The 83,684-nt window shown below is 54.0% G+C and carries 73 protein-coding genes and 2 pseudogenes (1 of these 75 cut by a window edge); 38 read left to right on the forward strand and 37 right to left on the reverse strand.

What is annotated here, in order from left to right:
- Both ACR0IO_RS16440 and ACR0IO_RS16445 read left to right on the forward strand, forming a co-directional pair.
- Positions 1 to 1,158, forward strand: the 3' portion of a protein-coding gene (locus ACR0IO_RS16440; protein ID WP_480742664.1) for an ABC transporter permease. 54 nt of this gene lie to the left of the window's left edge; the window shows 1,158 of its 1,212 coding nt (coding positions 55-1,212); its start codon lies off the left edge, out of view; it ends in the stop codon at positions 1,156 to 1,158.
- Positions 1,159 to 1,322: 164 nt separating this feature from the next.
- A complete protein-coding gene (locus ACR0IO_RS16445) occupies positions 1,323 to 2,543 on the forward strand; it encodes an aminopeptidase P family protein (RefSeq protein ID WP_480742665.1) in 1,221 nt (406 codons plus the stop codon).
- A 150-nt stretch (positions 2,544 to 2,693) separates the two neighbouring features.
- On the opposite strand, the gene speB is transcribed toward ACR0IO_RS16445, so the two are convergent.
- The 4 genes from speB to ACR0IO_RS16465 form a co-directional block, all read right to left on the reverse strand.
- Entirely contained in the window at positions 2,694 to 3,659 is a 966-nt protein-coding gene (gene speB, locus ACR0IO_RS16450) for an agmatinase (RefSeq protein ID WP_480742666.1), read from the reverse strand.
- A gap of 21 nt (positions 3,660 to 3,680) precedes the next feature.
- Positions 3,681 to 4,961 (reverse strand): TRAP transporter large permease, encoded by a 1,281-nt coding sequence (locus ACR0IO_RS16455; protein ID WP_155147761.1) that lies wholly within the window; start codon positions 4,959 to 4,961, stop codon positions 3,681 to 3,683.
- A complete protein-coding gene (locus tag ACR0IO_RS16460; RefSeq protein WP_480742667.1) occupies positions 4,958 to 5,563 on the reverse strand; it encodes a TRAP transporter small permease in 606 nt (201 codons plus the stop codon). The genes ACR0IO_RS16455 and ACR0IO_RS16460 overlap by 4 nt, the downstream gene beginning before the upstream one ends.
- A gap of 69 nt (positions 5,564 to 5,632) precedes the next feature.
- Positions 5,633 to 6,715 carry a TRAP transporter substrate-binding protein gene (locus ACR0IO_RS16465; protein ID WP_480742668.1) on the reverse strand — a complete coding sequence of 361 codons (1,083 nt, stop codon included), beginning with the start codon at positions 6,713 to 6,715 and terminating at the stop codon, positions 5,633 to 5,635.
- A gap of 69 nt (positions 6,716 to 6,784) precedes the next feature.
- Here ACR0IO_RS16465 and ACR0IO_RS16470 point away from each other — a divergent pair, with 69 nt between their 5' ends.
- Complete coding sequence (locus ACR0IO_RS16470) at positions 6,785 to 7,684, forward strand: LysR family transcriptional regulator (RefSeq protein WP_480742669.1); 900 nt, start codon at positions 6,785 to 6,787, stop codon at positions 7,682 to 7,684.
- Between the two features lie 568 nt (positions 7,685 to 8,252).
- On the opposite strand, the gene ACR0IO_RS16475 is transcribed toward ACR0IO_RS16470, so the two are convergent.
- The 6 genes and pseudogenes from ACR0IO_RS16475 to ACR0IO_RS16500 form a co-directional block, all read right to left on the reverse strand.
- A complete protein-coding gene (locus ACR0IO_RS16475; RefSeq protein WP_480742818.1) occupies positions 8,253 to 9,869 on the reverse strand; it encodes an ABC transporter substrate-binding protein in 1,617 nt (538 codons plus the stop codon).
- A gap of 219 nt (positions 9,870 to 10,088) precedes the next feature.
- Positions 10,089 to 10,742 (reverse strand): YfdX family protein, encoded by a 654-nt coding sequence (locus ACR0IO_RS16480; protein WP_480742670.1) that lies wholly within the window; start codon positions 10,740 to 10,742, stop codon positions 10,089 to 10,091.
- Between the two features lie 85 nt (positions 10,743 to 10,827).
- Positions 10,828 to 12,189: a sensor histidine kinase gene (locus ACR0IO_RS16485; protein WP_480742671.1), complete on the reverse strand. Its 1,362-nt coding sequence runs from the start codon at positions 12,187 to 12,189 to the stop codon at positions 10,828 to 10,830.
- Positions 12,176 to 12,853 (reverse strand): response regulator transcription factor, encoded by a 678-nt coding sequence (locus ACR0IO_RS16490; RefSeq protein ID WP_480742673.1) that lies wholly within the window; start codon positions 12,851 to 12,853, stop codon positions 12,176 to 12,178. The genes ACR0IO_RS16485 and ACR0IO_RS16490 overlap by 14 nt, the downstream gene beginning before the upstream one ends.
- A gap of 207 nt (positions 12,854 to 13,060) precedes the next feature.
- Positions 13,061 to 13,207 (reverse strand): annotated as a pseudogene (locus ACR0IO_RS16495) (IS6 family transposase); the annotation flags it as partial.
- A gap of 19 nt (positions 13,208 to 13,226) precedes the next feature.
- Positions 13,227 to 14,255 (reverse strand): LacI family DNA-binding transcriptional regulator, encoded by a 1,029-nt coding sequence (locus ACR0IO_RS16500; RefSeq protein WP_480742675.1) that lies wholly within the window; start codon positions 14,253 to 14,255, stop codon positions 13,227 to 13,229.
- Positions 14,256 to 14,489: 234 nt separating this feature from the next.
- Here ACR0IO_RS16500 and ACR0IO_RS16505 point away from each other — a divergent pair, with 234 nt between their 5' ends.
- The 5 genes from ACR0IO_RS16505 (at position 14,490) to ACR0IO_RS16525 (ending at position 22,253) form a co-directional block, all read left to right on the forward strand.
- Positions 14,490 to 16,685 carry a DUF1989 domain-containing protein gene (locus tag ACR0IO_RS16505; protein ID WP_480742677.1) on the forward strand — a complete coding sequence of 732 codons (2,196 nt, stop codon included), beginning with the start codon at positions 14,490 to 14,492 and terminating at the stop codon, positions 16,683 to 16,685.
- Between the two features lie 34 nt (positions 16,686 to 16,719).
- Positions 16,720 to 17,691, forward strand: coding sequence for an ABC transporter substrate-binding protein (locus ACR0IO_RS16510; RefSeq protein ID WP_170336108.1), 972 nt, complete (start codon positions 16,720 to 16,722; stop codon positions 17,689 to 17,691).
- Positions 17,692 to 17,759: 68 nt separating this feature from the next.
- The gene (locus ACR0IO_RS16515; protein ID WP_155147776.1) at positions 17,760 to 18,809 is read left to right on the forward strand and encodes a quaternary amine ABC transporter ATP-binding protein; all 1,050 of its coding nucleotides are present in this window, start codon (positions 17,760 to 17,762) and stop codon (positions 18,807 to 18,809) included.
- A 10-nt stretch (positions 18,810 to 18,819) separates the two neighbouring features.
- Positions 18,820 to 20,337 (forward strand): ABC transporter permease, encoded by a 1,518-nt coding sequence (locus ACR0IO_RS16520; RefSeq protein ID WP_480742681.1) that lies wholly within the window; start codon positions 18,820 to 18,822, stop codon positions 20,335 to 20,337.
- Between the two features lie 638 nt (positions 20,338 to 20,975).
- A complete protein-coding gene (locus ACR0IO_RS16525; RefSeq protein WP_480742685.1) occupies positions 20,976 to 22,253 on the forward strand; it encodes a hypothetical protein in 1,278 nt (425 codons plus the stop codon).
- Positions 22,254 to 22,426: 173 nt separating this feature from the next.
- Here the strand turns inward: ACR0IO_RS16525 and ACR0IO_RS16530 are convergent, their stop codons facing one another.
- Complete coding sequence (locus ACR0IO_RS16530) at positions 22,427 to 22,834, reverse strand: hypothetical protein (protein ID WP_480742687.1); 408 nt, start codon at positions 22,832 to 22,834, stop codon at positions 22,427 to 22,429.
- Positions 22,835 to 22,930: 96 nt separating this feature from the next.
- Between ACR0IO_RS16530 and ACR0IO_RS16535 the strand changes: the two genes are divergently transcribed.
- The 6 genes from ACR0IO_RS16535 (at position 22,931) to ACR0IO_RS16560 (ending at position 31,215) form a co-directional block, all read left to right on the forward strand.
- Positions 22,931 to 23,752, forward strand: coding sequence for a LysR family transcriptional regulator (locus ACR0IO_RS16535; RefSeq protein WP_480742690.1), 822 nt, complete (start codon positions 22,931 to 22,933; stop codon positions 23,750 to 23,752).
- A 151-nt stretch (positions 23,753 to 23,903) separates the two neighbouring features.
- On the forward strand, positions 23,904 to 24,659 hold the full coding sequence (locus ACR0IO_RS16540; RefSeq protein ID WP_480742692.1) for a hypothetical protein: 756 nt from the start codon (positions 23,904 to 23,906) through the stop codon (positions 24,657 to 24,659).
- Positions 24,660 to 24,771: 112 nt separating this feature from the next.
- The gene (locus ACR0IO_RS16545) at positions 24,772 to 27,093 is read left to right on the forward strand and encodes an ATP-binding protein (RefSeq protein ID WP_480742696.1); all 2,322 of its coding nucleotides are present in this window, start codon (positions 24,772 to 24,774) and stop codon (positions 27,091 to 27,093) included.
- A 3-nt stretch (positions 27,094 to 27,096) separates the two neighbouring features.
- Positions 27,097 to 27,798, forward strand: a complete 702-nt coding sequence (locus ACR0IO_RS16550) for a response regulator (RefSeq protein ID WP_155147789.1) — start codon at positions 27,097 to 27,099, stop codon at positions 27,796 to 27,798.
- A 159-nt stretch (positions 27,799 to 27,957) separates the two neighbouring features.
- Complete coding sequence (locus tag ACR0IO_RS16555; RefSeq protein ID WP_480742698.1) at positions 27,958 to 28,485, forward strand: dihydrofolate reductase family protein; 528 nt, start codon at positions 27,958 to 27,960, stop codon at positions 28,483 to 28,485.
- 264 nt (positions 28,486 to 28,749) lie between these two features.
- A complete protein-coding gene (locus ACR0IO_RS16560) occupies positions 28,750 to 31,215 on the forward strand; it encodes an autotransporter domain-containing protein (RefSeq protein WP_480742700.1) in 2,466 nt (821 codons plus the stop codon).
- Between the two features lie 444 nt (positions 31,216 to 31,659).
- On the opposite strand, the gene ACR0IO_RS16565 is transcribed toward ACR0IO_RS16560, so the two are convergent.
- Complete coding sequence (locus ACR0IO_RS16565; RefSeq protein ID WP_480742702.1) at positions 31,660 to 32,556, reverse strand: GntR family transcriptional regulator; 897 nt, start codon at positions 32,554 to 32,556, stop codon at positions 31,660 to 31,662.
- 104 nt (positions 32,557 to 32,660) lie between these two features.
- Here ACR0IO_RS16565 and ACR0IO_RS16570 point away from each other — a divergent pair, with 104 nt between their 5' ends.
- On the forward strand, positions 32,661 to 33,503 hold the full coding sequence (locus ACR0IO_RS16570) for an alpha/beta hydrolase (protein WP_480742704.1): 843 nt from the start codon (positions 32,661 to 32,663) through the stop codon (positions 33,501 to 33,503).
- Positions 33,504 to 33,574: 71 nt separating this feature from the next.
- Here the strand turns inward: ACR0IO_RS16570 and ACR0IO_RS16575 are convergent, their stop codons facing one another.
- The 4 genes from ACR0IO_RS16575 to ACR0IO_RS16590 are packed head-to-tail and all read right to left on the reverse strand — an operon-like array spanning position 33,575 to position 37,117.
- Complete coding sequence (locus ACR0IO_RS16575) at positions 33,575 to 34,327, reverse strand: iron ABC transporter ATP-binding protein (protein WP_480742706.1); 753 nt, start codon at positions 34,325 to 34,327, stop codon at positions 33,575 to 33,577.
- Positions 34,324 to 35,208, reverse strand: a complete 885-nt coding sequence (locus tag ACR0IO_RS16580) for an iron chelate uptake ABC transporter family permease subunit (protein ID WP_480742708.1) — start codon at positions 35,206 to 35,208, stop codon at positions 34,324 to 34,326. The genes ACR0IO_RS16575 and ACR0IO_RS16580 overlap by 4 nt, the downstream gene beginning before the upstream one ends.
- A 49-nt stretch (positions 35,209 to 35,257) precedes the next feature.
- Positions 35,258 to 36,223, reverse strand: a complete 966-nt coding sequence (locus ACR0IO_RS16585; RefSeq protein WP_480742711.1) for an ABC transporter permease — start codon at positions 36,221 to 36,223, stop codon at positions 35,258 to 35,260.
- A gap of 3 nt (positions 36,224 to 36,226) precedes the next feature.
- Complete coding sequence (locus tag ACR0IO_RS16590) at positions 36,227 to 37,117, reverse strand: siderophore ABC transporter substrate-binding protein (protein WP_480742713.1); 891 nt, start codon at positions 37,115 to 37,117, stop codon at positions 36,227 to 36,229.
- Between the two features lie 254 nt (positions 37,118 to 37,371).
- Here ACR0IO_RS16590 and ACR0IO_RS16595 point away from each other — a divergent pair, with 254 nt between their 5' ends.
- Complete coding sequence (locus tag ACR0IO_RS16595; RefSeq protein ID WP_170336139.1) at positions 37,372 to 39,348, forward strand: TonB-dependent receptor domain-containing protein; 1,977 nt, start codon at positions 37,372 to 37,374, stop codon at positions 39,346 to 39,348.
- A gap of 217 nt (positions 39,349 to 39,565) precedes the next feature.
- A complete protein-coding gene (locus ACR0IO_RS16600; protein ID WP_480742820.1) occupies positions 39,566 to 39,670 on the forward strand; it encodes a DDE-type integrase/transposase/recombinase in 105 nt (34 codons plus the stop codon).
- Positions 39,671 to 39,718: 48 nt separating this feature from the next.
- Here the strand turns inward: ACR0IO_RS16600 and ACR0IO_RS16605 are convergent, their stop codons facing one another.
- A complete protein-coding gene (locus ACR0IO_RS16605; protein ID WP_480742717.1) occupies positions 39,719 to 40,732 on the reverse strand; it encodes an AraC family transcriptional regulator in 1,014 nt (337 codons plus the stop codon).
- A 112-nt stretch (positions 40,733 to 40,844) separates the two neighbouring features.
- Here ACR0IO_RS16605 and ACR0IO_RS16610 point away from each other — a divergent pair, with 112 nt between their 5' ends.
- Genes ACR0IO_RS16610 through ACR0IO_RS16625 form a run of 4 tightly spaced genes read left to right on the forward strand, consistent with a single transcriptional unit; the run spans position 40,845 to position 46,174 of the window.
- A complete protein-coding gene (locus tag ACR0IO_RS16610) occupies positions 40,845 to 42,608 on the forward strand; it encodes an acyl-CoA dehydrogenase family protein (RefSeq protein ID WP_480742719.1) in 1,764 nt (587 codons plus the stop codon).
- Positions 42,609 to 42,629: 21 nt separating this feature from the next.
- A complete protein-coding gene (dmdD, locus tag ACR0IO_RS16615) occupies positions 42,630 to 43,439 on the forward strand; it encodes a methylthioacryloyl-CoA hydratase (protein WP_170656987.1) in 810 nt (269 codons plus the stop codon).
- 16 nt (positions 43,440 to 43,455) lie between these two features.
- Positions 43,456 to 45,069: an AMP-binding protein gene (locus ACR0IO_RS16620; protein WP_480742724.1), complete on the forward strand. Its 1,614-nt coding sequence runs from the start codon at positions 43,456 to 43,458 to the stop codon at positions 45,067 to 45,069.
- A 1-nt stretch (position 45,070) separates the two neighbouring features.
- Positions 45,071 to 46,174: a dimethylsulfoniopropionate demethylase gene (locus ACR0IO_RS16625; RefSeq protein ID WP_480742726.1), complete on the forward strand. Its 1,104-nt coding sequence runs from the start codon at positions 45,071 to 45,073 to the stop codon at positions 46,172 to 46,174.
- 429 nt (positions 46,175 to 46,603) lie between these two features.
- Here ACR0IO_RS16625 and ACR0IO_RS16630 read toward each other — a convergent pair whose 3' ends face one another.
- Positions 46,604 to 47,266 carry a hypothetical protein gene (locus ACR0IO_RS16630; protein ID WP_480742729.1) on the reverse strand — a complete coding sequence of 221 codons (663 nt, stop codon included), beginning with the start codon at positions 47,264 to 47,266 and terminating at the stop codon, positions 46,604 to 46,606.
- Positions 47,267 to 47,286: 20 nt separating this feature from the next.
- Positions 47,287 to 47,511: a hypothetical protein gene (locus ACR0IO_RS16635; RefSeq protein ID WP_480742731.1), complete on the reverse strand. Its 225-nt coding sequence runs from the start codon at positions 47,509 to 47,511 to the stop codon at positions 47,287 to 47,289.
- Between the two features lie 365 nt (positions 47,512 to 47,876).
- On the opposite strand from ACR0IO_RS16635, the gene ACR0IO_RS16640 reads away from it, so the two are divergent.
- From ACR0IO_RS16640 to trhA, 5 genes are all read left to right on the forward strand, one after another.
- The gene (locus tag ACR0IO_RS16640; protein WP_254436921.1) at positions 47,877 to 48,104 is read left to right on the forward strand and encodes a hypothetical protein; all 228 of its coding nucleotides are present in this window, start codon (positions 47,877 to 47,879) and stop codon (positions 48,102 to 48,104) included.
- Between the two features lie 378 nt (positions 48,105 to 48,482).
- Positions 48,483 to 49,649 carry a hypothetical protein gene (locus tag ACR0IO_RS16645; RefSeq protein WP_480742734.1) on the forward strand — a complete coding sequence of 389 codons (1,167 nt, stop codon included), beginning with the start codon at positions 48,483 to 48,485 and terminating at the stop codon, positions 49,647 to 49,649.
- Positions 49,650 to 50,072: 423 nt separating this feature from the next.
- Positions 50,073 to 50,330, forward strand: coding sequence for a YjhX family toxin (locus tag ACR0IO_RS16650; protein WP_480742736.1), 258 nt, complete (start codon positions 50,073 to 50,075; stop codon positions 50,328 to 50,330).
- Positions 50,331 to 50,338: 8 nt separating this feature from the next.
- A complete protein-coding gene (locus ACR0IO_RS16655; RefSeq protein ID WP_480742738.1) occupies positions 50,339 to 50,860 on the forward strand; it encodes a GNAT family N-acetyltransferase in 522 nt (173 codons plus the stop codon).
- Between the two features lie 329 nt (positions 50,861 to 51,189).
- On the forward strand, positions 51,190 to 51,837 hold the full coding sequence (gene trhA / locus ACR0IO_RS16660; protein ID WP_480742740.1) for a PAQR family membrane homeostasis protein TrhA: 648 nt from the start codon (positions 51,190 to 51,192) through the stop codon (positions 51,835 to 51,837).
- Between the two features lie 427 nt (positions 51,838 to 52,264).
- Here the strand turns inward: trhA and ACR0IO_RS16665 are convergent, their stop codons facing one another.
- Both ACR0IO_RS16665 and ACR0IO_RS16670 read right to left on the reverse strand, forming a co-directional pair.
- Positions 52,265 to 53,149 carry a sterol desaturase family protein gene (locus ACR0IO_RS16665; RefSeq protein ID WP_480742742.1) on the reverse strand — a complete coding sequence of 295 codons (885 nt, stop codon included), beginning with the start codon at positions 53,147 to 53,149 and terminating at the stop codon, positions 52,265 to 52,267.
- Between the two features lie 64 nt (positions 53,150 to 53,213).
- Positions 53,214 to 54,263 (reverse strand): alpha/beta hydrolase family protein, encoded by a 1,050-nt coding sequence (locus ACR0IO_RS16670; protein WP_480742744.1) that lies wholly within the window; start codon positions 54,261 to 54,263, stop codon positions 53,214 to 53,216.
- Between the two features lie 229 nt (positions 54,264 to 54,492).
- Between ACR0IO_RS16670 and ACR0IO_RS16675 the strand changes: the two genes are divergently transcribed.
- The 3 genes from ACR0IO_RS16675 to ACR0IO_RS16685 all read left to right on the forward strand — a co-directional run bounded on the left by ACR0IO_RS16675 (position 54,493) and on the right by ACR0IO_RS16685 (position 57,145).
- Complete coding sequence (locus tag ACR0IO_RS16675) at positions 54,493 to 55,191, forward strand: response regulator (RefSeq protein WP_480742747.1); 699 nt, start codon at positions 54,493 to 54,495, stop codon at positions 55,189 to 55,191.
- Positions 55,188 to 56,408: a sensor histidine kinase gene (locus tag ACR0IO_RS16680; protein WP_480742751.1), complete on the forward strand. Its 1,221-nt coding sequence runs from the start codon at positions 55,188 to 55,190 to the stop codon at positions 56,406 to 56,408. The genes ACR0IO_RS16675 and ACR0IO_RS16680 overlap by 4 nt, the downstream gene beginning before the upstream one ends.
- Positions 56,409 to 56,530: 122 nt before the next feature.
- Entirely contained in the window at positions 56,531 to 57,145 is a 615-nt protein-coding gene (locus tag ACR0IO_RS16685) for a DUF2147 domain-containing protein (protein WP_480742753.1), read from the forward strand.
- A 503-nt stretch (positions 57,146 to 57,648) separates the two neighbouring features.
- On the opposite strand, the gene ACR0IO_RS16690 is transcribed toward ACR0IO_RS16685, so the two are convergent.
- Genes ACR0IO_RS16690 through ACR0IO_RS16710 form a run of 5 tightly spaced genes read right to left on the reverse strand, consistent with a single transcriptional unit; the run spans position 57,649 to position 62,119 of the window.
- On the reverse strand, positions 57,649 to 58,479 hold the full coding sequence (locus tag ACR0IO_RS16690) for an alpha/beta fold hydrolase (RefSeq protein WP_480742755.1): 831 nt from the start codon (positions 58,477 to 58,479) through the stop codon (positions 57,649 to 57,651).
- Between the two features lie 22 nt (positions 58,480 to 58,501).
- Positions 58,502 to 59,662: a CaiB/BaiF CoA transferase family protein gene (locus ACR0IO_RS16695; protein WP_480742757.1), complete on the reverse strand. Its 1,161-nt coding sequence runs from the start codon at positions 59,660 to 59,662 to the stop codon at positions 58,502 to 58,504.
- On the reverse strand, positions 59,659 to 60,306 hold the full coding sequence (locus ACR0IO_RS16700; protein ID WP_480742760.1) for an enoyl-CoA hydratase/isomerase family protein: 648 nt from the start codon (positions 60,304 to 60,306) through the stop codon (positions 59,659 to 59,661). Before ACR0IO_RS16700 ends, ACR0IO_RS16695 begins: the two co-directional genes overlap by 4 nt.
- Complete coding sequence (locus ACR0IO_RS16705; protein WP_480742764.1) at positions 60,303 to 61,031, reverse strand: class II aldolase/adducin family protein; 729 nt, start codon at positions 61,029 to 61,031, stop codon at positions 60,303 to 60,305. Before ACR0IO_RS16705 ends, ACR0IO_RS16700 begins: the two co-directional genes overlap by 4 nt.
- A complete protein-coding gene (locus ACR0IO_RS16710; protein WP_480742767.1) occupies positions 61,028 to 62,119 on the reverse strand; it encodes an aromatic ring-hydroxylating oxygenase subunit alpha in 1,092 nt (363 codons plus the stop codon). The genes ACR0IO_RS16705 and ACR0IO_RS16710 overlap by 4 nt, the downstream gene beginning before the upstream one ends.
- A 138-nt stretch (positions 62,120 to 62,257) precedes the next feature.
- On the opposite strand from ACR0IO_RS16710, the gene ACR0IO_RS16715 reads away from it, so the two are divergent.
- Positions 62,258 to 63,151, forward strand: a complete 894-nt coding sequence (locus ACR0IO_RS16715) for a LysR substrate-binding domain-containing protein (RefSeq protein ID WP_480742769.1) — start codon at positions 62,258 to 62,260, stop codon at positions 63,149 to 63,151.
- A 300-nt stretch (positions 63,152 to 63,451) separates the two neighbouring features.
- On the opposite strand, the gene ACR0IO_RS16720 is transcribed toward ACR0IO_RS16715, so the two are convergent.
- From ACR0IO_RS16720 to ACR0IO_RS16735, 4 genes are all read right to left on the reverse strand, one after another.
- Complete coding sequence (locus tag ACR0IO_RS16720; protein ID WP_480742772.1) at positions 63,452 to 64,387, reverse strand: hypothetical protein; 936 nt, start codon at positions 64,385 to 64,387, stop codon at positions 63,452 to 63,454.
- Between the two features lie 221 nt (positions 64,388 to 64,608).
- Positions 64,609 to 64,767, reverse strand: a complete 159-nt coding sequence (locus ACR0IO_RS16725) for a hypothetical protein (protein WP_480742776.1) — start codon at positions 64,765 to 64,767, stop codon at positions 64,609 to 64,611.
- Positions 64,768 to 64,770: 3 nt separating this feature from the next.
- A complete protein-coding gene (locus ACR0IO_RS16730; protein WP_480742778.1) occupies positions 64,771 to 64,932 on the reverse strand; it encodes a hypothetical protein in 162 nt (53 codons plus the stop codon).
- A gap of 260 nt (positions 64,933 to 65,192) precedes the next feature.
- Positions 65,193 to 66,227: a zinc-dependent alcohol dehydrogenase family protein gene (locus ACR0IO_RS16735; protein ID WP_480742781.1), complete on the reverse strand. Its 1,035-nt coding sequence runs from the start codon at positions 66,225 to 66,227 to the stop codon at positions 65,193 to 65,195.
- A gap of 140 nt (positions 66,228 to 66,367) precedes the next feature.
- Between ACR0IO_RS16735 and ACR0IO_RS16740 the strand changes: the two genes are divergently transcribed.
- The 5 genes from ACR0IO_RS16740 (at position 66,368) to ACR0IO_RS16760 (ending at position 70,682) form a co-directional block, all read left to right on the forward strand.
- Entirely contained in the window at positions 66,368 to 66,844 is a 477-nt protein-coding gene (locus ACR0IO_RS16740; RefSeq protein WP_480742783.1) for an Lrp/AsnC family transcriptional regulator, read from the forward strand.
- A gap of 194 nt (positions 66,845 to 67,038) precedes the next feature.
- On the forward strand, positions 67,039 to 67,365 hold the full coding sequence (locus ACR0IO_RS16745) for a potassium channel family protein (protein WP_155147859.1): 327 nt from the start codon (positions 67,039 to 67,041) through the stop codon (positions 67,363 to 67,365).
- Between the two features lie 179 nt (positions 67,366 to 67,544).
- Positions 67,545 to 68,624, forward strand: a complete 1,080-nt coding sequence (locus tag ACR0IO_RS16750; RefSeq protein ID WP_480742786.1) for an AI-2E family transporter — start codon at positions 67,545 to 67,547, stop codon at positions 68,622 to 68,624.
- Entirely contained in the window at positions 68,621 to 69,685 is a 1,065-nt protein-coding gene (locus tag ACR0IO_RS16755) for an HlyD family secretion protein (RefSeq protein WP_170336192.1), read from the forward strand. The genes ACR0IO_RS16750 and ACR0IO_RS16755 overlap by 4 nt, the downstream gene beginning before the upstream one ends.
- The gene (locus tag ACR0IO_RS16760) at positions 69,675 to 70,682 is read left to right on the forward strand and encodes a DUF2955 domain-containing protein (protein ID WP_480742790.1); all 1,008 of its coding nucleotides are present in this window, start codon (positions 69,675 to 69,677) and stop codon (positions 70,680 to 70,682) included. The genes ACR0IO_RS16755 and ACR0IO_RS16760 overlap by 11 nt, the downstream gene beginning before the upstream one ends.
- 694 nt (positions 70,683 to 71,376) lie before the next feature.
- Here ACR0IO_RS16760 and ACR0IO_RS16765 read toward each other — a convergent pair.
- The 6 genes from ACR0IO_RS16765 to ACR0IO_RS16790 form a co-directional block, all read right to left on the reverse strand.
- Positions 71,377 to 73,191 carry a BCCT family transporter gene (locus ACR0IO_RS16765; RefSeq protein WP_155147867.1) on the reverse strand — a complete coding sequence of 605 codons (1,815 nt, stop codon included), beginning with the start codon at positions 73,189 to 73,191 and terminating at the stop codon, positions 71,377 to 71,379.
- A gap of 78 nt (positions 73,192 to 73,269) precedes the next feature.
- Positions 73,270 to 74,280 carry an Ldh family oxidoreductase gene (locus tag ACR0IO_RS16770; protein ID WP_480742792.1) on the reverse strand — a complete coding sequence of 337 codons (1,011 nt, stop codon included), beginning with the start codon at positions 74,278 to 74,280 and terminating at the stop codon, positions 73,270 to 73,272.
- Between the two features lie 12 nt (positions 74,281 to 74,292).
- Positions 74,293 to 74,922: a DUF3726 domain-containing protein gene (locus ACR0IO_RS16775; protein ID WP_480742798.1), complete on the reverse strand. Its 630-nt coding sequence runs from the start codon at positions 74,920 to 74,922 to the stop codon at positions 74,293 to 74,295.
- Positions 74,919 to 76,604: a hypothetical protein gene (locus tag ACR0IO_RS16780; RefSeq protein WP_480742801.1), complete on the reverse strand. Its 1,686-nt coding sequence runs from the start codon at positions 76,602 to 76,604 to the stop codon at positions 74,919 to 74,921. The genes ACR0IO_RS16775 and ACR0IO_RS16780 overlap by 4 nt, the downstream gene beginning before the upstream one ends.
- Positions 76,601 to 77,578, reverse strand: coding sequence for a membrane dipeptidase (locus ACR0IO_RS16785; protein ID WP_480742803.1), 978 nt, complete (start codon positions 77,576 to 77,578; stop codon positions 76,601 to 76,603). Before ACR0IO_RS16785 ends, ACR0IO_RS16780 begins: the two co-directional genes overlap by 4 nt.
- Positions 77,578 to 79,020, reverse strand: a complete 1,443-nt coding sequence (locus ACR0IO_RS16790) for an aldehyde dehydrogenase family protein (RefSeq protein ID WP_480742806.1) — start codon at positions 79,018 to 79,020, stop codon at positions 77,578 to 77,580. The genes ACR0IO_RS16785 and ACR0IO_RS16790 overlap by 1 nt, the downstream gene beginning before the upstream one ends.
- Positions 79,021 to 79,122: 102 nt before the next feature.
- Here ACR0IO_RS16790 and ACR0IO_RS16795 point away from each other — a divergent pair, with 102 nt between their 5' ends.
- The 3 genes from ACR0IO_RS16795 (at position 79,123) to ACR0IO_RS16805 (ending at position 83,284) form a co-directional block, all read left to right on the forward strand.
- Positions 79,123 to 80,007, forward strand: a complete 885-nt coding sequence (locus tag ACR0IO_RS16795; protein ID WP_480742808.1) for a LysR family transcriptional regulator — start codon at positions 79,123 to 79,125, stop codon at positions 80,005 to 80,007.
- Between the two features lie 516 nt (positions 80,008 to 80,523).
- Complete coding sequence (locus tag ACR0IO_RS16800) at positions 80,524 to 81,102, forward strand: prolyl hydroxylase family protein (RefSeq protein ID WP_480742811.1); 579 nt, start codon at positions 80,524 to 80,526, stop codon at positions 81,100 to 81,102.
- 319 nt (positions 81,103 to 81,421) lie between these two features.
- Positions 81,422 to 83,284: an acyltransferase family protein gene (locus tag ACR0IO_RS16805; RefSeq protein ID WP_480742814.1), complete on the forward strand. Its 1,863-nt coding sequence runs from the start codon at positions 81,422 to 81,424 to the stop codon at positions 83,282 to 83,284.
- A gap of 49 nt (positions 83,285 to 83,333) precedes the next feature.
- On the opposite strand, the pseudogene ACR0IO_RS16810 reads toward ACR0IO_RS16805, so the two are convergent.
- Positions 83,334 to 83,432: pseudogene (locus ACR0IO_RS16810) on the reverse strand (IS5/IS1182 family transposase); the annotation flags it as partial.
- Positions 83,433 to 83,684 lie beyond the last annotated feature (252 nt).

Here is an 83,684-nt window from a genome sequence, read left to right on the forward strand (position 1 = left end):
GTTGCACTTGCTGGCGCTTTCGCCGGAATTTTTGTCGGCGCTGGTAATGGCTCGGTTCTTCTAGGAATGTTAGGCGGAGCGATCCTGATCGCAGGGTTGGCCTGGATCTACATTACGCTGCTAAAAAACGAAAAGCTGGCGCGATGGATCAATATCCTTGGCTTCGGCATCGTTGGCTTTCTGGTTTCCGGTCCGATGGGGGGTGTACTCGGCCTGCTGGGCGGGTGGTTCTTCATCTGGTTCATCTATTGGCTGTACGAAGGCCGGTATCGCCGCAAACTGTTGCCCTACCTGACGCCAAAACAGGTGTTCTACCACTACCTGTTCCGAGTGATCTGTGGTGCGATCTTTGTCTTCCTGATCACACCAATTCTGGTGGTTCTGCCGCTGTCCTTTAACGCTCAGGACTTCTTTACGTTCACGCCGGAAATGTTGCGGCTGGACCCTGAAGGGTATTCGCTTAAGCACTACCGCGATTTCTTTACCAACAATGAATGGCAGCGCAGTTTCAAGAACTCGCTGATCATCGCACCAATTGCGACGATCATTTCGGTCTCTCTGGGTACGCTGGCGGCCATCGGCCTAAGCCAGAGCCACGTTCCCGGACGCCGAGCCATTATGGGTATCCTGATTTCGCCCATGATTGTTCCGCTGATTATCTCAGCCACCGGCATGTTCTTTTTCTACAGTGATATCGGCCGCTTCATGGAGGGTACGCTGGGCATGAACAAGAACCTTGTGGGTTACATCAAAGTTATCCTCGCGCATGCGGTTCTGGGTATTCCGTTTGTTATCATCACTGTAACCGCAACCCTGGTGGGTTTCGACCGTTCCCTGACTCGCGCCGCTGCCAATATGGGCGCTGGTCCTGTCCGGACGTTCTTTTCAATCCAGATGCCGTTGATCCTGCCCGGCGTGATCTCGGGCGGTCTATTCGCCTTCATCACTTCGTTCGATGAGGTGGTCGTTGTGCTGTTTGTCGGGTCTGCCAGCCAGAAAACCCTGCCTTGGCAGATGTTCACCGGCCTGCGGGAGCAGATCAGCCCAACCATTCTGGCGGTTGCGACGATCCTCGTGGTGATCTCGATCGCGTTGCTTACCACGGTTGAACTGCTGCGTCGTCGTTCTGAACGTCTTCGCGGGCTTTCTCCGGCTTGACGTAAAAAAGCAGGTCATTTAACGATTCACCCGTTCAACCCCTGCTGCGATGGCGTCGTGGCACTTAAGGGGTTGATCGGCTCTCGGACCCCGAGACCGCCTGTCCTGAACGCCGGGACATGTGGCCGGGCTTTGCACGTCCGGCAAAGATGAGAGACCTGACTATGACTGACCTAACAAATCGCCCAGAGTTCTTTACTTGTCACAATGGTGACAAAGCGCCCCTGCCGTTCAGCAAGGGCGAATATGAACGCCGCTTGGCCAAGCTGCGCTCGATCATGGCAGCCCGCGATGTTCCCGCAGTGCTGCTGACTTCGATGCACAACATCGCTTACTATTCCGGCTTTCTGTACTGTGCCTTCGGCCGTCCCTACGGCTGCGTTGTGACACAGGATAGCTGCACCACCGTGTCCGCCAATATCGACGCGGGACAGCCCTGGCGACGTTCTGTTGAAGAAAACGTTATCTACACTGACTGGAAGCGCGACAATTACTGGCGCGCTGTTGCGAGTCTGATTGGTAACGCGAAACGCGTCGGTGTCGAGAGTGACCACATGACCTTGGCCGCACGCGATACCGCGCTGAACATGCTGGGCGCGCCCGAGCTTGTCGACATTGCGCCCGATACCATGGCAGCACGTATGGTGAAGTCCGCAGAAGAGATCGAGCTAATCAAGGGTGGTGCGCGGACTGCCGACGTTGGCGGCGCCGCGATTCATGCTGCGATCCGAGAAGGTGCCACCGAGATTGAGATCGCAATGGCAGGTCGCGATGCGATGGAGGAGGAGATTGCACGCGCTTACCCTGATGCTGAATACCGTGACACCTGGGTTTGGTTCCAGTCAGGTCTCAACACAGACGGCGCCCATAACCCAGTGACAAAACGCGCGCTGCAGAAGGGCGATATTCTTTCGCTGAACACTTTCCCGATGATTTCGGGATACTACACAGCGCTTGAGCGGACCCTGTTTCTGGGTGAACCGGACGCTGAAAGCCTGCGCTTGTGGAAGGCCAACGTCGCAGCTCATGAACTGGGCCTAAGTCTGATCAAACCGGGCGCGACCTGTTCCGGCATCACTGCTGAGATCAACCGCTTCTTTGCGGATGAGGGCCTGCTGCAATACCGTTCCTTCGGCTACGGCCATTCCTTCGGTATTCTCAGCCACTATTACGGGCGCGAGGCAGGGCTGGAATTGCGTGAGGACATCGACACCGTTCTCGAACCGGGCATGGTGGTTTCTATTGAACCCATGTTGTGGATTCCCGAAGGGCAGCCCGGCGCAGGCGGTTATCGTGAACACGATATTCTTGTTGTTGGTGAAGATGGTGCAGAAAACATCACGGGCTTCCCATATGGCCCGGGTCACAACATTATCGGCGCCTGATCGGATGCGTGGAGCCACTTGCTCCACACTTGCCAAAGGATATCGACATATCAGATCCTAAGCGCTCCAAACGACGTATTCCGGCACTCAGATCAGACTGACTGCCGGAATACTGAAGCATTCAAATGAAGAATGCTCTGGGGAGGGAACTTACTTCCGGTTGTGGAAGATGAAGCCGATGAAGTTCAGCAACAATTGCGCCGCAAGAATCTGGGTGCTTTCAGATGGGTCATAAGCTGGGGCGACCTCTACCAGATCGATGCCAACAACATCGCCATGTTTACTCAGACCCTGCAGAATCTCCAGCACGTCATAATACTGAAAACCGCCATGGCTGGGTGTGCCAGTTCCGGGCGCAATTGATGGGCAGAATGCGTCAATATCGATGGTGACGTAATAGCGTACGCCTTCGGGAATACGATCCAAAACACCCTGAGTTCCCAGTTTGCGGACCTGTCGGACCGACAGAATATCCGAGCCGCGGGCGCGGGCATCGTCATAACCCTCTTTCGCGGTCGAAGATACGTTGCGGATACCCATTTGGGTCATGCCCGATACGTAATCCTTCTCAATCGCACGGCGCATTGGGTTGCCGTGGCCGACTGTGACGCCGTGGCGCTCATCGACAAAGTCCAGATGCGCGTCGATCTGAATGACGTGGATCGGACCTTTTTCGGCGCAGTCTTCTGCATAGGCATTAATGCAGGGAATGTTGACCGAATGATCACCACCGATTGTTACGGGGATTGCACCCGCATCGAGTATCTTTTTGACGCCGTATTCGATGTTGGCGTGGCTCTCTTCGGTTTTAGTGTGGATGATATCTGCATCCCCCAGATCAACGATACGCACGTCGCTGCCAAGATAAGTAGCGTCATCCTCGTGATCATACGCCCCGGCATGGCCAAAGCTGAACAGGGTCGATGCTTCGCGGACCGAACGCGGACCAAAACGCGCGCCCGAACGGAACTGGCAGCCGAAATCAAATGGCGCACCGAGGATTGCCACATCCGCGTCGATCTCGTCCCAGTTCTCGACGTAAGGTTTCTTGCCAAAGGTCGAGATGCCGACAAAAGGCAGATTCAGACGACCAGCTTCATAACCATGTCCCGACATGAATTCTCCGTTTCTTATTGTTTAGCGATAAGCCAGTTCCGGCAGGAACAGGGCGATTTGAGGGAAGGCTACCAGCAACCCGGTCACAATCAAAAGAATGATCAGGAACGGGGGTACACCGCGTACCACTTCGACAAAGGGCCGGCGGAAGACAGCGATGGCAGTGAACAGGTTGCAGCCAAAGGGTGGTGTGGCCGCGCCGATGGCCACCTGCAATGTGATCAGGACACCAACCAATACCGGGTCCAGCCCGCTGGCTTTGATCATGGGCGCAAAGATCGGCACCAGGATCAGGATCACCACGATCGAGTCCACGAACATGCAACCGACAAAGAAGGCGACGTTGATGGCAAGCAGCACCATGAGCGGGCTGGCTTGTTCAAGACCCAGCGCGGCAATGATGGTCTGCGGCACCTGCGCAAAGCTGAGCGTCCAGCTGAATGCCGCGCCTGCTGCGATCAGGATGAAGACAACCGAAGTGATGGCGCCGGTGGACAGCGCGATATCAAACAGATCTCCGATTTTGATCGAGCGGAAGATCACGACCTCAAGCACGACGGCATAAAGAACGCAGATCGCAGCCGCTTCGGTTGGAGAGAAGACTCCGCCATAGATGCCGCCAACGATGATGGCCGGGAAGCCCATCGGCCAAAGTGCCTTGCGCAGAGCGGTAAAGCGCTGCCCCCAGCCTTCGCGCGGCAGCACGGGAATGTCGTGGCGATAGGCATAATACATGCAATAGGCCGAGAACAGCACCACGATCAGCAGGCCCGGCAGGATACCCGCAATGAACAGTTGCGAGATCGACGTGCCTGAGACCACGCCATAGATAATCATGCCAATCGAGGGCGGGATCAGGTAGGCGAGATCGGCGGCGTTGACGATCAGGCCAATCGAGAAACTGTCGCTATAGCCTGATTTCAGCATCCGAGGCCGCATCGCCCCACCAATGGCCACCACGGTCGCCTGTGTCGAACCACAAACCGCGCCGAACAGTGCGCAGGCTGATGTGACAGAAATTGCCAGCCCGCCCTTGATGTGGCCCATGAAACTCATCACCAGATCGATCAGCCGGTTGGCGGAATGACCCCGCGTGATGATATCGGCAGCGAGAATGAACATCGGCACCGCGATCAATGCAGCCGGTTTCACACCCCCGATCATCTGCTGGATCAAGATTTGCATGTTCATGTTGGGGAAATAGACAAGGAACCCCAGCACCGCCGCCGAGATCAGCGGCATTTTCATTGGAAAACCTGCCAGCAGCAGGACGATCATCACGATCAGCATCAACTCGGTCATTTGTCTGCCTCCGTGGATTCTTCGTAGCGCTGAATTGCGGCTGCTGTCTCAGGGTCTTCGTAGCTGTCGACTTCGAGGTAAGAGACGTAGACCTCTTCCTCGGCAAAGTTCAGATTGCGGATTGCCGTCAGCAGGTATTGGAAAGACGCTAGGCTCAGGCCAACCACCACCCAGACGTATGTCAGATAAAGAGGAAGTTGCAGCGCCGGCGTAATCCGCCCGCGCGAGGCGACTTTCTGAACATATTCCAGCGCATACCAAGCCAAAACTGCCATGACGATCGCGGTGGTCGCAGCAATCACGACCATCAAGCCCTTGCGGATCTTGATAGGAAGGGCGTCATAGATTGCCGACATTCGGATGTGGATACCCTTTCGGGTGGCATAGCCCAGCCCCATGAAGGTGACGATTACGATTAGAAACTCGTTCAGCTCCTCAGAAAAATAGATGGATTGATTGAACACATACCGGCCAAAGACGTTAGCGATCGTGTTCGCGGCCATCAGGATGATCCCCCAGCCCAGGATCCAGACTTCGATCCGTCCGATGACGGCGTCGATCTTTCCCAAAAAGCCGAAGGGAGTGGCAGTACCGCTTTGCATGGTGTCCTCCCTTTGAAAGCCCTCACGCGCAAGGCGCGTGAGGAAGTTTTTGTGTGAGTGGTTTGGGGATCAGTTGCCCGACAGTTCCGCCTGCAGTGCGTCCAGCAGTTCCTGACCACGGGCACCCACGGTGTCGACATAAGCCGCCGAGGTGCCGGTGCTGCGCTCACGGAAGGCGTCACGCTCTTCTTCAGTCAGGACGACCAGGCCGATATCGGGCTTGGCTTCTTTGATGATGTCCAGACGCTGCTGGTTGAAGTCGGTGACAACGCCATCGATGAACCCGGTCATGTCGGCCATGGTCTCACGTACCAGTTGCTGGCGATCAGGGCTGAGGGTTTCGAACCAGTCCGAGCCGGCAACAACGGTGGTGACCAGCTCTTGCTCACCGGCCCAGATCAGGTGACTGGTGACTTCGTAGAACTTCATTTCTTCGATGGTCGGGATCGGGTTTACCTGACCGTCGACAGCACCCAGCTGCAGCGCGCCGAACACTTCGCCAAATGGCAACGGTGTTGGGCTGGCGCCCATGTTCTTGTAGGTCTCCAGCAGGATCGGCGAGACCATCACGCGCATTTTGAAGTTGTCGAAATCTTCCGGTGTGCGGATTTCTCGGTTGGTGGTCCAGACCTGCGGGCCTTCGGAATACATGGTCATGACTTCCAGACCACGCTGACGGAAGTCATCGTTCAGCGGACCGTAGATGGTTTCCGAGCTGCTGAGGATGTTCGAAATCGCGGCCGGATCGGACGGCAGAAGGTAGGGCAGCAGGAAGACCTGGCTTTCGGGAACAATTGTACCAAGGTTACCGATCGAGACGTTGGTGAACTGGATGATACCGTCAGCGGCCTGTTCGACGGTCTCCGTGGGCGTGCCCAGTGTACCCATCGGGTAAACCGTTACGGTCACTTCGCCATTGGTGGCTGCTTCGATGCGCGATTTGAACTCCTGAGCATAGGCGTCCATGATCGAGCCCGGAATCTCCTCGATGGCGAATTTCCAGTCCTCGGCCATCACGCTGATCGGCGCGATGCTCAGCAGCGCAGCGGCGGCAGTTATCTTGATATTGGAGAAAGAGATTGTCACGCGAATGTCCTCCCATTTCGCTTTCATTGCCAATTCTGGGGAGAACCACACCACGGATTCTTTCATGAAAAAATATCATCTTGCTAATGTTCACATAAAGTAAAAATATGTAATGTGGTTAGGAGGAGCTGACCTTTGAAACTGCTGAGAAATACACTTCTTGAGACATTTGTGGCCGTGGTCGATTGCGGTGGATTTACCGATGCACAGTACGCATTGGGCATTACACAATCCGCCATCAGCATTCGAATCCGCGACCTCGAAGCGGCACTTGGATATCGTGTGTGCGAACGCGGGCGAGGGGGGTTCCGCCTCACGGAGCGGGGTGAGATCGCCTATGGCAAAGCGAGGGACATTCTGCGCAGCGCGCGTGATTTTGATGCCGAACTCCTTGAGCTTCGGGACGCCACAACCGGCGATTTGCGGATCGGGGTCGTGGACGCCGTCAACACCCTTGCCGACCTGAGCCTGGAAAAGGCGCTGAAGCGGTTTCTCGACCGGCCAAACGATGTACGCCTGGAGATTGTTGTTGCTTCACCGACGGAACTCACACAACAGCTGATAACCGGAGAACTGCATGTTGCAATTGCACCGTTTCGCAACCAAGTTGCTGATCTGACATACACCGAATTGTGCCAAGAAGAGCACCGGCTCTATTGCGGTCGCGACCACCCGTTGTTCGATTTGCCCAACGACAAAATCGATATCAACATCATCTCGGGCTATCATATTTGCCAGAGATCCTACAGCCACCTGGTATCGCCCGAGCTTCAATCTACAGACCCAAAGGCTGTCGTGGCGAATATGGAGGCCATGGCGACACTAATTGAGACCGGACACTACCTCGGGCCACTGCCGGTCCACTTCGTAGAAGCCAGAGCACAGAACGGAAAGCTCCGAGAACTTGCGCCGGACAGGTTGCACTGGACCTCCACATTCTACCTCGCAACCCGGCCGACAAACCTTCACAGACGAGCAGTCGAGCTTTTTGTTGAGGATGTGATCTGGGCTTGTGGAGCGGACGCTGAACGATAAAGTGTCAATATCAGGCGTCGGACTCATTGATTTTCTAAGTCAGTAGATTGCGATTGCTGTAAGAGCGATTTCTGAAAGGAGGGCCTTCGGGCATCGTCTATAGCGGGCTTTCACACGCCTCAAGTTCAGGGGTCCGTCGAACATGATTTCGTCTAACCATCTTCAAACCGAAGGTGCCTTTGCCGTTTGGTCGCGTACCACGGTTATACAAGATCTTATGCAGGCCTCAGGGGTAGTGAACACCGTGAGGCGCGCGGGGGACACGCGCGAACCAGCCCGGCAAGAGAGATCGATATTCCCTTCATGCCATTAGCCTCAACTGATCGATAATGCGCACGTTCATATGCGACTTGAGATAGCCAACCAGATCGTTCTTCTCGGTATCTGGGATATAGATGACATGATTCATCTCGATCTCTAGTTAATTACTGCGCTCTGCGTCACATCCCCGGATATTCGCAGAGCGCGCCTTCCATGAGTGAGGGGACAATCTCAGGAAGTGTGTTGAAGAAGGCGCCCATCAGATCTGGTCTGAGCTGAACACCTGAAATTGGCAGGGGTTAGAGGCTCAGGCCTTCCAACCCCATTTGTAGTGATGATGTTCGAAGGCGGGGTGCATTCCGGTTTCAGCCAAGCCTTCTACCATGAAACGATAGAGTGAACGCCAGTACGGCTGAATGGTGACGCCTTCTTCCTGGATCAGTTCTTCCATCTTTTTCGCCACCACACGGCGCCTGTCTGCATCCGCAATTGTCAACGCTTCAGCCAGCAGGGCGTCAAACTCGGGGTTTTCCCAACCAAACTCATTCCATGCCTCGCCTGATTTGTAGGCAAGCGCGTGAATCTGCACACCCAAGGGTCGATGGTTCCAATTGGTTGAACTGAACGGGTACTTGGTCCAGTCGTTCCAGAAGGTTGCCCCAGGCAGAACTGTCCGCTTTACCTTGATACCCGCATCCCGCAACTGAGCGGCCACGGCGTCAGTTGTGTTTCTGCGCCAGTCATCGTCGATCGAGAACAATTCGTGCTCGTAATCGCCCATTCCGGCCTCATCCATCAGTGCTTTCGCGGCCTTCGGATCATAGGGCATAGGTGGCAACGGGGCGAATTCGGGATGCAACGGGCCTACATGGTGGTTTTCGGCAGTTTCGCCGCGATTCCCGTAACCAAGTTCGAGCAGAACAGCGTTTTTGACCGCCATTTGGATTGCCCTGCGCACCCGCTTGTCAGCATAAGGTTTGCTACCATTTACCTCTGCTTGCTGGTTGGGACGGATGACAATGGTGCTCATGGTCAGCACTTCGGACTTTTCATAGCCGAGGCCATCCAGAACATCGATGAATTCTCCGACGGCCTCGTGAAGCATATCGACTTCGCCGGATTCCAGCGCTGCCAGCCAAGCAGCCGGATCGGTGCCATAGTCGATGTATTCAATCTTTTCCAAAGCTGGTTTGCCGAACACCTCGTCGCCCCACCATGGATGTGCATCATTGCGTATCAGTGTGCATTTAACGCCCACCTCAAATTCATCGATCAGATACGGACCGGTGCCAATGGCACCTTTGACGTCGTTTTCATCGAAGGATTCATGCACGATTGCAGCAGGATAGTCAGACATTCCCGCAATCAGAGAAATATCCGAATCCGGTAGTGTGAGCTTGACCGTATGATCGTCTACGACTTTGACCATGTCGGGGCTGGCTTTATTCAGTGTCGGGTCAACTAGACTTGCAAAGCGACCGGCCATCGAGTTGGCTTCGACACTTCTGTCAGTCCAGCCGCGAATATTACGGGCGACATCCTGAGCCGTAAAATCGTCACCATTGTTCCACTTCACGCCCCTGCGGACATGTAGAGTGTATTCGGTGGCGTCATCATTGACCTCCCAGCCTTCTAGCAGCATGGGCGTCAACGAACCATCGGGGTTATACTGCACCAGATATTCAAGGGTGCCGCGGGTTTCGTTGCCCATTTCAGACCAGTCATAGGTACGCGGGTCCTTCAAAGCGCGCACGCTCATCTGAACGCGCACAACGCCGCCATCCTTCTTGATGACATCCGCACTTGCCGGGGCCGGCACACCAATCAAACTGTAAGCAGCCGCAGCGCTGACCCCGAGGCCAGTGGCACGAGTCAAGAATTCGCGACGGCTAAGCTTTCCCTGATGATATTCACTGGCGTGCATTTCGATCGCCCAGTGGATATCAGATTGTTTTTTAGTCTTACTTTCCAATTTTGCCTCCCTTGGTGGGTGTTTCAATGCGAGGATCAACACGACAAAATAATTCGCCAAAGACGATCTTTGGTGCTGTCAGAACCCTCTTGCCCGGGGCTGACCGCCATCGAGTTGCCTTGCGTGAAATGGTGAGATCCACGCAGGGCAGGTCTTCCGTGAGTGGTCAGTTCAACCCGGAAGAATGTCGGCCAAAGGATAACCTTGGGCGGGCAGATTGCCGGGCTTGAAGTCTTGGATCACTGTCGAGGTTTCCACCGCTTTAAGCGCCATATTGGCCTTGTGAATCTGTCCTGCCTCGATATCGGTCAGTGCCTGTTCCAGATGTGTTGCGGTGGCGCCGACAGGCAACATAACGACTGCGACATCCAATTCGACGCCAGCCTTCGACATGACCTTGATCGCTTCATCCACGCGACCCTCCTGAATCATGACCCCAGCTTGGGTTATGCTAGCGCCATGCTGATCCGTGGGCTCAAACCCATCGGAGAACTTTAACCCGCTGTCGACGGGCAGCGCGTAACCCTTGCTATCACTCAGATGCACCGAGAATTTTGCCGCATGCTCGTCGATAGCGCCTCTTGAGGCGGACACGATTTCTTTGGCCTGATCAAGATTGCCATCGAACAAGGCCAGGCGCGCAGCCCGCACACCGTCCAGAATGAGTTTGCCGGTAGCAGGAATGCGGATGTGTTGTGTTTCAACCTTTCCAGCAGTTTCCGTTTCGCTGCTCACTTCCGTCTCAGCAAACGCAATCTGCGATAAACTTGTCGTGGCGAGGGCGAGGGCAACAATGATGGCCACAGATTTCGTATTCGCTTTCATGCTCATCTCCTGATCTTCTGCAGCATTATCTGCTGCGATTGACTGGAAACTAGTTCGCGAACTTCACCTGAGCTTGCGACGAAGTTTAATTTTTTTTGAACTCTCGAAACATGATCGAAACACATAGGCCCGGTTTGGCATCTGACAGCGTCAGCGTTGCACCGTGACGGTCGGCAACTGCTCGCACCAAAGCCAGCCCCAGCCCGCTTCCGGGCGTGGTGCGGGCCGCATCCATCCGGACGAACGGTTGCAGCGCACGGTCCATGTCGCCCTCCGGAATTCCGGGGCCTGTGTCACGAACGACTAGTGTCGCACCATGTTCAGTGGCGCTGATCTCAACATTAATCTCCGCGCCGTTTCCAGCATGGTTTGATGCGTTCATCACAAGGTTAACCAGAGCCTGCTTTATCATCGGAGCGTCAGCTTTGATCTGAACATCTTGCGATTTTACCACTAGGGTCTGATTGCTTTCTTCAGTCATCGGACGAACGAATTCTGCTACCTCTTCAACCAGGGGCCGAAGTGGAATCAATTGCAATCGCGATTGATCACGGTCAGCTTCAACCCGCGCGATTCGAAGCATGGTGTCGAAAATCGCACCCAGGGCCTCGGCTTCTGCGAGAGCTGCATCGATCCTAGGTACAGGGTCAATCTGCTGGTCCACCGCATCTGCGATCTCCTGCAACGCAATTTGCAGATGTGAAAGTGGAGTTTTCAGATCATGCGCGATTGCAGAAGCGGTTGATTTCATACCGGTAACCAAAAGCGTCAATCGATCGAGATTCTGGTTCACTCGCGTTGCAATACGGTCAAACTGATCGTCCCGATTATAAACGGGCAATCGGATATCTAGGTCACCATCCGAAACCCGTGAAAGCGCTGAGTTCATTTCTTGCAACCGGGTCATTGAGAAACGGCTTGCCCAAAGTCCCAAGGCCAGTATTGCGATGGTGTTTATCAGCGCAAATACCACTAACCCCCCCACAAGCCTCATGATAGCCAGTTGAATTGGCTCTCTGCTACGCCCAATAACCAATGTCATGTCATCAAGCTTGTGAACGCTCAAATGGTACTCGCCGACCACGCGACCATTAGTCAGTGGACTCAAATCCTGCGGTGCTACCCCGACAAAATCAGGGGCCAACGCAAATGGACCGGTTAGGGTTACACTGTTCGCGTCCAGCAAAGACACAACACGATTGGATGGCTCAGAAAGGCGATCCATCTGATGCAGAGTGTCTACCAGGCCGGATTGCCCCTCGGCCTCATAAATATCACCTAGCAAAAGGCTTTCGCCTTCGCTTTGGGCATTTAGTTCGCTGACCAGCGTATTCTCCACGATCCGTACCAATGCCCAACCGCAGAGCGTAAATATTGCCAGAAAGAAAAACAGTGCCCTTAGTGTCGCTTTGAACGGCTGGCCGCTGATCAACTCACCGAGGCGCACGGATCGTATATCCCATGTTACGTACCGTGTGTATCAGCGCGGTTTTGAACGGCTTATCCACTTTGTGTCGCAGTTTGCTGATGTGCGTTTCAACAATTGTGGTGCCGGGGTCAAAAGTGAAATCCCACACTTTCTCCAAGATCATTGTGCGGCTGACAACTCTGCCCGGATGCTCCATCAGGTGCTGCAGCAGAGCAAACTCCTTATTCAAAAGCTCAATCACCTGGCCCTGCCTGGTTGCTGTTCGGGTCAAGAGATCCAGACTCAGGTCATGAACCTCTAGAATGGTCTCCTGAGCGGTCTGGCCCGGGCGCCGGGAAAGAGCAGTAATCCGGGCAAGCAACTCTGAAAAGTGAAACGGCTTGACCATATAGTCATCACCGCCAGCCAGCAGCCCTTCGACCCGATCATCCACATCCGAGAGAGCAGTCAGAAAGATGATTGGCAGATCGCTTTTCGATGCGCGTAGTGCCTTTACAACTGACAACCCATCCATGCCAGGCAGCATCCGATCAACAATCGCAATGTCTACGCTATTGTAGAGGCAATAGGTCAGAGCCTCTCGCCCGTCTTCTACCCAGTCAACAACATATCCGTGTTGGGTCAAGCCTTTGCGGATATAGTCAGCCGATTTCACATCGTCTTCTGCCAAAAGAACTTTCATACCCCGTTGATACGTCAAATGCGCCTGCTCGAAAAGCGATCGCATGGTTGGGTTCTGATGAGCTGGTAGCGACAGGACAACCCGTCTTGCCGCGCAACTTTCTTGTGCAAAAAACTGGGGCACGATGTAACGGTTGACCCATCCATCCTGAAGCCAGTGCATGTCTGGCAGCGCGATCCAAAATGATCGTGAACAGAACCGTGATCATCGTTTGATGAAACGGTGATCCTGCTCCACGATGTTGTTCAGGTATTTACGCCTCACCATCTCGATTGGTACTGGGCAGCCAAATCCTTAGAGTATTCTGGTAATAGCCTTGATGCCTGCAGTATTGGCTCCGCTTTTGTCGGTGCCAACTACTCTGAGAGAAGACCTAATTTTCCTGCGCTGAGTTTCGTATCGCAGAGTTTCTTTCGATCAACTGTGCCTCTAACTTTTCAGACTCTGGTCTCTCTTGGAAAGAAATCCAGCGGGCCAACGCGATGGCTGCACGTTCGCCCATTCTGGAAACCGGAAGATGAACCGTCGACAACGAGGGTACGGCGACGGCAGAACTTGGCAGATCATCCAGGCCCATCAACGATACGTCTTTCGGAACACTTACTCCCTTGGATTGAAGACCAAACAAAACCCCTAGCGCGACGACGTCCGAAAGACACAAGACAGCGTCAGTCTTGACCGCATTACTTACGATACGCGCAGCTGCTTCCGCACCGCCGCGAAGGCTGATTTCAGTCTCAACAGTTGCAAGTTCGCCGTTCCAGTTCACAGCGCGCAGCCCGGAGAGCCGCGCGAGTGTCCGGTCATTGTTGTGAACCGGGCCGTGCACAACAGTGATTTTCTGATGCCCCAGGTCAATGAGGTGCTGCAGTGCCAATTGTGCCGCGGCCTTGTTGTCATACCCGATCGTTGGCAAAGGATTGGAGCCGTCATAATAGGATGTGATGATTGTGGGGATCATCGTACGTTCGAGAAGTTCGTGGAACTCATCGGAATGGGTAGCGCCGGTAACGATCAGGCCTTCTGCCCCAATATCGACAAGCCCCTTCGCCTTTTTAGCTTCGACCTGCAAGTCAGACTCAGTAGTGGCCACAATCAACGACAACCCATCTTCGGAGAGTTTTCGCTCCAGAGCGGCCAAAAACCGAGCGAAAATAGCATTGTCCAGTGTTGGAACCAGCGCACCTACAAAACGCGTACGGCCAGAATTAATTGCTCGGGCCGCCGCACTGGGGACGAAGCGAAGTTCAGTGATCGCTTTTTGAACTTTCTCCAGAGTGTCTTTTTTTACCACATCTGGTTCATTCAGTACTCGGGACACCGTCGCGACTGAAACGCCCGCTGCTTTTGCAACATCTCTGAGATTTGCGCGTTTTTTCAGCGCGGGGGCTTTTTGTGTCACCTGTATTTGCGTCCATTTTTTAGAGCTTCAATGAAAGTGTTGACATATGTAACTAGTTTCATCAACCTCTGTAACTAGTTTCATAACTGAGAATCCAATAGCGATATGCAAGGTTCTGCTGTCTTACACGAGTTCACGAATTCCGGGTTCGAAAGCCCGGGACGCAGATTCCCTGGGTTTCCGAAGGCTTCTAGGGTTCGAAAATATGCTCTGGCATCGCGGGAAGCGATCCGTGTGGAGTTGGATCCGGGTGATTTGCTATCCTTGGAAGCGGCGTCGCAGTCGCAACCTCTGGACATTGTTGCATATCTCAACGGGCAGACGGCGCTTGATCATCTGGGCTTAGAGGCAAACGGAGCGCTTGATCACTACGAGTTCAACAGCGAGCCACTCGAGGGTTGGATCAGTGCGAATGGCGGAAATCCAACGCAAACAGTTCCATGCTATAAGGCAGTCGCGTCTGCAGATCCTTTGATCTTGCGTACAGACAATCGCATCACAGTTTGGCTGATCCGACCAACTCCGAACACTGGATTGATCGAAGGGATTGGTTCTGGCTGCGTCGCGGTTTCTCATACGGCTGCAGCTTCAAGCGTGCCTTTATTGCCACCGCTTTTGGGTGATACGCGAGACGAATTCACTGTGCCGCGCGGTACGGGACTCGCATATGAGCTGAAAGCCGGTGAATTCGTTCAAATCATCGACGTCGAGGGGCAGCAGTGCTCTGACTTCATGGCACTTCGTTCCGACGGGTTGGATCGCGGAGACGAATGGATGATCGACTCGACCGCGACCCGGTCGATGGTGCGACGCGCCTATCCTGGCCCCGGGTTGCTGGACAAGTTCTATGACCGTGAGATGCGGCCTCTTCTCAATGTGGTGCAAGACACCTGTGGACGACACGACACATTTGGTTTGGCCTGTACAGCACGCGGATATGAAGAGCGAGGCTTTCCCGGGCATGTGAACTGTTCAGACAACATGTCGAATGCGCTAGCGGCCTACGGCGTAGCCCGTCGATCTGCGTGGCCGGCCATCAATTTCTTCTGGAGTACCTGGATTGATCCGGCAAGCCATCACATCCTGACCGAAGAATCCCATTCGCGTCCCGGCGACTACGTCGCCATGCGCGCAATGGAGAATCTGGTGTGCGTTTCAACTGCTTGCCCGGACGATATTGACCCGATCAATGGTTGGAACCCGACGGATGTGCATGTCCGTATCTACCGCCCGGAAACGCCGATCCGCCGTGCGGTTGCCTATCGTGAAAAGGAAGATGCCCCGATGTCGATCAGTCAGGAGTCCGCGTTTCATGACCGTCTGGCCCCACTGACCCAACAATTTGCACCTGCACGTGATCTATGGGCACCGGTCAGCTTTCCCGCTTTCGGAATATTGGGCGAGTACTGGGCATGTCGCGAGGCAGTGACGGTGCAGGACATGAGCGGGTTGCGCAAATTCGATATCGTTGGCCCAGATGCGGAGAAACTGCTGCAACAAGCAACAACCCGAAACGTGGCCAAGCTGCCGGTCTGGCGCGGGTCCTACACTTTGATGTGCGACGAAAGCGGGTCGGTCATTGATGACGGCACGCTTTTTCGGCTTGCGCCCGAGATTTTTCGCTGGTGCTGCGGCTCTGAAGAAAGCGGCCGTGCACTGCAATCATTGGCCACGAATCTGGACCTGCAGGTCCGTGTGCACGCCATGCAGAACGCAATGCCTATCCTCGCGATTCAGGGGCCAAAATCGCGCGACCTTTTGCGCAAGATCACCTTTACACAACCACACGTTCCTTCGTTGGATGACATGAAGTGGTTCGGTGTGACGATTGCCCGACTCAATAATCGCGAGGGTGCGCCATTCATGCTCTCGCGCTCCGGATACACTGGGGAGCTGGGCTACGAAATCTTCTGTTCCAAGTCTGACGCGATTGAGATCTGGGACGCTGTCATGGAAGCGGGTCAGGAACTTGGAGTTACACCCATGGGCTCGGCAGCATTGGACATCATCCGGATCGAAGCCGGGTTGGCCGCGGCAAATGCTGAATTTGCACCCGAAGTAGATGCATTCGAAGCCGGGTTGGGCTTCGCCATCGATCTGAACAAAAACAATTTTACGGGCAAATCCGCGCTTGAAAGAAACGCGAGAGAGCCGCGTCGCGCGCTCAAAGGCTTACTGATCGGCTGTGATGATGTACCTGCCCACGGCGCCCCTGTTTTTGCCGGCGAACGGCAGGTAGGCGTCGTCACTTCGGCCACTAGGTCACCGATGCTGGAACACGCCATCGCGATGGCGAGGGTGTCGGTCGAACACTCCGAGAACGGGACGCAGCTGGAAATCGGTCAACTTGACGGGCGGATGAAAAGGCTCGGTGCCACTGTCTCGGGCATTCCATTCATAGACCCGCAACGAAAGCGGGCGCGCGCCTGAAGGCGCAAGCAACACTACGCAACAGGAGAACAAGATGAAGCACTTTAATACACTGACTGCGTCGCTGGCATTGGCCTTGGGTGCCACCACTGCAATGGCGCAGGAAAAGGTTATGGTTGGTGAACCCAGCTGGCCTGGAGCCAAGATTATGAGCCGTGTGATCGGCCAGGTCATTGAAACCCGTCTTGGCGGTGAGGTCGGCTATGCGCCCGGCGCAAACGCAGTGATCTTTGCTGCGATGGATGGTGGGCGTGGTGACATTGACGTGCACCCCGATGTCTGGTTGCCAAACCAATCTTCGTTCACTGACGAATACGTGGACCAAAAGGGGACAGTTGGCCTGTCCGACGGTAGCTATGAAGGTCGTGCCGGAATTTGTGTTCCGACCTACATGGTCGAGGATCACAACATCAAATCGATCTATGATCTTGCCACACCGATGGCGCAGGAGCTTTTTGACTCAGACGGCGATGGCATGGGCGAGGTCTGGGTTGGTGCTTCTGGTTGGGCATCTACCAATACCTTTAAAGTACGGGTACGCGATTATGGCATCGAAACTTTCCTGACGCCGACTACCGAGGATGAAACGGTATTCTATTCGCGTTTGAAGGATCAGATCGATCAGAAGAAAGGTGCAGCGTTCTACTGTTATGCACCGCATTACGTGCACGCGCTTTATGACGTCACCATTCTGGAAGAGCCCGAGCATGATCCGGCCACCTACAAAATGGTCCAACCCGACCAGGATGCTGATTGGTACAACCAGTCTCATGTCAGCACCGGCGAGCCGGTAAAGACAGTAACGGTTGCGCATTCCAAGTCCTTGGATCAGCGCAATCCGGCGGCCGCGTCATTCCTGAGCAGCATCAATATGGATGCCGCGCAGCTGAGCGGTCTGACTTATGAAGTCGTGGTCAAAGGGCGCGAGATCGATGAGGTTGTGGCCGAATGGATCGATGCCAATGGCGATACAGTTGATGGCTGGCTGGGCCTGAAAACCAACTGAAGCAACTGTGCCCCCGGCGTTTCTGGATCGGGGGCGCAATCCACAAGACCAACTATGGTGAGACGAGTATGACAGCGGATATCGCAATCGATGCGCGTGGCGTGTGGAAAGTTTTCGGAGCAAAGGCGCAAGACGCGTTGAAGGCCATTCACAATGAAGGGCTGAGCAAGGCGGAGGTACTTGAACGCTTTAACTGCGTTGTAGGTGTTGCCGATGCCAGTTTCGAGATCGAACGCGGTGAGCTGTTTTGCGTCATGGGTCTGTCCGGGTCGGGTAAGTCGACTCTGGTGCGCCACGTCAACCGTCTGCTGGAACCCACGGATGGCCATATCTACCTCGACGGCGATGACGTGATGGGCCTGAACGACGAAGGCCTTCGCGATTTGCGCAATCGTCGGGTGGCTATGGTTTTTCAGAACTTTGGGCTGATGCCACACCGCACCGTGCGTGACAACGTCGCCATGCCGCTGGAAATCCGTGGAACTGGTAAAGCGCGTCGCTGGGAAGAGGCGGATCGCGTTCTTGAACTGGTGGAACTGAGCGGCTGGGAAGACAAATACGCGCACGAACTGTCTGGTGGTATGCAGCAGCGGGTTGGTCTTGCCCGCGCTATCGCTGCGGACCCGGAGATCTTGTTGATGGACGAGCCGTTCTCGGCCCTTGACCCGCTGATCCGCAAGCAACTGCAGGATCAGTTCATGGAGCTCAGCCACAAGCTCAACAAAACTACGATGTTTATCACGCACGATCTTGATGAAGCCATTCGTATCGGCCATCGAATTGCGATTATGAAAGATGGGCGCATCGTTCAGATTGGCACGCCGGAAGAGATCATTCTGAATCCGGCAGATGACTATGTTGCTGACTTCGTTGCCGGGATTTCAAAACTTAACATGATCTTTGCCCATGCGGTGATGAAGCCGGTTGAAGAATTCGAGGCACATCACGGTGAGGTTCCGACAGACGCCAAAGAGGCACATCCTGACATGGATTTGTCTGATCTGATGAACCTCTGCGTAGATGGTCACGGGGTTGTAGCTGTCACGCAGGACGGCAAGACCGTGGGCGTGATCAACCGGGCGGGTCTGATCCGCGCCATTCAAGACAGTCAGGCATAAGGGAACGGCGATGAAACACGTTGACGTACAACAGGTCCAACCCGAGACCGCTGACCGCCTGAACGGCCTGATTGGGGATTTCGTCGGGCAGGGCGAGGACTACTATCAGAAAACATTTTCCTACATGATGCAGGCTCCGGGTTACCGGTTCACCCTGAACAAGGCTGCTGCAATTCTTGGGCCAATCTGGTTTGGAGCGCGCGGTCTCTGGTCGTGGTTTCTGACTTTTCTGGTTCTTGAAACACTGGCTTACATACAGATAGGGCTGGGTCTTTTTGGTGATCTTGGGCGCGAATTTCGTGAACGGGCCGAGCAGATCGAACAAACCCTTGATCTTCGCCGACAACAGATCGAAGCGGCCGAACAATCGGGTGCCGCCTCGCTCGATTCCCTGAAACGTGCAGCAGAGTCGCTTGAGGGGGCTTTGGCCGGGGCTCAGGACGCTGCCCGAAGTGCCGATTCAACGGGGATCACATATCTGGCAGCAGGCATCGTCCTGTTGCTGGTCGTAAAGTTTATCGCTGCGTCATTGGCCAACTGGACCTTAGAGGGTCAGTTCGCCCGATGGCGATCAGATTCCAGCGTGGCTCATGGGTGGTCCATGGTACGGATGATTGTTGCATCGGCGTTGACTGTGGTCGTTGTCATTCTATCCGCAATAAAATTTGCGCAACCCGATGCATTTGCGATCCTCAAGACCTTTCCAACCAACCGTGACTGGCGATTGAATGTCGGGGATGGTGTGCAGGCAGTCTTTGAATGGACCAAAACTGCTGGTCGAGGTTTCTTTGACGGGCTGACATACGGGATGCGCACCCTGTTGGACTGGATCGAGGTGGTTCTGGTCGACACGCCCTGGCCAGTGGTTTCGCTGGTTATCATTATGTTGGCTTACCTTTCTGCGGGTGCGCGTGTTGCGATTTTCACCGGCGCTGCATTGGCCTATCTCGGGTTACTGGATTTCTGGGAAAAGGCGATGACCACTATCGCACTGCTGGGTGCAGCAGCGATGATCTCGATTACGCTGGGCATCCCACTTGGTATCTATTGTGCGCGTAGGCCCAGGGCCTTTGCCATCGTGCGTCCGATACTGGACTTCATGCAATCGATGCCATCCTTTGTTTATCTGATCCCGGTGGTCGCGTTCATCGGATCCGGTAAACCTGCGGGTGTGGTCGCGACCATGATTTTTGGCAGCCCTCCGGTCATTCGCTTTACCGTCCTTGGTTTGCAGCAGGTTCCCGAAACCGTGCGCGAGGCTGCTTTGGCATTTGGTGCCACCCCGCGCTATCTGCTGTGGCGTGTGGATCTTCCACTTGCGCACAAAACCATCATGGCAGGCGTCAATCAGACCATCCTGATGTCATTGGCCATGGTTGTTGTCGCATCGCTGATCGGGGCAAAGGGTCTGGGCGAAGATGTTCTGGAGGCATTGCAATATGCGGCGGCTGGGCAGGGCATATTGGCAGGCCTCGCCATTCTGTTTTGTGCTCTCATTCTGGATCGTATTGTGGCTGGTAAGAAATGAGCCCTATTGCGAATTTGATATCAGCTAAGTCGTCCTGACTTCAAATCCCGTGGTGCAATGTCTTTTGGGCTGGGTGCACAAAAAGGCTTCACACCGGGCGACTGTCATGGCTCAAGCTGATGGCACTGTTACCAACTGTAAGGTGTTCTTCCACCTTTTGACATTGTGGGTGATGTGGTCAAAGTGGAGGCGAGGCGCTGGTTGCCTGCGCATCCTTTCTAGCGGTGAATATGCTCATCTCGCTCGGGGAAGAAATCTACCTATTTTGTACAAAGGCCTTTAGCACATACACATCCGGATAGTGAACAAAATGAAGACAGCGGGAAAGCGATAACGTCTAGCCACTTGTTTGCGGTTCACATTTGGTTTTCCCGTCTAGCCTTCAGGAGCGGGGGCAGCGGTTGCTAAAGTCCAAGTGAAAATACAACTGATACAATCACTGGCGCTTCTCTGATACATTTCGAACCCAGAGTCTTCTCATCCCGCTGAACGGCACCGCGCACCAATCGCCCCGAGGAAGACCGGAATATGTTACACAAGCCACTGCCAAGCCTCGGTGCTGCCATCGCTCCTTTAGTAGGAAAACTGTGGGTTTGTGAATTCAGAACCTGTCAGAGACGGATTTTCGAGGCGGCGGCATGACTGCCACCAGTATTGCTCTTTTCACAGTCGGCATCGGTAGCGTCACCTTCGCATTCTGGGGGCATTATACCCACTCGGGCCAGCAGAGCTTTGAAGGCATGAGCGGAATGGTCCCGATCGCCTCAGGGGTATTTGGCGTTCTACTCTTAGTTTCCGCCGTGCTGTTGACCGGATATCAGTTTTTGGTCCCCTCAATGGAACAGGATCTTGCCACGTTGTCGTTTCCAAAAGCTCCGCGGTTCTCAGACTATAACCATTGGATTTGGTTATCGGTTACCGTAGCGATACTGTCTCTGTTCGACCTTTTCTGTCGCCTAACAGTTGGCGTGTCTGGCATATTGATCGCGTTTTCATGGTTTGAGAGTGGGGCTTCTCGCTGCGGTTTGAGCATACTCTTTCTGGGTGTCCTGACCGTACATACGTTGATGGTGACTGATACGATCGGAACTATCCATGCTCGGTATTTTGGCCAACCGGACTCCTCGATAGTGGTTGGTCATGATCTGCACAACCAAGTGTTACGTCTCTATCCATCTACAGGGGGAGGTGAGGTCGTAACCTCCCATGGTGGTACCTATGAAGATAACGACGTATTTGCCGACCGATTTGCCGATCTGCAATGGGAGAAAACTCTGCGGTTTGGTCAGCGTGCGCAGGATGTTTTGGGCTGGCAGTCTTTTACGACCAAGTCGGCGATCAAGGCCGGTGTGCTCCATTTTGTGACATTGGGTTTGCTTGGGTTGTTCTTCGTTGGACTAATCGGTTGGTCCGTTGACTATCAGGGCGAGCTTGAGACCGCTTCGGCCTCGGCTCTTGAGACCGGCTTCAGCTGGTTGTGGCGACATCATCGGGTCATGTTTCTGGCAGCTGCGTTGGCGGGCGCGGGAACGGTGATCGGATTGGTGGCCTGGGCTCATGACCCTAAGCTCGTTGAACAGCTTCAGCCGGGGGATGTATTTGCACAGCTGCCAGAGACGATCCGACCTGGTAAGGTGATCAAAGGCATTGTTGTCGATCATGCGGCTGAACAGGCTCATTTCAAAAACCAGTCTGGATCGAGCGTATCGCATTACAATCTGTTAGTGCGGATTGATGAAGTTTTCGCACATTCAATCTGGCTAAGGATCACTTTGGAGAACATCAAACCGGTCCGGGATTGGGTGAGTGACGCGGTGTCGCTACAGGGTGTAGCAGAGACATTCATAGTGCAGGATGATCTATCGATCATACCGCAGAAACTACATCGTGCGGGGGTTCTATCGCATTCCTACTAGAAGGCTGCGTACAAGATTACTTCCTTCGGAAAATGTGGGCCATGTGTGAAATCGCGACAGTTTGCTACTGTCTTATCCGACGGCCCGTTATCAGAACTGCGGTCGGATAAGACAGCTCAGTGCAGAGTTTGCGTCAGATCCCCTCTGCACCGAGTCATGACTTTGGGAAAAACCTACACTTCGACAACACTGGTAACCGTCTCGCGGAAGTAGTCCAGCAGACCATCCGCCTCGTGGGACAAGATATAGGTAAGGCTTTTTACTTCCGTTTGTTGGACGCCGTAGAAAAACTGCTGATGAAAGGAAGTCAGATACCAGCCATCACCTAGCTCTACGCAATTTGTGCCCAATGATTTTGTGCCTTCGGGGAACACCTCTGTGCCCAGTCGGCCAACGAGTTCCATCAGCTCATCGCGGTTTTTTGCCTGCTGCCAACTGATGTCGGTATCATCGCGAAAGTGATCGATCCGAAAATCAATATCCTGCGCGATCAGTTCAAACATTGTCGGATCACTAGCGACAAATTTGGCGATGACTTGTTCGATAACTGTTTCTTCAACAAACGCAGATTTCGGTTCCATGTTCATAGACTCCTCTTTGTTTAACGAATGGAGTCTGTCACCGCTGCATGACAAAGGTAATTGCTATATCAATTATGAATGATATAGATATTATCTATGATAGAGTTAAACTCCTTACGCTATTTTGTCAGCGCCTATGAGGTCAGGACTTTTAGCAAAGCGGCACGAGAGAACGGCGTTAGCCAGCCAACAGTCTCGGCTGCGATTCAAAAGCTTGAAGATCGTCTTGGCGCGTCTTTGTTTCTACTCTCAAAAACTGGCTTAACACCAACACCGCTAGGGACGCGGCTTTACCATGACGCGCTGAACAGCGTCACTCATCTCACAACACTCGAGAGCCGAATTCTGAATCAGCCGAAACAGAATGTCCGGATCCATAGCGCACCAGATATGCTGATCAATAGCCTCGCGTCAGGGCTCAGCAGCCTTCGCCACGAGTTTTCCGATCTGGCCTTCAGTTTTACAGCCGATGCGAAGGATAGCGACATCGCCTATACCACTGATGTCTGCCTGCCTGCTTCACATAGCTTCATGCTATTGGAGGAAGAGCCTTTTGGTGTAGCGTTCTCAAGTAAGCATCCGCTTGCCTCCCTGAGCGAGGTGCGACTGGAGGATGTTTGCAGGCACCCAATAATTCATAGACCTTACTGCCCGAATGCAGATCATATGGATATGAATGCACTCAGCACAGCGCCCGCAGCACAGGCTATGAACGACCCACAGTTGATGGATCTGGTTGCGGCGGATCTTGGCATCGCTTTCACGCCACGCTCACATGCCAGATACCGTGAAGATGTCGTCTGGGTTCCACTTGCGGATAAAAACGCAGGAACACGTAAAGCCGGGATTTCCCATCGAAGATCGGCGCTAGCCACCAAGCTGGCAAAGAAGCTGGCTGAGGTTATCAAAAGTGGCTGACCTTTTTGTACAAAGGCGACCCTCTGGCAAATGATACAATTGATACATCTTGCAATGTTTCTCTGACACAAACCGGTCTTAGCCTGATGGTTTAAGTGAACGGAACCTGTTGACCTGCCCAGGTTCACCTGCAGCGGGAGAGAGCGAGAGAATGAGTGGCCAAAATCGTACCGGATTTGCATCAGCAGCACTGGTATTACTGCTTTCCAAATCGGCACTTGGATGTCAGCCCATGCACCAAGTGAATTATAAGACAGACGGAGGCTTCTTCGGCATTCGACTGAACGGTGTTCTGGTTATGGCAGGAGATAGCTATTCAGGTGTTGTGAAACTCGATCAGGGTTTATTAGTCGGTGAGAATACAATTGCGGTTACTTATGACGCCAAGGGCGCGCAGGATGTAGCTTATTTCGCAGTGCATGAAGGCTGCGAGGGCGAATTTCCGAATGAACAATCTCTGGCTTCAGTGGAAATACACGGCGATGGAGAGCAAGAATTGGTCTTCGATAGCCAGAGCCCGGTTGAGGCTTTTTTTCCCGGGGCAGTTATAAGCGACGGCAAGGGCCTGCTTGATGCGGTGAAAGAGCTACAGGCCGCAGTTCAAAGGCGAGATGTCGAAACCGTATTTGCTTTCCACGAACCTCTTTTGACCAAAATGGCTGAAAGCGGTGCTCCGATGGAGCGGATCAATGCTCATGTCACCAAGATGCTGACGGAAGGCGAAATTACCCTAATGCAAAACCTGACTTTGACACCGGTCTTGGATGGGTTGGCCTGGGAAGTTTTGGCCCCCTCCAGTCAGCCGCCTGTTGTTGTTCATCTTGAGCAGGATGGCGGGCAGTATGAATGGACCAGCGGAACGCGATGGGTTTTTGTTGATAACGCTTGGTACGTTATCGAACCGTGAAGCTATCTTGTGGGTTCAGGTTATGACTTGTTGGCTACCGCATCTCCCGACAAACTGATCTGAGCCAGCAAGTGCACCGCCTTGATCCAACCGGTCTTAGAGGACAGCGAAAATGACGACAGCTCAGGAGATGGCAACCTGTGTCGAGGGTAGTTCACAAATCGATGTCACCCAGTTCGAAGACCTGCTCAATGCCATGGACGAAGGGGTCGCACTATTTGATGTCGATGGTAGTTTTCTTCTGTGCAATGACAAATACATGGAAATGCTGGCGCCATCAGGTCATCCACGACCCGACGTAGGAAACTCATCTCAACAGGTCGCGCTTGGCTTTTTTGGAACGGGTTATCTTCAGCCGGTAGATGGCATGGATGAGGCGACGCTTTCGCGTACTGTTGGAGTGCCGACTGATCCGGGACAGATATTCGAGTTCAGAAACGCGGACGGGTGCACCATTGCCGCCACTACCAAAATTACCTCAGGCGGCAGGGCACTGGTGCGCTTGCAGTTTCTCGAGGAAGCGAAAACGCCCGATCAATCAGCGCGTGACATGTTGCTAGATGCGTTTCAGGCATTGGATGAAGGTCTCGTTCTTTGCGATGAGAACATGCGTTTCGTCTTTGCCAACACGGCGTGGAAGAACATGATGTATGGTGCGCGGCCGCATCTTACTCCTGAACCCGGCGACGAAGTTGTCGAAAAGGTTATCGAGCTGGTCAAGGACGGCTTCTACGATATCCCTGCGGATCAGAGCCAAGAGGATTACATCAATTGGCTGATGACCGAGATGTCCCAGCACGGGAAACAGGTGGAGATACGCACCGCAGAGGGCAAACACTATGTGGGTGCCTCACATTTGACCGCGTACGGCGGATCCCTGTTGTTTGTACGCGATCTGACCAATCAGCGTAGGGCTGAGGCGACGCGGCTCGAAGCCGTGAACGGCGCAATCGATGCAGTGGATTACCCTCTGGTTTTGTTTGATGCGGATGAGAAGTTCGTGCTGGCCAATAAGGCGTGGTACGCGATGATCGAGCCTACGGGGTTGGATCCGCAGCCTGGTGACCCTGGAAATGAGTTTTTCTGGTCCATTGTCGACTCTGATTATTACCTGCGCCCGGAGGGTATGAGTAAGGAAGACTACTTTGCCGCCGGAATGGCCTTAATCTACAACTACGGACGCGAGTTTCCGCTGCAAACCTCTGATGGCAGGGTTTTTCTAGGAAGCTCGAATGTCACCGCGCTGGGTGGATTTCTGCTGTCCTATCGGGAAATCACCGAACAGATCCGCGCCGAGGCAGAGCTGGAACAACAGCGTGAGGTGGCTCATCAGAACGAAAAGCTCTCGGCCCTTGGGGAACTGCTGGCCGGCGTTGCGCATGAGCTGAACAATCCATTGTCGGTGATTTTCGGGTATAGCCAGATGCTGCAGGGCAAGGTGAGCGATCCCGTGCTGTCCGAACGGATTGATTTGATGTGCCAGTCCGCCGAACGCGCGGGAAAGATCGTAAAGACCTTTCTTGCGATGGCACGTCAGCGTCCAACCCGGATAGATATCTGTTCGCTTAACGACGTCGTGGCGACAGCGTTGGAGGTGTCGGGCTACTCGCTGAAAACCAACGGCACTGTTGTCGAGACTGATCTAGACGAGACCGCGCCTCCGATTGCGGGTGATTTCGATCAGCTGGCGCAGGTTTTCAGCAATCTCATTGTCAATGCTGGCCACGCTCTTCACGAACAGCGCGAGGAAGGCCGCATTCTTGTGCGGTCGTATCACGATGTCGACGAGAACCGAACCGTGGTCGAAATCCGCGACAACGGTCCGGGTATTCCTGCAGACATTCAGAACCGGGTTTTCGAACCATTCTTTACCACTAAGGAAGTCGGCGAAGGGACCGGCGTTGGGCTTGCCTTTAGCCATAAGATTATCGAAGGCCACGAAGGTGAGTTGTCATTGCGATCTGTTCCGGGTGAGGGCACAAGTTTTTACGTCAAGCTGAATGCGGTCCATGATGACAACACGCGGAACGAGCTGGATCGATTGGCCCCCACGCCGTCGAAGTCGCTGTCCTGTCTGGTGGTTGATGACGAGGCCGGCGTGGCGCAATTGCTTTCGGACATACTCACCGACGAAGGCCATTCGGTCGAAATGACGACCACGCCCCGTAAGGCGCTGCACATGGCCGAGGCCAGGGAATTTGATGTGATCCTGAGCGATTTCAAAATGCCCGATATGGATGGCGAAGCGTTCTATGAAGCCCTGCGCCTGATTTCACCGAATAGCGCCAATCGCGTGGGTTTCATAACCGGTGATGCCCTGAGTGAGAATGTCCGTGAATTCTTTGCACGATCAAAACGCCCCTATATCGAAAAACCAATCATTAAACGCGAGCTTTTGACGTTGATCCGGCTCGTGCTCTACGAACTGGAATAGCCTATGTATCATTCCGTTATCATCTGCGACGACGAAGCACCCTTGCGCAAGATGCTCGCAGATCACCTGAGCGAATGTGGCTATGCCGTGCAAGAGGTTGAAAACGCCGCAGAGCTAATGGCGCTTTTGGCCAAACAAGAACCCGATCTGGTGCTGTTGGATGTGCGTATGCCCGGTAAGGACGGTTTCACGGCCTTACGGGATATCCGGATGGATTCTCAGGTGCCGGTGATGATGCTGACAGCTGCCGGAGACGTAGTAGACAAGGTACTGGGTCTGGAGTTCGGGGCCGATGACTATCTTGTCAAACCAGTTGATCTTCGCGAATTGCAAGCGCGGATCAAAGCGGCGATCCGGCGCAGCGCCATCCGGGAAACCGAGCAGGAAAAACATGATCGTCTCAGCGGCACGGTGCCCTTTGGGACCTGCCATCTTGACCTCGATAGCGCCCGCTTATTTGCCGAAGACGGTTCTGAAATTGCGATAACCGCCATGGAGTTTAGTCTGCTGAGGGTTTTTGCCGAAAATCGTGGTCGGATTCTGAACCGTGATCAACTGCTGGCCAAGGCGCATGATCGGGGTTGGGAACCATTCGATCGATCAATTGACCTCAGAATATCGCGCATCCGTCGCAAGGTCGAAAAAAACCCTGAAAAGCCCGAGGTGATCCGTACTGTTCACGGTATCGGCTATGTTTTTGGTTAAATTGCTGCACCGAACACAGACCGATATGGTGCTGGTTTTTCTTACCACGCAACAGTATCCAATCATGAGCAATAGGAGTGCCCTGAAAGTGATCAAGTAAGTCCAATCACGCAGCCAGCCCAAACGGCAAAAATTGGATTAACTTTCTCGGAGCACACAATGCATCCCATTATCTATGACGTCGCCGTCTCAGTGGACGGTTTTATCTCTGGTCCATCCGGTGACATCTCAATGTTCGCCAATGAAGGGCCGGTCGTCGAAGACTACCATGCCCGTATGGCTACATACACGACGGCAATCATGGGCCGATCAACATATCAGTTTGGATACAAGTATGGCCTGGAACCGGGTCAAAATCCTTATCCGCACATGGAGACGATCGTGTTTTCCCAGTCCATTGGTGATCTGAAAAACAGCGATGTGAAGATATGCAGGTCGACAACAACCCATATCATCAGGGAACTTAAATCGATTGCGAAGGGACCAATCTACCTTTGTGGAGGCGGTTCGTTTGCTGGATGGCTTTTGAAAAAAGGCCTGATCGACAGGGTCATTCTTAAGCGCGCGCCTTTCGTTTATGGCGACGGAGTATCTCTTTTTGGTGGTAAGGTAAGTCCGCATCCTTTCAAAAAGATCGCATCCAAGTCTTATCTGAGCGGGTACGTATTAGAAGAATACGAGACCTAAGTGGTGATAGCGGTCCTGCTGCGGTTTCGACCGGGAATGTCCCGTCGTCAGCAGGATCGCTTGATTTTCGAAATCGCGAAGGCGCCGACAATCCTGTTTGCCGTGTCGCACCAATCAATGACCAGAAAGACCTTTGCGTTTCTAAGAGTTCCTTCTTCCAAGAATTGAACAAGGTACTGACAAAATTGATACATTACCCGAAACAAGCCTGACATGTCGGCATTCTATCGCTCCCTCAAAATTGCAACGGGGAAGTGAGTACGCATGTTTCCAGAGACACATCTGATCAAATTGTTCGGCAGTACATCAATTACAGCGCTGCTTACAGTTGGGGCGGTTTCAGCGCAGGTGATCGTCGATCCCGGAGAAACTCTGGTTGTGAATCCGGGGAATACGATAAACGACCAAGTGTTACTGTTCAATGGCTCAACCTTGCAGGTTGAAAGCGGTGGGACCGTATCCAACCTTGGTAGTACTGTACTGGCAGGCGAAGCGGACGCAGCGCTTGAGGTCATCAACAACGGTAAAATACGTTCGGTCAACGCTACAGCGCTCTGGTTGGCAACAAGCACGCTTCGACTCGAGAACTCTGGTGAAATTGTTGGCAATGTCGACGGGATACATCTGCTTTCACCGAGCTCATCACTGACCTACCTTCATAATGATGCGACCGGTGTCATTAGCGGCGTCTCCGGAACCGCGGTTCGGGTCGGAGGTACGAGCCAGACCGTTGTTAACAACGGGTTGATACTAGGCGATGACGTCGGGTTCCACGGAACAGGATCGATCGGCACGATCCAGAACACGGGTAGAATCCAAGGCACAGACATTTTCGGAATATTTGGTGAGGCTGACATTGGTCAGATCCTGAATTCCGGCGAGATACTGGGCACATTTAACGCCATTCGCTCCGTCGGGAATGTGGGCGAGCTCTCTAATCAAGGGGTCATTCGCGGGGGGCAAGACGCGATCGCAATTGGTGGAAGTTTGGGGGTGTTAAAAAATGATGGTTTCATCGAGTCGCTAACTAATGACGGAGTATCCATCGACGGCCAAGTTGCCCTATTGGACAATACTGGACAGATTATTTCTCACGATGGCAATGGTGTGACAGCCAGTAGCGGGATCTCGACATTTGCAAATTCGGGCACAATAAGCGGCGCGCAAGTAGGTGTTCTTAGCGATGGAACCATGACATCGCTGAACAACAGCGGTGTGATTCACGGGAACGGCAGTGTCGGCCTTGCGCTCAGGGACGTCAAAAATTTCGTCAATACCGGCACTATCTCCAGCGATAACGCTTCGGGCGCGATTACTGGACAAATCAAAACCTTTTTCAATGCAGGTCGGATTGAAGGTCACGAACTCGGGCTTGGTATCGACGGAGACGTAGGCAGTTTCGAAAACCACGGTACCATTACGGGACGACTCAACGCAGGCTTTGAAAACACCGGTGTCATATCCTCATTCGTTAATGCCGGAACGATTTCAAGCAGAGATGACGTTGGTGTTGTTCTGAATGACGCCACAGCTTTCATCAATAGCGGTTTGATCAAAGGCAACACCGTGGCGTTCGAAATCAATGCGAGCACTGGCACGGATCTCTTTCTGCGCCAAGGGTCCAACATCCAGGGTTTGATCGATATTGTCGGTTCGAGCACCCTGAACACTGATCCCGGAATGAACCTTGATCTGACGTTCAAGAACGATGTGCCTTCTGTTGGAGACACTGCAGGTTCGCCTTTTGTCGTTAGTAATGACACGATCGTTGTGATCGACCCTGCCGGGTTCGCCGGATCTGACATCTTTGCCAACGATCTGGTTCGCTCAATTTCTGATGTCGCAGGCAACACTGGGACTCGTATTCCTTTGATCAGGCGCGAAAACGGGATCGAAAAAAATGTCTGGTTTACAGGTTTCGGAGGGCAAAATCAGGTATCAGGGGCTGGTATTCTTCAAGATAGCTATGGTGGCGTGATCGGTGGCGTGGACCTGCCGACAGCCTACGGCTCGCTGGTTGGTTTGTTCGGCGGTGTTGCAACAGGTGACATAACCTCAGACAACTCAGGCAATTCGCTTACCACTAAATCTATTTTCGTCGGTGGTCGGTACCACAGCGACTTTGGATCCAACTACATTCGTGCATCGATTGTCGGGGGGCAGCTAAGTTCTGATGGCAACAGGCAGGTATTTAACAACCTGGCTGCAGGTGGGGTTGAAACCGGCACTTACGACTATGATGGTTACTTCCTGTCGCCTTCTATCGAGTTTGGAACTCGGCTCGATAATGTGCTGGCGAACAGACCGATTTTGGCCAGCCTGCAGCTCAGCTATCTACATACGTCCGAAGATGGATACACCGAAACTGGGGTTGCCAGCCCAATCACGGTAGATGGCAGTCAGAGTGACTACGTGAATGCCCGTGCTCAGGTCACACTACCGCATGAGTTCTCTCTGGGCGCAGGTCCGGACGCGCTGTTGGAATTAACGGCGGGCATCGACGGGCAGTTCACACTGGGAAACGCGTCGCGAAACGCAAGTGTACTAGGCTCTGAGATTACCTTGAACCCAACCTATGATGACCAACTCATTCGCGGGTTTATTGGGGGTGGGCTCCGCCAGCAGACACGCGATGGTCGCGGGGTATTCTCAGTGGGTGCGGACGGGTTTTTCGGAGGCAGCGACAACTACGAGATTCGTGGAACACTGTCCTTTCAATATGTCTTCTAGGACGAACCAAATCCCCCACCAATCGATCCGTGTTTCAACAAGGAGGAAGTATGCTTACAGGATGTAACTGCTCTGGGTTACTGGGAATTCTGTTTGTACTTGCCACCAGTACCAATTCTGACCGAGTCTGTGTTGGGCAAGTATGAGGTTGTTTCCGATTGCTCGAGGCGTCCAGCAGCAAGGAGTGATCATGTCTGCTAAGGTGGAAGCCCTGCCCAGTACGTCACCTCTGCATTCGCTTCGAGCCCAAAGCGGAGCTTGATAAGTAGCCTGAGTGTCAAGCGTGCAGCAAGTTACGAGCGGTGCAAATCAGATATTGGATGTGGAACAGAATAAAGGCGAGTTATTGGACATTGCCGACTTTGCACTCACACAGCAATCTTCGCCGTCTAACCCGAGCAGTTGTAACAGATTCCCTCGGCCCTGCTCATCACATTGGTTTGTTCACTTACTCGCCTCTTTGGCAGATAAGATATGCGCTCGCATCAAGTCCGAAGCTTGTGCCAGTTCGCCCGCATCGACGGCATCCAGAATGGCAACATGCTCGTGACAGGCCTGCAGAGTGCGCACCTTGTTCTGGTAGTTTTGATACTCCTTTAGCCGACCAGCTGGTTCATCGGAATCCAGCGCGCGTATGAAGAACCTGTTCCGGCAAAATGAGATTAAGGTGCCGTGCAGGCGGATGTTGGATTCATATACCAACGTCAGGTCGAAATCTGTCATGATCGTGTCGATCAGGTGGGTCTGCTCAAGTCGGAGTTCGGCTATCCTCTCTGGGTCCACGGTGTATCCGGGCTCTAGGAAAACAGCTGGTTCCAGAAGCAGCCGAAACCGGAACATATCCTCCGCTTCCGCCTCGCGCGATTTTGCCAATGGTGTGACCTGCCATCCATAACCTGGATTTTGTCGCACTAAACCTTCGTTGGATAGACGGAACAGGGCTTCTTGCAATGGAGCGCGCTCGGTCTGAAAGCGTCGCATCAGTTCGGCCTCACTGATCCGATCACACAGGTCGCCTGCGAAATAGGCGTCGATAATTTTGTGATAAAGCTTGTAAGCCTGCTGACCGGTTGTCTGATAGTCCAGATCGGGCAACTTGTCGGCGTCGATGCATAGAAAATACCCCCGGCGAGGCCGATGCTCTGCTACGCCGATTTCACACAAGAAATCCAACGCAGCTCGGACCGGAGTTCGGGACACCGATAGTTCCTTGGCAAATACAGATTCTCTCAGAGGGTCACCAGAATCCAGGCCCCGTTTTTCTGCAGTATCCATAATTTGTGCTGCCAGCTCGCGTTGAAGATCCGATACCTTCCGAGCAGGAGGCGAAATATCTGACATGCCATTTTCTTTACGGTTTTCAAAGGCTAACCGCAAGTGTACTTTATCGTGAAAAATGCAAATCAGTGACTAGCGCAGCTTGTAACCACCGGTGGAGAAAGCAGATGGAATCGAAGGCACAAGCCGCAAATGCAGTGTTCCCGCTTGGGTACTATGACAAGGGGTACACACCGTTTTATGCGCTCCAAAGCGAGCCACGGCTCAGCTACTGCCTGTATGTGCCGATGGATTACAAAACAGATGATGACCGGATCTATCCGCTGGTGGTGCTGGTGCACGGTACGGAAAGAGGGGCACATCTGTATCGCGACGGGTTTGCCGAGTTTGCTGAACAGCAAAAAGCGATCGTGCTTGCGCCTTTGTTTCCGTGCAATCTGTTGTTTGTTGGCGATCAAGAGAACTACAAACTGTTGCGGGCGCGGGATTTCCGGTTCGATCTTTCCCTGTTGTCGATGGTGGATGAGGTTGCCGCGCGTTACCGCGTTCAATCCGACAAATTCTTGCTTCATGGCTTTTCCGGAGGCGGACATTTCGCCCATCGGTTTCTCTATGCACAACCCGACCGTCTGAGCGCTGTCTCAATTGGCGCACCCGGGGTGGTGACGCTGTGTGATCAAAACAAGCGGTATCCATTGGGGTTGGATGGAATGGCTGAGTATCTGGGTGGTGAGATCAAGCCCGATCTGGTCGAGAACGTGCCGGTCCAATGCGTGGTTGGCTCTAAGGACACCGAAACTTGGGAGATCACGGTAGAACCTGGCGAGCTGTTCTGGACCCCGGGCATCAACGACACTGGACGTACCCGAATTGACAGGCTTCGCAGTCTGGCTACTTCGCTTGAAACAGCGGGGTGCTCTGTGCAGTTTGATCTCATCTCCGGAGTGTCACATGACGAACGGGGCTTGGTGGCATCCGTACAAGCGTTTCTGAAGGACCACTTGCTCTGAATAGGCCAAGACAAAACTGGCGCCTTGCTTTGCCGCTGCGGAATTCGACTAAATCATCTGGTGTGTTTCAATCAGGCTTCAACCAACACCCTGTCCCCAACTCTAAGGATACGAGCGTCGGTTCGAAAGACCTGCTGCATCATAGTATCCGAAACTATGTCACCGGGAGTGCCGCAGGGGCCCAACCGCCCGTCAGTCAAAGTAATCATGGTGTCTGCGTAGGCACATGCATAGTTGATGTCATGCAGTACGATCACCACGGTTCGGCCGTGATCACGTGTAAGACCCTGCAGAGTCTGCATCAGAGAACGGCTGGCAGCAATGTCGAGATTATTCAATGGCTCGTCCAGCAGCACATATTCGGTGTCCTGCGCGAAAACCATTGCCACAAATGCACGCTGGCGTTGGCCACCAGAAAGACTGTCCAAGGGTCGATCGCGGAAATCTGTCAAATCAAATGTTTCAATTGCCTCATCGACTTTGGCAACGTCCTGCGATCCCGGACGCCCACGATGATGCGGGTAGCGTCCAAAGCCAACCAGTTCGGCGACCGTGAGGCGGGGGGTGACCTCGGTCGTTTGGGGCAGGATTGCCAATATCCGGGCCATGTTCCGTGCAGGCGTGGTCTGCACGTCCAGTCCGTTGACCAAGACTTGCCCACTTTGCACAGGTTGCAATCGTGCGATCAGACTGAGCAGCGTTGATTTTCCAGCCCCATTTGGACCGACCAGCGCCGTGATCCCGCCGCTGGGGATCTGAACGGAAACGTCTTTCAAAACTGGTTTTCCGTTATGCTGGTGAGTGATGTTGGAGGCTGTAATCATCTGCGTAAACTCTTCAGAATAAGGGTCAGGAACACCAGCCCACCGACAAGGTCAATGACCACTGACAAAGGTGTGACAAGGCGAAAAACATGCTCCATCAGCAGTTGCCCTCCGACCAGCGTGATGGCCGAGATCAATGCAGCAACCGGTAAGAGATGGGAGTGGTAAGGGCTGGGTAGGACAAACCGCGCCAAGGACACAACCAGCAGGCCCAAAAAGGCCACGGGACCGACCAGAGCAGTGGAAACCGAGACCAATACCGCCACCAGCAGCAAAGTCATCAGATATCCGCGATGAGGATTTTCACCCAAGCCGATAGAGATGTTACGTCCTAGCATGAGTACATCCAGACGAAATCGCATAGACCAGGCGGAGACTACGGCGAGTGTCGTCAGCGGAGCTGCAATGGCTAGCGTGTTTATCGACAGGTCGTTGAATCTCGCGTAGCTGGCCACCTGTATGAACGCAAATTCGTTGGGATCGATTATCCTTTGCAGGAATGAGGTAAGCGACCGGAACAGTGTAGCCAGTATCACTCCGGTCAAGATCATGCGGAACAAATCCTGCCTGTTGTCCAGCAGCAGGGATCCAAAAAGTAGTAGAGAAACAGCCACCATCATCGAGCCCGTTATCAGAAACGTCTTGATGGGTGCCAGATCAGCCACGACCAATCCGCCCAAAGCGTAAACCGATCCGGTTAGGATCAATACATAAAGTGCATCGAACCCCATGATCGACGGAGTGAGGATCTGGTTCCCCGAGATCGTTTGAAACAAAACGGTGGCGGTGCTGACAGCCACACCAACCACCACCAGCGCCAACAACTTGGTGCCACGAAACGGAAGGATAAAGTCCCAACCCGCTTTGGCGTCAACGGTCATGTAAGCGATGCAAATCAGGGCCAAAGCCAGGCTCAGGCCGACCAACAATTTAGTAGGCACTGCGTGACCTCGAATACAGGATCATCAAGAAAAACACTGCTCCGATCACGCCAAAGACCGAGCCCACCGGGATTTCGAAGGGAAAACGCAGTATGCGCCCCAATATGTCTGAGATCAGCACCAGCCCAGCTCCGGTCAGCGCTACTAACGGCAGGGTCTGGCGCAGGTTGTCGCCATAGCGCCGCGAGATAATGTTGGGTACGACCAATCCTACAAAGGGGATCATGCCTACGGTTACCACGGTCAGCGCTGTTACCAGGGAAATCACCAGCAGCCCTGCCGCCATGATCTGCCGATAGTTCACACCCAACCCGGTCGCCATGGTTTGCCCCATACCGATGATCGCCAATTGATCTGCAATCAGATAGACAAGTCCCCCAGCCAACGCGGCCAGCCACAGCAGTTCGTAGCGGCCTTTCAGAACGCCGGAAAACTCACCCATGGTCCAGATTGCAATGCTTTGCTGCAAGTCAAACTGATAGGCGAAGAACACGGATACTGCCCCCAGTAGCGCGCCATAGATCAGCCCTACTAGTGGTACCAGCAAAGGCTGGGTTATCGGCAGTCGCCGAACGATGGCCAGAAATCCCAGCGAAGCGGCCAAGGCGGTTGTCGCTGCCAGTCCCATGCGCAGTATCAGTGGCGCGGTCGGGATCAGAATTGTAGCCAACAGTATCCCCAAAGCTGCCCCTTGTCCGGTGCCCGTAGTCATGGGTTCTACGAACCGATTGCGAACGATGGCTTGCAGAATGATGCCGGCCATGGCCAGAACAGCGCCTGTGATAAGAACGGCCAGAGTGCGGGGTAGGCGGCTGACAATCAGAACGCGTAATGCTTCGGGATCACTAAAGGCCTGTTCCCACGACAGGTTGATCACACCAACGCCGAGCGAGACAACTGACAGGGCCAGAATTATACCTAGCCCTATCCATATTTCTAATCGCAGTGTGCGCACAGATTAATCAGCCTCAAATGCAGCTGCGATCTGATCCAACGTCAGTGTCATGGATTGGATGCCGCCTGCCGCGATATAGAGCGGTGTGCTGTCGAGATAGATGACCTTACCGGTCTCCCAGGCTTTGGTTTCCTGCACCAATGCGTTGTCCAGAACGGTCTGCGCGGCGTCACCATTTTGTCCAATGGCGGCCATGCGGTCGATTACAATCAAAACATCGGGATTGGCGTCATGGATAAACTCAAAACTGATCGCTTCACCATGGGTGGAGGATTCGATATTTTCGACAGCCGGCTTCAACCCCACCGTGTCGTATAACCAGCCAAAGCGCCCTCCGGGGCCATAGGCTGAGATTTTGGGACCGTTGGTCATTACGACAAGGGCTGATCCTTGACCCGAGGTGGACTTGCGCGTCGCTTCAACTTTAGCCTCGAACGCTTGGGCAAGCGCGGTGGCCTCTGCCTGCTTGTCAAAGATTTCGCCATAAGCTTCCAAACGGTCCAGGCCCTGGCCCACTGTGTCTTCCCAGATCGTCATGTCGATTGTCGGGGCGATTTTGTTCAGCTTGGGCACAGCCTTGTAAGACCGCCCGCCGGCAATCACCAGATCAGGAGCAATTGCAGCGATTGCTTCGTAATCTGGCTCGAACAACGTGCCGACATGCGCAGCGCTGTTGGTCGCCTCTGCCAAATAGTCCACATAGACTGGGTGTATCGTGGCATCTGGCACGACTCCCAGAGCCAGCAGACTGTCCAGAGCAGCCATGTCAAACACAGCGATTTTGCCTGGTGTGACAGGTACGTCCTGACGGCCACGATAGGTTTCGATTGAAACAGTTTGCGCCGAAAGTGGTGATGCCAGCAGACACAACGCAACAGCGAGCTTTTTGTACATAACAGTCCTCATGATCAAGGCTTGGCTGTCACGATGACTGGCTGAGCGGGGGTCCATAGTGTTCTGGCACATGGGGCAGGCCAGAACTAGGTCGGTTTTCTGAGTGAGTGATTTTAGTGTGGCAGGATCGGTGTTTCTTCCGTGATTGTATTTTATGTGTTGAAGTACAATTTTGACTGTGCCAAATAACCGCAAATCGGTAGCCATTCAACCACCTAGCCAAACGATAAAAATACAAAAGAACGGGTTAGGACATGAAAGCACACCGATATCTGGCCTATGTTGCCACTGGCTTGCTGCCGCTGGCAGCACATGCAGAAGATGACATATTCTTGGGGACAATTTTGATTTCAGCACCAACTCTGGAAGATCCGGAAGGTGAGGAAATCGATATCACCAGCGACGAACTGGCACTTACCAATCCTTCAGATCTTTCTGAGTTGTTTGTGGCGGAGCCGACTGTACAGGTTGGCAGCTCGATCCCATTGTCTCAGAAACTCTACGTCAACGGCATTGAGGAAAACAATCTGGCAATCTCTATCGACGGAGCGCGCCAGAACAACAAGATCTTCCACCACAACACGACGACTTTGGTCGATCCGGGGTTGCTCAAGGCCGCGCGGATTGATCCCGGTGTCGCCCCTGCGGACGCAGGTCCCGGTGCACTTGCGGGGGCCTTGGCCTACGAGACCAAGGATGTAGCGGACCTGCTGTCCGAAGACGCCAACTTCGGGGGTAGGTACCGGTTCGAGTATCAGTCGAACGGTGACATCGTAGCCAACAGCCTCACGCTCTATGGCCAACAAAGTGGCTTCGAATACTTGGGCTACCTAAAATACGCGACCGGGAACACGCAAAAGGATGGTAGTGGAAACGAAATCATCGGGTCCGCCACAGACTTGTTAAGCGGATTGGTAAAAACCGCATATCAAACCGAGGAAGGCAGCCGGTTCGAGCTGTCGTATGAACGCGTCAGAGATGACGAAGTGCGACCCTATCGGGCTAATATCGGTCAAATCATTGGTGGGCGTCCCGTGCCACTCACACGCCCATATGATCTGAAACGCGAGAACGTGGTTTTCACTTATACCGAAGCCGAACCCAAGGGGTTGTGGGACCCCAAAGTTCTTCTTGCATATAGCAGTTCCGAACTGTTCCTGGACGAATCCGGTCTGCCGACGAACCAGACTGTTTCCGGCAAGACCGACAGTTTCAACGGTGAGATCTCCAACCGCTTCGATTTTGGGTGGACCGAAATCAATGCCGGACTGGATTTCTACAATGATACTGCTGATACGGACTACAAGTCACTGCGGTTCTCAAATCGGGATGAAGCGGCTTCAGAGAAGCTGCGGAACATTGGTGTTTTTGCGCAGGTCCGTATGCGGCCCAATGATCGGACTGACCTTTCCTTCGGTCTGCGTGGTGATTTTCAAGACTTCACCGGAGTTGACGGTTCTAAACAGTCTACCAGCGGAATTTCGGGTAACTTTGCAGCACAATACAACATCACGGATCAATTCACTGTAAGCGCAGGATATTCGAACGTCTGGGGCGGCATCGAACTGGCTGAGAACTTCATCATGAACCCAGCCTGGAGCTATCCGGCAACAGGGATCGAAGATGTTACCTCCGAAAACGTGTTTGTCGCGGCCAAGTATGATGTTGGAGTCTGGGTGGCTAACGCCAAGTACTTCCACACTAAAATTGACAATGCCCGCGCTGCATCCTATCGCGCCGGGCCTGCGGAGACAGCGGATCTTGAATCTAAGGGATACGAACTGGGCTTTGGATATGCGTGGAATGGTGGCTTCGTAAGAGTGGGCTATGCCAACATTGATACGGACATCAATGGCCGCACCGCGGACTCCTTCACCGGTAACTATCTGACTATGCCGATGGGCGAGTTTGTATCATTGCAAGCAGCGCATCAGTTCAACAACGGGGTTCTGATTGGTGGCGATGCACAAGTGGCGTTTGACTACGATGACACGTACGATTTCGCTACAGGCGGGCGTGGTCCAGAACTGCCAGGTTACACCGTAGTCAACGTATTTGCTCAATACTCTCCGAAAAAGATGCAAAACCTGACCCTTCGGGCCGAGGTTAGCAATCTATTCGATGAGACTTATGCGAACCGCGCAACCTATGGGCAAGAATTCGTGGGAGAAGTGGTTGCTCTGAACGAACCAGGTCGTTCGCTGCGCCTCATGGCAGAGATCGAGTTCTGATACGTAATCGAGAGTAAAAATGGGGTTGGCAATTGAATGTTGCCAGCCCCGAGCTTCGTTGCTGCCGGAGCTTTTTTACCAGTGCCTGCCCGTGTCCGACCTTTAGAGATCGCATACATGAATCTGATTGAGCTGGTACTGGTGGGGGACGAGCTACTCACCGTTGGCTGCATCGCTGGTGCAATCGAAGAAGCAGCCAACGCTGAAATCCTGACCTATCAACGAAAACTATCTACGTGTTCTCGGCAAGCGGATGTACCTCTATCGGGCTGTCGATAAAGCAGGGAAACTCCGTTCCGTTAGGAACTGGATCATGAAATAGCCTAGGTTAAATGAAGGCGATTTACCTTAATTCGCCGGTGTTCAGTTCTTATGTCCGGTAAGACCCAGGCGTTCGGTTTGTCCACTTTCGGAAGGCCCTATGAAAGTTCGCAGGGGCCGAGAAGCCCGTGTCAAACGCGATTTGATCTATGCTGTCCGTGCTTTGCTGAAGAGAACGGATCGCGATGTCTCGGCGCAGGGCATCTTTGATGTCCTGAAAGGATGTCCCCTCATCTTTCAAGCGCCTATTCAGGGTCCGAGGCGTCATTTTTAAAGCCCGGGCCGCATCCGGAAGCTGGCAAGTCTGCCAGGTCGCTCCGTAAAGAAAGGCTCGGACACGAAGGCTATTTGTATGGGCGCGTGAACCAGTAAAAATCCAATCCAGCGGCGCACGCTCAAGAAACGCGGATGCCTCGGCAGGACTGCGGCTTATCAAACGGGTGAACTGGCGTGGGTCAAAGCGAATACAGGTTTCTGGGGTATCGAACTCGACGGGGCATGGAAAGACCACCGAGTAATCTGCTGCAAATTCCGGGCGGGCAAAGGCAAAGCAAACCGTTTGCACCGGTGTTTCAGACCCGCTGAGCCAGGATAGCAGCCCATGCGCCAGCTTCAGGATCAGCATGTGACCGAAACGCTGTGGCCGAGTTTCGCCTAAGTAAGGTACCAATGCCAACTCCACTTCGTCCGGTTTGTTCCGCAAGTCAAAGTAGAAGTCATCCAGAAGCAGGTTCCAGAACGTCGAGAACCGATAAAGAGCCGAGGTCAGGCTGCTCGCTCCGCGTTGAACCGTCACAAGATGCTGCAATGCGCGTGACCGGATCGGTCGGCTCCAGAGACCCATCATTTCGTCCCCAGTCTCAGGCGCGGCAAGTTGATACAGCCGGGCTATTTCATTGAGTGTGACACGTTGAGTTGGTGCCATCGGACTGGTTTGAAGGCCCGAGTGTTCCAGCAGCGAATCCATCTCTTCCGGGGTGCAGCGAGACCTAAGAGCACCCAACCAATCCTGAATGAATGCGGCTGATACTGTCGTCAGAGAGATAGGGTCTTGGCTGGTCATTTAGGCCTCTGTTTGGCGTATTTGGATAGTATTTTGGCAAAATATGAGCTTAACGACAATCCAATCGGCAGATAGATGACGCAAAACCATAATGACCACCAGGGAGCCTGGAATGTCCTATCAGCCGCCCGTTCAGGATTTGATGTTTTGTGTCGAGCACTTGTCCCACTGGGAGAAGGTGTCGTCGCTGGCCGCATATTCGGACTACGACTTGGAGGATATTGGTGCTGTTCTCGAAGGCTATGCCCGGTTCTGCGGTGAGCAGATCGCGCCTTTGTCCCATATTGGAGACACGTTGGGGGCCCGGTTTGACAACGGGCGCGTGACTATGCCTGAGGGCGACGCGCAAGCCTATGCACAGTTCGTCGAGATGGGTTGGCAGGCCCTGACCCACCCAGTGGAATACGGTGGCATGGGGTTACCGCGAACTGTTGGCGCAGCAGCGGTGGAAATGCTGAATGCCGCTGATATGAGCTTTGGCCTCTGCCCACTCCTGACTGATGGGGCCATTGAGGCGCTACTGCTGACGGGTTCGGATGATCAGAAAGCCATGTACCTTGAACCGCTGATTGCTGGACGCTGGTCCGGCACGATGAACCTGACGGAACCACAGGCGGGCAGCGATCTGGGGCGCGTGGCGACCAAGGCGGTGCCACGTGCAGATGGCGATTATGGCGTCTCAGGAACGAAGATATTCATCACATATGGCGCTCATGATCTGACCGAGAACATCATCCATTTGGTATTGGCGCGTACACCCGACGCACCTGCCGGACCCAAAGGGTTGAGCCTGTTCATCGTGCCGCAGAAGCTTGTGGAAGCGGATGGGACGGTAGGATCCGAAAACACGGTCAACTGTGTGAGCATCGAACACAAGCTTGGTGTTCGCGCCAGTCCGACGGCGGTTCTGGAATACAAAGATGCCACAGGGTTCTTGATCGGCGAGGAAAATCGCGGGTTAGAGTACATGTTCATCATGATGAACGCAGCGCGGTTCTCCGTTGGCGTGCAGGGTATTGCGACCTCTGAGCGGGCCTACCAACGTGCTCTCGCCTATGCACGTGAGCGGGTGCAAAGCCGTCCGGTGAATGGGCAGGCCAAAGACGCAGTCGCCATCATCGCACACCCGGATGTCCGCCGTATGCTCATGCGGATGCGCAGCCTGACGGAAGGCGGTCGGGCCATGGCGGCGGCGACCGCGGGGTTGCTGGACATCGCACATAATCAAGACAATCCAGAGATGGCTACTCTGGCCGAATTCATGGTTCCACTGGTCAAAGGTTTCTGCTCGGAACGTGCAGTTGAGGTCGCATCGCTGGGCGTGCAAATCCATGGCGGCATGGGCTTTATCGAGGAAACCGGTGCCGCGCAGCATTACCGCGACGCACGCATTCTGCCGATTTACGAAGGCACCACCGCCATTCAGGCCAACGACCTTCTAGGGCGCAAAGTAATGCGCGACGGGGGCGAAACTGCCCGCCGCTTCGCAGCTCGGATAAAGGCAACCGAAGCGGAACTGGCCGACGGTGACGCAACGGCGCAAGCTATCAGCACAAGCCTTGCGCGGGCGCGCGGCGCGTTTGAAACCGCATTGGATTGGTTGTTGGAAAACAGCCGAAAGGACATCGATGCAGCCTTTGCGGGCTCGGTCCCGTTCCTGATGTTGGCGGGTACGCTGGCGGCAGGATGGAAGCTGGCGAAGGGTGCGTTAGCCGCGCAGGCTGCGCTGGATGCTGGACAGAATACGCAATTCATGTCCCAGAAAATTGCCACCGCCCTTTTCTTTGCGCAGCACATTTTGCCTGAATGCATGACCGAACACACTCGCATTCTGTACGGCTCGCGCAGCCTGCTTGATGCGGCATTCCCTGAATAACTCCTTGAGAGGACCTGACCTATGAATGACGTCGTGAACCCTGACACTTACGAAAGCCTCGCGATTTCAGAGCGTGAGAACGGCCTGTACGTCGTAACTTTGAACCGCCCTTCAAAGCGCAACGCGCTGGATGTGGCCACAATCGAGGAACTGATCCGCTTTTTCAGTGGTGCCCGTATGGCCGGTGTCAAAGCTGTGGTTCTGGCCGGTGAAGGCGACCATTTCTGCGCGGGTCTTGATCTGGTTGAGCATTGGAAAGCCGACCGTAGCCCGGATGACTTCATGCATGTCTGCCTGCGTTGGCATGAGGCATTCAACAAAATGGAGTATGGCGGTGTGCCGATCATTGCTGCACTCAACGGTGCCGTTGTCGGCGGTGGGCTGGAACTGGCCAGCGCGGCGCATATCCGGGTTATTGACCCGGGCACCTATTTTGCCCTGCCCGAAGGCCAGCGCGGGATTTTCACCGGAGGTGGAGCGACAATCCGTGTTTCAGACATGATCGGCAAGTACCGCATGATCGACATGATCCTGACGGGCCGCGTCTATCAGGGGCAAGAAGCCGTTGATCTGGGATTGGCGCAATACATCACCGAAGATGGCGGCAGCATGGCCAAGGCGATGGAGCTAGCAGAACAAATTGCACAGAACCTGCCGTTGACCAACTTTGCCATCTGCTCTGCGATCAGCCACTTGAACAACATGTCCGGCATGGATGCAGCCTATGCTGAGGCTGTGGTGGGCGGAGTGGTTAATACCCAACCTGCGGCCCGTGCGCGCCTGGAAGCCTTTGCAAACAAAACCGCCGCCCGCGTGCGGCCCAACAGCTAAGTCAGGCGGAACCGGGATGCGTCACCATTTCGAAGCTCTTGAAAAGACGCGGGCCAACCATGTGCCCTTGTCGCCGATATCCTTCCTGCGCCGCGCCGAAAACCTGCACGGCGCGCGTACGGCGGTGATCTATGGCGACATTCAAAGAACATGGGCCGAAACTGCAACCCGCATTCGCGCTGTGGCCGGTGGACTGGTCGAACTTGGCGTGCAGAAGGGCGATACTGTTTCGGTGCTGAGCCCGAATGTCCCGGAACTCTTTGAGTTGCACTTTGCCCTACCACTGACGGGAGGAGTTCTAAACACGCTGAACACACGGCTGGAACCGGAAACTATCGCCTACATTCTGGATCACGCGGACACGAAATTGGTGATCGTGGATCAGGAGCTTGTACCGCTGCTGTCCAAAGCTTTTGATCTGCTCGGTCGATCCTTGCCAGTGGTCGAGATCGTCGATCCTGCGGTTACGGGTGAGAGCCTTGGTGGTCAAACCTATGACGCGTTGACCGAAGCCACACCGCTACCAATAGAACTGCCCAATGATGAATGGGATGCGATTGCGTTGAACTACACGTCCGGTACGTCCGGTCGCCCGAAAGGCGTTGTCTATCACCATCGCGGGGCCTATCTGATGGTGCTCGGCACAGGAACGGCCTGGCAGATGCCCCCCTACCCAGTCTATCTGTCAGTGGTGCCGATGTTCCACTGCAACGGCTGGGGGCATCCGTGGTTGATGGCCATGCTTGGCGCAACTGTCGTGTTTACTCGTGTTCCGGCAACAGACCGTATTCTGGATGCGATCCGTACCCATGGCGTGACTCATTTCGGTGCAGCGCCAATCGTGTTGCAAATGCTGGCCGAAGCCGAGAGCGAAGCGGCACCCTTCGATCCTGCGATCGGCGTTTTGACTGCAGGTGCTCCGCCGCCGCCTTCGGTGCTGGAAAAAACCCGCGCGATGGGGCTGGACGTCATGCAGGTCTACGGCCTGACAGAGACCTACGGACATATCTCACAGTGTCTTTGGCAAGAAGACTGGGATCACCTTAGCCCGGCGGAGCAAGCCGAATTGCAAGCGCAGCAAGGCATCGCCTTTCCGATGGTCGAAGAGGTCACGGTGATCGACCGTAGCAGTGACGCATCTGTACCGCGCGATGGTGTTACACAGGGCGAAATCGCCGTTAGGGGCAACACGGTGATGGCGGGATACTACAAGGACGCCGAAGCCACATCGAAAGCTTTTGAGGACGGCTGGTTCTGGTCTGGTGACGGCGCTGTCTTACATGAAAACGGCTACATCCAGATACGTGACCGGCTAAAAGACGTGATCATTTCCGGTGGAGAAAACATTTCTTCGGTCGAGGTCGAAGCAGTCCTCTATCGCCATGATGCCGTGCAGGCCGCTGCCGTGGTTGCGATGCCCCACGAAAAATGGGGCGAAGTCCCCTGCGCCTTTATCGAATTGCGCGAAGGCACCGAAACAACGCCTGACGACATCATTGCCTTCTGCCGTGAGCATCTGGCCGGGTTCAAGGCCCCGAAAGCTGTTGTCTTCGAAACCCTTCCGAAAACCTCCACCGGCAAGATTCAGAAGTTCCAGCTTCGGGATCGCGCCAAAGCAATGGACCTTTGAAATGCGCCTGCTGTCCCAATCCCGTCGCCTGCGCCAGACACCTTTTTCTGAGGGCGTCGAAGACAAAGGCGTTACCGCCTACACCGTTTACAACCGGATGCTGCTGCCGACGGTTTTCGAAAGCGTCGAGGCCGACTACCGGCATCTCAAAACTCATGTTCAGGTCTGGGATGTATCCTGCGAACGGCAAATCGAACTAAACGGCCCGGATGCTGGTCGCCTTATGCGGCGATTGACACCCCGAAATCTTGAGAACATGCAGGAAGACCAGTGCTACTACGTACCAATTGTTGATGAAAACGGTGGCATGCTGAACGACCCGGTGGCGATCAAACACAGCGAGGATCGCTGGTGGATCTCGATCGCCGACAGCGATCTGCTGTTGTGGGTCAAGGGGTTGGCCGTTGGTACGGGCATGGATGTACGCGTGTTTGAGCCTGACGTTTCACCCTTGGCAGTGCAAGGACCGAAATCTGATGACCGGATGGCCCGGGTATTTGGCGAAGAGGTGCGCGACATCCGCTTTTTCAGGTATAAACGATTAGCGTTTCAGGACACGTCATTTGTGGTGGCGCGGTCTGGCTACTCGAAGCAGGGCGGCTATGAGATCTATGTCGAAAATGGTGCCTACGGTATGCCACTATGGAAGGCCCTTTTCGAAGCCGGAGATGATCTGAATGTTCGGCCGGGATGTCCAAATTTGATCGAACGTATCGAAGGCGGATTGTTGAGCTATGGCAACGATATGACCATGGAAAACTCGCCACTGGAGTGCGGATTGAGCAAATTCTGCAAACCGAACGAGAACAGTGACCACATTGGCAAGCAAGCACTTGCCAGCGAAGTTGAAACTGGCTCGACCCGACAGATCCGTGCGATTTCCATACCAGGTGATCCCGTGCCCCCAGCTCGCTCGGCTTGGCCTCTGTTCGATGGTGGAAAGCGAGTTGGTCAGGTTACTTCAGCTGCTTGGTCGCCAGACTTCGATACAAACGTTGCAATTGGAATGGTGGATGCCGGTTACTGGGACTCCGGTACGGAGCTTGAAGTACAAACTCCAACGGGTTTCCGGCGAGCTGATGTAAGAGGTTCGTTCTGGATATAGTCTAGGTTGGTTGCGTGAGAGTACGGAACCCTGAGCCAAGCGAAAGCTGTGAGCTATACTTAAGCTGCAACACCTGTCGATAGTCAGGGTAGGGGCCTCATCGCTTTCCTCTAGGATTCTTTCCGGTAACACCTCTGAGAGCGTCTTGCATCTCAGGCACTTTCTTTGTGTCGCATTGAGGCGGTCACAGATCATCTTCAATTCAAGATCTGAGACCGTCCGGATGTCACGCTTAGTCAAACCAATCAGATATGCCAGCTGTTGAAAATCGATCAGTTCGAAGCGCGGTAAAGAGCCGACTACATATCCAGAATGGCTTTTAGGTGGCTGGGTCAATCACTTTACCCGACCACCTTTGATTAAAAACCTAGTTCCGTTTCATTGTAATCTTCACGCGCACTAAAGCTGTGACCAAGATCGAAACGCTTATTAGCTCTGATTTGTCTCAAATTGAGCAGTATGCGCTGCTCTTGTATCTCCGATTGGGCGGCCGATTGGCGGTTTGTTGGGGTTATCTTTCCATGCATTGAACTTAAGGGCTCCGGTTATGGCTTTCCCAAACGCATCAATGTACTGACCAGCGGACATGTCTTGAATTTTCTGCTCTGCGTCCTGTGTGATGGCTCCATCAGTAGCACCGACACGCGCGTTCGTCTCAGTTGAGCCGTTTTCAATATCCGTGCTGGCTGACAGGAAATGTGCTTCACCATCAAGGTAGAAATCACTGTCCGCTTTCTGTGACCCGCCCGTGTCAAGAGGACCGGTGCCCACATTCTGCGATGCGTCTAGCGGGGAGAGGTTTGTGATACGATTGACCACTTTGCCAGTGACAGTCGGAAACTCCTGGGCGTTTCCCATATCTTGCGTCGCTTCCAATGGTGAGAGGTTAGCAATTTTCCCGGTGACGGTTGTCGAAGTATTCGCTGCTTCATATGCCAAGTTCCGGGGCGTCTCAGATCGACCAATTTGGGTGCTTTGATTAGCAGTGCCACCCGAGTGTTGACCCGGTCCTGCCATGACCGACCCTGCCGTCAGTGCGATAATCATTGCGGGAGCGACAATGAGTTTTTTGATTTTGCTGAAGCGTTCCATTTTTTTACCTTATCTTGCGGTTACATCTCCAACTTAGGAACGAGGCAGCTTTGGGTATTGTGAGAAGAGCTCAGTTTATTGGGGCTTTTCTTCAACCAGCCACGCTGTGACTTGGCCGGTGATTTTGTCGTATTTAGTTCTTCGGGAGCATTCGGCTCGTTTACCTGGCGCCGCTCCGCCCCAAATTTCACAAGGTCGATCTGAAAATCCGCTTTCTGCGCATGGTTGTCGTTAGTTTCACTCAATCTCGCAATTGCGGCGAACTGCAGCTTTGTGGCCGTTTTGGTGGGTCAACCAGCTCTTGAGGCTGTATTTTCCGGTATTGACCGGTATGAAGCACCGCATCAATCGTTGCTTGGGGTAAATGGCAGTTTTGAGCCGCAATTGATGGCGATCCTGATGACCCCACGAACAGGAGTTGCTCTGCCTACAAGGCCAGCTATAAGCCCCGAGCTGACGTTGGTTTCAAATTAGGATACCGCCAGTCTACTGGAAAGATGGCACGACAGTTTCACAATGAGGCACGGATGGGGTCGTCATTGGAGACAACTGGAAAAAAGGGGCTGGCTGAGGCAATCTGAAGATCCACGCCTAAGCACGAGGTCTTAGAATGCCCCTTTATAATGACATGTTCGAACTGTCGGTCGAGGACATTGATCTTATCGAAACCTCTCTGCGACGCGCAATGGCTTCACTTTCTCATGAAACAACCGGTGAGCTTGAGGGTGAAAGATTGGAACGGGAAGAGTCATTACGCCGTATTCAATCGCTCTTAGGCAGGCTTCATGATCAGAAGATTTTCTACAGACCTAAAAGCGGTGTTTACGTGGGAGGATAAATTGCACCCCCCACCGCTGCGCCTGATGTTAGGTTGATGCGGTAAGAAGCCTCCATCACACTAGCGCCTCGGATATCGAACTGTTGCCAGTTCTTTAGATCAGTGGGCGTTTCAACGCGTGCCGACATTACTTGCAATGCTTGGATCGTCGAAACATGAAAAAAGGGCATAAATTCTAAGGTGTTGAATTCAATGCAGGTGAGTCTCAATAATTCGGGCTCATTATTTACTTACTCCGACAATGGTTGCCGGATCACCTTAATGATCAGACTGCGGTTACGACAAAACTGGGTAGGATTACCAACACATCCGAAGGGTGATTGCGTTGCAAGCCAACATTACTTAGGCATGAAAACAAGTGCATTTCGGTGATACATAATGTTCGTAAGAAATTCGGCTTCGATCTCAGTCCTGATTTGTGTTGTTGGGCTTATTCTTGCGTTGGTTCTGTTCTACGATCCAATTCGCGCGAATTGGATGGGCACTAAAAATTCGAGGACTGCAACTACCGCAATAACCGTTATCGAGGTCGGACCCCAACCAGTCGCTGGAAAAATTGACCCACACCTGAACGCATATGTACGTTTTCAGACAGGTCACAAGGGAACTCAGGAGTTTTCATACCAGTTACGAATGCTTGAAGATTTCAAATTTGCAGCTGAAAACCCTCAGAGTCTCTGGCTCGAAACAATGCGCCCTGACTGGCCCCAGCACCCAGGTGTTTCGTCCATCATTGGAAATTCGTGCTTAGAACCGCATCGTGGCGAGGCACTGACGAACGATAAAGACCTCGCGCTTGCTTATTCAAATTATGTGGTCTGCCGTGTTGTCGCCGAGAAACCTGATGGGTTTGATGGCATCTATGACCAAGATGCATCTCCCAAAGCGGTCATTGGGCTGCTCTGGAGCGCACCTAATCATCAACCAGTTTCTTTGTCGCGAGAACGCTGTACTGCCGAAGCACGCATTTGGGCAACCACGATTGCGCATCCCGATGACAAGTTCATTCTATGTGTCATGGTTGTGGATGCCCCAGAAGGTGTCGTTGAAAGCTATGCCTACGAACTGTCATCCGATTACGTTTTTGCCTTGCCACAAAATGAGTCCGAGATGACATCGCGGTGGCGGCGCAATCCGACCAAGCGGCGAGCTTCGGCCAACCTGCAAACGTATCTCCAGATTCAGGATTGGATCAAAAACGATAGTGGCCGAGAACAATCGCTGAGGGAATCTGGGCCAGGCATCTTGTCTGCAGCTTCAGAAACCCGACCGTCGCGAGATTTCAGCTTTGTCGGAGGCGCCATCTCAGATCAGATGATCACGCTGACGATTGAAGTTCGAAGACCGAACGAGTTTCGGACTTGGACTGGCAACATGGCGGCTCGCAAAGCGGCAAGCTGGCTTCGAAAACCATTGTGTAATTCGGAACATGGCGCGGCTCTATTAGCATTTCAGCAAAATGTAACGAGCTTCCGCGTGACTTTTGTAAAACCGGACCAATCCCCGCTAAGAGAAACATGGCTACCGCCAACACTCTGTATCTGAGGCTCGATGTTGTCAGCCGACATTGGGGAGTTTTATGTCGACGACAACTTTGTCCGCCCAGCCCCAGTTCGTGCACGACGTAGCGAAATACGGGTGCGTCCTGGGCTGGTCACTCGTATCAAATGCGGCGAGCTGGCGGAACGAGCTCGTTTTTACCGAATACTGTAGTTCGGTCGAATGGCGGTTTATTCGGATGCTTGGAAATTTTTTTGACACACTCGTATTGACGATACTTGGAACGAAGACTACGTGCGTCGCATACTTGAGGCAGATCGCCTCTCGTTATGGAGATTTTATGAAAGAGTCCCGGGCCTAACGCCCGTTCCTGGCGAAGCGAATGCAGGAACACCAAAATTGATAGGCACACTCACGCGCTACGCTGAGTGACCTGTTTCTGTACCTTCATAAAATCGAGACATCCCAATGAACGTTTCAAAGCACGAGCAACGTGTTTTGCATGAACTCGCCTTAGGTGGCGAGATTAAATATACGCGCGCCGACAACGGAAAAGTGAAATCCGTTCAGTGTTTTACCCGCGACGGCTTTGTCTTCTCGGCCTGCACAATGGACGTATTCAAACGTCTCAAGGACAAGCGCTTCATCAAATCGAAAAATGGCGGTCCCTACCGGATTACCCATTTGGGCAACCAATCCGTTCGCGCACAAATGAACCAAAGATAGGAATGAAAATGCACCACGCAGAAATTGAAGCCATCGTGGAAGTCCACCGACAGGCTTTTGGCGAGGCTGAAGGAGCAGAAATAGCTCAACTCGCGAGAGATTTTCTCGACCATCCGAATACAATTTCGATCAGTGCTGAGCGCGATGGAAAAATCGCGGGCAACGTGTTGTTCACACCGTTTGTTTTCAAAGACCACCCTGACACAAGTTGCTACTTGCTAGCACCTTGCGGGGTCTCGCCGGAGTACCAAGGCCATGGTGTTGGCAAGGAGATCATGGAAGCCAGCATAAATCACCTCAAATCCATAGGGACAGACGCTGTATTCGTGTTGGGAGTGCCGTCATTCTACCCCCGTTTTGGGTTTACCCCGACCGACAAGCAGACGCCGTATCCAGATCTCCTGACAACGCCGGAGGCATGGATGACACTGGAGTTAACTGCAGGTTCGGTCGAAAGGCTGAGCGGTAAAACGACAGCGATCACACCATTCATGCACTCACATTGGTGGGACACGTCGCAGCACGGGTGAAACCATAGTTTAACCTCAACTCAAGCAATAACCAGACATTCAATTTCGCAAGTTGAATGTCTGGTTCACCCGCGCAGCCCACATTTGCTAGCTATCGAGAATTCGCATGTCCAGAACGAGCCCCAGAGCCAACATTGACCGATGTTTTGAACCTGACTCTTGCGGCATATCGCAAACAAACAAAACCAGACGTTGGACATATTTAAGAACAAAGGCGAATTCGCAGACAGAGTGGTCATCTGTCATAGCACCGAGATCTGACGTGCCGGAAGCATGGACACTCCACGTCTCTCGATGTAGCGCCAGACAAACCTTTGCCCGGAACCAAAATGACGGAAACGACATATCCAAGCCCTGTCAAAGCACACCGCCATGCCGACATTGTCGTGCATGTGATCGGGTTGGTGGCAATCCTGACGGCAGGCGGATTACTTGTTTATAAGTCCATCCTCGGCCTCGAACCCAAACTGGTTCTTGCGGTCGTGGTTTATGTGCTTTGTGCTCTGTCTTCCAATCTGGCATCCGTCGCCTATCACTTTTCTAAATTGCACCACAGGCGCAGACTATTGCGACGCATTGATCACGCCGCGATCTACTCCAGCATTTCGGGAACCTTCACACCTTTTTTCGTCTTGGCAGATACGACGTGGACGATGGCCTTGCTGTGGATTTGTTGGGGGCTGACAGCCGTGGCCGTCTGGAACAAGATCACAAACGAAACGGTCAAGTCTCGATGGTCAACTGCATCCTATCTTGGACTGGGCGCAATTGGGTTGAGTGCCCTTCCTGACCTCACGAATGTACCTATCACGACACTGTGGTGCATCCTGGCTGGGTCCGTCGCCTACGTTATTGGAACGGTGTTTTACGCCCAAAAAACTTTGCCTTACCGGTATGCTGTTTGGCACACATGGGTAAACATTGGCGGAGCCCTGATGTTTGCGGGCATATGGATAGCCCTATCCACTCAATGGTAAATTTTGTAGAGGCAGGGAGTAACTGTTTCGCAACCGGTATGCTGGATACTACAGGGGAAAATAGGTCTGCTTAGGACTCATAGGACCTATTATGTCTCACAGCAGAGAACAGCTTCATTAAGCCTATAGCCGCCATCGCCATTCCGTCGAGACGCCGCAACACGGCGACCCGTATCGGCGAATTGGATGGCCAGCGATCGTTTCATCGCGATCGCTCGGGCCTGAACCAGACAGTAAAATGACTGCTGGAAACGGTCCTTCCGCTGGCAGTTTGGTAAACTCTCCATCAAGGGTGGCGCTGCCACCCCCGGCAAATTCAACCTGTTCGACTAGGTAGTGCTGCGCTCTTGGGTCTTGAGGACGCGGCATGCGAAGAAAACTGCGCGGCCAGCCTGAAAACCGATGCCAGAAAGGACAATGGCGCGTTTCATCTTTGTGCTCGTTTCTTTCCGTCTTGCCGGGCCTCTGCGCGCCATCCGGGTGGACGAAAAAGGTATCCTACTCCATCGGTCCAACTTTCGGCATGACGCATATCCCGCCAGATGTTTGTGTATTCCTTGAAGTTGATCACAAGAGGATTGTGGGAATTGACAGGTGTTGTGATGCCATAAGCGACAGGTTCGACCTCAGGCTGATAGGTGCCAAACATACGATCCCAAATGATGAGGATGCCGCCGTAGTTCTTGTCGATGTATCTTGCGTTCGAGCCATGATGAACGCGGTGAACCGAAGGTGTATTCAAAATCCCCTCAAGCCATCCCAGCTTGCCGACCTTTTCGGTGTGGATCCAGCTCTGGTAGGCGACAACGACGACCAGGCCAACAACTGTTTCGGCGACGCTGAAGCCGAGCAGGATCATGGGGATGAAGAAAACCCATTCTATAAGTGCATCCATCCATGAGATACGCAGAGCCGTTGAGAAGTTGAACTCGGGTGATGAATGATGAACGCTGTGGTTTGCCCAGAACAAGCGCACTTCATGTTCGCAGCGATGCATCCAGTAGTAAGTAAAATCCGCCACAAGCACCGCGACTGCAATTGTCCACCAGCCCTGGGGTACATCGAACACTGCCAGAGGTGTCGCAATCAGCAAGCCGACAACAAAAACCAGACCATAGGCCGTTCTTTCAAGAAGCGCACTTACGATGGCAATAGACCCGTTTGCCAGAGTTTCACCATAGGATTTACGGCGTCCTCGCGCGACATCCCAAACGGTCTCGGACACGACGGCGAAGAGAAACGCGAGCCCGAGTATCCCAGTGGCCTGGAAAACTGCTTCGTAAACGGCAAATTCTGATTCAAGTTGATCCATAATGTACTCCCAACACTCAGTTGATTTCCAGCCGTAAGGGGCTGGTCAGATTAGTGGCCGTTACTCAAAACTGCTGCTGAGCCGATGAGACCCACCGGGCAACGAGACCGGGCGCGTCATCGGCAAAAGCATCCGCGCCGAACAGGTCGATCGCAATCAATCGTTTTGTCAAAGACGGACCCGTGGTTACCAGCCGTTCAGATTCCGTTGGAAGCAGTGAGTGATCCGCTCCGGGCAATACAACAATGCGATCAGCTCCAGGTGTTCGCGTAAGAATTTCGCGATAGACCGAGGCGCTTTCAGCGTAGTCCACATTCAGGTCCTTATCCCCGAACAGCGCAAGAACGGGCGCATCTACCTTACGCAGATCTGCCCGCGCGTCGCTCTGGAAGTTAGATTTGACAAAGTGCCATCTGTCCTTTGACATAGTATCGCGGCAGCAAGCCGGGGCATCCTTCATGAAATGCTTATAGGTCCGATAATCCGCGTCTTCGTACATCATCGCCACAATCATATGGTCGAAAACGAGGGCTTTCTGGATTTCCGCATTGGTGGCGCCTTCCAGTCGAAGTCTGTTACGGGTCGTGTATTTTGATTGATCAACCCAGTTGATCGCACCGGAAACGGAAACCATAAAAGTGAAACCAGAATGCTGGGCGATAGCTTTCGGCATGACCCAACCCGCCTGACTGAACCCCATGAGCCCGATCCCTTCCGGCTGAATCCGCGTATCACTGCGCAGTTTTGTGGCAGCGGTCGCGACTTCATCGGCGCGGTCCTGCATGGACTGTTTCAACCAGTTGCCAGTGGAGTCGCCAACACCGGGCTTGTCCCAAGAGTAAACTGCAAAACCGGCGTCGTTGAGGGCTTGGATGAAGGGTTTATAGTAGCCGTAGGCGTCCCAGCGAAGGGCTCCGTCACCATGCACTAATATGACTGCCGGATGGGGCCCGGGTGTCTCAGGCAGGAGGAGCCTACCGGCAAGCGCATCATCTGAATGCCTGAAATTCAGCCGCTCTGGGCCTGCCGCGTCAGAACACGCACCCTGCAGCAAAAGCAGGCAGCCTAAAAACGCGATAAACACACCACAGGCAACGTGAGTCGAAAAAGACATGTCCGGTCTCCTAATTTGGTCTCTCGGTGCGGGTTGCTGCGCTGCCTTCACCGACTTCGCCAATCAAGTTGTCAGCCAAAGAGATGGCCACTGATCATCCAACGGCGGCGGAGAAACGATCCAGATTTGGTGGAGCGCTGCGCCCTGTCTTCACCAAATCTCCACAATGCGTGGTTAAGGACTGCACGCGCGCGGGGTAGGGTGGCGGCAACCAGAAGGGAAATTGACCATGAGCAATGATCTGATCCTCATCGCCGAGGACGAGCGCGAGATTGCAGAGATAATCAAAGCCTATCTGGAACGCGCCGGATTCCGCACCGTAACCGCGGCAGATGGCGATCTCGCATTGTCTCATTTTCGCCAGCTCAAGCCCGCGTTGATCCTGCTGGATGTCAAGATGCCGAAAAAGGACGGTATCGAGGTGCTGCGCGTGATCCGGCAGAGCTCGGACACGCCGGTTATCATGGTCACCGCAATGGCCGAAGACATTGAGAAGATATCGGCGCTCCGGCTGGGCGCGGATGACTATGTGGTCAAACCCTTCAATGCTCTGGAAGTGGTGGAGCGGGTCAAGGCCGTGCTGCGCCGTTCGGGCCCGGGCGTTTTGCCAGAGGAACGGCCGGTGACAGTCGGCGCACTAGTCATCGACAAGAGCGCTTACTCTGTTTTCGCAATTGACGATGACACACGCGCACCTGTCCCGCTCACACAGACGGAATATGCGATCATTGCTCATATGTGTCGCACGCCTCAGCGCGCATTTTCCCGCGCAGAGCTGATCGATGCCTGTGTGCCCGAAGGCGATGTGTTGGAACGCACGATTGACAGCCACATCTCAAATGCGCGCCGCAAACTCGAAGAGGCGGGCGTATTAGGTTTTCTGGAAACGGTCCGTGGCGTCGGCTACCGGCTGGAACCGTTGAGATGAGCAGCCGTCAGTGGAAGCTCCGCACCCGGCTGTCGCTTTCGATGATTTTTATCGCTCTGACGGCGCTCGGAGTTTTCATCGTTGGCATGGTCACCTTCTATTTGGTCGCACAAGATATTTGGCTTACCAGTCTCAGTGTTGCAAACCAGGCCACACTGCAGGCCCTGATCAAGGACGAAACCATCTCGCCTGACGCCCTGACATCTCTCGTTAGTGCGTTTTCGATCTATTGGGGCGAAGGCGGGTATGCGCAGGCGGAGTTGGCCGCTCTGATTGCGCTGGTTACAATTGCTGCGCTTGTGTCTGTCGTGACTGGGATGTTGGTTGCGCGCAGGTTGAGCGCACCAATTGAAAGCGTAACGCGCGCCGCGCATGAGATCGCGCAAGGCAACCTCAGGCTGGATATTCCGGAAATCGAAGGCGGGGCCTCCGAAACGCAGGATTTGCTGGCCGCTTTTCGAGTTATGACACAAGGCCTGGAAATAGCCGAGCGCGAATCCACGGAGTCTTCTGCTGCAATCGCACATGAGTTGCGAACGCCTCTTACCATTTTGCGTGGCCGTCTCCAGGGCCTTGGTGATGGGGCTTTCTCGCTGTCGAAGGAAATGACTGACGGTCTGATCGCGCAGGTAGACTCTCTCTCTCGGATTGTCGACGAACTCGGCCTGCTCTCGCGACTGAGTGCAGGTCGTTTCGTTCCGCAAAGTATTGAGGTGGATCTTGTTGAAGAGGTCGAGCGGGTGATAACAACGATGCGCCCCGATCTGGATCGGCTTGGAATGCGGATGGAGTTTTCGCTGAAACCGGTGGATCTGCTTGCTGATCCAGTTCTTATCCGTCAAGCGCTGGCAGCACTAATCGAAAATGCGAGTCGATATGCAGCTTGTGGTGAATATCTAAAGATAGGGACGTATGCTGACGGCCAATTCGCCTATCTCTCGGTCGCTGACCGTGGCCCCGGGATCACGCCCTCTGATCGCGACAAGGTTTTCGAGCGCTGGTGGCGTGGCGAAACGTCTCGCAACCGCTCAGAAGGAGGAACAGGGTTAGGATTGTCGGTGGTTCGGGCGATTTCCAGGGCGCATGGAGGTGACACTGAAGCACAGTCAAACGGTGAACGAGGAGCGGTGTTTATATTGAAACTTCCATTGCAGTCTTCAGCGGAAGGCTGTGAGAAGACGATTGCAAAATCGCATCGCTTTTTTGGGTTTAGATGAAACGATCGATTTGCCAAATCGCATAAGCACACATCTCCACACAACCTCCACCAGGTCTGGGCAACCTCCTAACGCTCCGCCGCTATTTTGCAGGAAACTCGGCGCGTTGGAGGGAATGAGCCATGAAGATCGGCGCAAGATGGTACAGATCAAGGCAGAACAATCCCGTTCGAGACATGGCACTTGTCGCGTCAATTGCCCTTGGTGCCTGCGCCCAAGCGGACCAGGACACGGGAATGGTGTCAAGAAACCCAAGTCCATTAGAAGGTTACTGGAGCTTGGGGGAGACACCTAACACTGTTTTTCTGGAACCCTGCGAAGCCAGGTCAGAAAAACTCTGCGGCAAACTTGTTATCTTCGAAGGCGATCCAGACGCGCGCGACGTGCTGAACCCAGACCTCCTCAGCTGGGGGCAAAAGATCTGCAACAGCGTTATTGTCTTCGATCTGACCCCCACGGAAGAAACACTAATATACACTGGGCGCCTGTATGATCCTGACGTGGGAGAAGTTCTGAATCTCATCGTTTTGATGAAATCCGCCGACGTTATCGAAGCGCGAGCCTATCACGGCGCCAGCGTAGATGAGGCCGTTAATCTGGGCGTATCCGCTGTCACTGGTGAGTTGCCGATCTTTGAAACTATTTCCTTTGCCATCCGCGCAAGCATCGGCAAGAAGCATCTGGGAAAAAACTCCACCTGGACACGCACGGAGTCGCCTCAACAGCAGTGCAGTTGAGCAAAGGAACACGATTCTGAATGCCGCGCCATTCTTCGAGTAAGAAAACACAGCAGTTTGTAATACTTGCGGCTCACTCTTTTGGACGCAATTAGGTATACCCAACATGTCTTCACCGACCGTCTTGGAGCTGCGTGACAACCATCATGTGCAGATAGCCTGGATTGAGGTACTCCACTTGAAATTGACGCTTGAAAAGGGTCTGTCGGAGCGATCACATACCAAGAACAAAAGCGAATTCAGAGACTTCGCTATGGGATTTGCCAATGCTCTGATGAAATCAATCCGACTAGGCCGCGCACCAATAGACCACTTTTCTAGTGTCGCGTTCCCGTCAAATTGGTTTTGAATACGACGGGCCGTTTGCGGACCTTCTCCGCAACTTCGATATCTCCTGACGTCACACAAGGAAGCTGACGTCCGGGCGTTCATGTTGTCTTGTGCTATCGTAACCCGATGCCAAGAACAGGTTGGCTAGGAGAGAGACGGCCACATGTAACCCGTCATTCCGGCTCTCTGGCAAATTCGGCGAGCAGGCGGTTGAATTCCGCGGCCCGCTCGATGTTGACCAAATGGCCAGTCCCTGGAAACCGGTGCCATACGGCGTTGGGCAAAGTGTCTTGCAGGAAGGCATTTGTCTCGCCAACCAGGTAGTAGTCCTCGTCCCCGGTCACCAGAAGCACCGGCTTTTCGAAGGCTTTCAACCGGGCCTCATCCTCAAACAGGGATCGCCGGTTCCAATGCACGGTCGATAGCACATGAACAGCGCCTTCGGCAGATTGGTTGCGCAGGTTCGTCGCATAGATGGCCCAATTCTCGGAATCATTTCTCTGAAAGCTCTGATAGGCAGGATCATCTTCGAGTACCGAAACTGCGCCATCACCGCCGTGCGCCTCGCGCAGATTAGCTTCGTAGCTGACCCATTCCTGCCTGTAGCGGATCCGCTCCTGTTTATCGCGGGGGCCGGAGCTGTTGCCGACAAGGGTAATGCTGGCGACGCGGTCAGGATGGTTCAACGCGAAGTCGAGGCTGGTGAAGCTGCCCATGGACGTCCCGACGATGTTGGCCTTTTCCAGTCCGAGGTGTTCCATCAGTGCCAGCAGGTCGCCTGTGGATTGGGATTGCCCGTATTGGCTGCGTTCCTCCGGAACAGCCGAGGGCAGAAAACCGCGCGCGCTGAAAGTGATGCAGCGGAAGGATCGTCTCAGTTCCTTTACCTGCAGGTGCCAGCTGCGGTAGTCGCCACCGAATTCGTGGACAAAGACAATGGGGGCGCCGGCCCCGGCCTCTTCGTAGTAGATTGAAATGCCGTCAAAGGATTGAAATTCCGGCATGTACTGTGTCCTGAGTTTGCCGTTAGGAATTTTCTGCGGTCAGAGTGTCGATTGCAGCCGGGGCATAGCCCAGTTCTGCCAAAATCTCGCGGGTGTGCTCTCCCAGCTGCGGCGCCGGACTTTCCTGCAAATCCTTTTCTGCAATTGGGTTGCGCGCGAATTGCATGTAGCGCCCATTCGCATTCACAGTGGAAAAGGCAACATATTCCTCGGCAATTGGACTGTCGGCGATGGTCTGGATATTTTCAACCACCGAACAGGGGATCGCATTGTCAATCAGGACCTTTGTCCAATAGGCCGAAGGATGCTGTTTTAGGTGCGCACCCAGAACGCCGTCCAAAGCATCGCGGTTGGCAAGCCGCGCTTCGTCTCCTTGAAACCGCGGGTCGTCCAGCAATTCGGTATAGCTGATTGCCTCGCAGAAGCGCGGCCAATCCTTTTCGCTGCCCAATCCGATGACAATGTCGCGGTCGGCGGTCGGATAAGGCTCAAACGGTGTCATCGACGGGTGGCGCGAACCGATTGGCCCCGGGACAATACCGGCATTGAGATAACGGGCAAAGGCGTTTTCCAGGCACACCCACTGGCAAGCCAGCATGGAGACATCCAAATGGTTGGTTTCCTCCGCCCCCTTAGCATCGCGCTCATAGAGGCGCTGCATAATGCCGATGGTGGTGAAGAGCGCGGCGGCGATGTCGCCAACCGAGAAGCCGACACGAGTCGGGTCGCCGTCCAATTCGCCGTTTATACTCATCATCCCGCTCATCGCCTGCACCACGATGTCATAGGCAGGGCGGTGCGATAGGCTGCCGGTCTGACCGAAGCCACTGATCGAGGCGGATATCAGCCGCGGATTGATCCGCTGGAGATCAGCGTCACTGCAGCCCAACCGGTCGCGCACTCCGGGGCGCATGTTCTCGACAAAGACGTCCGAATTGGCCAGTAGCTTGTGCAGGGCTTCCTTGCCTTCAGCGGTCTTAAGGTCCAGTTTCATCGACCGTTTGTTACGGTTCAGCGAGGCAAAATAAAGGCTGATGCCGTCCTCAAACGGTGGCGTGCCGCGCGCTAGGTCACCGTTCGGGTTCTCTACTTTGATCACATCAGCGCCGAGGCTGGCGAGCAGCCAGGTGCAGAACGGGCCGGACAACACCGAGGTCATATCAACAACGCGGATGCCTTTCATGATGCAGCTCCTCGCAGCATGGACTTAAGTGTTTTAAGATGTGCGCCCTCGGCGGCCAGTGCTGTGGCGCAGAGGCTGCGGCACGTGTCTTCCAGAGACTCCCGCGGTGCCAACCGATCCACCAGCCCCCAGGCAGCGGCGTCTTCAGCGCTCACCACGTCACCGCCAAGCAAAATTGCGGCGCTGCGGCCCGGGCCGGTCAGCGCCTGCAATTTGTCAACGTCATATTTACCGGGCAGCACGTTGTTTTTGAGGACGGGGTAGGAAAAATGCGCTTCGTGTACGCAGACGCGAATGTCGCAGCCAAGCGCCAGAGTCAGCCCGCCGCCGATGCAGGGCCCGTTGATGGCCGCCACGGTCAGCACCGGGACAACGCGCAGCGCTGCGGCCATTTCGCCCCAAAGATCAGGGCCGTCCTGTTCGTCGTAAAGCGTATTCAGATCCGCGCCGGCACAAAACACCCGTTCGCCGGCTCCAGTTATTATGATGGCCCGCAGCTCTTCATCACTGGCAGCCCCGCGGAAGATATCCCGCAGCGCGGTCAGCATGTCTGTGGTCAGCGAATTAGCCTTTCCTGGCCGATTGATGGTCACCGTCAGGCACGCGTCCTCGCGGCGGGTGAGGATCAGGCTGTCTTCGGTCATGAACAGTACTCAGGCACCGTGCGCTCCAGCATCCGGATGAGCGAGGGCCATTGTACCCCCCCGTGGGGTCCGTTTTCCGGCGCGCCCCAATCGTGCAGGGCGGTCATAGCGTCTTCGGTGATGGCAACAGGCTTGTCCGTAGCCCCCAGAATATCCACCTGTATCTTGCAAGCCATCTCAAGGTAGTAATGATAGGTAAAGGCCTCAGCTGCGGTGCGTCCGACCGCTAGCAGCCCGTGATTCTGCAGCAGCATGGCGAAATTTCTACCCAAGTCGCGGGCCAACAGCGCGCCTTCGTCTTCGACTGCGGTGGAGTCTTGGTAGGGGTGACTGGACAAGGTGCCGAGCACAAATCCGGCGTGCTGAGACAGCGGCAGTAGCCCCTCGGGCATCGCCGAGACCGCGACACCTGCGCGGGTGTGGCTGTGGATCACATAGTTCACATCAGGGCGAGCATTCAGAATGCCGGAATGGATGATATGCCCGGCCAGATTGATAACCCTGCTGCTGCCGGGCTGTTCATCCACCGCCTCGCCATAAAAAGACATGCGGGTCAGGTTCGAGGCGGTGATCTCATCAAACATCAAGTCATGCGAGTTCAGAAGGTAATGCTCCGGATCCTGCGGCAGGCGCGCTGAGATATGGGTGGAGGTCAGGTCGGTCCAGCCATAGTGATGTGCCAGCCGGTAAAGAGCGGCCAATTCCTGGCGGATTGCAATGCTCATTCGCTCTCTCCCAAAGCATCCCGGTAAAGGTTGTGAAAATGGCGCAAACCGACCTCGCTCATCGCGCCGCAACCATCTCCGATGATATATGGCCCCGGCTCAAAAGCACGGCTTTGCATACCTTTCTGGATCTTCGAGACAACAACCTCATCTTCGGCTCCGGTGGTTGCCTTGTGCTTGTGCATCAGCGCGATCACGTCCTCGTCCGCAATATCGCCGCTGGAGAACCAGCGGTAGCGATAGACCGTCTTGTTCCAGGCAATGGGCAGGAACTGGCGGATGGTGAAATAGCCGCCCGGATAGCAGCACATCGAGACATTTGGGAATATCCAATAAGCGCCGTAATCACCTGCGCGCGGGCTGGCTGCCAGGTCGTAATCGTATTGCTTTTCGTTCTTGGTCTGCGCCTTGCCATCATGCCAGATCGTCTTGCCCTTGGGGATGGTGGTATAGCCTTCCATCTCAAGCACGCCATGGGTCAGAGAGGAAGCATGCACCGTTGGGCAATGGTAGCACTCGTTGTAGTTCTCGACCGAAAGCTTCCAGTTGCTGTCATGCACGATCTCGGTTTCGCAGACGAACTTCAGCTTGGTTGGGTCGGGGTGAAAGCTGAGCATATTCTGGCGGTACTCTTCCAGCTCTTCCCCCATTGGCGCAGCAGCTTCGTCAAGGTTGACAAAGACAAAGCCACAAAACTCCTCGACCCTGATCTTGCGTAGGTTGATCTGGTCACAGCTCAGCCCGTCGCTCTCAACCGATCCCGGCGCGCGACGCAGCCCGCCGTTAATCTCATAGGTCCAAGCGTGATAGGGGCAGACCAGCACCCGCTTGCCCTTGCCTCTGCCTTCGACAATCGGATGCCCGCGGTGGCGGCAGATGTTGTAGTAGGCCTTGATCCCACCGTCCGGCGCACGAATGACAAAGACATCCTCATCAACAATGGTGAAAGTCTTGAAATCACCCGGTTCCGCGATCTCGGAAACATGGCAGACGCATTGCCAGCTGCGGAAAAAGATCCGCTCCTTATCCCGCTCGAAATATTCCTGCTCGACGTAATACCGCGCAGCCAATGGCGTATCCTGTGACAATTGCCCCCCGCTTCTGGCGGATATTTCCCGCCTCCGCCGCGTTGCTTGTTCCCTGTCGAGCCGTAGCCTGCCTTGTTGCAGTCGATGTGAATAGATAGAAAGATTTTACACCTAGGGTAATTCAAAGTTGGCCTATCCATGCTGAACCCCTCAGATCAGACTCCGCTAGGAGCGGTGCGTGTCTTTGCCGTTGCGGCACGCTACGGGAACTTCAAGCGTGCCGCCGCAGAGCTGGGCGTGACACCAACGGCCGTTAGCTCCCAGGTCAAATCGCTAGAGGCATACCTCGGATGCCAGCTATTTGACCGCAACGCCCAGTCAGTCATACTGAACGAGTCCGGCCGTCAGTTCGCAGAGGCCTGTGACACGATCTTTGTACGGCTGGACAAGGCGGTGCAAGAGGTCCGCCAATCCGCCAGCCGCACTTCGATCACGGTGGGTGTCGGCGCGCTGATCGGGTCGCAATGGCTGTCCAAACGGTTGTTCAGTTTCTGGCAGCGCTTTCCCGAGACCGGGCTGCACCTGCAGTATTCTCCCGGCGGGGTGGAGTTTTCGGACGGACAGACAGACATGATGCTCGCCTGGGGCGACGGCCGCTGGCCCGGGTTAATCTCCGAACCGTTGCTGCGGTTCAATACCTCGCCGGTAATCAGCCCATCCCTGTTGGCGGGCAAAACGAATCTAGCCGATCCGGCTGACTTGCTGACTCGGCCATTACTGCATTGGAAAGATCAGTTCGATTGGCTGGAATGGTTCGCCGCTATGGGGGTCGAAACCAATGGACACTTGCCCGGTGTCGTAATCGACGACTCCAGTGTTCTGTTGCGGGCGGTCCTGTCGGGGCAAGGGGTTTCGCTTGGGTTGCTTCCACTTGTTCAAAACGAATTGCACTCTGGGCAGTTGATACGGCCGTTCAGCGATGAATTTACTCCGTCCCGGTCCTACCATCTGGTCTACCCACCCGATGCCATGGATCAACCGCAACTGAAGGCTTTCCGGAATTGGATTATTGATGAAGCCGGTTTGAAATAACCCCAGCCAGCATGATTGGATAGCGCATCTAGCCTGTGAGCCCTTGGCATCAAAGGGCTTGTCCATGCTTGTAATTAGCTCCCGCAGTGAACGACTGGACAGTCCCGGATGCGTGAGTGCGCCTAATCCCGAAACATGCACCTGCAGCGAATGTCACCTCTGGCGGGCCACATCGCAGCACCCGGTTGCTGTGGCTAGCGACCACAATAGGCAGACCGTTTCCAACAATTTGATTTCCTGCCGAAGCGAAGAGGGACGGTCAAGAAGCCCTCAGAACACAGAGCTTAAATTCCTCAAAAGTCATGAACAGGCACTTGTGTAGCTTAACTCTGCCACTCGGTTTCCGAAGACAACCTGATGCCGCTCTCTTAGCCGCGTAACATCCTTCTGAATCCAATCAGCCAAAATCCCAGAATACGTTCCTTGTTGAGCGCCAAAGATATGCACATCATCGCCCCACATTTGCGCGGCAAATGGCAGACCTGTGCTGACTTCAATTGCCATGTAGCCGTGTCGCGAACCACCTTGGCTTGGCCACATACCACTGGCGAGTAAGTACCCATCTTTCAGCTCAAATTCTGATCCAAGACTGGTCGATGTCCTCAGACAATTTAGTGCTTCCTCCGGCATGATCTGACGGAACCTGTTACGTTCGGCCCCATCTTCCCAAAACTCGCTGGGGCGGTGTCCCAACCACTTTGAGACCTCAATATCTGCGCCGGCTATCCCTGCGTCGCGGTCATCCTCATAGACCGTTCGAATGCTGTTTTTTCTACCATCGAACATTACCTCCAGATAGTCGATTGTAGCTGGAAAGTCGCGTTCTAATCTAAATGAAATTCCTTCTTCGGAGACTCTGAACATGCTTGGGGTGTGCCCATGAGCGCCAAACTCCTCTGAGAAAGTGACGTCGTCTGCTTTGAGTGACAACAAAACATAGCCGGTACAGCAATGCGCTCCGCCAGACCAATTGCGCACAAGAACAACATCTTTGTCGTCCCCCCATTGAAAAACTCGTAAAAACTCGGGTGCTACGCGATTGCTGTGTGTCCAGAGCTTTTTACCGTCCAACAAGGTCGCTGCATGCTCAAGGCAGCCATCTCCAGTACGGTTGCATCCTGCTTCAATACCTTCTTCGAGTGTTCCAAAGCGCGTTTGCAGAGGGAGAGGTAGCGCCTCCTGAGCCGCTGCACTGTTCACAACTAAAAACAATACCAAAAAACAAATTAGACGCATTGAGTTAGCCTCCTGCCTCAAAGGCAAATCTATTATAGCTGTACGGACGCAAATTAGATCCCTTAGATCACCAATACATGAAAAGCTCCCGGCGAGAAGGGAGGACAGAGTTTGCGTTGAATCCAATGGGAGGCGAGTCTTAATAATTTAGCCCCATTGTTTTTGCACTCCGACAATGGTTGCCGGAGCACCTTAATGGTGAGGCTGCGCTTACAGCAAAATCAGCAACTTAGAGTTTTGAATTTTTCAGGCGCTTGGCCCTGTTCGTCCTGATAAGTACCAACGATCAGGTTGTGTTTGTCCTTGCGAGGATCAGCAGCGAAATAGTCAGCGCCGATCATGATGGGATCGACGGGATAGTGCTCAACCTTTTCAAACATGGCCTATCCCTTTCCCAGCTCGACGGCGACGCAAATCCCGAAGGCCTCAATGACCACTTGAGCAGCCAGGCGTTGCGCTTCGATTGTGCGACCGTTCACATAGAGCCCTGTCGCGCCCAGTCCAAGAAAAGCGGGCGTATTGAGCATAGTGCGTGCGATGGCCACCGGACCAAGGAGGTCTTCAATCGATTCAATCGTGATCCCGGCGGCAATGCTGAGGATCAGTTTGCCGAACAGGTCTGTGTCTATTTACCTGGCGATAGCGGCGATGATCTGCGGCTTGACCCACAGTACGATGCTTATTTGCCAACCCGTTCCGTTGGTCGGGGTTCGGATCGACAACCGTAATCCGCAAAGGCACTCATCCACTTGCAATCAAGCCCCCGATGATGGTCGACGCCGATGAGTACTATCTTGTCCATGGCTCAGAAGCTCGTGATGACCGTCGCGCCAACGGACTGGAACTTGTCCATGTTCATGAGCGCCTCGGGAGCCGCGTCGATGCTAATTTTGTCGCCAACCAGCCGGGCCGGGTCTAGTTTGCCGTTCTCGACCATATCGAGCATCGCACCATAGCGATGCGCCTGCATCCCATGGGAACCGAGCAGTTCGATCTCTTGGCTCACGATCTTAGGCATTGGCACAGCAGGGGCTGCATGATCACCTAGCATAAGGCCAACCTGGATATGCTTGCCACGTGGCCGCAGGCAAAGGATCGAGTTGGTCATCGTCGCCGGATGCCCAAGCGCATCCAGCGAAACATGCGCGCCGCCTTGGCTGATTTCGTTGATCGCTTCGACCACGTCGCCCTTGCCATCAATAGTCGCAACCGCACCAAGTTTTTTGGCGAGGGTCAGTTTTGCAAGGTCCAGATCAACTCCGATCACATTCGCCCCTGCCGCACTGGCGATCATCACAGCAGACAATCCGACTCCGCCGCAGCCATGCACGGCGACCCACTGGCCTGCGCTGATTTTGCCTTGGTCGATCACGGCCCGAAACGATGTGGCGAACCGGCATCCCAAACTTGCTGCGGTGGCAAAATCCATCGCCTCGGGCAATGCGACCACGTTCAGGTCAGCCTGGTGGATCGGCACATATTCCGCAAAGCTGCCCCAATGGGTGAAACCAGGCTGCTCCTGATGCAGACACACTTGCTGATGACCCGCATGGCATTCGCTGCACGACCCGCAACCACAGATGAACGGCACGGTGACCCGGTCGCCCACCTTCCAGTGCCTCACGTCCTTTCCTACTGCCTCTACAACACCCGCGAGCTCGTGGCCGGGGATATGTGGAAGCTCGATATCGCTGTCATGCCCCATCCAACCGTGCCAGTCGCTGCGACACACACCGGTGGCTTCTACCTTAAGCACAACACCATGCGGTTCCGGTGACGGGTCTGCCACGCTCACGACCTTGGGGGCTTCTTTGAACTTCTCGAACAGTACAGCTTTCATGGCGGGGTCTTTCGGTTGTGTCGACTAGCTAAGTGGAAGCTATCAAACACTGACGAAATTGACTTGCTAATCTGCCTCATTTTAAGAGCATTTTGAGCAGATTGCTCTCACTACCAGAGAATAATGAGGATAATCTTCCTTTGCGCAGCATCGACACAGTCAACGCACAGATTCTTGAATTACTTCAAAGCGACGGGCGCATGACCAATGCTAAACTGGCCGAGCACCTGAACATGAGTGAAACGCCCTGTTGGCGGCGGCTGAAGAAACTGGAAGAGACGGTTATCATTGAGGGCTATCAGGCCCACCTCAATCGCCGCAAGCTGGGGCTCGGCGTCATGGCCTTTGTTCAACTTAGTTGCTCAGAGCATGATCAGACCGCTACAGACGAATTCCAACGTATTATCGAGATCACGCCCAATATTCTCGCCTGCCATAACACCACGGGCGCGGACGATTTCTTACTTATCGTGGTCGCTCGTGATTTGGACGATTACAGCGCCTTTGTTGACAGCACTTTGCGGCGCCTGCCGGGTGTGACCAGCATTCACTCAAACCTTTCACTCAAAGAGATGAAGGCATCGAGCAAGCTGCCTGTGCGTGTTTCAGAGCAATGATCAACACGTCGCTCCGATAGCAGACATTTGTGCATACTCATTTAAATGCAGCTCCGACCCGCATTCCGGGCTTGCGCTGCAGCTGCAAATCCATTGCGATATGCAAGCTGGAGAAACCGTCAATTAGATTTGAATAAACTCTGGCCGATTCATTAAAAGATTTGATTGTATGTATTTGTTGGTATGGTGGCCTTATGAACTCACTAACCAGAATAACACGAGGGATAGGCGTCGCCCTAAAGGATGGCAGGGTTAAAGGCCTTCTTGCCTTTACGATTGGTATGATCTTTTGGGCCTCGGTTTTTTATCATTATGTTGAAGGGTGGAGTTGGCTCGATTCCATCTATTTTTCCGTTGTGACCATATCGACTGTAGGGTTTGGAGACTTTTCTCCTGAAACCGCAGCGGGGAAAATCTTCACTATGGTCTATATCATCGTGGGCCTTGGAATCTTCGTAACTGCGGCTACCACTGTGGCAGATACAATATTGTCCCAGAGCGATGATAAGGCGGACGATTGAGTGACTCCCAATCGAACCAAGGTGAATTTCTATACAGGTATTACTCTGAACAAGCAGCCTAAGCCGCAACCCGGTTTCACCGGGGTTTTTAAGATGTTGCAGGAACCTCCAAGGAATAAAAATATACATATCACGTTATTTGAGTGTAATATTTAGAAAACTGATAATGGAGGGATGGTATGGAAAAGACCCAGGACGCGAAGATTGTCGATCTCGCGATACGATTGCTGTTTCTTGGACTATTCCTCTACAGCGCCCTGGTCATGGTTGCCCCGCTCGCAAGCGTGGTCATCTGGGCTACGATACTCTGCGTCGCGCTCTATCCGGTTTTCGATTGGCTGCAGTCCAAGTTGGGTGGCAGGAAAAAACTGGCCACGACAATCTTGGTTTTGTTGGGCCTCGTTCTGACCCTGGGTCCGGTCGCAACGGCGGTATCCGGAGCTGCTGAACTTGGATCCGAATTTGCGGAACAAGCTGACAAAGGAGAGCTGAACATACCGCCCGCTCCTGAAGGCTTAAAGGAATTGCCGTTAGTAGGGGACAAAATAGCTGACGTCTGGGGCTTGTTCGAACGAAATCTGGATGGCGCGCTTGCCAAATATGGCGCACAGATTCTGGAGATCACCAAGTCCCTCTTCGGAAAGGTTTTGGGTATTGGAATTGGGCTTTTGGGACTGGCTTTGTCCGTGTTGATCATGGGAGCACTGTTCAGCCCCGGGCCAAGTCTTGTGCAAGGCCTCCAGCGCTTTGCCAACCGTGTCTTCGCTCCGCGCGGTGGCGAGTTTGTGACACTGGCCGGGGCGACGATACGCAATGTGACAAAAGGCGTGATCGGCGTGGCTGCCATTCAGGCAGTCGTCGTTTGGTTACTGTTGGTGCTGTTCGGGATTAACTCGGCCGCTACGTTGGCATTTATCTGCCTGATCCTGTCAATTATCCAGATCGGGCCCGGCTTGGTGCTTTTGCCGGTAATCATCTACGCATGGAGCACTATGTCCGGCGGCACAGCGTTGATCTTCACCATACTCGCCGTTCCCGTCACGGTTATGGATAGCTTCCTAAGGCCTGTTTTCATCTCGAAAGGGCTTGAAACACCCATGCTGGTCATCCTCATTGGTGTTCTTGGCGGCATGATGGCTTACGGTTTAATCGGGATCTTCATGGGGCCGGTTCTGTTTGCCGTCTTCTACGAGCTGTTCAAAGTATGGATCGACGCGCCTGTCGAAACCGAAACCGCCGCTGAAGGAGCGGCGAAATGAGAAAGACGATTTGGACCACTTTGGCCGTCATTCTTGTCTTCCTGATCTGGTACCTTGTCGCTGATCGAAAGACACCGTTTACCGGGAACGCCAGAGTAAAAGCCATCGCGACCCAGATCGTCCCACAGGTCACTGGAACAGTGACAGAGGTTCTTGTCGAAAATGGTCAGGTTGTCTCGGCAGGTGATGTTCTGGTTCGGATCGACTCCAGGCCATACGAAATTCAACGCGACAAGGCGCAAGCTGATCTTGAGGCAGCCACGCAGGAAGTGGGCGCATCCTCGGCTGAGGTGAGTGCTGCACAAGCCAAACTGGCACGCGCCCAAAGTGACCTCGACACCATGCGCATTCAAACTGAGCGAGTATTTGCACTGGAGAAGAAAGGTTTGATCGCCGTCTCAAAGGCCGATGATGCCCGAGGTCAGCTGGCGGAGTCTGAGGCGAACTATGAAAACGCCAGAGCGGATCTGGAAAAAGCAAAGCAGAGGTTGGGTGACGAAGGGATCGAAAACCCAAAGATCCAGCGCGCACTGGCGGCCTTGGCGGATGCAGAATTAAACATTGAATGGACTGAGCTGCGTGCGCCGGCGACAGGTGTAATATCTAATCTGTTGATTGCCCCCGGAACCTATGCCCGATCCGGTCAAGACCTTTTGACATTCCTTGATGCAACAGACGTTTGGATCGAGGCGTATTTCACCGAAAACAACCTTGGCCGGGCCGCGGTAGGTTCTCCTGTTGATGTCGTATTGGATATGCACCCCGGTCAAATTGTTCCAGGTGTCATTGAGAGCTTCAGCGCGGCGGTATCCTTGAGCGGTGGAGATGAGCCCGGCCAGTTGGCGAGCCCGCCAAGCACCAAAGGCTTCTTGCGCGAACCAGAGCGGTTCCCTGTTCGGATCGTACTGCCGGGATATGAGGCCGGAAGTGCCGAAGACGATCTGCGCTTCCAGCTTAATGGGCAGGCTGATGTGATCATGTATCTGAGCGATAATTCTCTGCTGAACGCGGTCGGTCGGACCTATATCCGTTTGGTTTCAATCCTGTCCTATGCCTACTGAAGACCGAAAATCCGTTGCTCGGCTCGCGCTGGGTGTAACCGGCGTTTTTGCCTTGGGCCTGTTTCTGGGGTGGCCATTGGCGGTTGTCGGGGCAGTTTTCACCGCGCTGTTCCTACAAGCGCCCGCCGCGCTGCCGTTGGCGGCATTTGCGAAGCTGTTTGTTTTTTCAATAGGATTGATGTTCATCTCATTCCTACTATCGTCAGTCTTCGCGCCTTATCCCATGGTATTCCTTATTCTGGTGGCCATCGGGATCATCCTGTCCTTTATGTGGTCAGTTTCAGGTGCCGGTGTTTTGCCCGGTGTCATTGCGCTCATGGGGGCGTTGATGATCCCGAACCTTGTTTTGCAATCGCAAGATCTGGCTCTGGTGCTCGTATTTTGGATACCGATGAACCTTCTATTTGCTGGGTTCGTATCGACGCTGATGTTTGTGTTAATACCAGCTGAACCTTTGACAGCCGCTCAGAAGAAAACTGATACGCCACCAGACTTTGACCCACACCGCCGCATTGTCAGAATGTCGCTTGTAACAGTTCCATTTGCCTTGGCGTTTTTTGTGTCCGGCGCATCAGCTTTATTGGTTCTGTTCTTTGTCGCTCTTCTTAGTCAGCAATTGGCAGCCATGCCATCTATGGGCAAAGCCGTCGCCAAAGCGATGCTTACGGCAAACCTGCTTGGGGCGATGATTTCGATCATCTGCTACGAGGTGAACGTGATCGCACCGGTTATCCTGACGCCCATTTTATTGTGCCTGCTCTTCTGTTTTGCACTTGGGGCTCTTGGAAAATCTCAGGTCCCGCTCGCCGCCGCGGCTGGCTCGGCACTAACAACGGTTCTGATCGTTTATGGCGGATCGATCGCGCCGTTTTCGGATGAGGCTGACGTCAAAAGCATCACGCGCGTTTTGCAAGTCGCTGGCGCCGCCTTCTTCGTGATTGTTGCATATGTCATAGTGGACGAGTTCTGGCCTGAGAGAAAAAAGCAGGTTTTTTGAGTTGTCTGAAGAAAGATGCCCAGTTGTCCACTACGGTGACAAGTAAGCGGCAAGTTTACCCTTCGATATCAATGTGCGACCCGCGCAAGTATCGGGTTTGGGCCGAGTGCTGGGGCAGGGTATTCTGCTGATCAACTAAGCCCAAACAAAAAACCACTGCGCCGGTTTCCAAATTGCGAAGCGGCTCATCGGCTTACTGTTTGACGTAGGCTTAAACCGACGAAACACTCAAAAAAGCACAAAAATCTTAGGGTGTTGAATCCAATGGGAAGCGAGTCCCAATAATTTAGCCCCATTATTTGCGTACTCCGACAAATAAAAAGACAATCCCTTATTTAACTTGCTAAGAACCGCCTGAAAGAGCCCTTAACAGTCTTTCGTCAGCGGCCCGGGCTTCGCGTGTTCAGCAGGTCACGAACCGTCCATTCCCGACATTAAGCGTGTCGTCACAATGCTGCGATGCAGCTCGTCAAAGCAGCCTTTTAGGCTCCAACGCCGTGCTAGAGGTGCTTAACGTCGGTTCGGCAGGACAAAGCCGTCATTGGAAAAAGATATGTCTCCTTAGGGTGGCCCCGCTGATACCGCACGTACTTTTCATCCAACCAAATATTCGCAAAAGAGCCCACGAAATCCGAGAACAAACCCTGTCGGGCGGAAATCCGGGCAGTCGTGTTACAACTGCCCGGAATTGAGCCTACTCAGCCGGGGCTGTCAGTTTCTGGCGTAAGCCATCGCGGTATAGGGCCTTGGCGAGAGCCACGCACATCAGCCCCATAACCATCGTGAAGGGTAGGGCACCGATGATCATCGCGTTCCGCAAAGCATCCATCGGGTTGTTTTCACCGGCTGCAAGGATCAGCGCACCAATCACTGCGGTCAGGATCAGACCCCAAATGATCTTGTGCTTGTTACCGATGTTCTGATCGCCACCCGACATGATGGTGTTCATCACCAGAATGCCCGAGTCCGCCGATGTGACCAGGAAGGTCATGATCAGAACAACACACATAACCGTGATCCCGGAAAGTAAACCGCCGGTAACCATCTCTTGCAGCGTGACAAACAGCTTGGCGGTGTTCGACGCGCCGATGATCGCACCTTCGGCTGTGCCGTTCAGCTCAAGATCAATTGCTGTGCCTCCCAGTATGGTCATCCATGCAAAGCAGACCAGCGCCGGTGCAAACACGCAGCCGATGATGAACTCTCGTACCGAGCGACCTTTGGAGATACGCGCAAGGAACAAGCCGACGAAGGGCGAGAACGCGATCCACCAGGCCCAATAGAACGTGGTCCAACCAGCCTGCCAGCCGAACTGACGGCCTGGATCGCCTGCGGCGTAGACCGAAGCAAGAACCGATTCCGGCAACGCTGCAGCATCGCCTTCCAGGCCCGACACGAACCCGTCGAACGATCCCCAAGGATTGGTCGCACCGGCATAAAGCGCGTCGGCAAACGGCGCGGCCTCGCTGGGCAGAGCCGCATCAAACGCTGTTGCCGATTGCGGGTTGAAAGCACCAAAGCTGAGCGAGATGAAGTGCAGGATGTAGTCTACAAACGCTGTTGCATAGGTGGTCATCGCAAATAGGAACGACCCAAAGACAACGAAGACCAGAAGCAGGATCAGCGACAGTACCAAATTAAGGTTCGACAGGTACTTAACGCCTCTTCCGACACCCGAGACCGCCGAAATGATCGACAGACCCATGATCACGATCAGACCTGCCAGCAGGCCAACGGTGCTGGGTGCAGGTGCGTCTCCAGTCATGTCCATCATCCATTCCATGCCCGAGATGGCATAAAGGCCGTCAATGAACTGCGAGACGCCGTAACCGATGGTCACCGACACACCCAAAATAGTCGCAACCACGCCCAGTACGTCAACCACATGGCCCAGAAGACCGTTCATCAGCTTGCCAAACAGTGGGGTCAGCGCGGTACGGATGGTCAGAGGCATGTTGCGCGTATAGGCGTAGTATGCCAGCGAAAGACCGGTCACAACATAGATCGACCAGGCATGAAACCCGTAGTGCAGGAAGGTATAACGATACCCGGACTGCAACGCCTCTTCGGTGTTGCCGGCGACGTCTCCGGCAATAACGACCGGGTTTGATCCCCACAGACCCAGAGGTTCGGCGGTCGCAAAGACCATCAGACCAACGCCCAGACCGGCACCGAACATCATCGAGAACCAAGAAAAGTCGGAGAATTCCGGCTTTTCACCCTCGGGGCCCATAAGCCGTTTACCGGTTTGCGGCAGCGCAGCTACGACAAACAGGAAAAAGGCAAATAAGCCTACGATAATGATGTAGAACGCATTGAAGTCTTCTAGTAGGCGTGAGTTCAGGCTTCCCAGAACGCCATTTGCGTTTGCCGGCCAGACCAGCGCCCAGATGACCAGCGCAACCATGATCGACTTGCTGAGCAAGGCAATTTCGACGCTGTGACCTTCATAGAAACCGCCCGAAGATCGCTTGATCTCCAGATCGGTAAAAGGATCCTTCATTGACATGTGTTACCTCCCTGTTCGCACGTGTCCTGATGTCCAGAAAAGATTAGGCAGGTGTCCCGGAACTTCACCATTTGGGCCCTAAGTGAGCAGGGCCTCAATTTTCTCCAGCGTTGCCACGTTGACGGCTACACCTTCAGAATTTGCCGCCAAACGCTTTGCCCGGCGGCCATCACCGGGCAAATGTGCGCTGTCCTGAAATCGGATCGCTTCGACAAGATCGGCAATTTTGGTCGAAAAAGCGTCATCTGAGGTCGCAGATGCGTCAATCGCTATAAAGAACTGGCCCGTTTTGGGAGGGCCTCCAGCCGTTCCCGAAAAGGGTGAGGCGTGGATTCCAAGCGTGGCACCGGTTAGCGCCGCGGCCAAAACCTCTGTCAGCAAGGCCACGCCGACGCCTTTATAGCCCCCTGAAGGGGCCATCGATCCTTTGAGTCCGACATTTGGGTCGGTGGTGGGGTTGCCGTCGGGGTCCAGCGCCCAGCCAACCGGGATCGACTTGCCTTCCCGGGCATGTTTCATGACTTCGCTTTTTGCGATGGTGCTGGCGCTCTGGTCGATCAGAAGTGCAGGTTGCCCATCGGTGCCCGGAGCGGCGATAGAGAACGGGTTGGTCCCAACCACCGGCTTAGAGCCACCCGAAGGTGCAATTGAAGCCGGAGCGTTGGTGAATCCCAGACCTACCAACCCAGCCTGCGCGAGCTGGTGAGTGTGATACCCCAAAACGCCGCAATTATAGCTGTTGCGGATCGCCAGCGCGGCAATCCCCTGCGTGCGGGCAGCTGGGATCAGCGCTTTGAATCCGACTTCAATGGCTGCATGTGCAAACCCGGTGGCAGCGTCGACAGTGATCACACCGGGGCGTGGCTTCACCAGAACCGGCCGGGCCTGCCCATCGACCTTGCCGCATTGAACATGCTCACAGTAGATCGGGATATAAGCCAGGCCATGACTGGCAACCCCGTCTGCTTCGGTCGCGGCGGTTGCGACCGCCAGAGGCCGCGCGTTTTCCTCGCTTGTGCCCGCAGCGACCAGTGCCCGGAAAGACAGCTCTTCGATTTCAGCAAGTGACAGGGTGCGGGTCTGGATCATGACGGTCTCTTTTCAGTCGTTGTCGGAAAGCCCTGCACCAGCACCGAGCAAACGGGATTCTTCCGTTGCCGGGGCATAGGTGCGTTGTGCAAAGCGGCAAAGCACGTCCCATGCTGCTGGATCGGGCATTGCGCGGGTCTTTTGCGCGCGGGGATTGGTCAGGGTATCACCCAGTGCAACTTCAATTACGCTCGCGTGGGCGGGGCACTCGTTTTTCAGTACCAGTTGCATCCCGTCAGTTGCTGCGAAGAAATCGCCCGATACGACGGTAAAAATTGCGGATTGACGGCGCGCGGCTTGGGCCGCAAATGGCAGCAAGACAGCAGGCGTGGCCAAGTTTCTGATCCGTCGCGGCCCAGATTGCAGGAAATGCGAGCAATCCGACAACAACGCCCCGGTCATCAGCGGACACAAGTCCATACCCCCGGACCAGTCGGGTTCCATATGTATAGGGACGTGTTCACCCAAATTACTGGCAAACCCGCGCTCCAACACGCGTGCCAATTCAGCCACCCCGTCAAGCCCCTGCGCACAGAGCCAGCGCGTCGCCTTCCCAGCCTCTTCCGCCACACCCCAGTCATAACCTGCCCCGCGCGCTGCGCGTTTGGCGGTGGCTTCGACTTCGTTGAGGGAAAAGCTCATAGTGCAAGCTCCGGATAGACCCACAGATCAGCATTGTCCGGGCTCAGCTCTTCGGGGTAGGGCGCGCCTGCATACATACAGATGCGAACCCAGCGGTCTGAGCGCGGATCGAAATGTGTAGCGCCGAAAAACGAGAGTTTGGCGCGCAGCATGTCGATGGGCATCACCTCTGCGCCAATCGTATTGTCCCGGATTTCACCATACGGAGCGACGCGGTTCATCTGCGCGCGGCGCACCGTGTGGCGATGTTCCGGTTGGCGCAACAGGAACTCTGCGACCGGGGCTTCGCCCGACCATTTGTCCAGCGCATCAAACGCACGCGCCGCGTCGCGCGCCGGTGCAAGAGGTTGTTCATAGTCCGCGATTGGTTCGTCGAACCGTTCCCCCAGGCGGGGTTCAAGCTTTTCTTCGGAAACATACCAGGCGCGCGCGCAATGTGCGGCGGCGTTCCAATCCAGATCAAGCGCCCAGCCAAAGCTCGTGCGGATCAGCTCGCGCACCTGGTTGACCGGCATCGCACCATCGATTGCAAAGGCCGCGCTGTTGCCATCCGCCATGCAACTGCTCAACCCGTCCACCAACTCGCCATATGGTTCAAGGATCAGAGAGGCCAGCAACTCTTGCCCTTCTTCGCTAAGGGCGGTCTGAGACCATTGGATCAGGTGTTCCCAGGGCTGGATTCTTGTCAGATCTGTCTGATCGAGATGCGCGTCTATCGCGTCCAGATCGGCATTCAGGGCGACAAGTTTTTCGATCTGGATCGGGTGCTCAGACAGCCACCACGAGACCGACAATTTGCTGCGCTCGAATACATTACGGAACATGGTCACTTCGGCGTCCGTTGCGGTCTCAACGGACCGAACGCGCGCGATGGCCTCTTCGCGTGCCATGATCCAATTGTTGAACAGGATCGGGTGATTGACGATGAAGGGCGCCATGCCCAGCCCGGTCGAGTTGCCGATCCCCAGCCAACGGGCGATACTTGGGTCAAGCTGCGCGGTCTGTGTACCGCCCTTTGCCTTTGCCATGTGCTGCACCAGATCACGTACGAATATCCGGGTCAGATAGACCGAGAGCATCTCGGCCTGAAACGGGCCGCTGACCTCGGGGCGGTCGGCGATCTTTTCACGATCCGCCGCGCCGAACTTGCCCGATCCGTAAACCGCTGTGGTGCGCATCAGATACCCAACCTTGTAGATCTGCGCGAGATCCGGCTGCTGACCCGCAGCCAGCCGGTCTACCACATGGGCCCACAACCGAACCGAGCGGTTGGCTCGCGACAACGACAACTCGCTTTCACTAACCCGACCAGCCTCTTGCAGCGGTACATTCCGGGAAAGACGCTGAATATCGTCCTTGGCGGGAACACCGTCGAACAAGGCGAAGGTGGCATCCCAGGCTTCGGCTATCACTCGATCTGAACGCTGCTCAGGCGGCAGATCATGGGCGAAAGCGACCAGTGAATAGGTGCGATCGGGTCCTTGTGCGGAATATACCGCATGGCCCACACCGTTAGCGTCAATATCAAAAACGGGCCGGGAAAAGACCCATTTCTCAGCCGCCATGCGGCGGGTGAGCTGGCGCATGAAACTGAGCCGACACTGATGCAACGATCCAAGACGCGAAATTCGCATCACCCGAGCAGGGTCACGACGTTCAACATTTTGGGGCGTGGTGGTCATGACTGTTGCGATCCAAAGTTTTCGGCGAAGAAACGATACCAGTTGCCACCCATGATGCCCGCCACCTCTTCGGCGTTCATGCCAACGGCGCGAAGCCCGTCTTTGATGTTGCCAAAGTCGCGATTGTCGCGGAACCAGTGCGGCATCGGAGGGAAGCCAGGCGCCGAGGCCGAGCCTTCGCCATATTCAATCTCTTTCGTCCAGCGCCCAACCCGCATCCATTCGACCACGCTGTCGGATTGATCCTGACACAGGTCCGTACCAATCCCCAGGTGGTTTACCCCATATTTGTCGGCCGTGCGGGCGATCATTTCGCAGAAGCTTTCCAGCGTGCAGTCAGATTTGCCCTTCAGGTGATGCGGATAGACCGAAAAGCCGAACATCCCGCCGTTTTGTGTCACCGCGCGGATCACATCCTCGCGCTTGTTGCGCAGCGCGGGAGACCATTCGTGCGGGTTGGCGTGCGTAATGGCGATAGGACGTTCGGAAATATCAACCGCCTCGATGGTCGAGCGGTCTGCCGAATGGCTCATGTCGACCACAAGCCCGACACGGTTCATTTCCTTGATAACCTGCTTGCCCATGCGGGTGATGCCGGTGTCTTCGGCCTCGTAACAGCCGGTCGCCAGCAGGGATTGGTTGTTGTACGTCAGCTGCATGAACCGCGCACCCAGATCGTGCAGGATCTCGACCAGACCGATATCGTCTTCTATCGGAGACGGGTTCTGGAACCCGAAGAATACAGCCGTCCGGCCCGTTTCCTTTGCTAAATCAATGTCGCTGGCCCAGCGGCCCTTCATGATCAGGTCCGGATATTGCTCGAACCAGCGATTCCATTTCTCAAAGTTCAGAACAGTTTCGCGGAAATTTTCATGATAGGCGATGGTGACATGGATCGCGTCCACGCCGCCTTCGCGCAGTTGGCGGAAGATCTTTTCCGACCAGTTGGCATATTGCAGGCCATCGATCAGCATCAGACAGGGCCTGCGCTGATATAGGCGGTTTTGACCGTGGTGTAGAATTCGGCAGCAGCCTTGCCCTGCTCGCGCGGGCCATAGGAACTGTCACCACGGCCACCGAAGGGCACGTGATAGTCGGTACCTGCAGTCGGCAAATTAACGGTGACAACACCTGTGCGCGCGTTGCGACGGAAATGGGTGGCGCGGGCCAGCGACTTGGTCACAATGCCCGAGGTCAGACCAAAGTTGGTGTCATTGACCACGCTCAGCGCCTCGTCATAGCTGCCGACCTTGATGACGCTGGTCAGGGGCGCAAACATTTCCTCGCGGTTGATGCGCATATCGTTGGTGGTGTTCAGGAACACGCCGGGAGACATGTAGAACCCGTCATGTGGCATCTCAAGCCGCTGGCCGCCGCAAGCAAGCTCTGCACCTTCGGACTTGCCCAGATCGACATAGGCAAGGTTCTCAGACAGTTGCTGCAGGCTGACGACGGGTCCCATCTGGGTGCCGTTTTCCAACGCATGACCCACTTTCATCGCCTGCGCACCCGCGACCAGCTTCTCGACAAAGGCGTCGTGGATACCCTCATGCACCACAAGACGCGACGAGGCCGTGCATTTCTGGCCTGTACCGCCAAAGGCTCCACCCAGCGCCAAGGTGACCGCCAGATCCAGATCGGCGTCATCCATGACGGCCAGTGCGTTCTTGGAGCCCATTTCCATCTGGACCTTGGTCAGGTTCTGGATGGCGGCAGCGGCGATACCCTTGCCCACTGGTACGGAGCCGGTGAAGGAAATCGCGTTGACCTTGGGGCTTTCGACCAGTCGCTGCCCGATTGAACGACCCGAGCCCATCACAAGGCTGAACAGGCCCTTGGGAATATCCTGACGTTCGATGATTTCAGTCAGCGCCACAGCCGAGGCAGGCGTGATGTTAGCAGGCTTCCACACAACCGCGTTGCCATAACACAACGCGGGCGCAATCTTCCACGAGGCGGTCGCAGTAGGGAAGTTCCATGGACTGATGATCGCGACAACGCCAACCGCCTCACGTCGCACGTCGATCTCGATGTCAGGGCGCACGGAATCAGCATTTTCACCGATTTGGCGCAAGCATTCAGCGGCATAATAAGTAAAGAACTGACCGGCGCGGAAAACCTCGCCCTTGCCTTCCGCCAGCGGTTTACCCTCTTCGCGGCTGAGCAATGTGCCCAGTTCCTCGGCGCGCGCCATCAACTCATTGCCGATGTTCATAAGCACGGCTTGTTTACGCTCCAGCCCATAGGATGCCCATTCGGCCTGTGCGATGCGGGCCTGATCCAGCGTTGCGTCCAGCTGATCGGTACTGGCCTGGGCAAACATGCCCACCAGATCGCTCAAATCCGACGGGTTGCGGTTTTCAATCTCGCTTTCGCCAGCCAGCCACTCGCCAGCAATCAAGTTCAATTTGGTCACTTTGGATCCCACCAACAGAAATTCGGGTTGCAGAAGGATGGATTCCTTTGATTGCATCAGTCAAATTCAAATAAATTGACCGAACTTCAGAGGAATTGAAGTATGGCTATCAAGATCGAAATGCTGCGCTGCTTCTGCACCGTCGCGCAAACCGGAAACATTGCCGAAGCAGCAGAACGGCTTGGCCGCACACAATCCGCTATTTCAATGTCATTGAAGCAGTTGGAACAGCACATCGGAAAGCCGCTGTTCGAAGGCGAACGCAAGAACCGGCTAACGGTATTGGGCGAGGAAGTGTTTAAACTGGCATTGAAACAGGTCCGCCAGTTCGAACACACTATAAACAGCATCGGAGAAGCCGCAAATTCCGAGCAAGGTCTGGTTCGAATTGTATCGGTCCCGTCGGTCGGGGCGCTGATCTTTCCGGCCGTTCTTGACATCTTGGCAGCCCGGTTTCCCAAACTGAAAGTCGAGATACGCGATACCGACACGCAGCGCGTTCTGGATGCGCTTGCAGAAGGAGAGGCTGATATCGGGATCGCGTCCGGTCACCACCCGATCAACGGCGTTGAAGCGATCCCTCTGTTTGAGGATCGCTTCGGACTAGTGTGTGCGGCGGATCACCCTCTGATCACGCAAACGGCCCCTCCGACAATCGAGGATGTGGTTGCCGCGCCGTTCGTGCGGAACGCTCTGAGCGATAATATCCAAACCCAAGCCTTCGTGAGCGCAATGGAGGGCGCGGCGATAACTCTCCACAACACACATTCGTTGATTGCTTTGGTCAAAACCGGAAAATGGGTCACGATACTGCCCCAAACCGTTTCACGGTTTATGCCGGAAACCATAGCGTTTCGGTCCGTTTCCGACCTGCCGGATAAAAGGCAGGTCTATCTTTATGTCCACAACAGAACCCGATTTCGGGAACAAACCGATGCGTGCAAGTCGTTCATTTTGGAATGTATTAATGATTGGCGAACCGAGTAGCTATTGTCTTTTCGGGTTCTGTTGCAATCTACAAAGTCTGACTGTTTGAAATGAAGCACTCGTGTTAACGGCATCGTAGATGACGGAGGAATTGTTTGCTTGGGGTCGACATCACACAGTAACTCGGGCCCGAGGTGAGGCTTATACTTTCGCCTAAGACGCAGAATCCCAATGCTGTATGGGGTATCATACCAAACACGATCATCACTGAACTGGTGGTTTGTAATGGTTGAGGTGTCGGTTCCCCTGCGAATCCCATGCACCATCGCTTAAGTCTACCTGGTAGCAGACATTGATCCCATTTGCAGGGAATGTAAGCGAAGAACCTATGTTCACATATGCTGCAAGTGCAAACTGGTTGAATAAAACAGGCCCTTCTGACAATAAGCGGTAATGGATCTAACACCAATTTCCCTCCAGTGGCCCTGCCACTCAGCTCTTCTCAGGGGCTCCCATCGTTGATCGCGTGGCGATCTAGCGAACACCCCTTTTTTGAACTGCACATGGAGATGGACGATGACCATTCCAACTTGCCTGCAACACCTCGTTTTTGAGGTATCAGATTTCGGCACACCAGAATTTTGTGAACAGATAATTGGTCGAGCCAACGAAATTGGCTTTGGTGCGGCAACAATCACAACCGAACGCGGTACAAGCGTCGCACAGGAAATTCGTAACAATGATCGAGTGATCTTCGATGATCCGGAGCTAGCGAATGCACTATGGAGAAAAGCGGATCCTCTGTTTTCAAACTCATTCAAAGGACATCGCGCTGTCGGCCTAAATGAAAGGTTTCGCGTGTATCGCTATGGTGCCGATCAGTTCTTTGATTGGCATCAGGACGGCGAGTTTCAGGCGTCAACTGGTCACCGCAGTATGTTTACGATGATGATATACCTCAATGAAGGCTGCGAAGGTGGCGGCACATCCTTTGCCGATGTGTTCTCACCGCATGTTTTCAATGATTTCACGATTGCGCCAAAGACGGGAAAGGCACTTTTCTTTAACCACCCGCTGTCTCACCGAGGTGACCCAGTTACAAGCGGAGAGAAGTTTGTCTTACGAACTGACGTGATGTTTGAGAAGGCAGGCTAAGTCCGCGTTGTCCACAAAGCTGCTGTCTTTAAGGCCTGATGCCGCAAAGCACATTAGGAATCTCTCCGTAAAAACAGGTTGTACAGTCGGCAGGATGGTCAACCCGAGCGTCGATCCTTTTCAACCCAGCTTAGAGTTTGCGACAGTTTCGGCTCAGGGCCGATATTGGGCGTAACACGATGGACGATCCCACGACCTTGTTATAACAAACTGTTCGAACAACCAAGACGAGCTTATTAGGAAGAGGCCTGTAGCGGTGCAACTTTTAAGTGACTATCGGCCAGACTCTCATCCCAAAAGCAGACGTTGCGATATCGACTTGTTGCGTTTTGTTGCGGTAACTGCGGTGGTTCTATTTCACTTTGAGGCACCTGGATTTTCCGGCGGATTTCTCGGTGTGGACATGTTTTTTGTCATCTCCGGATATCTGATAACCTCTCATATCCGAAGTGAAATTCGAAACGAGCGTTTTAAGTTATCGTCATTTTTCCTGAAGAGGATCAGACGACTATATCCTGCACTTTTGTTTACACTTTTCGCTACAGCGGTTGTTGTTCTTTTCGTATTCCCACCGAATCTGATTTCGGATTTCGCGTTATCTTTGATTTTTTCCTCCGTCTATCTTTCCAACATACACTTTTGGTCAGGCGCTGATTATTTTGACTTTGAGAGCATCTACAAGCCTTTGCTGCACACATGGTCTCTGTCGGTCGAAGAGCAGTTTTACTTAATTTGGCCGTTGTTTCTCATGCTCATTTCACTCAGGCTACATGCCAGAGCGATAGTTCTCGTGGGCCTGATCTCCTTGGGACTTGGACTGGTTCCCGCATTCTCCTCTTCAACCACATTCTTTCAGTTCCCGTTCAGGATCTACGAGTTCTCGATAGGCGCATTGCTAACCAGCGCAGCTCTTAGCTCCAGACTTGTACATTACAGAGCATTCGTGCTTCCCGTTTCATTTCTGCTTGTGGGAGTGTCACTTTTTTTCAGTTCGGAACTCGATCCAAACCCGAGTTGGGGCACTTTGGCAGTATGTCTGGGTACGGCTGGGATTATCAGCGCATCTCATCCATTGCTGCAAAAGGATACAATCATAACAGCTCCCATGCTGAGAATAGGCCTGATCTCCTATTCAATCTATCTTGCGCACTGGCCCCTGGTGGTTGTTTACAAGACTTACTTCCCCGGAGACATTTCAGCGAGTGGCATTCTCGCGCTCATTCTCGCAACAGTGATCATCGCCGAGTTCATGTATCGTTGTATTGAGCAGCCCGCATCGCGTATTTCATTGGAAACCGGATCAAAAGCTCTGGTCGGGATGGTCGCTGGCCTATTCATTTTCGGTCTGACCTTCCAATTCACGCATCAGCGCATCTACTCGACCATCCATCACAATAGAGGTTTGGTCGCTGAAATATTGGATAAGATCCCCGCGCGCCGAGACGTCGTGCAAATTGCCGAAAGTGAGATCTCCCAGATCAGCTGGCCAGACTACAATGGTAAGAAAAAGAATATCCTGATTCTCGGAGACTCGCACGCTTATGACGTGTTTGCAGCGTTGAGGTATTCGCTATCCCCGAAGAAATACAATCTTACATTGCTTTCCGGAAACAGCGCCTGCGATCCACTTTCGAGCGGAAGTATCAATATTTCGCTTGATGCGCTGTATGAAAATCATACGAACCCGGAGGCTACTGCCCAAAAGTGCTTGGACTTTCATCAGAGTTTCCTGGACCACGTAACTGCTCAGAACCCGGACTTTATTGTTTTCTCAGAGGCTTGGAGAAAGGTGTCATTGGAGTTTCTCCAAGCGACTATCGAGGAGCTGCAGAGCGTTACAAATGCTGAAATTGTTGTACTGGGCAGGGTGCCGCAGTGGGTCGGAACGCCCGAGACTGTTTTCCGGGATTTTAATAGCGTCGAGCAGTTGAATGACAGCGCTTGGTCCCTGCGACACCCCTACTTCGATGGCATTGACGAAAGGCTTCAAGAAATCGCGCAAGAGACAGGAGTCACGTTTGTATTGAAACGTGAAGTTGTCTGTCCGAATTTCAAATGCGCAGTGATCGTCGGCAATGATCTGTTGTATTCAGATTCTCAACATTTTTCGCCAGCCGGAATGAAGTATTACGGAGAGCGTTTGAGAGATCATCCTTCCATGCGATCGATAATTGAACCTTAGGTCATGTTGAAAATTGACGCTTCCAGAGGCGGATTGGTGTGATATCGATGAAGCCGAGGTAGTCGGATGTCTGGCCTGGTGTGATTTCCGTCCTCATGGGCAGGCCGTGTGCATTGACGATGAGATGGATTTTGGTCGTGAAACCACCTCATCAGCGGCCGAGTGGCCCGTTCTATGACACTTGTGAAGAGAAAATGTATGCCACAGCTTGAGAACCAGATTTTTCGTTGACCCTCAGGGAATGGTGGGAATTCAGATTACCGATGCCGGGCCAGGGGTAGTATAGAAAATGGCCTCCGAAACGTCGGAGGCCATTCATATAATCCAAATCGACCTTTATTCGGCAGGCATAGTTGTTGCCTCGGGCGAGATAGTTGTTGCAACGCCTGCAGCTTCGCGT

It is taken from the genome of Ruegeria sp. CE12, assembly GCF_056537525.1.

What these genes read in the sequence shown, in the direction of transcription:
- ACR0IO_RS16445 (WP_480742665.1), top strand. Translation starts at nt 1,323, where the DNA reads ATGACTGACCTAACAAATCGCCCAGAGTTCTTTACTTGTCACAATGGT.
- speB (WP_480742666.1), bottom strand. Translation starts at nt 3,659, where the DNA reads ATGTCGGGACATGGTTATGAAGCTGGTCGTCTGAATCTGCCTTTTGTC.
- ACR0IO_RS16455 (WP_155147761.1), bottom strand. Translation starts at nt 4,961, where the DNA reads ATGACCGAGTTGATGCTGATCGTGATGATCGTCCTGCTGCTGGCAGGT.
- ACR0IO_RS16460 (WP_480742667.1), bottom strand. Translation starts at nt 5,563, where the DNA reads ATGCAAAGCGGTACTGCCACTCCCTTCGGCTTTTTGGGAAAGATCGAC.
- ACR0IO_RS16465 (WP_480742668.1), bottom strand. Translation starts at nt 6,715, where the DNA reads ATGAAAGAATCCGTGGTGTGGTTCTCCCCAGAATTGGCAATGAAAGCG.
- ACR0IO_RS16475 (WP_480742818.1), bottom strand. Translation starts at nt 9,869, where the DNA reads ATGCACGCCAGTGAATATCATCAGGGAAAGCTTAGCCGTCGCGAATTC.
- ACR0IO_RS16480 (WP_480742670.1), bottom strand. Translation starts at nt 10,742, where the DNA reads ATGAAAGCGAATACGAAATCTGTGGCCATCATTGTTGCCCTCGCCCTC.
- ACR0IO_RS16490 (WP_480742673.1), bottom strand. Translation starts at nt 12,853, where the DNA reads ATGAAAGTTCTTTTGGCAGAAGACGATGTGAAATCGGCTGACTATATC.
- ACR0IO_RS16510 (WP_170336108.1), top strand. Translation starts at nt 16,720, where the DNA reads ATGAAGCACTTTAATACACTGACTGCGTCGCTGGCATTGGCCTTGGGT.
- ACR0IO_RS16515 (WP_155147776.1), top strand. Translation starts at nt 17,760, where the DNA reads ATGACAGCGGATATCGCAATCGATGCGCGTGGCGTGTGGAAAGTTTTC.
- ACR0IO_RS16520 (WP_480742681.1), top strand. Translation starts at nt 18,820, where the DNA reads ATGAAACACGTTGACGTACAACAGGTCCAACCCGAGACCGCTGACCGC.
- ACR0IO_RS16525 (WP_480742685.1), top strand. Translation starts at nt 20,976, where the DNA reads ATGACTGCCACCAGTATTGCTCTTTTCACAGTCGGCATCGGTAGCGTC.
- ACR0IO_RS16530 (WP_480742687.1), bottom strand. Translation starts at nt 22,834, where the DNA reads ATGGAACCGAAATCTGCGTTTGTTGAAGAAACAGTTATCGAACAAGTC.
- ACR0IO_RS16535 (WP_480742690.1), top strand. Translation starts at nt 22,931, where the DNA reads ATGATAGAGTTAAACTCCTTACGCTATTTTGTCAGCGCCTATGAGGTC.
- ACR0IO_RS16540 (WP_480742692.1), top strand. Translation starts at nt 23,904, where the DNA reads ATGAGTGGCCAAAATCGTACCGGATTTGCATCAGCAGCACTGGTATTA.
- ACR0IO_RS16545 (WP_480742696.1), top strand. Translation starts at nt 24,772, where the DNA reads ATGACGACAGCTCAGGAGATGGCAACCTGTGTCGAGGGTAGTTCACAA.
- ACR0IO_RS16550 (WP_155147789.1), top strand. Translation starts at nt 27,097, where the DNA reads ATGTATCATTCCGTTATCATCTGCGACGACGAAGCACCCTTGCGCAAG.
- ACR0IO_RS16555 (WP_480742698.1), top strand. Translation starts at nt 27,958, where the DNA reads ATGCATCCCATTATCTATGACGTCGCCGTCTCAGTGGACGGTTTTATC.
- ACR0IO_RS16560 (WP_480742700.1), top strand. Translation starts at nt 28,750, where the DNA reads ATGTTTCCAGAGACACATCTGATCAAATTGTTCGGCAGTACATCAATT.
- ACR0IO_RS16565 (WP_480742702.1), bottom strand. Translation starts at nt 32,556, where the DNA reads ATGTCAGATATTTCGCCTCCTGCTCGGAAGGTATCGGATCTTCAACGC.
- ACR0IO_RS16570 (WP_480742704.1), top strand. Translation starts at nt 32,661, where the DNA reads ATGGAATCGAAGGCACAAGCCGCAAATGCAGTGTTCCCGCTTGGGTAC.
- ACR0IO_RS16575 (WP_480742706.1), bottom strand. Translation starts at nt 34,327, where the DNA reads ATGATTACAGCCTCCAACATCACTCACCAGCATAACGGAAAACCAGTT.
- ACR0IO_RS16580 (WP_480742708.1), bottom strand. Translation starts at nt 35,208, where the DNA reads ATGACCGTTGACGCCAAAGCGGGTTGGGACTTTATCCTTCCGTTTCGT.
- ACR0IO_RS16590 (WP_480742713.1), bottom strand. Translation starts at nt 37,117, where the DNA reads ATGTACAAAAAGCTCGCTGTTGCGTTGTGTCTGCTGGCATCACCACTT.
- ACR0IO_RS16595 (WP_170336139.1), top strand. Translation starts at nt 37,372, where the DNA reads ATGAAAGCACACCGATATCTGGCCTATGTTGCCACTGGCTTGCTGCCG.
- ACR0IO_RS16605 (WP_480742717.1), bottom strand. Translation starts at nt 40,732, where the DNA reads ATGACCAGCCAAGACCCTATCTCTCTGACGACAGTATCAGCCGCATTC.
- ACR0IO_RS16610 (WP_480742719.1), top strand. Translation starts at nt 40,845, where the DNA reads ATGTCCTATCAGCCGCCCGTTCAGGATTTGATGTTTTGTGTCGAGCAC.
- dmdD (WP_170656987.1), top strand. Translation starts at nt 42,630, where the DNA reads ATGAATGACGTCGTGAACCCTGACACTTACGAAAGCCTCGCGATTTCA.
- ACR0IO_RS16620 (WP_480742724.1), top strand. Translation starts at nt 43,456, where the DNA reads ATGCGTCACCATTTCGAAGCTCTTGAAAAGACGCGGGCCAACCATGTG.
- ACR0IO_RS16625 (WP_480742726.1), top strand. Translation starts at nt 45,071, where the DNA reads ATGCGCCTGCTGTCCCAATCCCGTCGCCTGCGCCAGACACCTTTTTCT.
- ACR0IO_RS16630 (WP_480742729.1), bottom strand. Translation starts at nt 47,266, where the DNA reads ATGGAACGCTTCAGCAAAATCAAAAAACTCATTGTCGCTCCCGCAATG.
- ACR0IO_RS16640 (WP_254436921.1), top strand. Translation starts at nt 47,877, where the DNA reads ATGCCCCTTTATAATGACATGTTCGAACTGTCGGTCGAGGACATTGAT.
- ACR0IO_RS16645 (WP_480742734.1), top strand. Translation starts at nt 48,483, where the DNA reads ATGTTCGTAAGAAATTCGGCTTCGATCTCAGTCCTGATTTGTGTTGTT.
- ACR0IO_RS16650 (WP_480742736.1), top strand. Translation starts at nt 50,073, where the DNA reads ATGAACGTTTCAAAGCACGAGCAACGTGTTTTGCATGAACTCGCCTTA.
- ACR0IO_RS16655 (WP_480742738.1), top strand. Translation starts at nt 50,339, where the DNA reads ATGCACCACGCAGAAATTGAAGCCATCGTGGAAGTCCACCGACAGGCT.
- trhA (WP_480742740.1), top strand. Translation starts at nt 51,190, where the DNA reads ATGACGGAAACGACATATCCAAGCCCTGTCAAAGCACACCGCCATGCC.
- ACR0IO_RS16665 (WP_480742742.1), bottom strand. Translation starts at nt 53,149, where the DNA reads ATGGATCAACTTGAATCAGAATTTGCCGTTTACGAAGCAGTTTTCCAG.
- ACR0IO_RS16670 (WP_480742744.1), bottom strand. Translation starts at nt 54,263, where the DNA reads ATGTCTTTTTCGACTCACGTTGCCTGTGGTGTGTTTATCGCGTTTTTA.
- ACR0IO_RS16675 (WP_480742747.1), top strand. Translation starts at nt 54,493, where the DNA reads ATGAGCAATGATCTGATCCTCATCGCCGAGGACGAGCGCGAGATTGCA.
- ACR0IO_RS16680 (WP_480742751.1), top strand. Translation starts at nt 55,188, where the DNA reads ATGAGCAGCCGTCAGTGGAAGCTCCGCACCCGGCTGTCGCTTTCGATG.
- ACR0IO_RS16685 (WP_480742753.1), top strand. Translation starts at nt 56,531, where the DNA reads ATGAAGATCGGCGCAAGATGGTACAGATCAAGGCAGAACAATCCCGTT.
- ACR0IO_RS16690 (WP_480742755.1), bottom strand. Translation starts at nt 58,479, where the DNA reads ATGCCGGAATTTCAATCCTTTGACGGCATTTCAATCTACTACGAAGAG.
- ACR0IO_RS16695 (WP_480742757.1), bottom strand. Translation starts at nt 59,662, where the DNA reads ATGAAAGGCATCCGCGTTGTTGATATGACCTCGGTGTTGTCCGGCCCG.
- ACR0IO_RS16700 (WP_480742760.1), bottom strand. Translation starts at nt 60,306, where the DNA reads ATGACCGAAGACAGCCTGATCCTCACCCGCCGCGAGGACGCGTGCCTG.
- ACR0IO_RS16705 (WP_480742764.1), bottom strand. Translation starts at nt 61,031, where the DNA reads ATGAGCATTGCAATCCGCCAGGAATTGGCCGCTCTTTACCGGCTGGCA.
- ACR0IO_RS16715 (WP_480742769.1), top strand. Translation starts at nt 62,258, where the DNA reads ATGCTGAACCCCTCAGATCAGACTCCGCTAGGAGCGGTGCGTGTCTTT.
- ACR0IO_RS16720 (WP_480742772.1), bottom strand. Translation starts at nt 64,387, where the DNA reads ATGCGTCTAATTTGTTTTTTGGTATTGTTTTTAGTTGTGAACAGTGCA.
- ACR0IO_RS16725 (WP_480742776.1), bottom strand. Translation starts at nt 64,767, where the DNA reads ATGTTTGAAAAGGTTGAGCACTATCCCGTCGATCCCATCATGATCGGC.
- ACR0IO_RS16735 (WP_480742781.1), bottom strand. Translation starts at nt 66,227, where the DNA reads ATGAAAGCTGTACTGTTCGAGAAGTTCAAAGAAGCCCCCAAGGTCGTG.
- ACR0IO_RS16745 (WP_155147859.1), top strand. Translation starts at nt 67,039, where the DNA reads ATGAACTCACTAACCAGAATAACACGAGGGATAGGCGTCGCCCTAAAG.
- ACR0IO_RS16750 (WP_480742786.1), top strand. Translation starts at nt 67,545, where the DNA reads ATGGAAAAGACCCAGGACGCGAAGATTGTCGATCTCGCGATACGATTG.
- ACR0IO_RS16755 (WP_170336192.1), top strand. Translation starts at nt 68,621, where the DNA reads ATGAGAAAGACGATTTGGACCACTTTGGCCGTCATTCTTGTCTTCCTG.
- ACR0IO_RS16760 (WP_480742790.1), top strand. Translation starts at nt 69,675, where the DNA reads ATGCCTACTGAAGACCGAAAATCCGTTGCTCGGCTCGCGCTGGGTGTA.
- ACR0IO_RS16765 (WP_155147867.1), bottom strand. Translation starts at nt 73,191, where the DNA reads ATGTCAATGAAGGATCCTTTTACCGATCTGGAGATCAAGCGATCTTCG.
- ACR0IO_RS16770 (WP_480742792.1), bottom strand. Translation starts at nt 74,280, where the DNA reads ATGATCCAGACCCGCACCCTGTCACTTGCTGAAATCGAAGAGCTGTCT.
- ACR0IO_RS16775 (WP_480742798.1), bottom strand. Translation starts at nt 74,922, where the DNA reads ATGAGCTTTTCCCTCAACGAAGTCGAAGCCACCGCCAAACGCGCAGCG.
- ACR0IO_RS16780 (WP_480742801.1), bottom strand. Translation starts at nt 76,604, where the DNA reads ATGACCACCACGCCCCAAAATGTTGAACGTCGTGACCCTGCTCGGGTG.
- ACR0IO_RS16785 (WP_480742803.1), bottom strand. Translation starts at nt 77,578, where the DNA reads ATGCTGATCGATGGCCTGCAATATGCCAACTGGTCGGAAAAGATCTTC.
- ACR0IO_RS16795 (WP_480742808.1), top strand. Translation starts at nt 79,123, where the DNA reads ATGGCTATCAAGATCGAAATGCTGCGCTGCTTCTGCACCGTCGCGCAA.
- ACR0IO_RS16800 (WP_480742811.1), top strand. Translation starts at nt 80,524, where the DNA reads ATGACCATTCCAACTTGCCTGCAACACCTCGTTTTTGAGGTATCAGAT.